At 36.8% G+C, this 115,343-nt stretch carries 103 protein-coding genes, 2 tRNA genes and 1 pseudogene (2 of these 106 only partly in view); 39 read left to right on the top strand and 67 right to left on the bottom strand.

Annotated features, from left to right (window positions below):
• From BGO88_RS12085 to BGO88_RS12060, 6 genes are all read right to left on the bottom strand, one after another.
• A protein-coding gene (locus BGO88_RS12085) for a T9SS type A sorting domain-containing protein (protein WP_286707033.1) crosses the window boundary here: on the bottom strand, positions 1 to 2,099 show its 5' portion. 205 nt of this gene lie to the left of the window's left edge; the window shows 2,099 of its 2,304 coding nt (coding positions 1–2,099); the start codon lies at positions 2,097 to 2,099; its stop codon lies beyond the left edge, outside the window.
• Between the two features lie 107 nt (positions 2,100 to 2,206).
• The gene (locus BGO88_RS12080; RefSeq protein WP_286707032.1) at positions 2,207 to 3,871 is read right to left on the bottom strand and encodes a tetratricopeptide repeat protein; all 1,665 of its coding nucleotides are present in this window, start codon (positions 3,869 to 3,871) and stop codon (positions 2,207 to 2,209) included.
• Positions 3,872 to 3,995: 124 nt separating this feature from the next.
• Positions 3,996 to 5,081 carry a biotin synthase BioB gene (bioB, locus tag BGO88_RS12075; protein ID WP_056072501.1) on the bottom strand — a complete coding sequence of 362 codons (1,086 nt, stop codon included), beginning with the start codon at positions 5,079 to 5,081 and terminating at the stop codon, positions 3,996 to 3,998.
• A 155-nt stretch (positions 5,082 to 5,236) separates the two neighbouring features.
• The gene (locus BGO88_RS12070; RefSeq protein ID WP_101470860.1) at positions 5,237 to 5,689 is read right to left on the bottom strand and encodes a hypothetical protein; all 453 of its coding nucleotides are present in this window, start codon (positions 5,687 to 5,689) and stop codon (positions 5,237 to 5,239) included.
• Positions 5,690 to 5,852: 163 nt separating this feature from the next.
• Positions 5,853 to 7,190 carry an HTTM domain-containing protein gene (locus tag BGO88_RS12065; protein ID WP_286707031.1) on the bottom strand — a complete coding sequence of 446 codons (1,338 nt, stop codon included), beginning with the start codon at positions 7,188 to 7,190 and terminating at the stop codon, positions 5,853 to 5,855.
• Complete coding sequence (locus tag BGO88_RS12060) at positions 7,187 to 8,119, bottom strand: bifunctional riboflavin kinase/FAD synthetase (protein WP_286707030.1); 933 nt, start codon at positions 8,117 to 8,119, stop codon at positions 7,187 to 7,189. The genes BGO88_RS12065 and BGO88_RS12060 overlap by 4 nt, the downstream gene beginning before the upstream one ends.
• Positions 8,120 to 8,332: 213 nt before the next feature.
• Between BGO88_RS12060 and BGO88_RS12055 the strand changes: the two genes are divergently transcribed.
• Positions 8,333 to 11,008: a zinc-dependent metalloprotease gene (locus BGO88_RS12055; protein ID WP_286707029.1), complete on the top strand. Its 2,676-nt coding sequence runs from the start codon at positions 8,333 to 8,335 to the stop codon at positions 11,006 to 11,008.
• Between the two features lie 47 nt (positions 11,009 to 11,055).
• Here BGO88_RS12055 and BGO88_RS12050 read toward each other — a convergent pair whose 3' ends face one another.
• From BGO88_RS12050 to BGO88_RS12035, 4 genes are all read right to left on the bottom strand, one after another.
• Positions 11,056 to 11,571 (bottom strand): hypothetical protein, encoded by a 516-nt coding sequence (locus tag BGO88_RS12050; RefSeq protein ID WP_286707028.1) that lies wholly within the window; start codon positions 11,569 to 11,571, stop codon positions 11,056 to 11,058.
• A gap of 44 nt (positions 11,572 to 11,615) precedes the next feature.
• Complete coding sequence (gene pth, locus BGO88_RS12045) at positions 11,616 to 12,242, bottom strand: aminoacyl-tRNA hydrolase (protein WP_101470855.1); 627 nt, start codon at positions 12,240 to 12,242, stop codon at positions 11,616 to 11,618.
• Positions 12,243 to 12,362: 120 nt separating this feature from the next.
• The gene (locus tag BGO88_RS12040; protein ID WP_056071685.1) at positions 12,363 to 12,974 is read right to left on the bottom strand and encodes a 50S ribosomal protein L25/general stress protein Ctc; all 612 of its coding nucleotides are present in this window, start codon (positions 12,972 to 12,974) and stop codon (positions 12,363 to 12,365) included.
• Between the two features lie 29 nt (positions 12,975 to 13,003).
• The gene (locus BGO88_RS12035; protein ID WP_056071689.1) at positions 13,004 to 13,945 is read right to left on the bottom strand and encodes a ribose-phosphate pyrophosphokinase; all 942 of its coding nucleotides are present in this window, start codon (positions 13,943 to 13,945) and stop codon (positions 13,004 to 13,006) included.
• A gap of 158 nt (positions 13,946 to 14,103) precedes the next feature.
• Between BGO88_RS12035 and BGO88_RS12030 the strand changes: the two genes are divergently transcribed.
• A tRNA-Leu gene (locus BGO88_RS12030) sits at positions 14,104 to 14,183 on the top strand.
• A gap of 50 nt (positions 14,184 to 14,233) precedes the next feature.
• On the opposite strand, the gene BGO88_RS12025 is transcribed toward BGO88_RS12030, so the two are convergent.
• The 25 genes from BGO88_RS12025 to BGO88_RS11905 all read right to left on the bottom strand — a co-directional run bounded on the left by BGO88_RS12025 (position 14,234) and on the right by BGO88_RS11905 (position 35,998).
• Positions 14,234 to 14,683, bottom strand: a complete 450-nt coding sequence (locus tag BGO88_RS12025) for a LexA family protein (protein ID WP_286707027.1) — start codon at positions 14,681 to 14,683, stop codon at positions 14,234 to 14,236.
• On the bottom strand, positions 14,674 to 15,942 hold the full coding sequence (locus BGO88_RS12020; protein ID WP_286707026.1) for a Y-family DNA polymerase: 1,269 nt from the start codon (positions 15,940 to 15,942) through the stop codon (positions 14,674 to 14,676). Before BGO88_RS12020 ends, BGO88_RS12025 begins: the two co-directional genes overlap by 10 nt.
• Before the next feature lie 132 nt (positions 15,943 to 16,074).
• Positions 16,075 to 17,445 carry an NADH-quinone oxidoreductase subunit N gene (locus BGO88_RS12015; RefSeq protein ID WP_056071698.1) on the bottom strand — a complete coding sequence of 457 codons (1,371 nt, stop codon included), beginning with the start codon at positions 17,443 to 17,445 and terminating at the stop codon, positions 16,075 to 16,077.
• A gap of 16 nt (positions 17,446 to 17,461) precedes the next feature.
• Positions 17,462 to 18,901, bottom strand: a complete 1,440-nt coding sequence (locus BGO88_RS12010; RefSeq protein WP_277014195.1) for a complex I subunit 4 family protein — start codon at positions 18,899 to 18,901, stop codon at positions 17,462 to 17,464.
• Positions 18,902 to 18,911: 10 nt separating this feature from the next.
• Positions 18,912 to 20,792 (bottom strand): NADH-quinone oxidoreductase subunit L, encoded by a 1,881-nt coding sequence (gene nuoL, locus BGO88_RS12005; protein ID WP_286707025.1) that lies wholly within the window; start codon positions 20,790 to 20,792, stop codon positions 18,912 to 18,914.
• Positions 20,793 to 20,798: 6 nt separating this feature from the next.
• The gene (gene nuoK, locus BGO88_RS12000) at positions 20,799 to 21,119 is read right to left on the bottom strand and encodes an NADH-quinone oxidoreductase subunit NuoK (protein WP_056071706.1); all 321 of its coding nucleotides are present in this window, start codon (positions 21,117 to 21,119) and stop codon (positions 20,799 to 20,801) included.
• Positions 21,120 to 21,121: 2 nt separating this feature from the next.
• Complete coding sequence (locus BGO88_RS11995; protein WP_286707024.1) at positions 21,122 to 21,640, bottom strand: NADH-quinone oxidoreductase subunit J family protein; 519 nt, start codon at positions 21,638 to 21,640, stop codon at positions 21,122 to 21,124.
• A gap of 1 nt (position 21,641) precedes the next feature.
• Positions 21,642 to 22,187 carry an NADH-quinone oxidoreductase subunit NuoI gene (gene nuoI, locus BGO88_RS11990; protein WP_286707023.1) on the bottom strand — a complete coding sequence of 182 codons (546 nt, stop codon included), beginning with the start codon at positions 22,185 to 22,187 and terminating at the stop codon, positions 21,642 to 21,644.
• 65 nt (positions 22,188 to 22,252) lie between these two features.
• A complete protein-coding gene (gene nuoH / locus BGO88_RS11985; RefSeq protein WP_286707022.1) occupies positions 22,253 to 23,284 on the bottom strand; it encodes an NADH-quinone oxidoreductase subunit NuoH in 1,032 nt (343 codons plus the stop codon).
• Positions 23,285 to 23,289: 5 nt separating this feature from the next.
• A complete protein-coding gene (locus BGO88_RS11980) occupies positions 23,290 to 24,333 on the bottom strand; it encodes an NADH-quinone oxidoreductase subunit G (protein ID WP_056071717.1) in 1,044 nt (347 codons plus the stop codon).
• 198 nt (positions 24,334 to 24,531) lie between these two features.
• On the bottom strand, positions 24,532 to 25,899 hold the full coding sequence (nuoF, locus tag BGO88_RS11975) for an NADH-quinone oxidoreductase subunit NuoF (RefSeq protein WP_277014202.1): 1,368 nt from the start codon (positions 25,897 to 25,899) through the stop codon (positions 24,532 to 24,534).
• A 1-nt stretch (position 25,900) separates the two neighbouring features.
• The gene (locus tag BGO88_RS11970) at positions 25,901 to 26,431 is read right to left on the bottom strand and encodes a complex I 24 kDa subunit family protein (RefSeq protein WP_056071723.1); all 531 of its coding nucleotides are present in this window, start codon (positions 26,429 to 26,431) and stop codon (positions 25,901 to 25,903) included.
• Positions 26,432 to 26,571: 140 nt separating this feature from the next.
• On the bottom strand, positions 26,572 to 27,807 hold the full coding sequence (locus BGO88_RS11965; RefSeq protein ID WP_101470843.1) for an NADH-quinone oxidoreductase subunit D: 1,236 nt from the start codon (positions 27,805 to 27,807) through the stop codon (positions 26,572 to 26,574).
• Positions 27,808 to 27,829: 22 nt separating this feature from the next.
• On the bottom strand, positions 27,830 to 28,351 hold the full coding sequence (locus BGO88_RS11960; protein WP_286707021.1) for an NADH-quinone oxidoreductase subunit C: 522 nt from the start codon (positions 28,349 to 28,351) through the stop codon (positions 27,830 to 27,832).
• Between the two features lie 2 nt (positions 28,352 to 28,353).
• Positions 28,354 to 28,902: an NADH-quinone oxidoreductase subunit B gene (locus BGO88_RS11955; protein WP_056071732.1), complete on the bottom strand. Its 549-nt coding sequence runs from the start codon at positions 28,900 to 28,902 to the stop codon at positions 28,354 to 28,356.
• Between the two features lie 118 nt (positions 28,903 to 29,020).
• The gene (locus tag BGO88_RS11950) at positions 29,021 to 29,386 is read right to left on the bottom strand and encodes an NADH-quinone oxidoreductase subunit A (protein ID WP_286707020.1); all 366 of its coding nucleotides are present in this window, start codon (positions 29,384 to 29,386) and stop codon (positions 29,021 to 29,023) included.
• Positions 29,387 to 29,690: 304 nt separating this feature from the next.
• Complete coding sequence (locus BGO88_RS11945) at positions 29,691 to 29,891, bottom strand: cold-shock protein (RefSeq protein ID WP_056071739.1); 201 nt, start codon at positions 29,889 to 29,891, stop codon at positions 29,691 to 29,693.
• 209 nt (positions 29,892 to 30,100) lie between these two features.
• Positions 30,101 to 31,237, bottom strand: coding sequence for a hypothetical protein (locus BGO88_RS11940; RefSeq protein ID WP_286707019.1), 1,137 nt, complete (start codon positions 31,235 to 31,237; stop codon positions 30,101 to 30,103).
• A gap of 12 nt (positions 31,238 to 31,249) precedes the next feature.
• Complete coding sequence (locus tag BGO88_RS11935; protein WP_056071745.1) at positions 31,250 to 31,708, bottom strand: hypothetical protein; 459 nt, start codon at positions 31,706 to 31,708, stop codon at positions 31,250 to 31,252.
• A 54-nt stretch (positions 31,709 to 31,762) separates the two neighbouring features.
• A complete protein-coding gene (locus BGO88_RS11930) occupies positions 31,763 to 32,008 on the bottom strand; it encodes a hypothetical protein (protein WP_056071748.1) in 246 nt (81 codons plus the stop codon).
• 32 nt (positions 32,009 to 32,040) lie between these two features.
• A complete protein-coding gene (locus BGO88_RS11925; protein WP_286707018.1) occupies positions 32,041 to 33,093 on the bottom strand; it encodes a serine hydrolase domain-containing protein in 1,053 nt (350 codons plus the stop codon).
• Positions 33,083 to 34,009: an HTTM domain-containing protein gene (locus BGO88_RS11920; RefSeq protein ID WP_286707017.1), complete on the bottom strand. Its 927-nt coding sequence runs from the start codon at positions 34,007 to 34,009 to the stop codon at positions 33,083 to 33,085. Before BGO88_RS11920 ends, BGO88_RS11925 begins: the two co-directional genes overlap by 11 nt.
• Complete coding sequence (locus BGO88_RS11915) at positions 33,993 to 34,604, bottom strand: hypothetical protein (RefSeq protein WP_056071758.1); 612 nt, start codon at positions 34,602 to 34,604, stop codon at positions 33,993 to 33,995. Before BGO88_RS11915 ends, BGO88_RS11920 begins: the two co-directional genes overlap by 17 nt.
• Positions 34,605 to 34,668: 64 nt before the next feature.
• The gene (locus BGO88_RS11910) at positions 34,669 to 35,058 is read right to left on the bottom strand and encodes a hypothetical protein (RefSeq protein WP_056071761.1); all 390 of its coding nucleotides are present in this window, start codon (positions 35,056 to 35,058) and stop codon (positions 34,669 to 34,671) included.
• 214 nt (positions 35,059 to 35,272) lie between these two features.
• A complete protein-coding gene (locus BGO88_RS11905) occupies positions 35,273 to 35,998 on the bottom strand; it encodes a hypothetical protein (RefSeq protein WP_286707016.1) in 726 nt (241 codons plus the stop codon).
• A gap of 403 nt (positions 35,999 to 36,401) precedes the next feature.
• Between BGO88_RS11905 and BGO88_RS11900 the strand changes: the two genes are divergently transcribed.
• Positions 36,402 to 38,105, top strand: a complete 1,704-nt coding sequence (locus BGO88_RS11900; RefSeq protein ID WP_286707015.1) for an AraC family transcriptional regulator — start codon at positions 36,402 to 36,404, stop codon at positions 38,103 to 38,105.
• Between the two features lie 33 nt (positions 38,106 to 38,138).
• Here the strand turns inward: BGO88_RS11900 and aspS are convergent, their stop codons facing one another.
• Positions 38,139 to 39,884 carry an aspartate--tRNA ligase gene (gene aspS, locus BGO88_RS11895; RefSeq protein WP_286707014.1) on the bottom strand — a complete coding sequence of 582 codons (1,746 nt, stop codon included), beginning with the start codon at positions 39,882 to 39,884 and terminating at the stop codon, positions 38,139 to 38,141.
• 317 nt (positions 39,885 to 40,201) lie between these two features.
• Between aspS and BGO88_RS11890 the strand changes: the two genes are divergently transcribed.
• Complete coding sequence (locus tag BGO88_RS11890; RefSeq protein ID WP_101470833.1) at positions 40,202 to 40,549, top strand: toxin-antitoxin system YwqK family antitoxin; 348 nt, start codon at positions 40,202 to 40,204, stop codon at positions 40,547 to 40,549.
• A gap of 56 nt (positions 40,550 to 40,605) precedes the next feature.
• Here the strand turns inward: BGO88_RS11890 and BGO88_RS11885 are convergent, their stop codons facing one another.
• The 5 genes from BGO88_RS11885 to BGO88_RS11865 form a co-directional block, all read right to left on the bottom strand.
• Positions 40,606 to 41,163 (bottom strand): hypothetical protein, encoded by a 558-nt coding sequence (locus tag BGO88_RS11885; RefSeq protein WP_286707013.1) that lies wholly within the window; start codon positions 41,161 to 41,163, stop codon positions 40,606 to 40,608.
• Between the two features lie 147 nt (positions 41,164 to 41,310).
• Positions 41,311 to 44,487 (bottom strand): efflux RND transporter permease subunit, encoded by a 3,177-nt coding sequence (locus BGO88_RS11880; protein WP_286707012.1) that lies wholly within the window; start codon positions 44,485 to 44,487, stop codon positions 41,311 to 41,313.
• 166 nt (positions 44,488 to 44,653) lie between these two features.
• Entirely contained in the window at positions 44,654 to 45,715 is a 1,062-nt protein-coding gene (locus BGO88_RS11875) for an efflux RND transporter periplasmic adaptor subunit (RefSeq protein ID WP_286707011.1), read from the bottom strand.
• A gap of 18 nt (positions 45,716 to 45,733) precedes the next feature.
• On the bottom strand, positions 45,734 to 47,071 hold the full coding sequence (locus BGO88_RS11870; protein ID WP_502686509.1) for a TolC family protein: 1,338 nt from the start codon (positions 47,069 to 47,071) through the stop codon (positions 45,734 to 45,736).
• 19 nt (positions 47,072 to 47,090) lie between these two features.
• Entirely contained in the window at positions 47,091 to 47,711 is a 621-nt protein-coding gene (locus BGO88_RS11865) for a TetR/AcrR family transcriptional regulator (RefSeq protein ID WP_056071786.1), read from the bottom strand.
• Between the two features lie 171 nt (positions 47,712 to 47,882).
• On the opposite strand from BGO88_RS11865, the gene BGO88_RS11860 reads away from it, so the two are divergent.
• Both BGO88_RS11860 and BGO88_RS11855 read left to right on the top strand, forming a co-directional pair.
• On the top strand, positions 47,883 to 48,857 hold the full coding sequence (locus BGO88_RS11860; protein WP_286707009.1) for a polyprenyl synthetase family protein: 975 nt from the start codon (positions 47,883 to 47,885) through the stop codon (positions 48,855 to 48,857).
• 50 nt (positions 48,858 to 48,907) lie between these two features.
• On the top strand, positions 48,908 to 49,261 hold the full coding sequence (locus BGO88_RS11855) for a hypothetical protein (protein ID WP_056071788.1): 354 nt from the start codon (positions 48,908 to 48,910) through the stop codon (positions 49,259 to 49,261).
• Between the two features lie 260 nt (positions 49,262 to 49,521).
• On the opposite strand, the gene BGO88_RS11850 is transcribed toward BGO88_RS11855, so the two are convergent.
• Positions 49,522 to 50,055 (bottom strand): hypothetical protein, encoded by a 534-nt coding sequence (locus BGO88_RS11850; protein ID WP_056071791.1) that lies wholly within the window; start codon positions 50,053 to 50,055, stop codon positions 49,522 to 49,524.
• Between the two features lie 114 nt (positions 50,056 to 50,169).
• On the opposite strand from BGO88_RS11850, the gene BGO88_RS11845 reads away from it, so the two are divergent.
• On the top strand, positions 50,170 to 52,953 hold the full coding sequence (locus tag BGO88_RS11845) for a 2-oxoglutarate dehydrogenase E1 component (protein WP_286707008.1): 2,784 nt from the start codon (positions 50,170 to 50,172) through the stop codon (positions 52,951 to 52,953).
• Between the two features lie 88 nt (positions 52,954 to 53,041).
• Complete coding sequence (odhB, locus tag BGO88_RS11840) at positions 53,042 to 54,280, top strand: 2-oxoglutarate dehydrogenase complex dihydrolipoyllysine-residue succinyltransferase (protein ID WP_056071796.1); 1,239 nt, start codon at positions 53,042 to 53,044, stop codon at positions 54,278 to 54,280.
• Positions 54,281 to 54,343: 63 nt separating this feature from the next.
• Here the strand turns inward: odhB and BGO88_RS11835 are convergent, their stop codons facing one another.
• Complete coding sequence (locus tag BGO88_RS11835) at positions 54,344 to 54,784, bottom strand: retropepsin-like aspartic protease (RefSeq protein ID WP_101470825.1); 441 nt, start codon at positions 54,782 to 54,784, stop codon at positions 54,344 to 54,346.
• 123 nt (positions 54,785 to 54,907) lie between these two features.
• On the opposite strand from BGO88_RS11835, the gene BGO88_RS11830 reads away from it, so the two are divergent.
• The 18 genes from BGO88_RS11830 to BGO88_RS11745 all read left to right on the top strand — a co-directional run bounded on the left by BGO88_RS11830 (position 54,908) and on the right by BGO88_RS11745 (position 74,958).
• Positions 54,908 to 55,675 carry a TatD family hydrolase gene (locus BGO88_RS11830; RefSeq protein ID WP_101470824.1) on the top strand — a complete coding sequence of 256 codons (768 nt, stop codon included), beginning with the start codon at positions 54,908 to 54,910 and terminating at the stop codon, positions 55,673 to 55,675.
• Between the two features lie 65 nt (positions 55,676 to 55,740).
• Complete coding sequence (locus BGO88_RS11825; RefSeq protein WP_101470823.1) at positions 55,741 to 56,877, top strand: 1-acyl-sn-glycerol-3-phosphate acyltransferase; 1,137 nt, start codon at positions 55,741 to 55,743, stop codon at positions 56,875 to 56,877.
• Positions 56,867 to 57,895 carry an asparaginase gene (locus BGO88_RS11820; protein ID WP_286707072.1) on the top strand — a complete coding sequence of 343 codons (1,029 nt, stop codon included), beginning with the start codon at positions 56,867 to 56,869 and terminating at the stop codon, positions 57,893 to 57,895. Before BGO88_RS11825 ends, BGO88_RS11820 begins: the two co-directional genes overlap by 11 nt.
• A gap of 62 nt (positions 57,896 to 57,957) precedes the next feature.
• Positions 57,958 to 58,044: transfer RNA gene (locus BGO88_RS11815), tRNA-Ser, on the top strand.
• Positions 58,045 to 58,250: 206 nt separating this feature from the next.
• The gene (locus BGO88_RS11810) at positions 58,251 to 58,673 is read left to right on the top strand and encodes a helix-turn-helix domain-containing protein (protein WP_286707007.1); all 423 of its coding nucleotides are present in this window, start codon (positions 58,251 to 58,253) and stop codon (positions 58,671 to 58,673) included.
• A 427-nt stretch (positions 58,674 to 59,100) separates the two neighbouring features.
• Positions 59,101 to 60,402, top strand: coding sequence for an SIR2 family protein (locus BGO88_RS11805; protein WP_260136082.1), 1,302 nt, complete (start codon positions 59,101 to 59,103; stop codon positions 60,400 to 60,402).
• A complete protein-coding gene (locus tag BGO88_RS11800; protein ID WP_260136080.1) occupies positions 60,389 to 62,170 on the top strand; it encodes an ATP-binding protein in 1,782 nt (593 codons plus the stop codon). Before BGO88_RS11805 ends, BGO88_RS11800 begins: the two co-directional genes overlap by 14 nt.
• Positions 62,167 to 62,388, top strand: a complete 222-nt coding sequence (locus BGO88_RS11795) for a KTSC domain-containing protein (protein ID WP_260136078.1) — start codon at positions 62,167 to 62,169, stop codon at positions 62,386 to 62,388. The genes BGO88_RS11800 and BGO88_RS11795 overlap by 4 nt, the downstream gene beginning before the upstream one ends.
• A gap of 11 nt (positions 62,389 to 62,399) precedes the next feature.
• Positions 62,400 to 62,618, top strand: a complete 219-nt coding sequence (locus BGO88_RS11790; RefSeq protein ID WP_286707006.1) for a hypothetical protein — start codon at positions 62,400 to 62,402, stop codon at positions 62,616 to 62,618.
• Positions 62,611 to 63,693 (top strand): AAA family ATPase, encoded by a 1,083-nt coding sequence (locus BGO88_RS11785; RefSeq protein ID WP_286707005.1) that lies wholly within the window; start codon positions 62,611 to 62,613, stop codon positions 63,691 to 63,693. Before BGO88_RS11790 ends, BGO88_RS11785 begins: the two co-directional genes overlap by 8 nt.
• Positions 63,678 to 64,913 (top strand): AAA family ATPase, encoded by a 1,236-nt coding sequence (locus BGO88_RS11780; RefSeq protein WP_353743407.1) that lies wholly within the window; start codon positions 63,678 to 63,680, stop codon positions 64,911 to 64,913. The genes BGO88_RS11785 and BGO88_RS11780 overlap by 16 nt, the downstream gene beginning before the upstream one ends.
• 2 nt (positions 64,914 to 64,915) lie before the next feature.
• Positions 64,916 to 65,950 (top strand): hypothetical protein, encoded by a 1,035-nt coding sequence (locus BGO88_RS11775; protein WP_286707004.1) that lies wholly within the window; start codon positions 64,916 to 64,918, stop codon positions 65,948 to 65,950.
• Positions 65,947 to 67,407, top strand: a complete 1,461-nt coding sequence (locus BGO88_RS11770; protein ID WP_286707003.1) for a DUF3375 domain-containing protein — start codon at positions 65,947 to 65,949, stop codon at positions 67,405 to 67,407. Before BGO88_RS11775 ends, BGO88_RS11770 begins: the two co-directional genes overlap by 4 nt.
• Entirely contained in the window at positions 67,404 to 67,982 is a 579-nt protein-coding gene (locus BGO88_RS11765; RefSeq protein WP_260129092.1) for a DUF4194 domain-containing protein, read from the top strand. The genes BGO88_RS11770 and BGO88_RS11765 overlap by 4 nt, the downstream gene beginning before the upstream one ends.
• Before the next feature lie 37 nt (positions 67,983 to 68,019).
• On the top strand, positions 68,020 to 71,364 hold the full coding sequence (locus tag BGO88_RS11760; RefSeq protein ID WP_286707002.1) for an ATP-binding protein: 3,345 nt from the start codon (positions 68,020 to 68,022) through the stop codon (positions 71,362 to 71,364).
• Positions 71,361 to 72,500, top strand: coding sequence for a Wadjet anti-phage system protein JetD domain-containing protein (locus BGO88_RS11755; RefSeq protein ID WP_286707001.1), 1,140 nt, complete (start codon positions 71,361 to 71,363; stop codon positions 72,498 to 72,500). The genes BGO88_RS11760 and BGO88_RS11755 overlap by 4 nt, the downstream gene beginning before the upstream one ends.
• A 223-nt stretch (positions 72,501 to 72,723) precedes the next feature.
• Positions 72,724 to 74,040, top strand: coding sequence for a DUF389 domain-containing protein (locus tag BGO88_RS11750; protein ID WP_286707000.1), 1,317 nt, complete (start codon positions 72,724 to 72,726; stop codon positions 74,038 to 74,040).
• A 93-nt stretch (positions 74,041 to 74,133) separates the two neighbouring features.
• Complete coding sequence (locus BGO88_RS11745; protein WP_286706999.1) at positions 74,134 to 74,958, top strand: porin family protein; 825 nt, start codon at positions 74,134 to 74,136, stop codon at positions 74,956 to 74,958.
• Here BGO88_RS11745 and BGO88_RS11740 read toward each other — a convergent pair.
• The 6 genes from BGO88_RS11740 to asnS form a co-directional block, all read right to left on the bottom strand.
• Complete coding sequence (locus BGO88_RS11740) at positions 74,953 to 75,558, bottom strand: hypothetical protein (RefSeq protein WP_273238089.1); 606 nt, start codon at positions 75,556 to 75,558, stop codon at positions 74,953 to 74,955. The genes BGO88_RS11745 and BGO88_RS11740 overlap by 6 nt on opposite strands.
• Before the next feature lie 3 nt (positions 75,559 to 75,561).
• The gene (gene rpoN, locus BGO88_RS11735) at positions 75,562 to 77,028 is read right to left on the bottom strand and encodes an RNA polymerase factor sigma-54 (RefSeq protein WP_056071818.1); all 1,467 of its coding nucleotides are present in this window, start codon (positions 77,026 to 77,028) and stop codon (positions 75,562 to 75,564) included.
• Between the two features lie 253 nt (positions 77,029 to 77,281).
• Positions 77,282 to 77,671, bottom strand: coding sequence for a hypothetical protein (locus BGO88_RS11730; RefSeq protein ID WP_286706998.1), 390 nt, complete (start codon positions 77,669 to 77,671; stop codon positions 77,282 to 77,284).
• 694 nt (positions 77,672 to 78,365) lie between these two features.
• Positions 78,366 to 78,824: a hypothetical protein gene (locus BGO88_RS11725; protein WP_286706997.1), complete on the bottom strand. Its 459-nt coding sequence runs from the start codon at positions 78,822 to 78,824 to the stop codon at positions 78,366 to 78,368.
• Positions 78,815 to 80,473 carry a hypothetical protein gene (locus BGO88_RS11720; RefSeq protein ID WP_286706996.1) on the bottom strand — a complete coding sequence of 553 codons (1,659 nt, stop codon included), beginning with the start codon at positions 80,471 to 80,473 and terminating at the stop codon, positions 78,815 to 78,817. Before BGO88_RS11720 ends, BGO88_RS11725 begins: the two co-directional genes overlap by 10 nt.
• 76 nt (positions 80,474 to 80,549) lie before the next feature.
• The gene (gene asnS / locus BGO88_RS11715) at positions 80,550 to 81,983 is read right to left on the bottom strand and encodes an asparagine--tRNA ligase (protein WP_056072512.1); all 1,434 of its coding nucleotides are present in this window, start codon (positions 81,981 to 81,983) and stop codon (positions 80,550 to 80,552) included.
• Positions 81,984 to 82,148: 165 nt separating this feature from the next.
• Here asnS and BGO88_RS11710 point away from each other — a divergent pair, with 165 nt between their 5' ends.
• The 3 genes from BGO88_RS11710 to BGO88_RS11700 all read left to right on the top strand — a co-directional run bounded on the left by BGO88_RS11710 (position 82,149) and on the right by BGO88_RS11700 (position 85,986).
• Positions 82,149 to 82,922 carry a sensor histidine kinase gene (locus BGO88_RS11710; protein WP_286706995.1) on the top strand — a complete coding sequence of 258 codons (774 nt, stop codon included), beginning with the start codon at positions 82,149 to 82,151 and terminating at the stop codon, positions 82,920 to 82,922.
• A complete protein-coding gene (locus BGO88_RS11705; protein WP_056071840.1) occupies positions 82,885 to 83,604 on the top strand; it encodes a LytR/AlgR family response regulator transcription factor in 720 nt (239 codons plus the stop codon). Before BGO88_RS11710 ends, BGO88_RS11705 begins: the two co-directional genes overlap by 38 nt.
• Before the next feature lie 111 nt (positions 83,605 to 83,715).
• Entirely contained in the window at positions 83,716 to 85,986 is a 2,271-nt protein-coding gene (locus BGO88_RS11700; protein ID WP_056071843.1) for a cation:proton antiporter, read from the top strand.
• 111 nt (positions 85,987 to 86,097) lie between these two features.
• Here BGO88_RS11700 and BGO88_RS11695 read toward each other — a convergent pair whose 3' ends face one another.
• The 3 genes from BGO88_RS11695 to pyrH all read right to left on the bottom strand — a co-directional run bounded on the left by BGO88_RS11695 (position 86,098) and on the right by pyrH (position 90,063).
• Complete coding sequence (locus BGO88_RS11695) at positions 86,098 to 88,596, bottom strand: DUF5686 and carboxypeptidase-like regulatory domain-containing protein (RefSeq protein ID WP_286706994.1); 2,499 nt, start codon at positions 88,594 to 88,596, stop codon at positions 86,098 to 86,100.
• 126 nt (positions 88,597 to 88,722) lie between these two features.
• Positions 88,723 to 89,286, bottom strand: a complete 564-nt coding sequence (gene frr / locus BGO88_RS11690; protein ID WP_056071850.1) for a ribosome recycling factor — start codon at positions 89,284 to 89,286, stop codon at positions 88,723 to 88,725.
• A gap of 69 nt (positions 89,287 to 89,355) precedes the next feature.
• On the bottom strand, positions 89,356 to 90,063 hold the full coding sequence (pyrH, locus tag BGO88_RS11685) for a UMP kinase (protein ID WP_056071852.1): 708 nt from the start codon (positions 90,061 to 90,063) through the stop codon (positions 89,356 to 89,358).
• Between the two features lie 123 nt (positions 90,064 to 90,186).
• On the opposite strand from pyrH, the gene BGO88_RS11680 reads away from it, so the two are divergent.
• Both BGO88_RS11680 and BGO88_RS11675 read left to right on the top strand, forming a co-directional pair.
• Positions 90,187 to 90,798, top strand: coding sequence for a thioredoxin family protein (locus BGO88_RS11680; protein ID WP_056071855.1), 612 nt, complete (start codon positions 90,187 to 90,189; stop codon positions 90,796 to 90,798).
• Entirely contained in the window at positions 90,798 to 91,535 is a 738-nt protein-coding gene (locus BGO88_RS11675) for a phytanoyl-CoA dioxygenase family protein (RefSeq protein ID WP_286706993.1), read from the top strand. Before BGO88_RS11680 ends, BGO88_RS11675 begins: the two co-directional genes overlap by 1 nt.
• Positions 91,536 to 91,537: 2 nt before the next feature.
• On the opposite strand, the gene BGO88_RS11670 is transcribed toward BGO88_RS11675, so the two are convergent.
• The 6 genes from BGO88_RS11670 to BGO88_RS11645 form a co-directional block, all read right to left on the bottom strand.
• A complete protein-coding gene (locus tag BGO88_RS11670; RefSeq protein WP_286706992.1) occupies positions 91,538 to 92,167 on the bottom strand; it encodes a YiiX/YebB-like N1pC/P60 family cysteine hydrolase in 630 nt (209 codons plus the stop codon).
• 2 nt (positions 92,168 to 92,169) lie between these two features.
• Entirely contained in the window at positions 92,170 to 92,868 is a 699-nt protein-coding gene (gene truB / locus BGO88_RS11665) for a tRNA pseudouridine(55) synthase TruB (protein ID WP_056071864.1), read from the bottom strand.
• 29 nt (positions 92,869 to 92,897) lie between these two features.
• A complete protein-coding gene (locus BGO88_RS11660) occupies positions 92,898 to 93,302 on the bottom strand; it encodes a hypothetical protein (RefSeq protein ID WP_286706991.1) in 405 nt (134 codons plus the stop codon).
• On the bottom strand, positions 93,299 to 94,108 hold the full coding sequence (locus BGO88_RS11655) for an undecaprenyl-diphosphate phosphatase (protein WP_056071867.1): 810 nt from the start codon (positions 94,106 to 94,108) through the stop codon (positions 93,299 to 93,301). Before BGO88_RS11655 ends, BGO88_RS11660 begins: the two co-directional genes overlap by 4 nt.
• 62 nt (positions 94,109 to 94,170) lie before the next feature.
• The gene (locus BGO88_RS11650) at positions 94,171 to 94,419 is read right to left on the bottom strand and encodes a DUF3098 domain-containing protein (protein ID WP_056071869.1); all 249 of its coding nucleotides are present in this window, start codon (positions 94,417 to 94,419) and stop codon (positions 94,171 to 94,173) included.
• A gap of 83 nt (positions 94,420 to 94,502) precedes the next feature.
• Entirely contained in the window at positions 94,503 to 95,378 is an 876-nt protein-coding gene (locus BGO88_RS11645; RefSeq protein WP_056071873.1) for a cell division protein FtsX, read from the bottom strand.
• 188 nt (positions 95,379 to 95,566) lie between these two features.
• Between BGO88_RS11645 and leuS the strand changes: the two genes are divergently transcribed.
• The gene (leuS, locus tag BGO88_RS11640; RefSeq protein WP_286706990.1) at positions 95,567 to 98,431 is read left to right on the top strand and encodes a leucine--tRNA ligase; all 2,865 of its coding nucleotides are present in this window, start codon (positions 95,567 to 95,569) and stop codon (positions 98,429 to 98,431) included.
• Positions 98,432 to 98,532: 101 nt separating this feature from the next.
• Entirely contained in the window at positions 98,533 to 99,231 is a 699-nt protein-coding gene (locus BGO88_RS11635) for a zinc metallopeptidase (protein ID WP_056071876.1), read from the top strand.
• Positions 99,232 to 99,427: 196 nt separating this feature from the next.
• Here BGO88_RS11635 and BGO88_RS11630 read toward each other — a convergent pair whose 3' ends face one another.
• Entirely contained in the window at positions 99,428 to 99,898 is a 471-nt protein-coding gene (locus BGO88_RS11630) for an Lrp/AsnC ligand binding domain-containing protein (RefSeq protein ID WP_056071879.1), read from the bottom strand.
• Between the two features lie 158 nt (positions 99,899 to 100,056).
• Positions 100,057 to 101,427, bottom strand: a complete 1,371-nt coding sequence (locus BGO88_RS11625; protein WP_286706989.1) for a saccharopine dehydrogenase family protein — start codon at positions 101,425 to 101,427, stop codon at positions 100,057 to 100,059.
• 123 nt (positions 101,428 to 101,550) lie between these two features.
• On the opposite strand from BGO88_RS11625, the gene BGO88_RS11620 reads away from it, so the two are divergent.
• Together BGO88_RS11620 and pckA are read left to right on the top strand one after the other, a co-directional pair.
• Positions 101,551 to 101,937 carry a DUF423 domain-containing protein gene (locus tag BGO88_RS11620; RefSeq protein ID WP_286706988.1) on the top strand — a complete coding sequence of 129 codons (387 nt, stop codon included), beginning with the start codon at positions 101,551 to 101,553 and terminating at the stop codon, positions 101,935 to 101,937.
• Positions 101,938 to 102,017: 80 nt separating this feature from the next.
• Positions 102,018 to 103,646 (top strand): phosphoenolpyruvate carboxykinase (ATP), encoded by a 1,629-nt coding sequence (gene pckA / locus BGO88_RS11615; RefSeq protein ID WP_286706987.1) that lies wholly within the window; start codon positions 102,018 to 102,020, stop codon positions 103,644 to 103,646.
• A gap of 69 nt (positions 103,647 to 103,715) precedes the next feature.
• Here the strand turns inward: pckA and BGO88_RS11610 are convergent, their stop codons facing one another.
• Together BGO88_RS11610 and BGO88_RS11605 are read right to left on the bottom strand one after the other, a co-directional pair.
• Positions 103,716 to 104,474 (bottom strand): uroporphyrinogen-III synthase, encoded by a 759-nt coding sequence (locus tag BGO88_RS11610; protein WP_101470806.1) that lies wholly within the window; start codon positions 104,472 to 104,474, stop codon positions 103,716 to 103,718.
• 20 nt (positions 104,475 to 104,494) lie between these two features.
• Entirely contained in the window at positions 104,495 to 105,160 is a 666-nt protein-coding gene (locus tag BGO88_RS11605; RefSeq protein ID WP_056071889.1) for a DUF4271 domain-containing protein, read from the bottom strand.
• 217 nt (positions 105,161 to 105,377) lie between these two features.
• Here BGO88_RS11605 and BGO88_RS11600 point away from each other — a divergent pair, with 217 nt between their 5' ends.
• Genes BGO88_RS11600 through BGO88_RS11590 form a run of 3 tightly spaced genes read left to right on the top strand, consistent with a single transcriptional unit; the run spans position 105,378 to position 107,914 of the window.
• Positions 105,378 to 106,103 (top strand): polyprenol monophosphomannose synthase, encoded by a 726-nt coding sequence (locus BGO88_RS11600; RefSeq protein ID WP_056071892.1) that lies wholly within the window; start codon positions 105,378 to 105,380, stop codon positions 106,101 to 106,103.
• A gap of 44 nt (positions 106,104 to 106,147) precedes the next feature.
• Positions 106,148 to 107,488 (top strand): dihydroorotase, encoded by a 1,341-nt coding sequence (locus tag BGO88_RS11595; protein WP_286706986.1) that lies wholly within the window; start codon positions 106,148 to 106,150, stop codon positions 107,486 to 107,488.
• A 9-nt stretch (positions 107,489 to 107,497) separates the two neighbouring features.
• On the top strand, positions 107,498 to 107,914 hold the full coding sequence (locus BGO88_RS11590; RefSeq protein WP_101470803.1) for a DUF4296 domain-containing protein: 417 nt from the start codon (positions 107,498 to 107,500) through the stop codon (positions 107,912 to 107,914).
• Here the strand turns inward: BGO88_RS11590 and BGO88_RS11585 are convergent.
• Complete coding sequence (locus BGO88_RS11585; protein ID WP_286706985.1) at positions 107,904 to 108,896, bottom strand: NAD-dependent epimerase/dehydratase family protein; 993 nt, start codon at positions 108,894 to 108,896, stop codon at positions 107,904 to 107,906. The genes BGO88_RS11590 and BGO88_RS11585 overlap by 11 nt on opposite strands.
• 150 nt (positions 108,897 to 109,046) lie before the next feature.
• On the opposite strand from BGO88_RS11585, the pseudogene tyrS reads away from it, so the two are divergent.
• Positions 109,047 to 110,336, top strand: a pseudogene (tyrS, locus tag BGO88_RS11580) (tyrosine--tRNA ligase); the annotation flags it as partial.
• A 323-nt stretch (positions 110,337 to 110,659) separates the two neighbouring features.
• Here the strand turns inward: tyrS and BGO88_RS11575 are convergent.
• From BGO88_RS11575 to BGO88_RS11560, 4 genes are all read right to left on the bottom strand, one after another.
• Entirely contained in the window at positions 110,660 to 111,640 is a 981-nt protein-coding gene (locus BGO88_RS11575; RefSeq protein WP_286706984.1) for a LuxE/PaaK family acyltransferase, read from the bottom strand.
• Between the two features lie 95 nt (positions 111,641 to 111,735).
• Positions 111,736 to 113,028 carry a 3-coathanger stack domain-containing protein gene (locus BGO88_RS11570; protein ID WP_286706983.1) on the bottom strand — a complete coding sequence of 431 codons (1,293 nt, stop codon included), beginning with the start codon at positions 113,026 to 113,028 and terminating at the stop codon, positions 111,736 to 111,738.
• Positions 113,029 to 113,030: 2 nt separating this feature from the next.
• A complete protein-coding gene (locus tag BGO88_RS11565) occupies positions 113,031 to 113,960 on the bottom strand; it encodes a hypothetical protein (RefSeq protein ID WP_273238066.1) in 930 nt (309 codons plus the stop codon).
• A 258-nt stretch (positions 113,961 to 114,218) separates the two neighbouring features.
• On the bottom strand, positions 114,219 to 115,343 hold the 3' portion of the coding sequence (locus tag BGO88_RS11560) for a 3-coathanger stack domain-containing protein (protein WP_286706982.1). 186 nt of this gene lie beyond the right edge of the window; only the last 1,125 of its 1,311 coding nucleotides appear in the window; its start codon lies beyond the right edge, outside the window — the gene reads right to left on this strand; its stop codon occupies positions 114,219 to 114,221.

The raw sequence follows: 115,343 nt of genomic DNA, 5'->3' as shown, positions 1-115,343 counted from the left end.
TTCGGATAGATAAAAACAGGATTAGATGCCGTTTCCGGATTATGGATTCCCAATTGCAGATTCAGAATTTGATATTTCATCACGCCTAAATCTGTTGTTGCTATATAGGCATTGATTGTCGTGCCGTCAAAATCATAGTCCATGGCGCCTGATTGAATGTAGTTGAGCTGTTGCGGACTAACATAAGTCCAGTTGGCACCACCGTCTGTAGTGTAATAAATTGCAGCGTCGATATTAAGTGCACTGTGAACAGAGGCCACCATAACCCCGTTGTTTACAGGAGAATATTTGATTCTTTTTGCATTGACACCGTCTAAAATTGCTGTCCAGTTTTCACCGGCATCGGAAGTGGAATAAATACCGGAACTGGTTATGGCAGTGAAATGATTTGCATCCAATGGATTTCTTGCCATATCCCAGATCAGGTCTGCCTCATGGTCGATTGTAAGTCCGTTTATTTTTTCAACCCAGGTAAGACCGCCGTCTGTAGATTTGAAAACCTTGGATGATTTTGCAATAAAAATTTCATTTGGATTGGTCGCAGAAACAGAAATTCCTGTCACAACTCCATAACCAAATTCGCTTGTTTCCGGAGTTGTAATTTCGTCCGTAATGATTTCTTCCGGATTAGTAAAATTGATTTTGTAAAGATTACCGCCTTCTCCGGTTCTTAATGAAACATAAATAATGTTGGAGTTGTTTGGGTCTACAATCAATTCCTGCATATCATCAGCAAAAGCATCCATTAAAACAGTTGTTGATGCTCCATAATCAGTGCTCATGTTAAGGGTGCTTCCAAAGAAACCCATTGAAGCATATGTGAAAACACGACCGGCAACTACAGGATCAGCTACCATATAGTTTCTTTTCGGATTGAAAGAAGTTGGCGGTTCAATATCGTGAATGGAAGTTACTCCTGTAGTAAGGTTTTTACGCAGACGGCCTCCCTGACTACCATAATATAGATGTTTTTCCGATTGATATTTCGCATGGGAAATACTTACAACATTATAAAAAGGAGCCTTGATTTGTGTTAGTGTAGTGCCGCCATCGTTGGAAAATTGCGGGAATAAATCGGTTGCAATGGCTATCTGATTTGGGTTGGACGGGTTATATGAAGCATTCAATCCGTAATAATAGGATGTAGAACCTTCAGGATAAGGTATGTTAGTCCAGGTCAATCCGCCGTCATTGGTTTTTGCAATTTCATTTTCTTCAAGTGCAATGATGTGGTTTGGATTTGTTGGATGGAAAACAATTTTGGTAATATTGTTCAGGGTCTGGTCTGTCCAGGTAATTGGAATAATGCTCCATGTTTCTCCCGCATCGGTTGAGCGATAGATACGTTCCGGATGAATTCCAAATCCGATGCTGGTTCCAATCAACATATCATTACTGTTTAGAGGATTAAAAGCTATGGCGCTGAATGTAAATCCGGGTAGTTTTTCAGTCCATGTAGTCCCGTTATCTTCAGAAATTAACAGTCCGCCATTAATTCCATTAGGGCCCAATGACCTTCCCATGTAAATTTTAGAACTGTTCACCGGACTAAAAGCAACATTGTCAATATGAACGTCGTCGTGGTCAGGGCTAAAATAAATCAGGTTCCAGAGCGCTCCCGAACTTTTGGTATGAAAAACTTTGGTTCTGGCTATTAATCCTTCCAGATAAGAAGTATGAATGATGAGGTCTGTTCCGGCAGTATCATAAAACGAATAGGAAACCACCTGTGCATTATCCTGCGGGTTAGGAATGGCATAGAAATGAGTAATGGCATTCGTAGCCAGGTCAAAAAGGTAAACACCGTCTTGTGTGCCGCTGTTAATAATTGAAAAACTCAGTCCGGTTTGACCGTATGGTTTAATGTCTCTGAGTTGTGCTGTCGGGTTTGGAAAGGAATATTTTACGCTCCATGTGGCACCATTATCAACAGAAACAATAATATGGTTCCCTTGTGTGCGTCCATAGATTTTGTTTGGAACAGTTGCATCATACGTAAGGTCTTCCAGTTTTCCAAAATTGGTTGAGGCTTCGTAACTGATTTGAGCCTGGCTGGCATAGCTCAATAACAGTAGTAAAGCAATGGTAATTTTTTTCATAATAGACATTTTTTGTTTTTCTAAATTTTCAAAAAAACAACAGCTATTTCAAAAAAAACGGGCGGACATAGTGTGACATCCTTTAGGACAAAATGTGATTTGTTGTGTTAAAGCGTTGAAAGATAATCGTATAGGTTGATGTCGTGTGGAAGTTCCATTCGGGCGGCAATACGTTCCTTTCTTTTCCTGCAGGCATCTGCAGTAATGTTCAGCATGGAAGAAATTTCCTTCGTGCTGAGGTTCATATAGATGTAGGTTATAAAACGGATATCGTTTGAATTCAGTTTCGGATGCTTTTCTTTCAGGCTGTTAAGGAAAGTCTGGTTCACTTCTTCGAAATGGGTAATAAAGCTGTCCCATTCGTCGTCGGTCTTCAGGTGTCCTTTTAGGTTTTGGATATGGTTTACCAATGCCGGGTCTTTAGAAATTTCCGGTAGTTTTGATAACGATTGGAGTGTTTCCTCAATTAATTCGTTTCGTCCGGACAGGTAAAGAGCCTTTGCGGAGAGTTTCCTGTTTTTAAGCTCAATTTCATTTTTCAGCTTTTCCTGTTCCAGCAGTGCGCTGGTTTCTTTTTCCTTGAACATTTTTTCGAGCAGGAGATTATCACTTTTTTCCTTTTCAAGTTCGAGTAGCACGATTTGTTCGTTTCGCTCGGCAATCAGCTTTTTCTGTTTGTGTTTGATGGAAATGTTTCGCAATGTCCAGACCAGAAAGACTACAACAATAAATATAACGGCAATGATGGAATAAAAAAGTTTTCGTTCTTCGGCTATCTTTGATTCGTTGTTGGCGATTTCTTTCTTGTAATTCTCAATTTCAAATTTAACCCGGCTGTTTTCAAAGACCTTTCCGTTTTTAATCTCATTCAGTTCGCTTTCGGTTTTTATAATGGAATCTCTGTAATTTAAAGCCAGGGCATATTTTTCCTTCTTAAAATTAATATCTGATAAAAGCCTGAAGATGTTGATTTTGGTTTCCAGATTAGGCTTCCTTTCGAAAACCTTATTGGCATAATCGCTGGCCAAATCAAGGTTGTTGTCATTTAGATGGCTCTTTGATATGATGGTCAGTAGCGAAATTCCGATATCGTTATATTCTAGGTCTTTGGTTGTCCTGTATAGTTCTTCGGCTATGGTACGCGCCTGTTTTGAATTTCCCTGTAGGTTTTCATTTTCGGCTATTGCCATTTTGGCTAAAATCTGCAATTGGGGTTGCGACCCCAGTAAGGGCAGGGATTCATTAAAATAGGCCCGTGCTTTTTTTAACTCGTTGGTTTCATTGGCAACATTGCCCAGATTCATGGCATAAAGCCCCACTTTAAGCGTATCCTTGTTTTCCTGGGCGATATCATAGGCTTTCTTGAAATATTCGTTCGCCTTTTCAAAGTTCTTTTCTTTTGAATAAAGTATAGCGATGTTGTTCAGGACAACCATTTCTGATTTTGGATCCAGGTGTTTTACCGCAATGGTGTAGCTTTCGAGGTAATGATTGAGTGCTTCACCATAATCAAGCATAGTGTAATAATTGGCGCCTATGTTGTTGGTTGCCAGAAAAAGCTGCCTGTACCATCTGTTTTTTTCTGCCTGGTTTTTGGCCTGGGTTAGGAGTTCCAGAGACTTGACATGGTCTTTTTTCCACATGTAGTCAATTCCGGAAACAATGAGCGAATCGCAGTGCGCGGTGGCCTGAGCCTGGAGTTTGGACGTAAAAAGCAGGCATAACAAGAACGACAAACAGACGGACTTGACGTAGCGGGCTTTTTTATGCATTGGGAGTTTTTTTATTCAAATATAAGAATAAGTATTGCATAAATGGTTGCGTGGCGATGTGTTGAAAATTCATAAAAAAAGCTTTTCTGTTAGGAAAAGCTCTGATTTGTATTGTGAATTCTGATTATGCCTTTTTGCCGGAAGCTACAAGGTTTCTTTCGATTTTGTGTTCCGGACGGCTCCATCTCGGTTTCTCTCCTAAGGATTCAAATTGCGAATCTTCGGCTTCTACTGTTTTAGGCTGCGAAACTTTTGTAAATGGTTTCTGCGGATTTAAGCCCAACATTTCGAACATCTTCATATCTTCGTTTACATCCGGATTAGGCGTTGTTAATAGCTTATCTCCTGCAAAAATAGAATTCGCTCCTGCAAAAAAGCAAAGTGCCTGGCCTTCACGGCTCATGTTCGTTCTTCCAGCAGAAAGTCGTACCTGAGTGTGTGGCATAACAATTCTTGTAGTGGCTACCATACGAATCATTTCCCAGATTTCAACCGGTTTTTCTTCTTCAAGCGGCGTTCCTTCCACAGCAACAAGGGCGTTGATAGGCACAGATTCCGGTTGCGGACTTAAAGATGCTAGGGCTACAAGCATTCCGGCTCTGTCTTCAATACTTTCGCCCATTCCTATAATACCGCCACTGCATACTGTTACGTTGGTCTTACGTACATTCTCTATGGTTTGCAAACGGTCTTCGTAACCACGTGTAGAAATAACTTCCTTGTAATATTCCTCAGAGGTATCCAAGTTATGGTTGTAAGCATAAAGTCCGGCTTCGGCCAAACGTTGCGCCTGATTTTCTGTAAGCATTCCCAAAGTACAGCATACTTCCATGTCCAGTTTGTTGATGGTTCTCACCATTTCCAAAACCTGGTCGAATTCCGGTCCGTCTTTCACGTTTCTCCATGCTGCACCCATACATACTCTTGACGAACCGCTTGATTTGGCTCTCAGGGCCTGTGCTTTTACCTGCTGGACAGACATCAGGTCATTGCCTTCAACTCCGGTGTGGTAGCGTGCAGCCTGTGGGCAATAGCCGCAATCTTCCGGACAGCCACCGGTTTTTATAGATAGGAGAGTAGAAACCTGAACCACATTTGGATCATGATTCATCCTGTGAATAGAAGCAGCTTCATATAGTAAATCCATCATCGGTTTGTTGTATACCGCTATGATTTCTTCTTTGGTCCAATTGTGTCGTATTATACTCATAATGGTTAGTCTTTTGTTTGTTCCAAAAGTAGGTAATTCCATAATAAGTATAAAAATCTTTTCCCGAAAGTTAGAAACATTGGATTGTTGATTAAATAAAGCAGGGGATTGTCAAATCTGACAATCCCCTGCTTCAAAATAGGCATCGTTATAATTTAGTCTACCTTATTGATTTTCTCTACTTTATCTTTCCAGTACTGCATCATGGCAAAGGAAACAATCATGGATGCGGCAGAACCTTCAATGAACAGTCCAAAACAGAACTGATATAAAGACGGGTCACCTCCACCAAAAATATAGCTGTCTGCAAAAGACTCCAGATAGGTATTGCCGCCTCGGTATTCTACATAAATCATGAAAGCAATGAGTCCTAAAATCAGCCCGACCATTGCGGTTATAAAACCGGAAAGGAGATTGGTCAGATAGCCGTTTATGCCATCATGATAGTTTGATTTTATGGTCTTGTTTACACCATAGATTACAAAAATAAAATTAACGAGTCTGAGATAGATGTGGTCTTTTAGGTCGAGTGCTTCAATAAGCAGGAAGTATAATCCTAAACCTATAAAAATAATCACACCGTTGGTTACTAATCTGGATACTTTCATAATATTCTGTTTTTAGTTATACTATTTAAGTTATAAATGATTTGGTTTTAGGGGTACCGCTCGATTTATGTATTAAAATTACGAATATTATTTTATTTTTCGCATCCTATTTGGGGTTGCTTTGAATTTTTAGTAAAATTTTAATAAATTAAGTTTTTTCTGATTAATTCAAGGAAGCTGATTTTACAGATTTATTATTTTCGTCATACAGTAGAATCCAATCGTTATGTCCAAAATAATCCCATTTTGCAGCAGCCAGGTCTACAGTCGGATCGATGAGTTGTTTGTAAGGTTTGCCATTGATTGAAACATGACAATCCACAAAAACACTAACATCCTTGCCCTGTTTTGCAAATACCTTTTTTATTTTCTGAGCCATTTGCCAGATGGCATCGGGCTTGTCAGCAACCATGGCTATTTGCTTGTCTGTAAGGCTGGAATACAAGCTGTAAGGCAGGCGCTCTCCGGTCTTTTTGTCAATGACTTTATATGTGGAATAACCGGTTCTTGAACGGAGCATCATTCTCCAGCTTAAACGGTGTCCTTCTTCTGTCCATAGCACGTCACCTTTGATAAACCAATGGCGGACCGGCAGTGCAATCTGGATTAAAAAATAAGGAATAAAAAAATAGAACAAAATTGATTTGTTCTGATAAATGGGTTCGTTTCCTTCCGGTTTGGGTTTCTTTTTGAAAAATAATGCCCTTATTTTTTCAGGAGGATAAAAGAATACGGCAAAACTCAAAGCAAAAAACGGAAAGATACCTATTTGCAATGTGATAGCGTTAAAGAGGTGGAATAGTAAAGAAGCGATAAAGGCAAGGGTTCTGGTTTTTTTCCAAAGCAGCATCGGTACGATAAGCATGTCGAACAAAATACCGGAATAGGCAATGAAAAGATAGAACCATTTTTGGTTGAAGATGTTCCGGATAAAAGGATAGGATGATTTGTTTGCTAAAAGATTTTTAGTAAAAGTGCCATCGAGCCAGTCCGGATAGAATTTAGATACTGTTGCAAAAAAGTAGACAATGGCCACCTGAAGAATCATTACCAGTGAACACCATTGAGGCATTGTCAGGCTTTTTATTTCGGGGTTTTGCTTGGCATCAAGAGAAGCATATCGGTTTGCGGGAAGGAAAATCATGATCAGGCAAACCAGAACCAGCATATAATAATGATTGTTATAGGATGTTTTCTGCATCCAATAGGTTAGGGTCCATAAAACAGTAAAAGCAGAAAGACTCCATTTGTATTTCCAGCCAAGCATTACCAAAATGCCAAGGACTCCCATCGTGGCAAAATAAAAATACATTCCGTAACCGGGAAGCGGTTGCAGCCATTCCATTCCAATATGGCTGAATGTAAATTGTGGCTTTATGAAATTTTCTTTGACCCAACCAGTCAAAATGGCTCCAAAAGTTTCTGCTGCCAGTAGAAAACCGAAAAAAATACGAAAAATAATTAGCGGTGAATTGTCTATGGGCAGAAAGAGCTTTTTCATTTTAAACTTTTTATAAAACTTTGAGTTATGATTTTATCATTTTCAATCGCTGCTTTAAGGGTGTCAATGGAATCGAATTTTTCTTCAGAACGAATCCGTTGCAGAAAATAAATGCGCATTTCCTTTCCGTATAAATCTTCTTCCAAATCTAAGAAATTTGTTTCGATTGTTCTTTCCTTTCCGTCAACGGTAGGATTGGTGCCAATGTTCATCATGCCAAAAACTTCTTTTCCGTTCCAGTGGCTTTTGACGATGTAAACGCCATTTAAAGGAATCAGTTTGTATTCTTCTTCAATTTTTAAATTGGCTGTTGGGAAACCAATTGTCCTCCCGAGCTGTCTTCCTTTTACAACTGTTCCGGTAATAAAATAGTTGTATCCCAGATATTCATTTGCTAATTGGATATCGCCACTCAAAAGGGCTTTCCTTATTTTTGTGGAGCTTATGGAAACTTCATCAATTTCTTCTGCAGAAATTTGTTCTACTTCAAAATCGTATATTTTTCCATAGGCAATCAAATCGTTGATATCTGCAGAACGGTTTTTTCCAAAACGGTGGTCGTGTCCTATGATTATCTTTTTGATTTGAAATTGGTCAACAAGTATGGTTTTGACAAATTCTTCGGCACTTAACTGCGAAAAACTTTCGTCGAACGGATGTATGATTAAGTTTTGCAGGCCAATGCTTTCTAATAATTCTGCTTTTTCCTGAATCGTATTCAGGAGTTGTATTACAGAATTACCTTGTAGCACCATTCTTGGATGTGGGAAAAAAGTAAGTACCAGACTTTCAGTATTGCTTTTTTCAGCCTCTTGTGTGAGCCGTTCGATTATTTTTTTATGTCCCAAATGAACGCCGTCAAATGTTCCAAGCGTGGCAACAGTATTTCTGTTGGGTTTAAAATCTTGTATGTTGTGGAAAATATTCAAAATGGTGGGATTATCTTTTTGGCAAAATTAAGCTATATGCCCAATAAAAAAAACTTCTCTGCTCATATCTTACTGATGCCTTGAATAGTAGGTAACCGTTATAAAAAAAGCAGGATATAGTGGATGTTGTTAAATATCTCTTTCATTTTTATTGTTAAATAATTAGAATATGCATATAAATCATTAATTTTGACTTTGTAAACTATAAAAATTATGAAAAAACTATTACCGTTAATTGTTTTTGTCCTTATGTTTTCTGCGGGTTATTCGCAGTCACTACCACTATGGACAAAAACCTCTGCAGAAAAGCTAAGTGTTTTGGAGAAAGCAGACCGTAGCTCTATGCCACAAAAATTCCAGATTTTTCATTTGGATTTTTCAGGATTGAAATCGCAACTGCAAATGGCTCCTTCAAGGGAGACAGGTGAGGTTTCAAATGTAATAATTGCTTTTCCAAATCCACAGGGAAAGCTTGAAAATTACAGAATTTATGAATCGTCAGTAATGGCTCCGGAATTAGCAAAAGCACATCCTGAAATCCAGTCCTATATTGGTCAGGGAATTGATGATCCTACTGCTAGAATTCACCTTACAACTACAATTTTTGGGCTTCACACAATGACATTGTCTGGAAGAGGAACATTTTACATTGATCCTTATACCAAAGACGTAAAGAACTATATTGTTTATGATAAGTCTGACTTGACAACATCTCGTAATTTTGAGTGTAAGGTTCAGGAGAATACGGTAGAATCTATGGATGTTCCGTTACCGCCGCCTGCAAGTGATGGTAGATTCAGAACTTACCGTTTGGCTATGGCTTGTACTGTAGAGTATGCAACATTTCACGTAAATGCAGCGGTTACTGCAGGAACTTTGAGTCCAACAGCTACCCTGGCACAAAAAAAAGCGGCTGTTTTGGCAGCAATGAACGTAACAGTTGCACGTGTAAGTAGTGTGTATGAAAGAGATATGTCATTAAGGATGCAATTGGTTGCTAATAATGAAAGCGTAATTTTTGTTGATGCAGATAACTTTACAAATGATGATGCTGAAGCTTTGATTGACGAAAGCCAGGTAGTAATTGATAATGCGATTGGTAATACAAACTATGATATAGGACATACCGTAAGTACAGGTGGTGGCGGATTAGCACAATCTCCGGCAGTATGTATATCATCTGGAAAAGCTAAAGGTATTACAGGATCTGATGCTCCGGTTGGAGATCCATATGATATTGATTATGTAGCTCACGAAATGGGACACCAATTTGGAGCTGCACATACATTTAATAATTCTTGCGGGAATAACAGACAGACTGGTTCTGCTGTAGAACCAGGTAGTGGGTCTACCATTATGGGTTATGCGGGAATCTGTTCTCCTAACGTGCAAAATGGTTCGGATGCTTATTTTCATGCTGTAAGTATCGCACAGATGGTTTCTCATATCACAGGAAATTTTGGTAACTGTGTTCCAGGAGTAGCTAATGGAAACACACCTCCAACGGTTCCTGCTTTGACAAGTTATACAATTCCTGCCGGAACGCCTTTTGTTTTGAGAGGAAGTGCAACAGATGTGAATGGTGATGCACTGACATATTGCTGGGAACAGACTAACTCAGGAGTTAATACAAACTTGCCTAGTGCCACTTCAACGACTTCTAACCCTAACTTTAGATCTGTAGCCCCTTCAAGCTCTCCAAATAGATATTTCCCTTCTTTGGCAAATATTGTAAGTGGAGGTACTTCTCCCTGGGAAGTGATTCCTACTGTAGCAAGAACATTGAATTTTGCTCTTACTGTTAGGGATAACAGATCTCCTAACGGAGGACAGACCACCAGACAAAACATGACGGTTACAACTAGCACGGCAGCAGGCCCATTTACTGTAACGTCCCAAAATACAGATGGAATAACTTGGACACAAGGGCAGACGCAGACCGTTACATGGAACGTTGCGAATACAACAGCTGCGCCTTTCAATACAGCTAATGTCAATATTTTACTTTCAACTGATGGAGGATTGACTTATCCAACAGTTTTAGTTGCTAATACGCCAAATGATGGTTCGCAAACGATAACGGTTCCAAATACTGCAGCTCCATTTTGTAGAATTATGGTAGAATCGGTAGGGAATATCTTTTATGCCATTAACTCAAAAACCTTTGCAATTGGATATACTGTAACAAATACTTGTAATACCTATACTACCAATACGGCTTTTGCTATACCTGATAACAATCAGAACTTTACTGTTAGAGCGACTAGCATACCAACAACTGCTAACATATCTGATGTAAATGTGGCTGTTAATATATCTCACACCTATCTTGCAGATTTACAAGTCGTACTTGTTAATCCGGCACAAACTCTTGTTCCTCTTTTCCTTAATGCATGTGACGGTGTGACAACGAGTTTAAATGCAACCTTTGATGATCAGGGTACTAATGTTACCTGTGGTGCTGTGATTACGGGTAATATTCTGCCAGCAGAGCCGTTATCTATTTATAATGGAACAAATCCACAAGGAAACTGGTTGTTTGCGGTTAGAGATTTAGCAGCACAGGATACTGGAACTGTAAATTCATTTTCAATAACAATTTGTTCTCAAACTGCCGTTTTGAGTACTGAAAATTTTGGGCTAGCAGACTTTAAGATTTATCCTAACCCAAATAATGGTACTTTCAATATTCAGTTTAATTCTGATTCAAGTAATGAAATTAAAGTCGGTGTACATGATATTAGAGGAAGAGAGATTTTTAATCAGTCCTACCAAAATACCGGATTGTTCTCTCAAAGCCTTCAATTAAGTAATGCACAGTCGGGAATTTATCTTGTTACTGTTCAGGATGGAGATAAGAAAGAAGTTAAGAAGATAGTGATTCAATAATCACTCAATCTAAATCATAAAAAAGGAACTCGAAAGAGTTCCTTTTTTTATAGGTTTATTTTTATATGGGTGATTAACTGATTGTCAACAATTGGTGGCAAGTCGATTTGCAGTTCAGAGCCTTTTTTGACAAGGTTGCCTTTAGTTACCCTGTAATACCCGGCTTTTCCTTTGCAATAACAAAAAACGCCAAAAAGCATTTTGGTACTTTGGATTCCTTTATCTGAAAAAGAAAAATCAGTATAATTCTTATCCATTTCGAAAACGATTTCTTCTGAATAACCGGCATCTTGCAATGTTTTGTCAGCTATTTTCTTTTGGTATTTATAAAGGAAAACAACCTTATCCGGATTTTCTTCAAGTTCATAATAAACCTTGTCGATACCGTCTGTTTTTACATTCATGCTTTTGTTTTGGAGAATTTCAAAACTGCAAATTCCTTCTTCTGGACAAGGGCTTTCAATTTTGGTTTTTTTGCTATTGTTTGCCATGGTTTTGGAAGTTTTGGTGCTACAGCAGGCTATGACCAATCCGATTAGTGGTAAAAGGATATATTTTTTCATAAATTTTGTTTTTCTTATATTAAAGATAGCAAAAAGAAAGCCAATTATTTTCCGTTGAAAGTATTCATGGTAATGTCAAGTCCTGACAATGCGAACGATCGGATAATTTCTGCGGCAACGTCTAGCCTTTCCGGAAGTTTTGCTGTTTCTTCTTCATTCCATTCTCCCAATACATAATCAACCTGCCTGCCTTTTTTGAAATCGTCGCTGATTCCAAATCGGAATCTGGGATAATCGGAAGAGTTTAGGGTTTGCTGTATACTTTTTAATCCATTATGTCCGCCATCGCTTCCTTTCGGTTTGATTCGTATGGTTCCGAAAGAAAGGTTCAGGTCATCTGTTATTACCAGAATATTGGAAGCCGGTATGTTTTCCTTATCCATCCAATATTTTACGGCTTTGCCGCTAAGGTTCATATAAGTGTTGGGCTTTAAAAGAAAAAGCGTTCGGCCTTTTAGTTTGTATTCTGCCATAGCGCCAAGCTTTACGGTTTGGAAATCAAGGCTTTCTTTCCGGGCCAGATGATCCACTACTTTAAAACCTATATTATGTCGGGTATTTACGTATTCTGCGCCAATATTTCCAAGGCCAACGATTAAAAATTTTTTCATCGGGTCTGAATCTGTTGTTTTTTGTTTTTTGCTAAAAATGTTGAAAATCCAATTTTTCATTTCGTAAAAATAGTTTTTCTCTGCGGATTAGCTTTGCTGTTTTGTAATCTTTTATAAGTATGTAAAATAAAAAAAGCATCAGTTTTAGGCTGATGCTTTTGGTATAATTCAAGGTGAAAATTATTTTTTCTTTCCTTTTGCTGGTGCTTTTGCAGCTTTTGCAGCTTCTTGAGCAGCTTTCATTGCAGCACGTGAAATTCTTACCTGAGCAACAACAGTGTTGTCTGGGTGAAGCAATTTGTAGTTGTCAGCAACTAATTTAGTGACGTATAATTTGTTACCCATTTCAAGACCTGAGATGTCAGCATCTACGAAGTCAGGAAGGTTTTTAGGAAGTGCTTTTACTTTCAATCTACGTTGGTTCAAACGTAAAACTCCCCCTAACAATACACCTGGAGAAACACCAGTAACTCTTACCGGAACTTCCATAGTGATTTCTTTGTCATCGTGTAATTGGAAGAAGTCTAAGTGCAAAATTTTGTCTGAAACAGGGTGCACTTGAGTATCTTGCAATACTGCGTTGAAAGTTTTACCACCTTCAAGTTCGATCACAACTGTGTGAGCGTTTGGAGTGTAAATCAAATTTTTGAATGCTTTTTCTTCTGCTGAGAAATGCACCGGCTGATCTCCTCCGTATAAAACGCAAGGAACCATTCCAGCATTACGTAAGGCTTTAGTCGCTGACTTGCCCACGCTTTCTCTTTCTGATCCTTTAATTGTAATCGATTTCATTTGTAAATATATATAATTAATAAAAAATTCTACATTAAGAATTTACCGCTGATAGAGTTGTTGTGCTGTACCATTTGCATTACTTCTGCAAAAAGCGGTGCACAGCTCACCACGCGGATTTTTTTCGATTCCTTCTTCAACGGAATAGAATCGGTAACGATTAATTCACTTAATTGTGAATTCTCAATTTTTTCATAAGCATTACCAGATAAAATGGCATGCGTACAAATAGCTCTTACGCTCAAGGCTCCTTTTTCAATCATCAGGTCTGCCGCTTTGGCAAGAGTCCCTCCGGTATCAATCATGTCATCAACAAGGATGATATTTCTGCCTTTTACCTCGCCAATCAATTCCATACTTTCAATCACATTGGCGGCTTTTCTTTGCTTGTAGCAGATAACCACGTCCGATTCTAAGAACTTAGAATAGGCATAGGCTCTTTTAGAACCACCCATATCCGGAGATGCGATTGTCAGATTCTCCAGGTTCAGGCTCTTTACATACGGCAAGAAAATAGTCGATGCAAACAAGTGATCCACTGGTTTTTCAAAAAAGCCCTGAATCTGGTCAGCATGCAAATCCATAGTCATGATTCGGGTAGCTCCTGCAGCTTCAAGCAATTTGGCAACCAATTTTGCTCCTATAGGCACGCGCGGCTTGTCTTTCCTGTCCTGACGGGCCCAGCCAAAATACGGTATTACAGCCGTAATGTGGCGAGCCGAAGCTCTTTTGGCAGCATCAATCATTAGCAAAAGTTCCATAAGGTTGTCTGCACTTGGAAAAGTGGAGCAAACCAAAAAGACTCTTAATCCTCTGATTGATTCTTCGAAAGACGGTTGGAATTCACCATCACTATATTTTGAGAACGTTATTTTACCTAGCTCCACGCCATAGCTTTTAGCTATCTGCTCGGCTAAATATACACTTTGAGAACATGCAAATATTTTTGCTTCCGGTTCTTGGTGCGACATTTTAATTTGTTGTTTAGTAGTTAGTTAGTGTTGTGTGTTGTAAACGAGGTGCAAATTTAGGAATAAAATCCAACTCTGAAAGAATATTTTTCACTATTTTTTCTTTTAAATGAAATTATTTTTTTTACATTTGCACCCACAATTGAAACACATCAATTGCCTGGATGGCGGAATTGGTAGACGCGCACGACTCAAACTCGTGTACTTAGGTGTGTGGGTTCGATTCCCACTCCAGGTACTTAAAAACAAAACCTCTGAGAAATCGGAGGTTTTTTTATTGGTGTTTGTTTAAATCTTCTTAATTACATAAGTCACAATACCCCAAATCATAAAATTGTTTTCTTCCGAAATTTTGATGGGTTTATAAGCCTGATTTTCCGGCATAAGATACAATCCGTCTTTCTCGAGTTTTAATCTTTTTACCGTAAATTCTCCATCAATAAAACAGATGGCTATTTTTTTATCTGCCGGTTCCAGACTGCGGTCAACAATAAGAATGTCCTTGTCATTTATTCCCGCATCTATCATGGAATGTCCTTCTGCCTTTATATAGAAAGTGGTTTCCGGATCTTCAATTAAGGCTTTATTCAAATCAATTGTAGTTTCCAGAAAATCCAGGGCAGGCGAGGGAAAACCTGCCGAAACGCCTTGTGATACATATGGGATTTTAAGCTCGCTTTGCAAATCGGACTTGAAAAAGGTCAGTTTTTGGGCTTTATGTTTGCGGTCTAATGGCATTTGGCTACAAGTATTTGGTCCCAACGGGTAGTGTATTTTGGCGAAAGCATATTTTGTTTCATGTTCCATGTTTTGGAATCCTGAGAACCCAATTTTACTTTCCGGTCTCCGATTTTAGTATTGATTTTATCAATAGCTTTCATCAATAGATGGTGTTTCGGATTTTCTTCCTCAAACAAATGGAGCTGTTTTTCATTGGTATTGATTAGCTGGGTAACGATTACGCCTGCTTTTTGAAACCGTTGTCCTTTGTGTTCTTCATATAGTTTTTCCAAAATCCGTATGGCGGCCTGATTTATGGTTAGCGTAGAATCTGTACCAAACGGCAACGTAATCGAATTGTGGTAATATTGTTTGGTTGCCGGTGTTTTGTGTTCCATAGTTGCCAGCATTACGACTACAGTATGACAACAGGAATCTTGCGCCCGGAGTTTTTCTGCACAGACAGAAGCAAAAGTGGAAACACGCTCTCTTAGGGCATCAAATTCGGTTAGCTGTTTTGGGAAACTTCGGGTAATGGCAATGCTTTTTTTATTAGCAGGTTCTTCAATGCCCAATACCGATTCTCCTAATAATTCTTTCCTGAGCCGAAGACCAATAACTCCCATTTCTTTTTTTACCCAGCTTTCATGAAAGGGTTCCGTGAAATCATAAGCCGTTAGTATGTTTTTGGCCTTCATCTTTTTCTTCATGCGGTATCCAATACCCCAAACGTCTTCGATTTTGGTCCATCGCAATGCCTTGATGCGTTTTTCTTCGGTGTCGATAACATAGACGCCATTGGTACGTTCCGGATATTTACGGGCAATTTTATTGGCTACTTTGGATAGTGCTTTCGTCGGAGCAAAGCCAATACAAACAGGAAGGCTTAATCCTTTAAGGAGCGTATCTTTAATTTGTTTGCCATAATTATCATAATCAGGAATACTCATTCCTTCGAAATTAAGGAAGGCTTCATCGATGCTGTATATTTCTACATAAGGGGTAAACCTGTTGAGGATATTCATGGCACGTCGGCTCATGTCGCCATATAAGGCATAGTTGGAAGAGAATACTTTGACATTATGTTGCCTGAGCATTTCCCTGACCTTAAATTCAGGAGCTCCCATAGGAACGCCTAATGCTTTAGCCTCATCGCTTCGGGAAATAATACATCCGTCATTATTAGACAATACCACAACAGGCTTTCCATTATATTGTGGTTGGAAAACCCTTTCGCAGGACGCATAAAAGTTATTGCAATCGACTAAAGCATACATACTACAAAATTAAGGCAAACCCTTAAAAATTAGTCTTTGACAAAAGTTAATGTTGAAAATATTATCGTAAGAAAATTATACAAAAAAAGCCGTCATACTATTGACGGCTTTTCTATATAGGGTGTTTTTTATTTATACTAACAAATCCAACAGAAAAGAAGGATAAAGTCCTATTGCAATATTTAGCAGGATAGCGGCTGTTGCGACCGCACTGTATACAAAAGGAACAGGTTTTGCTGCTTCTGTGGCATCTTTAGTATACATGGCCAGAATCAATTTGAAATAGTAGCCAACACTGATGATAGAGTTTACTACGGCAACAATTACCAGAATAACATGTCCCGCATTCAGCATTTGCCCGAATAAGAAAACTTTAGCGAAGAATCCTGAAAATATAGGAATTCCGGCCATAGAAAGCAAAGCTCCGGTAAGCACAGCGGCTAACAGGGGATTTGTTTTTCCCAGTCCGTTGAAATTAAAAATATCTTCATTGTCTTTGTCTTTAGTAACATACAGCAGTACAGAAAAAGCTGCAATTCCTGCCAAAGCATAGGCAGAAGCATAATAAAGAAGTATTCCGGCAGAAGTTGAAACGGCCAAAAGTGTCATCAGCATAAATCCGGCATGCGAAATACCAGAGTAAGCCAGCATTCTTTTTACATTGTTTTGTCTTAGTGCCATGATATTTCCAATTGTCATCGAAAGGATAGAAATCAACATCAAGGCTGTTTGTGACGAATCAGGAAGGTTTACATTCATTGCACTTACCAATTTAAAGAAAGCAGCCATAGCCACAACTTTAGCCAAAGTACTCATCAGCGCAGTTGTCAGGGCAGGAGAGCCTTCATAAACATCCGGTGCCCAGAAATGAAACGGAACCGCCGCTATTTTGAAAAGCATACCAATACTAAGAAGGATAGCACCGATGTAAAACCAGTCTTCTACATCTGCAGAAGTTCCGGCTTCCTGAATTACGGCCATGTCAAAAGAACCGATAGCCCCATAAATCAATGCAATTCCAAATAAAATAAATCCGGAAGCAAAAGCTCCCATCAGGAAATATTTCATACCCGCTTCATTACTTTTCAGGCTCAGACGATTGCTGGCTGCCAAAACATATAATGAAATGGAAAGAATTTCAATTCCAAGGAAAAACATGGCTAGATTTCCAAAAGCTACCATAGCAACGGCACCTGTCAATAGAAATAGTTTGATAGAAACAAAATCGGATATTTTGTGTATTTGCTTTTCGTGAAAGCTAGGTGTCAGGGCAATTAAGAACACTGTCAATATTATAAACAGGCAAGAAAACGGTGTTGAAAAATTATCGCTGACAATCATATTATTGTAGGTGTCGGCAGAATCATTTAATCCAGTCACTGTCAATCCCAAGATTGCAAGCAAGCCAATAATTGTTACAGGGACAATTGCTTTCCTTACGTTGAAAATTTCAGCCAAAAGGCATAAAACCCCTAATACGGCAATAGCTATTAATGTATACATTTTATATCTGACTAAATTAAATTCTGTTTATAATTTTTACTACTTCTTCAAGGCTTGGTGTAATCAAATCAATGATTGGTTTTGGATATAGTCCGAAAAATACCAATACGCCAATAATTATTACCATTACAACACCTTCATTGAAGTTGATGTCTGCAAAAAATTTCTCGTTTTTGTCTCCCAGCATTACTTTCTGGAACATTCTTAGCATGTAAAAAGCGCCCAGAATAATTGTTGTTCCTCCAATAATACAAACGGTAACACTTCTTTGGGCTAAGCTGTAAAGCAATTCGAATTCTCCCACGAAGTTGAATGTTCCCGGTAAGGCTACAGAAGCCAAAACCAGAATCATGAACATGGAAGTGAATTTAGGAGCCTGAATTCTGATGCCTCCCATTTGTGAAATTTTTCCGGTTGCATATCTTCTGGAAATAATTTCGGCTGCGAAGAACAGACCTACTACGCCAAAGCCATGGGCAATCATCTGCAATGTAGCTCCTCTCAAACCATCTAAGGTCATAGTATAACAACCTGCTGCAATCAATCCGACGTGAGCCAGCGAAGAATAGGCCAATAATTTTTTAATGTCTTTCTGCTTCAAGGCTACGATAGAGCCGTAAATCACTCCGGCAACACTTAAACCTACAAGATAGAACAAATATTCTTTTGCCGCTTGCGGAGCAATAGGCAGTTGCCATCTGATAATACTGTAAAGCGCCATTTTCAACATAATACCGGATAATAGCATTGTTCCAACAGCCGGAGCTTTTTGGTATACTTTTGCCTGCCAGGTATGGAAAGGAATAAGTGGAATCTTAATGGCATAAGCCAGAAAGAAGCCCAGGAATATCCAGAATTGTTCTTGCGTAGACAATTGAGCTTTAATAAGGTCGCTCAACATAAAGCTTCCCGTTTTTTGGTATAGGTAGATAAAGGAAACCAACATGAATAAAGACCCGGCGAAAGTATAGATAAAGAACTTTACGACAGCTTTCTTTCTGCTTTGCGGATTACCGTTACCCCAGATTAATGCAATGAAATATATAGGAATTAATGAAAGTTCCCAGAAAATATAATATAAGAAACCGTCTGCGCTTAAAAACGTTCCCACCATGGCAAAAACCATGAACAGGATTAAAGCATAGAAGTTTTTGGATTTAGCATAAGTATTTCCAAAAGACGAGAATATAATCAGCGGAGTCAGGGCTGTAGTAAGGACAATTAAAGCCATACTCAAACCGTCAGCTCCAAGAGCAATATAGATTTTAGGAATTGTTATCCACGGCTTGATGAAGTTGATATCCTGTCCGGCATTATATAAGTTCAAAAGATAAATCGATGCACCAAACGCAGCAAGACTAAATAGCAATGCTATTTTTGAAGCCCATTTGTCTCCGGATAGAAAAGTAGCAATTGCTCCGACTAATAAAATAATTAATAATAAAGATACGTCCATTAGTGATGAATTATTGAGCTAAAAATAAATAAGCGATAATTGAAGCAGTTCCGATAACAAAAACAAAAAGATAGAATCCTACGCTTCCGTTTTGAAGTACTCTTCCTTGCGTTCCAACCATATTTGTGACTTTGCCCAATCCGAAAATAAATCCTGATAAGGCTGTTTCGATAAAGTTTTTCGAGAAGCTTGCTATTGCATAGATTGGCTTCACGATTACCGCCATATAAATTTCATCTACATAAAACTTATTATATAAAACTTTTGAGAATCCTGTAATTTCATTGTCTTCTGCAGGCACCTGAGATTTTTTGATATAATTGGAATAGGCAATTCCAATACCAATTAAGGCACCCACAACTGCCACTCCCATCAATATAAAAGTAGTGCTGTCTAAGTGGTGTTCTTCTCTTGCTCCAATAAAAATTGGCTTCAGGTATTCGTTCAACCAGCTATGTCCAGGGAAGCTGATAAAACCTCCAACTGTAGATAGTATAGCCAATACAATCAATGGGAAAGTAATCAGGCTCGGTGATTCGTGCAAATGATGTTTCTGTTCCTCGGTTCCTCTGAATTCTTTGAAGAAAGTAAGGTATAATAAACGGAACATGTAGAAGGCAGTCATGATTGAAGCTAATGAAGCGATAACCCACAATGCCTTGTTTTCATGGAAAGCTACCATCAGAATTTCGTCCTTAGAGAAGAAACCGGCAAAAATAGGAATACCTGAAATGGCTAAAGTTGCAATCAGGAAAGTAATGTAAGTAACCTTCATGTATTTTCTTAAACCACCCATTTTTCTCATGTCCTGTTCGCCGTGCATAGCATGGATAACAGAACCCGAACCTAAGAACAGACAAGCTTTGAAGAAAGCGTGTGTGATTACGTGGAAAACGGCAATTTCATAAGCGCCTAATCCTAAGGCCAAAAACATTAAGCCAAGCTGTGACACTGTAGAATAAGCCAAAACCTTTTTAATATCGTTCTGAACCAAAGCAATAAATGCAGCAACTAAAGATGTTATGGCGCCTATTATGGCTATAACCATCTGGATAGTTGGTGTCAAATCGAATATGAAGTTCAATCGGGTAATCATAAAAATTCCGGCAGTAACCATTGTTGCTGCGTGGATTAAAGCAGAAACCGGCGTTGGTCCTGCCATCGCGTCAGGAAGCCATGTGTATAATGGAATCTGGGCTGATTTTCCTGAAGCACCAATAAAAAGACATAGTGTTCCAAAAGCAAGCCATCCTAAATCAACCGTACGTCCGGAAGCTACTATGGCTTTAATTGTTGTGAAATCAACAGAGCTGAACAGGTAACCGAGGGTGAAAATTCCGATTAAGAATCCAAGGTCTCCGATTCTGTTCATGATAAATGCTTTTTTAGCTGCATCGTTGTAATCCTGATTTTTATACCAGAACCCGATAAGCAGGTAGGAACATAATCCAACACCTTCCCAGCCTATGAACATGATTAACAGGTTTGAACCCGTAACCAGTGTTATCATGAAGAAGATAAACAGGTTGAGGTAAGCAAAAAACTTATGCAGATTTTCATCATCGTGCATATAGCTTATGGAATAGATATGAATTAAAGTACCGATTCCTGTTACGAAAAGTAACCAAAGAACAGACAGTTGGTCTAACAGAAAGCTGAAGCTAACGTCGAAGTTTCCAAGTGTCATCCAGTGAAACAGGTCAATGAGTATAGGCTGTTTTGTACTGTTTATCTGAAAGAAAAAGTTTAATGCGATTCCAAAGGAAACAGCAACTGCAATAGTCCCGATGGTTCCGGAAACATTGCGGCTGACTTTTTTTCCAAAGAATACGTTGAATAAAAAGCCTGCAAATGGCGCCAATAATAAAAATAATAGTAAGCTTGTCTCCATTAGGGATTATCCTTTTAAATTTTTTAATTTATCAATATCAATCGAATGAATGTTTCTGTAAATTCCAACCAGAATAGCCAAACCAACTGCAACTTCTGCTGCAGCAACGGCCATAGAGAAAAATACGAATACTTGTCCTGCTGCATCCTGATGGTAGGTTGAAAAGACAACCAGCAAAAGATTTACCGCATTTAGCATAATCTCAATTGACATAAACATTACGATGGCATTTCTTCTGAACAGAACTCCAAATATCCCGATACAAAACAGTATCGTAGAAAGATAGATGTAGTTGTTAATGCCTATTTCCTGTAAAACATTCTGCATAACTATAAGCTTATTTTTTCTTCTTTTTTAGACAATAGAACTGCTCCAATCATAGATACTAATAACAATACTGACGCAAATTCAAATGGAATCATGAAGCCGTTTTTCTCATCAAGCAATACCTGTCCCAAAACTTTGATGGACTGGTAATCTTCACCAGAAACATAATATTCCTCAATAATTGGCATTGATTTTATGAAAGCAGCCAAAAGTACAAAAGCTACCAGACAGAAAGAAGCCACAGCCGCGAGTATCGTAAGTCCGCTTTTGTGCTTTTCGTCTTCCTTGTTGAGGTTCATCAACATTATCGTAAAGAGCAAGAGAATCATAATTGCTCCGGAATATACTATGATGTGTACAACAGCCAGGAATTGTGCATTGAACAGCAAATAGTGTCCGGCTATAGAAAAGAAACAGATTACCAGATAGATTGCGCTATGAATAGGATTTCTGGTAAAAATCGTCAGGAACGCAGTAGCTAAAGTAATTGCGGATAAAATATAAAATACAGTTGTCAACATATTAATTAGCTGTTTTCAATTTAGTATTATTCAAAGCCTGTTCTAAAGGCATAACCAACTTATCTTTTCCATAAATAAATTCGTCTCTCTCATAATTTGCCTTTACAATCTTTTTAGATGTAGTCAGATAGATGGCCTGTTTAGGGCAAGCTTCTTCACACAAGCCACAGAAAATGCAACGTAACATATTAATTTCGTAGATAGAAGCATATTTCTCTTCTCTGTACAGGTGTTTTTCATCCGGCTTTCTTTCTTCTGCTTTCATCGTAATGGCTTCCGCAGGGCAGGATAGTGCGCACAAACCACAGGCAGTACAGCGCTCGCGGCCTTCTTCATCACGCATGAGCATATGCTGTCCGCGGTAAACAGGGCTCATTGGACGAACCTGTTCCGGATATTTAATCGTTACTTTTCTGGTGAATAAGTGCTTAATAGTGATTAACAATCCTTTTACGATTGCCACAAGATAAATGCTTTCCCAAAAATTCATCTTTTTGTTGGAAACCTCCTTCTTTCTTCCCGATAATGATATAGTTTCTATACTCATTTTGATATATGATTTAAGATTTTTGATTGGAAATATCCCTTCTAAATCTTTTTATTAATCCTGATTTATTGAACCAACAGCATTACTACTGCGGTTACTATAATGTTTGCTATTGCCAGTGGAATCAAGGCTTTCCATCCCAATCGCATCAGCTGGTCGTAACGGAATCTCGGTATCGTCCATCTTACCCACATAAAGAAGAAGATGAAGAAAGATATTTTTATAAACAATACGACTATTCCAATGATGTTTGCCGGATTGACACCCCAGTTTTCAACAGCCCATTCCATTCCCGGATAGTTGTAGCCTCCAAAATAAAGAACGGCCAAAATGGTTGATGATATGAACATACTCGCGTACTCGGCAAAAAGATAGAATCCCATTCTCATGGAAGAGTATTCCGTATGGTAACCCCCAATTAATTCGGCTTCACATTCTGCAAGGTCAAAAGGAGTTCTGTTTGTTTCGGCAAAAGAACATACCAGAAAAATAATAAAGCCCAGAGGCTGATAGAAAACATTCCAGTGCATGCCGCTTTGGTTGGCTGAGATTTCGCGCAAGCTCAGGGTTCCCTCCATCATCAGCAAAGCAATGATTGAAAGTCCCATAGCAATTTCATAAGAAATCATTTGGGAAGCTGCACGCATAGCAGACATCAATGAGAATTTGTTGTTCGATGCCCAACCTCCAATCATGATTCCGTATACTCCAACAGACAATACTCCGAATACGTATAAAATGGCAACGTCAATATCTGTAGCCTGCAAAACAATATCTCTTCCAAACAGGTGCAGTTTGTCTCCCCATGGAATAACGGCACTAGTCATTAAAGCAACGCTCATAGAGATGGCAGGACCTACTACGAATAAGAATTTGTTAGGTGTGTTAGGAAGGAATTCTTCTTTTGAAAATAATTTAAGTCCGTCAGCAAGCGGTTGTAATACCCCACCTTTTCCGGCTCTGTTTGGTCCGATACGGTCTTGAAGCCAGGCAGCGATTTTTCTTTCGGCAAGCGTAGAATACATCGCCATCAACATAGTGATAGCAAAGATTATGACAATAAAAACTCCTTTTTCTATGATTATCGTACTGTCCATCTTATCTAAATATTACCTTCCTTAAATTCCTGTTCCTCTTCTTTTCTCAAAGGAACGGCTGCCATACTGATTTTTCTTCTGTCCTGTTCACGGCCTTTCAGGATTCCTTTTTCTGTTTCGATAACAACCGTATCTAATTTTCTGGTGTAATTGTTTTGGTTGATAACCGAATCTTTTTCGAATTTTCTTGGACCTTCAATAACCCAGTCTTCTACATTTTTATGGTCAAAACGGCATTCGTTACAAATGAATTCTTCCACTTCATGGAATTCGTCTTTTCTTCCGGTAACTCTTTGAATTTCGTTTCCAAACATCCATACGGTTGTTTTACCGCAGCATTTGTCACAGTTTCTGTGGGCGTTGAATGGTTTGTTGAACCATACTCTCGATTTGAAACGGAAAGTTTTATCTGTCAATGCTCCAACAGGACAAACATCAATCATGTTTCCTGAAAATTCATTGTCGATTGCTTTTGAAATACAGGTTGAAATGTTGGAATGGTCACCTCTGTCAACAACACCGTGAACACGGTTGTCTGTTAGCTGGTCTGCAACCATAACACATCTGTAGCACAAAATACAACGGTTCATGTGCAATTGGATATTCGGGCCTATGTCTTCCGGCTCGAAAGTCCTTTTTTCTTCAATATAACGGGTCTGTGATTTTCCGTGTTTGAAACTCAAGTTCTGAAGATCACATTCTCCGGCCTGGTCGCAAACCGGACAATCCAATGGGTGGTTAATCAGCAAGAATTCCGTAACTGCTTTTCTGGCATCTGTAACCCGCTCTGATTTGATGCTGTTTACTTCCATACCGTCCATTACGCCTGTAACGCATGAAGCTACCAATTTTGGCATTGGTGTTGGATTCGCATCGCTTCCTTTGGAAACTTCAACCAGACAGGCACGGCATTTTCCGCCAGAACCTTTCAGTTTTGAATAATAGCACATCGTTGGCGGAACCGATTCGCCACCGATCATTCGAGCAGCCTGCAGGATAGTGGTTCCTGGTTCTACTTCTATGGTTTGACCGTCTATTGTTACTTTCATTTTTTTATTCTTGATAAGATAAAGTCTTAAAGTTGTAAAGTCTTAAAGTGTAAAGTCTTGAAGTTGTAAAGTTTTAAGGCGTTAAAATCATCTGGCTCTATACCTTCCGACTTTTGACTTTAGGGTTTCCGACTTTATACCTTTTGACCTTATGACATTCGACTTTAATACTTTCGCCTTTCTGACTTCTGACTAAATTTAAACTGTTTGTTTTCCAACCAAATGTCTCACCTTTTCAAAAGGCTCGTTTACGAAATGGTCTCTGTTTTTTATTTTTTCCGGGAAACGGACATGATATTCGAATTCATCTCTAAAGTGACGGATTGCAGCGGCAACCGGCCAGGCAGCAGCATCACCTAAAGGACAAATTGTGTTTCCTTCAATCTTGCTCTGGATGCTCCAAAGCAGGTCAATATCTTCTTCGCGGCCATGGCCGTTTTCAATTCTGTGCAATACTTTTTCAAGCCAGCCTGTTCCTTCACGGCAAGGCGAACACTGTCCGCAGCTTTCGTGGTGATAGAATCTGGAGAAATTCCAGGTGTTTCTAACAATACAAGCGGTATCGTTGTATACGATAAATCCGCCGGAACCTAACATGGAACCGGTAGCAAATCCGCCATCACTTAATGATTCGTAAGTCATCAGACGGTCTTCGCCATTTGCAGTCTTATAAATTAAATTGGCTGGCAGGACAGGAACAGATGAACCTCCGGGAACAAATGCTTTCAAAGGTCTGTCGTCAATCATTCCGCCCAGATATTCATCAGAATTCATGAATTCATCAACACTAAGTCCCAATTCGATTTCGTAAACACCAGGATTTTTGATGTGTCCTGAAGCAGAAATCAATTTGGTTCCGGTTGATCTTCCAATTCCGATTTTAGCATATTCTGCACCCGTATTGTTAACAATCCAAGGCACTGCCGCAATAGATTCTACGTTGTTTACTACGGTAGGATTTGACCAAAGTCCGGAAACAGCCGGGAATGGCGGCTTGATACGGGGATTTCCTCTTTTCCCTTCCAGAGATTCAATCAAAGCAGTTTCTTCACCGCAGATATAGGCACCACCACCACAATGAACATACAGGTCAAGGTTGTAGCCGGTTCCTAAAATGTTTTTTCCAAGCCATCCTGCAGCATAGGCTTCTTTAATAGCTCTTTCAAGAATTTTGTACACCCACATATATTCACCGCGGATGTATATATAAGATAAGTTTGCTTCTAAGGCATAGCTGGAAGTAATCATTCCTTCAATAAGAAGGTGGGGAATGTACTCCATCAGGAAACGGTCTTTAAAAGTTCCCGGTTCTGATTCATCAGCATTACAAACCAAATGTCTTGGCTTTCCTGATTTTTTATCGATGAAGCTCCATTTCAGTCCGGTAGGGAAACCAGCACCACCACGACCTCTCAATCCGGAAGCTTTCACTTCTTCCACAACTTCATCAGGGGTCATCGATTTCAGGGCTTTTTCTACAGAAGCATAACCGCCGTTTTGGCGATAAACTTCATAGGTCTTAATCCCCGGAATACTTGCTTTCTCTAATAATATTTTCTTTGACATATTATTTATCGTGTAATATAACCTTATTATCTCTGCAATCAGCAATAAGTTGGTCGATTTTGTCTTTTGTCAGATTTTCCTGGAAAAAGTCACCAAGCTGCATCATAGGTGCATAACCGCAAGCTCCGAGACATTCAACTCCACGTACCTCAAACATTCCGTCTGCTGTTGGCTCACCAACTTTAACACCCAGTTTGTCACAGGTATAATCCATCAGATTTTCAACACCTCTCAAACAGCAAGGCGAAGTCTGACAGAACTCAAACATATATTTTCCAACCGGTCTTTGGTTGAACATCGTATAAAAAGATACGACTTCATAAACTTCAATTGGCTTTATCTCAAGTATTTCGGCAACCTTATCCATCAGTTCAACGCTCAGCCAATTGTCATGGGCATCCTGAACATCATGCAGGACTGGCAAAAGGGCCGACTTTTTCTTGTCTGCCGGATAATGGCTCAAAAGCTCGTTGATGCGTTCCATCAATGCTTCTGTGATATTTATTTCTTGTTTGATATGTAAACGTTCCATTTTCTATTTCAGATTTTTGATTTCAGATTCAATCTGAAATTCAAAATTTATACTCCTAAATATATTTTTTGATTTCTGATTTTTGATTTCTGATTTCTGCGGCCTCAAACCCTAAATCTTAAATCTTAAATCCCAAATCTCTATGCGTCTAATTCTCCTGCAATTACGTTCAAACTTGACAATGTGGCAATTGCATCTGAAAGCATTTGTCCTTTTACCATTTCATTGAATGCCTGATAGTAAATAAAGCATGGTCTTCTGAAATGCAGTCTGTAAGGTGTTCTGCTTCCATCAGTTATCAGATAGAAACCTAATTCACCATTACCGCCTTCAACAGGATGGTAAACTTCTGTTACCGGAACAGGAATTTCTCCCATTACAATTTTAAAGTGGTAAATCAAGGCTTCCATTGTAGTATAGACGTCTTCTTTTGGCGGAAGATAATAATCCGGAACATCTGCATGGTAAGGACCTTCAGGCATTTTTGCCAGAGCTTGCTTGATGATGCTTATACTTTCCCAAACTTCTGCATTTCTAACACAGAATCGGTCATAAGTGTCGCCGGATTTTCCAACCGGTACATTAAATTCGAAATCCTCATAAGAACTGTACGGTTGCATAACGCGAATGTCATAATCAACACCGGTAGCTCTTAAATTCGGGCCTGTAAATCCATAGCTCATGGCGCGTTCTGCAGAAATAGGGCCTACGTTAATAGTCCTGTCCATGAAAATTCGGTTACGGGTCAGCAATTTTTCGAATTGTTCCCAAACAGGAGGGAACTCTTCAAGAAATTCATTAATTTTTCGGAATGCAGCAGGACTCCATTCTCTTTCAAAACCTCCAATTCTACCCATGTTGGTCGTTAGCCTGGCACCACAGATTTCTTCGTAGATTTCGTAAATTTTTTCCCTAAACTGGAATACATATAAAAAGCCTGTCAGGGCTCCGGTATCCACACCCAAAACCGAGTTGCAAATGATATGGTCAGCAATACGTGCCAACTCCATTATGATTACCCGTAGGTATTGTACTCTTTTAGGGACTTCTATATTTAGAGCCTTTTCCAAAGTCATCCACCACCCCATATTGTTTATAGGAGACGAACAGTAGTTCATCCTGTCGGTCAAAGGTGTGATTTGGTAGAAAGGTCTGTTTTCAGCAATTTTTTCAAATGCGCGATGGATATAACCAACAGTACCTTCTCCTTCTACGATTCGTTCCCCATCCATTAAAAGAATGTTCTGGAAAATACCGTGAGTAGCAGGGTGCGTCGGTCCTAAGTTCAGAATGGATAGCTCGCTTCCGTCCTCATTCTGTCTTTGTTTGATGATATCGGCATATCGTAATTCTGGTGGTAATAATAAGTCTGACATTATAGGTATTATTTCAGTACTATTAGCAATTATCTGTTGTTCTTCCGAAGAAACGGTCGTCTTTATCAGTTCTTCCGCCATCTTCCAATGGGAATTCTTTTCGCATAGGGAAAGAAACCATTTCGTCCATGTTCAGGATTCTTTTCAACTGCGGATGGCCTTTGAAAATAATCCCAAAAAAGTCATAGGTTTCTCTTTCCTGCCAGTTAGCTCCCAGAAACAGGCTGGTTACGGAATCAATTTCCGGATTTTCGCCATTCAGGAAGCATTTGATTCGGATTCGTACATTGTCTACCCAGTTGTGCATGTGATAGACTACGGCAAATTGCCTGTCTGCTTCGGCATCCGGATAATGAATGCCGCACACGTCTGTAAGAAAGTTAAAACGAAGCGTTTTGTCGTCTCTCAGAAACTGCATTACTTCGAGTATTGATGTGGAATCTACTTCAAAAGAAAAAATATCGTGTTGCTGTGAAAAATCGCGTACAATTAATTCGAAATTATCAACCAGCTTATTTTGTATGTCGGAAGTTTCTAAAGCCATTTTTAAGAAATGTTATAAGAAGCTAGTAATTCTTGATATTCTGGAGAACTTCTTCTCCTTACGGATTCAGATTTTACTAAATCCTGAAGGCGCATAACGCCGTCAAGAATCTGTTCCGGTCTAGGCGGGCATCCTGGCACATAAACGTCTACAGGAATTACTTTGTCAATGCCTTGCAATACGGAATACGTGTCGAAAATCCCTCCTGATGAAGCACAGGCACCAACAGCAATAACCCATTTTGGTTCTGCCATTTGTTCATAAACCTGACGTAAGATTGGTGCCATTTTTTTAGCAATTGTTCCCATCACCAAAAGCATATCTGCCTGGCGAGGTGAAAAACTCATACGCTCTGACCCAAAGCGTGCAACATCATAATGTGAACCCATGGTTGCCATAAATTCAATACCGCAACAAGAAGTAGCGAATGGTAAAGGCCAAAGAGAATTGGCTCTGGCAAGTCCAACTACAGTATCCAGCTTTGTAGCGAAAAAACCGGTTCCTTCATATCCTTCGGGAGTTTCTACCATATTTATTTTTGAATCACTCATTTTTTTTAGATTTTAGATTGCTGATTTCAGATTTCTGTGAAGTCCGAAACAAGAATCTGTTTCTTTGTTTTTATAAATTGGGAAAGTCTTAAATCATAATTCCCAAATCAAAAATCAATTATTCCCACTCTAATCCTTTTTTCTTCATTACATAGTAAAAACCTACTACCAAAAGAAACATAAAGATTGCCATTTTTCCTAATCCTGCCCAACCCATTTCTTTAAAATTCACTGCCCAGGGATACATGAAAATAACCTCGACATCGAATAACACGAATAAGATGGCAACCAAAAAATATTTTACAGAAAAAGGGATACGGGCGTTCCCTACAGATTCAATCCCGCACTCAAAGTTTTTGTCTTTGTTGACCGACTTCCTTCTCGGGCCTAAAAAACTTGAGCCAATAATTGTCATAACCACAAACCCGGTAGCAAGTAAAAATTGCATTAATATAGGGAAATAACTAGTCTGATCCGTACTCATAAAGAATTTATTTTATAAAATAGTTACAAATATACGAGCCAATATTGAATTCACAGCCTACGGATTTCAATACTATATAGTATTGTCCTTAATTTTAATTTAGAATGAATAAAAATAATAAATTAGTAATGTCTGGGGTAGTTATTCGTTTTTTAAATGTTTAAATCAAAAAAAATGAAAAATTCATTTTTACTATTAAAAAAATGAAAAAAATTTAATTTTATGTTAAATCCGGAGTATAAAAAAACCGCTCCATTTATGGAGCGGTTTAACTTTTAGGAAACTAAAAATAGTATGCTATATATTAGTTTTGAAGTACTGCAACCTGTGCAGCAACTTTACCTTTTCTTCCTTCTTCTTCTTCGTAAGATACTCTATCTCCCTCGCGAAGTTCTTCCGCTTTGATTCCTGAAGCATGAACGAAAATGTCTTTTCCTGTTTCTTCGTCTACAATGAATCCATATCCTTTGGATTCATTAAAAAATTTAACTGTACCTGTACGCATTGTAATAATAAAAATAATTAATAATGAACAAATGTAGTATTTAATATGATACGAAGTATAATTTTATGTTAATAAATTGAAAAAAAATTATTGATTAAAAAATCTTTTTGTGATTTTTCCTAAAATTCAACCATTTGATTTTCAATTTTTAAGCGAAATACCTCATTTTTTTGATTATTTATGATAAAGATAATCTAAAATTTTAAGAATTATTCAAACTCATTAATTCCATAAAGAATCTCTTTCATTTTTGATCCGTTTACCTCTACAGGGCGATAAGCCATGTTGAATTTGCTTATGGCAACATCAATATCGTCTTTTAATTTTTTGTACTCCAGGGGAAGCTTTGTTTCGCATTGTTTTTCATTCTCATAACTGTTAAGAATGATTTTGAACTTTTCATAAAATTTGCCTCCCTGATCAATAAAACTGTTGTATTGCGTTATGAATTGCAGGAGCCTGTCAATTGGAAAGATGATGTTAACCTGCGATGAATACAATTGGGGTCCCTGTTGTGTTTTCAGATTGGCAAGATAATCGTTTGTTTTCTGCTTTACGCTTTCCCAATCATCTGATGTCCTGCAGCTTTCCAGCGTATTGGCATATCCTATAGGCTTTGTATATTCTTTGAACAGGGTCTCAATGTCGGTTCGAATCTTTTCATTGCTTTTCTGAAGAAAAGCCGTTTCAAAATAAATCGTATTGAGCTCATTTTGCATTCTGAGCGTAAAATCCAGAATGCACTCGATATTTGCAATTTCCTTGTCCTTTTCATCTTTCGAAAGTGAGGAAACCATCAGATTTGAGAAAGTCTGTACTACAGATACGATGGTGTTGGTTCCGAGTATTGAAGTGAGGTCAAAACCGGCCTTTCTATCTTTCCTGGTTTTTACAATTTCTTTTAGTTTTTCATATTCCGGATATTGATTCGGGTTCGAAATCTTGTTGATTTCAGAGAATGTTCGCACTGATGCAAAGTGATGGTCAAGGCTTAAAACTTTTTCATATAAAAGACGGATAATCTGCAGTCCTTTCAAATATCTGATTTTGGACAGATCCTGCATTTCTTCTTTTTTAAGAGATAAGATTTCCTCTTTCAGCAAATCCTTCTGGATTAAAAAATCGATTTTCGATGCAGTTTCTTTTGTGTCATAAATTTTAGCCGAAATGTCCTGAATACGCAGCTCTTTTTCGCGAATTTTAGGCGCATAATAGGCATTTATTTTTTTCAATTCTTTTTGCATTTCCTTGAAGATAGCATTAAACTCGGGATCGGATCCATTAACGGATGCGGAAGAAGCCGTAGCGAAAAAAAGGAAGGCAACCCATAAGACTGATCGTATCATGATAGTAATTTTTTAGTTTCCTGAAAGTGTCAATTTAATAAGGACATACTCGGAGTTGATTTCTACAGGATAACTTCCTGCAGCAACAATATCTTTTGCTGTACTGAGGTTGATAGCCTTTAAAAAATCATGTTCAACAGTATAGGAAGCAGGAATCCTGAAGGTTATGGCATCGCCAGGATTTACATTTTTTAATGCTTTGCCTAAAAGGGCAACTTGCTTATCTTCTGTCATAGCTGTTTTTTTAATTCCTATGCAGAACGAACTTTCCCCGGTTTTATAAGCATTGGCATTTGAACTTTTCGGGTCCTGGTTGGTTGGAAACAATTTGCATATAGAGCCACTTAAAAGGCAGTCCGGAAATTGTTTTCCCAAACCATTGTCATCAATTGAAATGCCAGGTGAAGATCCGCTTTGGGCCAGCGATATTCCGGAAAAAAGCAGGGCGGGGAGGTATAGAATTTTTTTCATCTTATTGTTGTTTTTAATTAGGCCCAGAACAATAAATTCATGGCCTTGGGTTAATCATCTCGATTTTGTTTTGTGTGAAAAGATCAGGCTCCTCATAAAAACGATACATACAAAAAGCAGGTTAATCAGGGCGGTAAAAAGGAGGACTATTACCGTTTTTCTCGGACTGGTAATTTTTTCTCCTTCATTCTTTACATAGCTTATCATTTCGTCATAGTTTGATAATTCGATGATAAAAAAGAGATTGATCAGGTTGATGACGATGATAAAAATTAATGGTATTTTGGTAGTTAACTTCATAATTGATTGATGATGTAGTGAAGTCGGGGCTATTACTTGAAATCTTTAATCATTTGTACTATTATTTTATCTGCAGCATCTTTTGAAAATTCTGCACTGTTTAACAATAATATATAGCTCTGTTTTGAATCAGTATCCACATAGGCGGCACTTGAATAGCTGATTGTTCTTCCTGCATATCCAAATAGGTTATACTGGTCGTTTTTAAATTTTAGTGTCCCGATTCCGAAATATTTATTTTTTGTTGTTCCTTGTAGCTGTACAATTGTTGTCAGTATTTTGGCACTTTGAGAGTTTATCAGGCGATTTGAAAAAAACAAGGCGCGAATGAAAATATTCAATTCTTTGGCTGTTGTAACAAAATTTCCGACACCATCTGAGAAATTATTAATTCCAAGTTTGGGGAAATCATCAAGATTCATTCCGCTGGCATAAGAAGAAGCCAAACCGGGAATGTTTTTTGAATAATATGTTTTCGTATGCTCAAGTTTCAAAGGTTTGATAATGCGTTCTTCCACTACATAATGCAAAGCTTTGTCTTCGATTTCTTCTATGATTTCCTTCAGGATAAAATAATTGCTGTTGGAATATTCATTCTTTTCATTGGGAGCAAATGACTTAGAATTGATTAGCTTGTAAAAAGCGGTTCTGCTAAAGTCCTCATAAGGTTGTAAAAAAGAGGAATTAAACGTAGTGGCTGTGAGATAATCCTGAATGCCACTGCTATGTGACAAAAGGTTCTTTATGGTAATGTTTGCGGATATATTTTCGTTTTTCCTGATGATGTTGAATTTTGACAGAGGGTCATCAAGTGAAAGCTTTTTTTCTTCGATTAGCTGTAAAATCAAACATGAAATGTATAATTTACTGGTACTTCCAATACAAAAAAGCTGATCGTTGGGACTGGGAGCATTTTTTTCAAAACCGATATTCTCTATATATACCTTGTCTTTGCTTTCAACTAAGGCAACCATTCCAAAATCTTTAATAGAGTCTTTATAAGGCCCAATTATTTTAAGGAGCTTGCTTTGAGAAAAACCTGCACAGGTAAAAAGGACAAACAGTATTAGAATCTTATTTTTCATAAGCCAGTTGGTTTTCTAAATCTTTTTCATATTCAGAACTTGCATTACTATTGTCTTTTTTAAGGTAAGGAATATAATATGCCGCAACATTCAGTATAATCATCAAGGTTCCGAAAAAGTATAGACCCATAAAAAGGATAATGGATACGTGCATTGAAATAGTAAGTGTCAGCCAAAGTTTTCGGGTTTTGGAATAGTTGATGAAAACCGGATAAAATGTTTCCGTTATCAAAGTCAATATTCCAATACTGATATAGATAAAATTAGGTAGATCGTAGTCTGCAAGACTGATTAGCCCGTTATAATTATGACCGGAAACAGCTCTCCAGACAGATTCTCCATTATACCAGTTTATTCCCAGCCCTTTGTCCAAGCCGGAAAAGAAATAAATGACACATAAATGGGCCTGAAGCAATAACAATGACCATTTTAAAGACGATTGATTTATTTGGAATTCCTTAATCATATAATCCAGCGAGAATTTCCCTTTTGGAAAAATAATGCAATAAAAAAGAGCCATAGAAGCGAAATAATCTGCACCATACAGATAATAGTTCATTGATTTTAGAATGATTATCTGTAGAATGAAGGACGCAATAGCGGCAACTCTGGTAAAAGCACCCAAAAGCAATAAGCCAAGCATGAAAATATAGATATATATTACGAGATATACGAAATCGTCAAATGCCAATGTAATGCCTAAGTTTGTAAGATAGTGATGGAGATCAACAAGAGTGGGGCTGTAGCCATCAAAGACAAGATCAATAACTTCAGGCTTGATAAAAGCATTTTCCAATAAAATATTGGGAATATCTGCCCAAAAGGAAAAAAGATTCAAAAGGCAGTAGAGCGCGATGGAAATTCTAAAAAAAGAATTCCATTCTATTTCTGAAACAGAGTTATTGAAGAATTTCATAATTCCAATTTTTAACATTGATTAATATTGGTCCGTATTTTTTAGCCAGATCTTTGCTTTTTGTTGCCAATGACGGATATTCAACTAAAAAGTATTTTAAGGTTACTTCGTCACAGCCAGGATTATGGACCCGTATCTTGGACTGGTATTTGGCAGCAACATTTTTAATCAATAATTCGCCATATTGATCAAGTAGCAAATCCCGTTTGGTCATCTTATTTGCTTTTTTCTTTTTGGCAGTATTATCTAAATGGTCTGTCATATTCGAAATTAAAGTAGTATATCTCGAATTTCCTTCATTGGTAAGGAATTTTATATCAATACCCTTGTCACAATAATCAAACATGAATAATCCCATACTTTTGACATTAGGAGCAAAAAAGCCAAAACCTGTTTCTGTAGCCGTATATCGGTAGTAATATTGGCAATAGCTGTTTTGTTGGAATTTCTGAATTTTTGAAATAAAATTATCTGATTCCTTTTGGTGGTAGACATAGTAGATATGGTTGGTTGAAACCACGCCTGTAATCACCAAAGTGAAAAGATGGAAAAAGAAAAATATTTTCATCCGGTTGTTTAATAGCTTCTTGATCATAATAATAAAGTTTAAAATGCACTATCCGGAGAAACCAGATAGTGCATTAATTAATACAGGAATACTAGTTTCCGGCATAAGCCGCGATTCTTCTGGATAGAGAAGTGAATTCAGCCATTTCTGCGTCACTTAATCTTGCATTATCCCAAACCACAAAGTTTTTGTGAACTAAAGCAATGTTTAACCACGTTTCGTTCAAGATTGCTTTACCAGCTTGTGCCTGAAGCGCCATGCCTCCGTTGGCCATAGCTCTTTTCAATTCAACATCAGAAATGTTGTATTTTGTTTGCAAAGTTTTGTTGATTACAGTTTGATCTTCACTGCTAAAGCGTGTATCACGAGTTACGTCATATAGATCACGTCCAATTCTTTGAACTCCGGCTTCAGTAGATTTTGTGAAAGAGAATAATGTTAATGATAAACATGTAAGCGATGTTAAAACTAATTTTTTCATGATATTTAAAATTTAGAGGGCATTTCCGCTATAGTTGATTAGGAAAGCGGTTTGCCATGGTTGATTAATTTTTTTTGTTTGATTTTTTTAGGACCCAAACATGTCCTTCGGTTTTTCCAAATTAGGAAATGCTGGGATGGTCTCTGATATTTTTCATGGTCATTTTGGTTGGTTTTGGTTGAACTTTATTTACTTAAACAACTTAACTTTCAGGTTATTCATTGATGGTATTCGCAATAGCATTTATACTGGCTGCTGTTGTGATGGCTTTTGCCATATTTTCATTACTGCCGTAAATTGAACCGGTTATTCCATGGTGGATATCCCATCTCCTTCCTTTTTTACGCAGGTAATTGGCATGTCTGGCGATTGAGCTGGAAGTAAGGATTGCCTTTTTATCATTAGCTGTTAAAACAGTGTTGGACGATATGAGAACTTCAAAACCGACAATGTAATCGTGGATGCTTTTTGCTGTCGCTTCACTATCTATCATTTGTGTTAGGGCAGCAGCAAGATTCTCTAATTGATTTTTAGCAGTAACAGATAGATTGTTGTTATTGCTGATTGCCGTGTGATAACTTTCGTCAGTGCTTAAAATCCAATTAATATTATTGTAAGCAATTGGAGAATAGTTATTGTTTTTCATTGGGTCGAACTCTGAAAAATTATTGGCAATAGATTCAATATCAAATATGATTTGTGAAGGAGTGGTATTAGTAGGGGTATTGGTGTAATACTCTTCAAGGATCTGGCGGTATAAAATCCCGGCGTTGTCATAAGAATTCGCAGTATTTTGTGGACTCCAGCTGTGCGGATTTTCCTTTTTATGATTGATAGCAGATGTACCGGATTCTGTTCCATTCATTTCGATATCCTCATCTGTAGAGCATGACAAAAATGTAAGTGATAAAAACAGGGATAATGATAATAGCTTTTTCATGTGATTGGGAGTGTTAGGTTTGTTGTTACTATTTTACTCTCGGGTTCATTTTTATTCGGACATTGAACCTTCGATTTTTTTTAATCCGTTTTCAAAAATTGCTTCAGGATTACGTTGACAAAGCTATCTTGTGAATTTTCCGTTTGCAAGCGTATATGATACGAATTCGCGAAAAACGCGCTACGAATTCGCGAATTCGTAGCGCGTTTTATTTGATTTAAAATACTGATTATCAATTAATTGTTTTAATTTCTTTAAAAAAATAAATCATCGCTTCTAGGAAGCCATTGCAGAAATTAAAAACAGGAGATTTTTACTGTTTTATATATTTTTTTATGCTACATTTATAACTCTTTACATATTTGAATATATTATGCACATCAAAAAACCGCAGAAATTTCTTATGGAAAATAAGTTTGGTATCTTCCCGATACTTTTTTTGATGCTATCAATTCCTGTTTTTTCACAACAAAGAGGATTTTCTCTACCAGATTCCCTAGAAGATAAATCCTATGACTACCTTAATAATAGAATTGACCTTTATGAAGAAGATACTATAAAGGCGCTGTTTTATCTGGATTCCTATTTATCAAAAGCCAAAAAGGAAAATAATCTGAATGAAATAGTCAATGCCTATTCCAATACTATCTTTTTTGTATCAGACAGTCTGAAACCAATATATGCGGATAGTATAGTTGCTTCTGCAAAAATGACCAATAATGCTCCTGTTATCGGATCGGCTTACATTTCGAAAGGGAATTTTTATTATTCTATCAAAGATTATGTTCAGGCTTTGAATTTCTACCTGAAAGCCAGTGACTATATTTCTACTTCTGATGATGATTATCTCAAATACGAGCTCAAGTATCATATAGCCGGAATCAAGATTCATTTGGGATTTAATGATGAGGCTCTTGCTTTGCTGAAGGAATGTGTTGATTTTTTCAAAAAGAGTAACGAATATGATTACCAACGAGGCTATCTGAATTCTCTCCATTCTTTAGGATTGGTTTACAATCGGCTCGGAAAATATGATTTAAGTACAGAAACCAATGAATTTGCCTTAAAGGAAGCCAAACGCCTGAATGTGGAACTGACACAGAATTATATCATCCATTCTGAAGGAATCAACCAATACTTTAAAAAAAACTATCCAAAAGCAATCCATGATATACAACAGGTATTGCCGGCAATTATAAAAAATAATGATTTTGCCAATGAAGCTGTCGGTTATTTTTACATAGGAAAATGCTATTGGGACCAGGGACAACAGCAAAAAGCACTGCCTTATTTTAAAAAAGTAGATCGTGCCTTTGCCGAAAAAAATTACATACGTCCTGATTTGAGGGAAAATTATGAACTGTTAGTTGGCTATTATAAAGAAAAGGGAGATGTGAAAAATCAGCTTTATTATATCAACAGGCTGATGAAGGCAGACAGCGTGCTCAATGCGAATTTTAAATATATGTCCGGGAAAATTCATAAGGAATATGACACCAAAGCACTCCGTCAGGCCAAACAGGAAATTGAAAAACAACTGGCTGGAAAGGAGAAGACTACTTTATTATTGTATTTTTCACTGGCTGTTTTTTTCTTTTTGACACTGTATTTTTTCTATCGTTATTATAGTAACCAAAAACTTTACCGCCAGAAGTTTGAAGAGCTGATGGGGGCAGAAAAAGAAGAGTCCCAGGCTATAGCTGTTGAAAAAGAAGAAGCAGAAAAGAAAGGACTCGATATCAATCCTGATGTTGTTGCCGGTATAGTAAAAGAATTGGAGAAATTTGAAAGCCGTAAAAAGTTTTTAGAAAAAGACCTCACTCTTGTGAATCTGGCATCAACGTTCAATACAAACGCTAACTATCTTTCCAAGGTTATCAATCATTACCGGAACAAAAATTATAATACCTATCTGAATGATTTGCGTATTGATTATATAGTCGAACTTTTGAAAAGCCAGTCCAGATACCGAAACTATACTATTAAGGCCCTGGCAGATGAAGCCGGATTTAGCACACCGCAACACTTTTCAAAGGCCTTTTTTGCTTCTACGGGTATTTATCCGTCATACTTTTTAAATGAGCTCAATAAAGATTTAAATAATTAGCAGCATAAAAAAGCCCCGATTTCGGGGCTTTTATTATTTAAGTCGGATATGAAGTTCTTCCAATTGCTTGTCGTCAATGGCAGAAGGAGCATCAATCATCACGTCACGTCCCGAATTGTTTTTAGGGAAAGCGATAAAGTCGCGTATGGTTTCCTGTCCTCCTAAAATGGCAACCAATCGGTCTAATCCAAAAGCTAGTCCTCCGTGTGGCGGTGCTCCAAACTGGAAAGCATCCATCAAAAAGCCAAATTGGTTTCGGGCTTCTTCTTCAGTAAAGCCAAGGTATTTGAACATTAGCTGCTGTGTTGCCTTATCATGGATTCTGATAGAACCACCTCCAATTTCATTTCCGTTCAAGACCATATCATAAGCATTGGCTCTTACGTTGCCCGGCTCGGTTTCAAGTAAGGCAATATCTTCCGGTTTTGGAGACGTAAACGGGTGGTGCATCGCGTGGTATCTGCCGCTTTCTTCGTCAAACTCCAACAAAGGGAAATCTACTACCCAAAGTGGAGCAAAAACTTCAGGATTTCTCAATCCCAAACGGGTTGCCAACTCCATTCTTAAGGCACTCAATTGAGTTCTTGTCTTGTTTGCAGGGCCGGAAAGAACCAGAATCAAATCGCCTGGTTTTGCTCCGGTGGCTTTTGCCCAGTTTTGCAAATCATCCTGATCGTAGAATTTATCAACAGACGACTTGATACTTCCATCCAATTCATATTTGGCATATACCATTCCGGTAGCGCCTATTTGTGGTCGTTTAACCCAATCAATCAGGTTGTCGATTTCTTTTCTGGTATATGAAGCACAGCCAGGAGCCGCAATTCCTACTACAAGTTCGGCATTTTTAAAAACGGCAAATTCTTTATGTTGTGACACTTCGTTCAATTCGCCAAATTCCATTCCGAAACGGATATCCGGTTTGTCATTACCATAGGTTTTCATGGCATAATCATAAGTAATCCTTGGAAATTTATCCACTTCAATTCCCTTGATTTCTTTCAACAGATGGCGTGTCAGTCCTTCAAAAACATTAAGAATATCTTCCTGCTCTACAAAAGCCATTTCACAGTCAATCTGTGTAAATTCTGGCTGTCTGTCGGCTCTTAAATCCTCATCACGGAAACATTTCACGATTTGGAAATATTTGTCCATACCTCCAACCATCAACAATTGTTTGAAAGTCTGAGGGGATTGAGGCAAGGCATAAAACTGTCCTTCGTTCATTCTTGACGGTACGACAAAATCTCTGGCTCCTTCCGGAGTCGATTTGATAAGGTAAGGTGTCTCAACTTCACAAAAATCCAGGTCTGAAAGATATTTTCTGACTTCCATCGCCACTTTGTGACGGAAAAGCAGGCTGTTTTTTACCGGATTTCTTCTGATATCCAGGTAACGGTATTTCATTCTAATGTCTTCACCACCGTCGGTTTCATCTTCAATTGTAAATGGAGGAGTCAATGCCGCATTCAGCAGGCTTAATTCTGAAACTAAAATTTCAATATCGCCGGTTGACATGTTTTTGTTTTTTGACTCTCTTTCAATAACAGTTCCTTTTACCTGAATGACAAATTCCCTGCCCAATGTTTTGGCCATTTCAAAAACGGCAGCATCGGTTCTTTCTGAATCAAAAATCAATTGCGTAATTCCATAGCGGTCGCGCAGGTCAACCCAAATCATAAAACCTTTATCACGTGTTTTTTGAACCCAACCCGCAAGCGTAACTTCTGTATTAATGTGTGAAGCATTTAATTCTCCACAATTATGACTTCTATACATTATCAAAATTTTAGATGGCAAATTTAGTGATAATTGTCAATTATGAATTATGATTTTTCAAATTATAAAGAGTGTAAAAAATAAAATTTATATAGGTAATAATCAATGTTCTTTGAGGTTTTTGCTTCTTTATTCTGTTTTGAGCAATAGATGTGTTTTTTGGGTGATTTTGTGAATGCCAGTGTTTGTAGGACTTACGAAGATTCCAATGTTAAGTTTTCATTCAATGTTACCAAATTGTTAAGTTAAAGTTTTTTAATTGTAAAGGAATAATTATATTTGTTAGAGAATTGTAAATAACTAAAAAAGACAGAATTATGAAAAAGTGTTTGATTATGGCAGTGATGCTGGTTTCTGGAGTTGTTTTTGCGCAAAAAGCGGATCATAAATATGAAGTTGTAGATAATATGGTAAAGGCTACCTATTTTTATGATAATGGAAAAGTGATGCAGGAAGGATTCTATAAAGATGGGAAAGTCCACGGAAAATGGATTTCTTATGATGAGGCAGGAAACAAAAAATCTTTAGGAGAATATAATAACGGTGCCAAGACCGGGAAATGGTTTTTTTGGACAGATAATAATTTAAGTGAAGTTGATTATTCTGACAGCAGAGTTGCAGCAGTTAAAAACTGGAAGCAGGATGCTCTTGCAAACAGAAATTAAATCTGATTATCTCCAAAGAAAAATCCATTAGAAATACTAATGGATTTTTTTTGTTCTTATTTTAGACTTCTGTTACTGCTTTTTCCGGAACCAATTTCCTTGAAAGAAGCAATAATTTTGTCCATGGGTTCTTTGAATTTTTCCTTGCTGCTTTCTATCGTCCAGGTTACAATTTGGTAAAACCTGTCATTTCCCTCGACATAAGCGATATCATAAAAAACAGGAATTTCATCAGCTTTTCCAGTCAGTGTAAATGTTTTGGCTTTTAGTCCGTTGATTTGAGTGTCTTTTGTGTCTGTAAAAACACCATTTTTGATAGACGCTTCCAGGCTTCCTCTTAAAATTTGATAATAACCGTTGAAATCAGGAGTAAATTCAGTTGTAACTTTTGCCGCATTGGCGAATTCCTCTTTAGGCTCATCTATGATTACGATGTAAAACTCTTTGAAAACATTTTGATATTGTAATGAAGCCATGTCATGCAGGCCTTTTGCTTCCGAAAGAAAGGAAGGCAGCTCTACGGAATATTTGTTTTTTACCGTTACGGTTTCGGTTTTGTCTGAAGTGCAGGAAAGCATCAAAACAAAAAGGCTAAGTGCCATTATCTTTTTCATAGGATGAAATTTTACTGCAATATAAAAAATGTGTCCGAGATTTATTCCGGTCGGACAAGAAAATAGGCTTTTGCAGGAGCAAAAAAATCCCGACTGATGGTTTTCAGCCGGGAAATTTCAAGGTTAATTCGTTTTTGGAACGATTATTTAAGAGTGTTTTGCGGTAAATCCGTCGTCACTCAATTCTTTGTGCTCGTAATCGGCTACCATCAATTCCTCATATTTCACAGGTTCTTTGCCTTTGTTGAATCTTGCAATCAGGCTATCGAAAATAGCATATACCACAGGAACAATAATCAAGGTAAGGAATAATGAACTAATCAATCCTCCAATAATTACCCAGGCCAAACCGTTGTTCATTTCGGCAGCAGCTCCTGAAGCCAATGCAATAGGCACCATACCGAAAACCATCGCAATCGTCGTCATCAAGATAGGACGAAGTCGGGCATGGTTCGCCTGAATCAGTGCCATGTATGTCGTTTCGCCTTCTGCTTTTCTGTGGTTTGCGAAGTCGACAAGAAGAATCGCGTTTTTACAAACCAGACCAATAAGCATGATTACCCCTAAAATCGTAAAGATATTAAGCGAGTTGTTGGTCAGTGCCAACGCCATCAATGCTCCAATAAACGATAATGGTATCGAGAACAAGACCACAAACGGATAAACGAAACTGTTATATAAAGCTACCATTACAAGGTAAACCAAAATAATAGCGGCTAATAAAGCGATTCCTAACGTACCGAAACCTTCTGCCTGGTTTTCCATATCACCACCCCAAACATAGCTTACACCTGTTGGTTTTTCCAGTTTTGAAAACTGTGCTTCCCATTCTGCAGCAACGTCTCCGGAAGGTCTACCAATGGTCTGTGCTTTAATCGATACGGCGGTTGCCTTGTCACGACGCTCCAGTAAGCTTGGTCCTGAACTTTCTTTAACGCTTGCAAATTGAGATAGTTTGATTTGCTGTCCCATATCGTTAATGAATACCAGGTCGCTTACGTTATTAATATTCGAACGGTCGTATTCATTAAAACGGATATTGATGTCGTATTCATATTCTCCGGCACGGAACTTAGCATCTGTGTTTCCGTTAAATGCAGTCTGCATGGTTGTTCCAACAGTTTGTAGTGTAAGACCTAAAGCAGCCATCTTATCTCTGTCAACCTGAACGGCAATTTCCGGGCTACCTTCTTCTACGGAAAGTTTGATTTCTGTAGCTCCCTTGATTTTCATCAGCTGTGCTTCTGCTTTTTTGGCAAAGGCGGTTGCACTTTCTAAATCCGGTCCGGTAACGGTCAGGAATATAGGAGCTTCATCAGCACCACCCATGATACTAACAGGTACGGTCTTAATTTTGGCACCTACGAGAATTTTTTCCAATTCACGTTTCATTTTAGCCGCATAGATATACGTTCCGTCTTCACGAAGTGATTTATCAATCAGCTTCACGTCAATCTCTGCTTTGTAAACGGTAGCCTGTGTCGCACCAAAACCTTCGCTGGTTTGTCCTACAGTGGTTACGATTTCTTCAATTTCTTTTTTATGCCTTAGATAATCTTCTGCTTTTTGGGCAATAAAGTTGGACTGCTCGATAGAAGCATCTTTTGGAAGTTCGATTTGTACAAGGAACTGCCCACGGTCAATTTTCGGGAAGAATTCTCCTCCAATGAAACCACCACCAAGTAAGCCAAAGGTTGAAAGAAGAAAGACTGCGGCAACAATCCCTAAGGTTGTTTTCTTATATTTCAAAGACCATTTCAAAATATCAGTTACCTTATGCGTAAACTTATCAAGTCCTCTTTCAAATGCAAGAATAATTCTTCCAAAGAAAGTTCTGTCCGTAATATGCTCCAGTTTTCCATATCGTGAGGAAAGCCACGGTACAATAGTAAATGATGACAGTAAGGATAGCAACGTAGCAATAATAACGGTAACACAGAATTGTGTAATAATGTTAGCAACCAGACCTGTACTCATAGCGATAGGCAAGAATACAACCACGATAACCAATGTAATTGCGGTTACGGTAAATCCGATTTCTGCAGTTCCGTCAAAGGCGGCACGTACTTTGTTTTTACCCATTTCCATGTGGCGGTAAATGTTTTCCAATACCACAATCGCGTCATCCACAAGAATACCAACCACCAATGAAAGTCCGAGTAAGCTCATTAAGTTCAGGGTATAGCCCATCATATAAATCCCGATAAACGTAGCAATCAGGGAAGCCGGAATGGAGACCATTACAATAAAGGCGTTTCTGATACTGTGCAGGAAGAAAAGCATTACGAATGCTACCAGGAATACGGCCAGGAACAAGTCATGGATTACCGAATCAGCCGCAGCCAGTGTAAATTCTGAAGTATCGTTGGCTACTTTAAGTTTTAATTCTTGCTTTTCATAATCTTTTTCAATTTTAGCAATAGCAGCATAAATCTCCTCACTCACCGTTACGGCATTTGCATCGGTCTGTTTGATAACCTGTAATACAATTGCATTGTTGGAATTGACACGCGCAATTTTCTCAACTTCTTTCTGTGAATCCTGAACATCGGCTACATCGCCAAGGCGTATTTGGATTCCGTTTTTAGAGGAAATTACTAAATTCCTCATTTCTTCTACATTCTTGTATTTTCCGGCAAGACGGACCAACATGGTAGTTTCTCTTGTCTGGATGTTTCCGGTTGGGAAGTCAAGGTTGGAAGACAATATCATTTGCTGTACCTGCGGAACAGAGATTCCGTAACCTTTTAATTTGTTTTGGTCAAGACTTACCTGAATTTCTCTTTCTTCACCACCAACAAGGTTAACTTGAGCCACACCTTTTACACGCGAAAGTATAGGCTGGATTTTCTTGTCTAACAAATCATAAAATGCCACTTCGTCCATTTTTGCGGTTGCCCCGATAGTAATTACCGGCAAGTCGCTCAAAGAGAATTTGGTCAGGGAAGGCGGGTCAACATCTTCCGGTAAATCCTTTTCGATGGCATTGATTTTTCTTTGGGCATCGTTAAGAGAATAATCTGCATCGGCTTCCGGTTCCAAAGTTACCATAACGATGGATAAACTCTCGATAGATTTCGATTCTACTTTCTTTACGTTTTCCAGAGAGGAAACGGCGTCTTCGATTTTTTTGGTTACCGTATTCTCTACTTCCCCAGGAGAGGCTCCCGGATATACAGTAGAAATTGTAACCACGTTTATTTCAAACTTCGGGATCAATTCATAGCTCAACTGGCTGTAGCTAAACAGACCGCCGAGCGTTAGAATGATAAACAACACAATCACAAGGGTTGGTCGTTTGATTGATATTTCTGCTATTTTCATTTTATAAGTTTAAAGTCTTGAGGTTTAGAGTCAAAGGTCATAAAGTCAAAAGAGAGGAAGTTAAAAGTTGTAAAGTCGAAAGTTGTAAAGTCAAAAGTCACTTTTTTGTCAACTATTCACTATTAACTATCCACTATCAATTATCGACTATGAACTAAACTGTCAACTATTTTATTGGATTTACTTTTGTTCCGTCAGTCAGGTTGATTTGTCCGCTTATGACAACAATTTCCCCATCGTTTAAGCCGTCAAGAACCTCTACTTTTTCTCCGAAAACTCTTCCGGCAACTATCTTTTTCAGTTTTGCAACATTGTTCTCTACAACAAATACCTGATTACTGCTAACACTTCCTACAAAAGCATTTCTAGGAATTACTTTAAGCGGTTTTTGCTGTGTCGCTTTTGATGTAAATTCCGCTGTTCCGTACATTCCTGCCTTGATTTCATTGTCAGGATTGTTTGCAATTTCAATTTCTACAGGGAAGTTTAATGATTCGTCTGCTTTTGGAGCAATGAAAGTAATTTTTCCGGAGAATTCCTTATCAGGAAATACACTTGCCTTTACTTTAACGACAGAACCTACTTTTAGTTCAGGAATTTGGTTTTCGCTCACGGCTACTTTCAATTTTAGCTTTGAAACGTTGACCAATTCAAACAATTCTGTTCCTGGTGCTACTACAGAACCCGGTTCGATGCTTTTCTTGTTTACGATTCCGTTAATGGAAGATTTGATTGTTGCATCACCATAAGTAATTTTAGCCTGGTCTAATTTTGCTTTAGCATTGACAAGCGCCAGTTTTGCCTGGTCTAATTGCTGTTGTGTAACACCACCTGTTTTAAAAGCATTTTCATAACGCTTGCTGTCTGTTAAAGCATTTTGGTAGGCAGCATTGGCATTCTGTACATCAATAGAAAGCTGGTCGCCTTTTATGATAGCCAATGTTTGTCCAATTCGAACCTGGCTTCCTTCTTCTACTAAAACTTTGATAACTCTTCCGGAATTTTCAGCAGAAAATTTTAATTCCTGTGATGGAATAAAATTACCATTTGCCACGAAGTCCGAGTTGATAGCTTCAGTTTTTACAGATGCAGTTCGTACAGCAACTGTGGTATTTTTCTCTGAAACGATAGCCGTTTCGGCTTCGTTTTTCTTTTTATTATTCATTAAAATGAAACCAAACAGTCCAAGGACGCCTATTCCAATACCTATATATATTAATTTTTTCATCTTTTGTATGATTGATTTTTAATTGATTAAAGTTTTTAGTTCTCCTTTAGCTTTGATAAGCTGAACTTCGGCCAGCTTATAATCCAATAAAGCAGAGTTGTAATTGTTCTGTGCTTCTACCAAAGAGTTCTCAGCATCAAGTAGATCTGTCAATGAAGCTAATCCATTATAATAATTGTTTTTGGTGTCGCTTAGGACTTCTTCAGCCAGTCTCACATTTTCTTTCTGGTTGTTTATCGTGATAATACTGTTGTTGATTTGCGTTTTTGAATTTTCATAGGCCAAATCAAGAGAAAGTTTTGTTTCCTGCATATCTTCTTTAACCTGTTTCAACTCAATATCAGCCTGGCGGACTCTCGCTCTTGTTCCAAATCCGGTAAAGATTGGAATTTTCAGGTCTAAGCCTATGATGGAATAGTCTGACCAGTAAACACCTTCTGAAGACTTTGCTCCCAAAGGCAATTTAGGTCCCTGTCCAATATAGTTATAACTTCCGGAAATAGCTAAAGTGGGATAATACTCAGCAACAATAGATTTTTTTTGGTAGTCCAAAAGCTGCTCCTGTTTTTTCAGTAAGGCATATTCCGTTCTTTGAGTCGAATCAGGCTGTTCTGAAAGCGCATGAGGCGTAACCTCAAATTCTGTCTGCGGAATCTCGATTTGCGTTTCAATTGGCATACCCATATAAAACTTCAAAGAGTTTTCCTGTAATTGCACCTCATTGATTAACTGCTGGCGTTGCGTATTGATATTGTGCAATTTTACAGTAATACGGTCCAAATCAATTTTCTTTGCAAGCCCGTTGTCATACTGGCCTTTGATAATTTCTCTGACTTTTGAGGTATTCACATAGTTGCTGTCAATTACGGTAAGTTTCTGTCTTTGTACAAAAACCTGATAATAATTGTTGGCAACTCTTTCGATTACCTGTTCTTCTGTAAGCTGCTGATTGATTTGATAAAACTCACGGGTCGTTCTGGCTGCTTTCAAACCGGTAAATACGGCCTGGTCAAAAATGTTTTGCGTTAATGAAACACCTCCTACAGAACTCCACTTTTGTCCTAAAGGAGCTAAGATGGTAGTGCCCGGCTGTCCGAAAAAGTCACCCGGCAAGGCATTTAACTGTAAAATTGGATTGTAGGTCACATTTCCGTGAGCACTAATCTGTGGCAAAGCTCTGGAACGTACTTCCTGGATTTGGTATTCGCTGTTCTCTACTTTAAGCTTGGCCTTTTTAGCATCTGCTTTATTTTCCAAGGCATATTGGATAGCATCTTTTAGCGTCAGCTTTCGGGTCTGTGCCTGAATGCCTTGCGAAAAAATGAATCCGATCAGCAGGATAGCGAGTCTGTTCATACTCTTCATTTGATTTAAATTATTTATTATTGATTGATTTTGATTGTTCCTTAAATAAGGTATTCATTATAATTTCTTTTCTGTCGTCCAGAATTTTTTCATATTCTTCATCGGTCAGGCGCATGGTTTTTTGGAAAAGCGGACGCATAGAAATAGGAAAGGAGATCAGGGAAACCATATTAATTATAAACTGTATAGGTTCCATTTTTTCGATGGTTCCCTTTTCCATTTCTACAACCAATTCTTCGTAGAATTTTTTAAGCATGCGTTCCATTCCTTCTTCATCCTTAAAATAGCATCCCTGGTTAAATTGTGTTACCAGATAAATTTCCATGTAGGGATATTCTTTCGCCATTACAAAAGAATCATCAATAAATTCTTCAATTTTGGCTTTAAATGGCAATTCTGAAAAAACAATAGATTCTGTTCTTTGTTGCTCTTTTTCCTGAGCATCGGCAAAAACTATTTCAAATAATTTATCTCTGGAACGGAAATAATAATTTATCAAGGTTCTGTTAACTCCCGCGGCATCAGCTATTTCCTGGGTAGTTGCATTAAATTTTCCTTCACCAAAAAATAATTTCTTGGCAGTTTTTTTAATCAATTCCTCAGTAGCTTCATCTTTGTTTTTAATGTACATAGTGTTTAACATTTTTGTTAAACAAAATTATTAAATAATTTATTTTGACAAATTTGTCAAATTGTATTTAACTTTTCTTTAACAAAAAACGTTTTCGCGCTCTGTGAATTTTAGAACTTCGAAAGTTTGTTGAGGTATAAAGAATAACTTACTTTAGCCAAAATTTTTTTTATGCATTCTATTAGTGAATATCAGGATGGCTTTATAGATTATTTGGAGAGCCGGAAGATTGTTGGTGAACCAAAATCGCTATACGAACCAATACAGTATATATTGTCATTAGGAGGAAAAAGAATTCGTCCTGTATTGACATTGATGGTCGCAGAGATTTTTGATTTGGAGTATAAGAAAGCTTTGCCTGCAGCTTTTGCGGTTGAAGTATTCCATAATTTCTCTCTCGTTCATGACGATATAATAGATGATGCGCCGCTTCGTCGGGGCAAAGAGACGGTTCATGAAAAATGGAATATCAATACCGGTATTCTTTCCGGTGATGCGATGCTGATTTTAGCCTACCAGTATTTTGAGCAGTATGAGCCGGTAATTTTTCAGGCATTAGCAAAGATTTTTAGCAAAACAGCGCTTGAAGTATGCGAAGGGCAGCAATGGGATGTGGATTTTGAAAATCGTGACGATGTTACTATTCCGGAATATCTGAAAATGATTGAATACAAGACAGCCGTACTGGTTGGAGCTGCCATGAAAATGGGAGCGATTATCGCTGAAACTTCTATTGAAAACTGCGAAGCGATTTATAATTTCGGATTAAATCTTGGTATCGCTTTCCAGTTGCAGGATGATTATCTTGACGCTTTTGGAGATCCGGAAACTTTTGGAAAACAGGTTGGAGGAGATATAATTGAAAATAAAAAAACGTATCTTTATTTGAAGACGCTCCAATTTGCAACACCGGAAGTAAAAGAACAGCTGCTGCACCTGTATTCGATACAGCCAACAGACAATTCTGAAAAGATAAATTCTGTAAAAGAAATTTTTAATCATACCGGTGCCTCACAAGCCACTCAGGAAGCGATTAAGGAATATACGTTTAAGGCTTTTGAAACCTTGGAGAAATTAAATATTGCTCAGGATAAGAAAGCAGTATTGAAAGCTTTTGGGGAAAATTTGATGAGCCGAAAAGTTTAATATCTCACCCTTTCAGGGTTTCAAACCCTGAAAGGGTTATAAAAAATAGTATGAATTTTATTGCACCCATAAATACAGATGATTTACTTTCTGAAGCCGAGAAAGAAAACCTGTATTTGAAATTACTGGAACAAGTCAACAAGGACTTTAATTTTGCAAACGAACCGATTGATTTTCCATTGAGTACAAAGCCGGTTGAGTTGAAAATCCAACTGCATGAAAAAGTGTACAGGCTAATTCAGCATAAATTTGCAGAATACCTGAACCTGCTTTATATTATTGATGTTCCTGAAGTTGAGGTCAAAAAATTAGACGGCTCTGATTTGGTAGAGCTTTCCGAACAGATTACTTTTCTTATTCTCAAAAGGGAATGGCAGAAAGTTTGGTTTCGAAATAGACTTTAGAAAGTTTCTGAGTTGCTGAGGTACTAAGGTTTTAAGGTCTTTAGTTCTCTTATAGCCAGATGATTTTGGATTAATTTGATTTCGAATTTTAGCTACAGAATTTTTAGAAGCTAATTCACAAAAAGGAAATACAAAACCTACCTTTAATAACGTTTTCTTTTAAACATAAGATACACAACCTTAGCACCTCAGAACCTTATCCCTTAGCAACTTAAAAAACATACAAACTTAGCACCTCAGTATCTTAGTGTCTTAGCACCTTAAAAATAAACCCTCACAAAAGGCATCAAAGCATCATTATAAACATTCTTGTCGCTGTCATGTAAAACATTATATCGGGCACCAACAGTAATGTTGTCCATTCTGTAACCGGCTCCCAGAAAAAGTGCCGTACTCCAAAAATTGTCAGAACCGCCCCCAACTTTATCGTCATAGTCCAGGTTGACTCTTAATTGTTCCAATTCTGCAGAAAGTTGAATTTCGGGAATCGGATTTGTCAGTAGGATAAGGCTGGGACCGTAGATATAGGATTCATAAAAGTCTTTATCTCTTACATAACTTACCTGCAATGCCAAACCGGCAGAAAAATAGGGATTGAAGTCATATATTGCGCTTGGAGCCACGGAAAGATTTGTGTATCCTGACCCGAAACCAAGACCTAATCCGCCTCCAAAACGTATCCTGCTTTGGAAATCATTGTTCGTATTTTGCTGTGCAGTAGCATTTGATGAAACAGCCAGGAAAATAACTGCCATCAAGGTTTTTGTTATATGGTTTAGATTAAGTATTTTCATGGCCAAATTTTAAGTTAAGTTTAAGACATAAAAGTATGAAATATTTATTAGATTGTTCTAATTGTCGTACTTTTGCAAAAATATTTTTAACAAATTAGGACATTCAATTAAATTATGGATAGGTTTTCCTTTTTAAACGCGGCACATACTGAATTTTTTGCTCAATTATATGATGAATATCTTGAAAATCCGGATAGCGTAGAGCCAAGCTGGAGAAGTTTCTTCCAGGGCTTTGATTTCGGAATGCAGACATATAATGAAGAATATGAGGCTCCGGCACAACAACTTGCCAATTATGCGACATCAGGTAATGTTGATGTAAGCCAGATTTCAGAAAAACTACAAAAAGAATTTAATGTGCTGAAGCTGATCGATGCCTACAGAACGCGCGGTCACTTATTTACGAAAACCAATCCGGTAAGAGAAAGAAGAATTTTCAGCCCGAATCTGGATCTTGAAAACTTCGGACTTTCACAGTCTGATTTGAATACTGTTTTTGATGCGGCAAAAGCCATCAAAATTGCTCCTTGTTCTTTACAGGAAATCATCGGTCACTTAGATAAAATCTACTGCCAGCACATTGGTGTGGAATACATGTATATCCGTAAGCCGGAAGTAATCCAATGGATTCAGGACAGAATCGGATACAATGACAACCATCCAAGATTTTCAGATGACCAGAAGAAAAACATTCTTAATAAATTAAATGAGGCAGTTTCTTTCGAGAACTTCCTTCATACCAAATATGTAGGTCAGAAACGTTTCTCACTTGAAGGAGGTGAAACATTAATCCCGGCTCTTGATGCTTTAATTGAAGCGGCGGCAGAAAAAGGAGTAGAGCAGTTTGTTATGGGAATGGCACACAGAGGCCGTTTAAATGTTTTGGCAAACGTTTTTGGAAAAAACACACAGGATATTTTCTCTGAATTTGATGGTAAGGATTATGATGATGACGCTCTTTTCGATGGTGACGTAAAATACCACTTAGGATTGACTGCTGATAAAAAGACAAAATCAGGCAAAAGTATCAACATCAATTTAGCACCAAACCCTTCACACCTGGAAACGGTTGGAGCTGTAATTGAAGGAATCACAAGAGCAAAACAAGATCGCTATTTCCCGGATGATTTCTCAAAAGTATTACCAATTGCACTTCATGGAGATGCGGCTGTTGCAGGACAGGGAATTGTTTATGAAATCGTTCAGATGGCACAATTGGACGGATATAAGACAGGAGGAACAATTCACCTGGTAATCAACAACCAGGTTGGATTTACGACAAACTATCTTGATGCCCGTTCTTCTACCTACTGTACTGATATTGCAAAAGTGACGCTTTCACCGGTTTTACACGTCAATGGGGATGATGCGGAAGCAGTGGTTCATGCCATGCTTTTTGCTCTGGATTACAGAATGCAGTTTGGAAGCGATGTTTTTATCGACCTGCTAGGATATAGAAAATACGGGCACAATGAAGGTGACGAGCCTCGTTTTACCCAGCCAAAATTATATAAGATTATTGCCAAACATCAGAACCCAAGAGACATCTATGCTGAAAGATTAATGGCAGAAGGTGTGATTGATGATAAATATGTAGGCAAATTAGAAAAAGAATACAAGGCGATGTTGGATGAAAATCTGGAAGCATCGCGTAAAAAAGACCTGACTATTATTACTCCGTTTATGCAAAACGAATGGAATGGTTTTGTTCAGGCAGATGAAAAAGAAATGCTTCAGAAAGTTGACACGACTTTCTCAAAGGAAAAATTGGGAGAAATTGCACAGACAATTACAACATTGCCAAGTGATAAGAAATTTATCAGCAAAATCCAGAAGCTAATCAATGACAGAAAAGTCATGTTTGAAACGGATAAGCTGGATTGGGCAATGGCTGAATTATTGGCTTACGGTTCTTTGATGACAGAAGGTTATGATGTTCGTATTTCAGGACAGGATGTAGAAAGAGGAACATTCTCTCACCGTCATGCTGTTGTGAAAGTGGAAGATTCTGAAGAAGAAGTAATCTTATTGCAGCATTTGAAAGACCAAAAGGGAAAATTCCATATCTACAATTCGCTTTTGTCTGAATATGGTGTAGTTGGTTTTGATTACGGATATGCTTTGGCAAGTCCAAAAACATTAACGATTTGGGAAGCCCAGTTTGGGGATTTCTCTAACGGTGCTCAAATCATGATTGACCAGTATATTTCTGCTGCAGAAGACAAATGGAACAACCAAAACGGACTTGTAATGCTACTGCCTCATGGTTATGAAGGTCAGGGAGCAGAACACTCTTCAGCAAGAATGGAAAGATACCTGCAGCTTTGTGCAAACCACAATATGTTTGTGGCGGACTGTACAACTCCAGCAAATTTTTTCCACTTGTTAAGAAGACAGATGAAAACGTCCTACAGAAAGCCATTGATTGTATTTACTCCAAAAAGTTTATTGCGTCATCCGGCAGTAGTTTCTTCTGTAGATGAATTTGCAAATGGAAGTTTCCAGGAAGTTTTAGACGATCCGAATGCAAATGCTAAAGACATCAAAACTTTAGTATTCTGTACTGGAAAATTCTATTATGATTTGGTAGCAGAAAGAGAAGCAAATGGAAGAAAAGATGTTGCTTTTGTAAGAATCGAACAGCTTTTCCCTTTACCGGTTGAGCAGTTGAAAGCGATTATTGAAAAATATCCAAATGTTGACGACTATGTTTGGGCACAGGAAGAGCCTAAAAATATGGGAGCTTACGGATATATGCTGATGAATTTTGATTTAGTGAAATTCAGAGTGGCTTCTTTGAAAGCGTACAGCGCGCCTGCTGCAGGAAGCTATGCTCGTTCTAAAAAGCGTCATGCGGCTGCAATAGCAATGGTTTTTGATAAAAATCTTTTCAGCTAATTAAGATTTTGATGCCAATCAGGCTAAAAAACGTAATTTTGAAATAATAAGTAGTATACAAATAACAACACCATAAAATTATATACAGATGATTTTAGAAATGAAAGTTCCTTCACCTGGGGAATCAATCACCGAAGTTGAAATCGCAACTTGGTTAGTAAAAGACGGAGATTACGTAGAAAAAGATCAAGCGATTGCTGAAGTAGATTCAGATAAAGCAACTTTGGAATTGCCGGCTGAAGCTAGCGGAATTATCACGCTAAAAGCAGAAGAAGGTGATGCTGTAGCTGTGGGCCAGGTAGTTTGCCTGATTGATACAAGCGCTGCTAAGCCTGAAGGAAGTGCTCCGGCAAAAGAAGAGAAAAAAGAGGAAGCTCCAAAAGCAGAAGTTAAAAAAGAAGAGCCTAAAGCAGAAGTAAAACCAGCACCTGCTGCAGAAAAAACGTATGCTACAGGAACTCCTTCACCGGCTGCGAGAAAAATCCTGGATGAGAAAAATATTGAAGCATCATCTGTTACTGGAACCGGAAAAGGTGGTAGAATCACTAAAGACGATGCGGTAAACGCAAAAGCTTCTATGGGAACTCCAACAGGAGGAAACCGCGGTTCTGAAAGAACAAAATTATCAATGCTTCGCAGAAAAGTAGCAGAGCGTTTGGTTGCAGCCAAAAACGAAACGGCAATGCTTACGACTTTCAACGAAGTAAACATGACGCCAATCAACTTGGTTCGTAATGAATACAAAGATGCCTTTAAGGCAAAACACGGCGGATTAAGCTTAGGTTATATGTCTTTCTTTACTAAAGCAGTGACAAGAGCATTGCAGCTTTATCCGGATGTAAACTCAATGATTGACGGACAAGAAAAAATTTCATACGATTTCTGTGATATTTCAGTAGCGGTTTCCGGACCAAAAGGATTGATGGTTCCTGTGGTTAGAAATGCTGAAAATTTGTCTTTCCGCGGAATTGAGTCTGAAATCAAGAGATTGGCTATAAGAGCTCGCGACGGACAAATTACTGTAGACGATATGACCGGAGGAACTTTTACAATTTCTAACGGAGGTGTTTTTGGAAGTATGCTTTCAACACCAATCATCAACCCTCCACAATCCGGTATCTTAGGAATGCACAACATTATCGAGCGTCCGATTGCCGTAAATGGGAAAGTGGAAATCCACCCAATGATGTATGTAGCGCTTTCTTATGACCACAGAATTATTGACGGACGTGAGTCAGTTGGTTTCCTGGTTGCAGTAAAAGAAGGTTTGGAGAATCCGGTAGAATTATTGATGGATAACAATCCTAAAAAAGCTTTGGAACTATAATTTCAGGCTTTGGAATAAATAAAAAATCCCGTTCGAAAGAATGGGATTTTTTTATGTCTTTTTTTATTGTTTCAAATAAAAATATTCTCCGTTATAGTCAATAATACCCTTGCCTTTCATTAAAATATCTGCGCCAATAATGCCGTGGACAGGTTTCGCCTTATATTGCTCCAGTGCCAGATTAACGTGCGACATATTAAAAATAACCAATGAAAAATCATCGGTTTTCCAACGTCCCAATTGGAGCGTGTTGTTTGTCGACATTTGGGTTTCCATACCTACAGCTCCGGCTCCGGCTGCTTTTGTGGAAGATTCTTCTGCGAACAGGTTGAAATGTTCAATATCTCCAAAGCCAACACAACTGTTGGATGCGCCGGTGTCTAATATAAAACTACCGCTCACACCATTAATTTTAGCCTTAATGACGAGATGGTTTGTTTTTGAGATTTTTAACTTGATTTTTTTGTAACCTTTCTTTTTTAAGGCATCGAAAATAGTATCCATTGGTAAGCTATGAGTAAATCAAAAATAGCGATTTACAAACAAACACATCCCATCCAAAACATAATATTTTGCTAAGATTTTCCTGCTTTTGGGATTTGCGTACATTGTTCCTATTTTTGCAGTATGATTTTAGTAGACACCCATTCGCATATTTACAGCGAAGAATTTCAACAGGACAGAGAAGAAATGATGCAACGTGCTTTTGATGCCGGCGTTCAGAAAATTTTTGTTCCGTCAATCGATTCCGGCTATACCCAAAAAATGTATGATTTGGAAAAACAATATCCGGAAAACGTATTCCTTATGATGGGATTACACCCTACTTATGTGAAGGAAAACTATGAAGAAGAATTGGCCTTTGTAGAATCTCAACTCTCCAAAAGAAAATTCTATGCTGTTGGTGAAATCGGGATCGACCTTTTTTGGGATAAGACCCGATTGGAAGAACAAAAAATTGCTTTTAAAAGACAAATCCAGTTGGCTAAACAATACAGTCTTCCAATAAATATCCATTGCAGAGATGCATTCGATGAGGTTTTTGAAGTTCTTGAATCAGAAAAAGATGATAAGCTATTCGGGATTTTCCATTGCTTTACCGGCGATTATAATCAGGCACAACAGGCCATTTCTTATAATATGAAATTAGGAATTGGCGGTGTCGCAACCTTTAAGAATGGAAAAATAGACCAGTTTCTGAACGAGATAGATTTGAAACACATCGTTTTAGAGACCGATTCGCCTTATCTGGCTCCGGTACCTTTTAGGGGTAAAAGAAATGAAAGTAGCTATACAAAGCTTGTGGCAGAAAAATTAGCCCTGATATATGGCGTTTCTGTTGACGAGATTGCTAAAATCACGACCGAAAATGCCAAAGAGGTTTTCGGTATTTAACAAAGAAAACACATCAAATTCATAAAATTTTTGTTCATTTGTAGATTGTTAAAAAAACGTAAGTAATGTCAAAATTCGATAAGATTCGACCGTTTTATGATAGCGAAGTAAACGAAGCCTTATGCAAAGTTGCCGATCATCCGATGATGAAAGCCATGATGAGCTTTACGTATCCGGACGTCGAAGAAAAAGATTGGATAGAACAGCTAAAAAGGACCCATTCCATTAGAGATTTCCAGTGCAATTTTATTTATCATGCCGTCATGAAGGTGCTTGAAAAAAGTTCGGACGGATTGACTACTTCTGGTTTTGAAAAATTAGAAAAACATACGCCTTATCTTTTTATTTCCAATCACAGGGATATTATTTTAGACACGTCGCTGTTGAATACCTGCCTGTTCGATCACGGTTTGGTCATGACAGCTTCGGCAATTGGCGATAATTTAGTCCGCAAATCCTTCCTGCATACCTTGTCTAAACTGAACCGAAATTTTCTGGTTCAAAGGAGTTTGTCACCAAGAGAATTGCTTCAAAGTTCAAAATTGATGTCGGAATATATCTGCCAGCTTATTTTGAGAGAAAACCGTTCCGTTTGGATTGCCCAACGTGAAGGAAGAACAAAAGATGGTAATGATGCCACACATCCGGGAGTGCTAAAAATGCTTTCGATGGGTTCTGACGAAGAAAACCTGATGGACTATTTTAAGAAATTAAAAATTGTTCCGGTATCCATTTCCTATGAATACGACCCGACAGATGCGCTAAAAATGCCTCAGCTAATGGCAGAAGCAAATGATGAGGTGTATATCAAAGAGAAAAACGAAGACTTTATGACGCTTCTGAGCGGAATTATGGGCCAGAAAAAAAGAATCCATATTCACGTAGGAGATGTTTTAGAATCTGAATTGGATGAAATTGCTTCTAAATTTGACAATTCTAACCGTCAGATACAAGCTTTGGCACAAGCAATAGATGATTCTGTGCTGGCGAACTACAAGTTATGGCCAACCAATTATATTGCTTATGATTTGTTGAACAATACGGATAAATATTCCCATCTGTATACCGAAAAGGAAAAGTCGCTTTTCGAAAGAAGATTAGAAATAAGAATCGACGAAAATAATCCGTTAGAACTGCAAGGCTTCCTGGCAATGTATGCCAATCCGGTAGTCAATAAATCAAAATATGAAAATGCTGTCTAAAGCAAAAATACTTTTGATCTATACCGGTGGTACTATCGGTATGGTAAAAGATTTTGAGACCGGTGCCTTAAAGGCTTTCAATTTTAGCAAACTGCTCCAAAGAATACCCGAATTGAAACAGTTGGACTGTGAGATTGAAACGGTTTCTTTTGATACTCCTATAGATTCTTCGAATATGAATCCTGATAAATGGGTCAGGATTGCAACGATTATTGAAGAAAACTACATTGCTTTTGATGGTTTTGTAGTGCTTCATGGTTCAGATACGATGTCGTATTCTGCCTCTGCACTGAGTTTTATGCTGGAAAATCTTTCCAAGCCGGTCGTGTTTACGGGCTCCCAATTGCCCATAGGCGATTTAAGGACAGACGCTAAAGAAAATCTGATTACAGCAATTCAAATTGCTTCCTTGCAACATAAGAATAAGCCGGTTATTAATGAAGTATGTCTTTATTTTGAATACAAGCTGTACAGAGGAAATCGGACTACAAAAATAAACGCAGAGCATTTCAACGCTTTTATGTCGCCCAATTATCCGCCATTGGCTGAATCAGGTGTCCATCTAAAAGTAAACAATGACTTGCTGATCCCAAAATCCGGAAACAAAAAATTCCAGGTACATAAAGAACTGGACAATAATGTGGCTGTCGTAAAAATGTTTCCCGGAATTAGCGAAAATGTACTGGATGCTATTTTCTCTATTCCCAACCTGAAAGGCGTTGTCTTGGAAACCTATGGCGCAGGAAATGCACCAACAGACGAATGGTTTATTGCATTGCTAAAAAAAGCCATTAAAAACGGATTGCATGTTATCAATGTGACGCAATGTACGGCCGGAAGCGTAAGTATGGGACATTATGAAACGAGTACATCGTTGAAAAAAATAGGAGTCATATCCGGAAAAGACATCACTACAGAATCGGCAATAACAAAGCTGATGTATCTGATTGGGCAAAAAGTTTCCCCAAATGTATTCAAGACCATTTATGAAACCGCTTTACGGGGCGAATTGTCATAATTTTTTAGCGATAAATTTTCTTTAGTCATAATTTTTGCAGTTCTTTGCAACCGCAAATTAATAGAGAGGTGTCCGAGTGGTTGAAGGAGCAAGCCTGGAAAGTTTGTATATGGGTAACTGTATCGTGGGTTCGAATCCCATCCTCTCTGCTAGGAGGGTCTTCATCAAGAAGACCCTCTTTTTTTTTCGTATATGAGTAATCCCTTTTGTCTCATTTTTGGGTGATTGTGAGATAATATGTCTGCCTGATAAAATCTCTTTTTTATCTCATTTACGCAATTTATTCATGTAAATTATCGAATGATAGCAGAAATTTCCGTAATTTACCTCTCGTAAAAAGAATTATATTTGCCATATGACAGATATTGCAACACCAAACCGTAAAATACATCAGGGTCGCAACGTAAAACGTTTCCGTGAAATGCTGGGCATCAAGCAGGATGCACTGGCATACGAGCTTGGTGAAGACTGGAATCAGAAAAAAATTTCTTTACTGGAACAGAAAGAAACTATAGAATCTGATGTACTTTCTCGTGTAGCCAAAATACTTAAAGTACCTACTGAAGCTATTGAGAATTTTGATGAGGACTCGGCTATCAATATCATAGCAAATACTTTCCATGATAGTGCTGTTGCGAATACTTTTACTGATGGTGCACAAGCGAACTTTAATTGTACATTCAATCCTCTTGATAAGATGGTTGAATTGTACGAGCGTATGCTTCAACAGCAAAAGGAAATGATTGAAAAGCTGGAGAAGTTGATACAAGGCAAGTAATTCCTTTCTTATTTATTTTCCCAACACACAAAAACACAGAGCTAACGGGTAACTGCGCATGTGCATAATGGCTTTGCCAGTGCTTTGCTATCTTGGTATTTACCTGCTGTGTAGGTTTTTATCCGCTTTATGATAGCTATAATTTTAAGAAATGTTTAAATTATAGTCTTATCGGTTCATTACAGATACTATACGACACTTATGTTCGATAGGATAATTCACGTTTATTTTCTATTTTAACTTTTTCATTGATTTACCAGTAAGTTTTTTTCACTATTTATTTTCGATTATACTGTATTTTAGTTTTGATTACGGTTTCCCGTAATTTATTAAGATTTTGTTTTTAGTATATTTGGTTGAATAGAAATTTATTCAGAATTTCTATTGTGAAATATTGAAAATCTAATTAATAGAGATAAAAATACTTATGAACTCTTATGATCCATCAGAATACATCAGAGGTATTCAACAAATATTAATTTCCGACAAAAAGAAAATAGGTTTTCTTTTTGGAGCAGGAAGTTCCTTGGCTTGGAAAAATATTAAATCCCTTACTGTACCTGCGATAGGAAAGATGACTTCTGAAATCTTGGTAGAGGTAGTAAAAGTGGAACCTAAATTTGAAATAGCTTTAGATGAAATAAAAGAGGAACTAGGAGAGGCTAATTTTAATATTGAAACTATTCTATCGAATCTGGAACAAAAGTTCTCATTTATTGGTAAAGGGATACTTAACTCACTAGATAAAAATGATTTTGCGAGATTAATAACTGAAATCAAAAAAGGGGTTAGGGAAAAAGTAAGTGTTCATCACATAAATTTATGTGATATTACTTCTAAAAAGGAGTTTCGTCAAATAGTAACTAAAGATATTGTTTCGGAATTGGTGCAAACTGATTTTGCTAATTGGATTGGACAAGCAGAAAGGAAATTTCCAATTGAAATATTTACTACTAATTACGATTTTTTATTTGAGCTTGGACTAGAACATAAAGAGATTCCCTATTACGATGGATTCTGTGGTAGCTTAAGAGCGTTTTTCAATCCAGAGTCAGTCGAAGATTTTAGATTTCTACCAAAACAAACAAAACTTTGGAAAATACACGGTTCTTTAGGGTGGCACTTTGATAAGGATACTGAAAAAATTTTAAGAGTTAGTCCTGACGATGATGATATTTTGATATATCCTTCTACTTTAAAGTACAAGGATTCCAAAAAACAGCCGTATGAAAGTTTATTGGATAGATTGTCTAATTTCCTCAAACAAGATGATGCCATATTGATAACTTGTGGTTATTCCTGGGGGGATGAGCATATTAATTCTCGTATTATTTCTGCTTTGAAAACGAATACGACCTCACATGTGATAGGATTAATTTTTGACAAATTTGAGCAAATTAATGAACAGTCGAAAGTTTCAAAGATTGGATTAGATAATCCCAAGATATCTATCTATGCTTCACGAAATGCTGTAATTGGATGCAATTTTGGAGAATGGACGTTAAAGTCTGAACCCTCAAAAGAAGATTCAGTAAACATTGATTTGTATTTTGATGAAGATGCAGCAATTGATCCGAAAGAAGAGAAAAAAACAGAAACGAAAGGTGAAGAAGTCTGGACAGGAAAGGGAGAGTTTATACTACCTGATTTTAGCAGGCTGGTAAGGTTCCTGAATTCTATGGTCAGCGATAACGAGATTAAAAAACTAGGAGAAAATGTCAAAAAGTAAGATAACAGAAATCGGGGAAATAGATAGTATCAGCGGAAATAGTATCTCTGTCAAGCTTTTTGATAATATCAAATCCAATATGCCAATTATTGACGGTGTTGTTTATCGTGTAGGACAAATAGGTTCTTTTATTAGAATTCCTTTAGGTTATGCAAATCTTTATGGTATCGTAACACAGATAGGTTCAGCGGCTATTCCAGAGAGCTTGAGAGAAGCTGTAGCTAAGGATTATGATCACTTGAAAAATACCCGTTGGATAAATATTGTTTTAGCTGGGGAACAAGTTGGAAAAAGGTTTGAAAGAGGCGTTACACAATATCCTACAACAGGAGACAAAGTTCATTTGGTAACCATAAATGATTTGGATATTATCTATGGAGGATATGAAGAAGCTAATTCAATTACAGTTGGCAATATTAGCGTATCTGAAAGTTTAGATGCTAAAATTGATTTAGATAAACTTATATCACGACATTGTGCAATTCTTGGTTCAACCGGAAGTGGAAAGTCAAATTCAGTTTCTGTATTGCTTCAATCCATCGCAAACAGAGAGTTTCCAAGTTCAAGGATTTTGGTGATTGATCCACACGGAGAGTATAATGATGCCTTATCTAAGTATTCAAAAGTTATTGAGGTAAACTCAACAAATGAAGACAATAAACTTCAAATCCCGTTTTGGGCTTTACCTTTTAACGAATTAATGAAAGTTTTTTCCGGAAGTTTATCCGATTCGCAATTAGACTATATCAGGGAAAAGGTTACAGAAGAAAAAATTAGAAGTATTGATACAAATGATTTTGATATAGCCAAAGAAACTGTTACAGCTGATTCCCCTATTCCATTCAGCATTAAAAGGTTATGGTTTGAATTGGATGATTTTGAGAGAATAACGTTCGAAAAAGATAGGATAACTATATCTCCAAAAATATCTGCTGGAGATATAGAAAACTTGAAGTCAAATGAATATCCTCCGGCTGGCTTGGGTTCCAGTGCTCCTTTCATCAATAACAGCAGAAAAGGTATTTTAGGCTTCTTGGATGGGATGCGGAACCGTCTTAAAGATAGTAGTTATAGTTTTTTATTTTCTCCTGGAAAATTAACACCAGATTCAGATGGTAAAATAGAAGAAGATTTGGACGCTATGTTCTTAAAATGGTTAGGCAACGACTTGCCTATAACTATTTTAGATTTGTCAGGAATTCCAAGTGAAATAATGTCATCCATTTCGGGAACGCTTTTGAAAATTATTTATGATGGATTGTTTTGGGGTGTTAATACTAAAGTTGGTGGAAAAAATCAACCCTTACTTATTGTTTTAGAAGAAGCTCATAGTTATTTGAAGGCAGGAGAACACTCTATTTCATCCAGAACTGTTCAGATGATAGCCAAAGAAGGACGTAAGTACGGTGTAGGATTGTTGCTTGTTACCCAAAGACCTTCGGAACTGGATGAAACGGTATTAAGTCAATGCGGAACTATGATTGCTTTGCGTATGAATAATTCCAAAGATAGAGGTCATATTCGATCAGCAGTGCAGGATGAATTGCAAAGTATGGTTGATTTGCTCCCGAGCTTGAGAACTGGAGAAGCTTTAATATCGGGGGAAGCAGTAAAAATCCCTTCTCGAGTCAAATTCTTTAAGATTACAAATGCCCCCAAAAGCTCAGACCCCAAAGCTTCTGAAAAATGGTTAGAAACAATCGATGATGCACAAAATGAATACAAAAAACTATTAAAATCTTGGCGTAATAAAAATTATAAAATATGAGTTTACCAGAAATGACCCCAGTAAGTTCATCAAACATTGATAGTATCGGTTATGATGAACAAAATCAAGAAGTCTATGTTAGATTTCTAAATGGAAGCCTTTATGTATATAAAGGTGTTCCGGCACACGAGTATCAAAATTTAATGGAAGCTCCTTCTCACGGTTCTTACTTGAATAGGAATTTCAAAAATGTGTATCCTTACGAAAGGAGCGAGTAATCAGTTAGATTATGGAAAGATACAGAAATTCAGGAGGAGATTCAGGTGTCTCCTCTTTTGAAATAGGTTCAGATTATATACTTGTGCAGTTTTCCGGAACAGCCAAAACATATAGATATAGTTATCGTAAAGCAGGTCAGCATCACGTCGAAACCATGAAAAGTTTAGCCCGTAGTGGTAGTGGATTGAATAGTTATATTAATCGTTATGTAAAGAATTTGTATGATTAAGAAGATTGACTCTATTAGAAATTTTGGTATTTACAAAAATTTTTCTTGGACCTCTCCAAGCGGAATAAAGGATTTTAACTATAAAAACCTTTTTTATGGATGGAATTACTCAGGGAAAACTACTTTATCACGCATATTCAGTTCATTAAGAGATAAAAAAATACACGATAGTTATACAAACGGAACTTTTAAAGTTAGTACGGATAATAATGGTATATATGATTCCTCTAATTTGGAGAGTTTTCCTTATGATATACTTGTCTTTAATTCTGATTACATACAAGACAATTTAAATTTCAGTATTCATGTAAATAATAGCTCTGATTCAAAAACTATTCTCTTTGAAGTTGGTAATAACGCAAAATATGAAACAAAAATAATTGAATTACAAGGGAAGGTAGATTCAATTAAAGGCACAGACGTCATTTTAGGAAAAAAAATAAAGTTCCAAAGTGATATAGATGAGTTTGAAATCTATGATAAAGGATATACTGGTAAATTTACTCTTATATCAAAAGAAATTCAAGATGAACATTTTTTAAGCCTTATTAGATTTACTAAGACCAATTTAAAACCAATAATTTCAAAAATTAAAGATGATTTAAATAATTTTATAGTTAGTGATAAAAAAGAATTATCATACCTCAACGACATTGTTAAAGTTAGTGAGCCTAAAGACGAATTAAATGAAATTATTATTGATTTTAATTATAGTTCAATTGTTGAGGAAGTAAATAAGGTCTTAGATAATACTCCTGAGAAAAAGGTTTTAAATAAAATTTTAGATACAAATAATGATGCTTATAATTGGGTAAAAAAGGGCAAAGATTTGCATACTCCAAATTCCAAATGTCTTTTTTGTGATAATATTGTAAGCGAAGAAAGGTTAAATTATCTGATAGAATATTTTAACAGTCAAGCTTCTACCTTAAAAGAAGAAGTAGATAGGCTTAAAACATTGGTTTATGATGAAATAAATAAAATAGATGCTATTAATTACCCCTCTAGTAATGACTTAAATTTGGGCTTTATTAATGAATATATTGAAATAAGAAATAAATTGATAAAAATTTAGCTAAATATAAGAAACATTTAAATACTATACTTTCAAAGTTAGATGCTAAAGTAAATAAAAATTTATACACAAAGATTGATCACATCATAGGTTTTAACGTTGCATTAAATGTTTCCTTAATTGAAAGACTTAATATTCTCATTCAGACCAACAACGAATTTTCAATTAATTTCAGTTCTAAAATTAATGTCGAAAGAAATAAGTTAATAGATCATTTGGTTGCATCGTTTCTAAAAAGAGAAAAATATCTTGCAAAAGAAAAGAAATATGAAAAAGCTCTTTCAGAAATCGAAAAACTAGATAAACAAGTACAAGATTTAGAAAAGGAAATAAAAAGTTACCAAGCTCTTAAAGAAAGTGACAAAGAAGGTGCAGAACAGTATACCTATTTTATTCAGAGTTTTTTAAATAGAGATGATATTGAGATAAAATTAGATGAAGTAACAAAAAAGTTTATTCTCTTAAGAGATAATCAAAATGCTTCTAATCTTAGTGAAGGTGAAAAAACAGCAATTGCATTTTCTCATTTTTTAGTTTCTATAAAAGCATTGGAGTCAAAAAATAAATTCAAAGATTATATTGTATTTATTGATGATCCTATTTCAAGTCTGGATGGTAACCACATTTTTCAAATTAATTCATTATTGAAAGAAATGTTGTTTTCAAATAAAAATCCTGGAGGTCAATGGGAAATAAGATGTAAACAATTGTTTTTTTCATCCCATAATTTCGAATTTTTTAATCTTCTGAAAGAACTACCTTTAAACAAAAAAGAATCCAGGTATTTCATAGAAAGAAATAGAGCAAGCAATATATCTGAAATAAAGGTTTTGCCGGAAATTTTTGACAAGTATTCTTCAGAGTATCACTATCTATTTAAGGAAATAAATGATTTTAATAGGCTCAGAAAACCATTGGATTCAGATAAATTATTAGTGATCCCTAATATTTTGAGAAGGTTTTTGGAGATGTATACATTAACTAAATTCCCAAGCTCAGAAAACGTAGATAGAAGAGCTGATAAAATTTTTACGCCTGAAGTTTCTAAACGAATCTGTAAACCTTTCCATTTTTTTAGTCATCTAGACAATATTGATAGAATAGGAAAGCAAAGTGAGTATATGGCGGATATACCTATTGCTTGTAAAGAATTGGTAAATCACATTAAAAAGAAGGATAAGCTTCATTATGAAGCATTAAATAATGCTGTAACAAATTAAATATGTCAACAATAAAAATAAACCAACAACTCAAACGAGTTGAAATAAAAGAATTTGAAATCGAAAATCAAATAGTTTTCAACTACTTTGACAATCTTCCTACTTCAGAAAGAGATGAAAAACTACTCCGGGCTATTTACATCGGAGTTTTGGCGTTAATGGAAGATAGGATATCAGCTTTTTTATCAAAAACCGGCAATGAATTGGGAACGGAACTGGAAAGCCTGAAAATGATTTTCGAAATGAAAAAAGAACTTTTTTATAAATCTACTATTAAAGGAATATTGGCAGAAGATGAAATAGCTGAGTTTTTAAACGGTTATTTTCAAGAGAAAAGATTGAAAGATCGAGCTTTTTTAACCGGAAATACGGCAGGAAGTATTCCTAAAAATAAAACCGGAGATATCATTTGTGAAATTGACGGCAATTCAAATCTTAGAATTGCAATTGAATGTAAGTTCGATAAAAGTATCCGAATGGGAGAAATCGAAAATAAGGAGATTTTCACTCGAAAAACGGATACTGCTTGGAGTCAATTAATAGAAGCTCAGGCAAACCGTGAAGGCAAAGTAAGCTTAATTGTTTTTGATATTTCATTGGTTGATAATTCCATTCTCAAAAATTTTGAAAATGTAGGTTATATTCAAGGAATTGGTTTTGTTGCAATCATCAATTCTCAAAAAGGCGATTATTCCAATTTGGCAATTGCATATATGCTCGCAAGAGATATCGCTTTAAATGCCAAAGAAGTTGAATTGGATAAAGATTTATTAGCAATCCTTGTAAACCGTATTATTAAAGATATTAACGAAATCACAACAATAAAAAACTTAGTTCAAAATAACATTGATAATAACAAAGCCATTCTAAAACAATTAGAGAAATCCATTCTTCTGATGGAATTCAATCAACAGTACCTGAAAAAGTTTTTGGAGGACGGAACACTTACCAAAAAAGATTTACTGGACTATTATCAAGGCGAAGATGTAAAAGACAGATATAGGTTGATAGAAAATGAAATTAATACACTGAAATGACAGACATTTCTCAAATACTAAACACACTAAACACTTCACCAAGTGTTGAATTGTTGCGTTTACGAAACAGAGAAATACTTATTGAATTTTTTGCAAAGACATTCACAAACGGGCAAGGAGCAATTTATTCTGAAAATATACATTCAAAATTAGCAGATTTTTTAGAAGAACACGAAGTTGAAAATGACGAGGAGAATGAGATCAGTGCATTTGACACGTATGAAACAAAAGCTAAAAAGTATATCCTGAATTGGACAAACAAAGGCTTCTTAACCAATTATCCCGACGAGCAAGGCGAAGTTTTCTATGAACTATCTGCCCATTCAGTTAAAGTTATAGACTGGTTGGCGAGTTTGAAGAAAGAAGAATTTATCGGTACCGAATCAAAATTCAACAGTATTCTAAATCAGTTAAAAGAACTGGTGGAATTTACCAATGAAGATACCGAAAAACGTATTCAGTTATTGGAAGAAAAGAAATTGGAAATCGAGAAGCAAATCCAACGCATAAAAATTGGTGAAGATGTAAAAGTATTTGAAGAATTTGAAATTGTTCCACGTTTCAACCAACTTAATCAATTAGCGAAAGAATTATTGTCAGACTTCAAGGAAGTAGAAGATAATTTTAAAGAAATAACGAAAGGTATATACCAAAAACATGCAGAAGGCAGTCTGACTAAAAGCGATATTCTGGAATTTACATTTGATGCACTGGACGAGTTGAAAGAGAGTCCGCAAGGCAAAAGTTTTTATGCTTTTTGGTCATTCATTTTAAACCCTGAATTGCAAAACAGGTGGGAAAGTCTGACTAAAGAATTATACAAAACATTGGAGGAAAAGGCAATTCCCTTAAACGACCCTTTTCTGAAAGGAATGAAAAAGCACTTGCATAGCTCGGGACAAAAGGTATACAAAGCCAACGATAAGATGGCTGAAAAATTAAGCCGTATTATCCGTGAAAATGAAAACTCAAAATCGGAAGCAACCAAGGGCATTATTCAGGAAATCAAGAAGCAACTTGTAGCCATCAGCAAGACGAAGAAAAAACCTGATATATCGTTTGAGCTGGAAACCGATTTGGAAATCAATATTCCGTTTGAGCGAAAACTGACTTTTGAACAAAAAGAGGATATTACCTACTCCAGCAAACCAGTAATAGCGAACGAAGACATTACTACCTCTGCTCACTTAGGCAAGTTGTTTTCACAATCAAACATTGATAAAGAATTATTACGGCAAAGAATAAAGAATATTCTAAAGGAAAAATCACAGACAACACTTTTAGACGTGGTTCAAAATTATGGCGGAATTGAAAAAGGGTTGCCTGAATTGTTTGGATACATTGGTATTGTAAAGGAATTTAAACACACCATCAGTACCAACAAAACCCAAAGTATTGTATTTGATGCTGAAAACAGAAAACAAATTAAAATTCCTGAAATTATCCTGACCAGATGAACAATTTAGAACAAAATATAACGCCTTACAGTAAAGCAATCGTGAAACTGCTTAAATCACCCGTGGAGCGAACCTCAAATGTGTGGGATAATATTATCCATTACCAAACAGAAATTCAGGAATACATTAGCCAGATTGGTTTGGAACTGATTGTAAAAAAAGAAGAAGGTTTTGCTTTTGTAAAACAATTTGAGGATAGCGATGGAAATACGCTCGGTTTGGTAACAAGACGGCAAATCGGTTTTGAAACCTCCATCGTATTGGTGGTTCTGAGGCAAATTTTAGAAGAATTTGACAGTAATCCCACGCAGTTGGCTACGGAAAAATTCATTTCCGATTCGGAAGTCAAAGATGAGTTGGAACTCTTTCTGCAAGAAGGTTACAATAAATTAAAATTCAAAAAAGAACTGGACAAATACATTCGGAATGTCGTGGATTTAGGGTACCTGAAAGTGGTTAGTGAAAAAGATAACGAAACAAAATATCAGATACACCGCATTATCAAAGAAAAAATAACACTGGATATATTACAGGATTTCAGAACAAAGTTGCAGGAATATGTTGAGTCTGTTTAGTACCAGTTCTGGCAAAGCGGGCTTCCGGCTCCAATATATGGAAGTTTACAACTGGGGAACATTTAATGAAAAAGTATTCAGAATAAATCCGCAGGGAAATAATTCGCTATTGACCGGTGCAAATGCTTCGGGAAAAAGCACTTATATAGATGCTTTGCTTACCTTGATTGTTCCTGCAAAGAAAGACCGTTTTTACAATCAATCGTCAGGCGTTGAGAAGAAAGGCGACCGTACTGAAGAAACCTACGTATTGGGACATTATGGAAACATACAAGAAGAAGGCAAAAGCTCAACATCTACACAAAAGTTACGGGACACGAATACTTATTCCGTAATTCTTGCTTCATTTTCAAACACCGACCAAAAACAAATTACATTATTTCAGGTTCGTTGGTTCTCCAATAACGAGCTAAGGCGACAATTTGGTATTGCACACGTTCCGTTGGAAGTAGAAAAAGATTTTCGGGATTTTGATGCGAAAGGCTTGTGGAAAAGGAGATTGGAGAAAATCTACAATGCTAACACAACTAAAAAGCGAATCGAATTTATAGATGGTCCAACAATGTATGCTGAAAAAATGTACAACCTGTTCGGAATGCGCTCCGTCAAAGCATTGAGTCTGTTTAATCAGATAGTAGGTGTAAAAGTTCTGGAAGATTTAGACGAGTTTATCAGAACAAATATGCTGGAGGAGCAAGATGCCGAAACGGAATTTATACAGCTCAAAGAAAGTTTTTTGACGTTGATGGATGCTAAAACCAATATTGAAAAAGCTAAAGAGCAAATCAAACAGCTAATACCTATTAATGACATTGCTAATAAACTGAATAAAATTCAGGATGATATACAACAATTAGAAAAATCTAAGGAAATAGCCCTTTACTGGTTTGCCCAAAAAGGTGTTGAATTGGGAGAAAAGGAACTGGAAAAATGCCAAGAAACATTACAACTTTTAGAGGAGAAATTAGCTGAATTTCGAGTTAAAGAAGATGACCTGAAACAGGAAGAAAGAACCATTTCTATTGCTATTGAAAAAGATGAAGTTGGAAGTAAAATCAAAGATTTAGAAAAGGAAATCAAACAACTCGAACGGCTTCGTGATGCCCGTAAATCAAAATTAGAGGACTATAATAAAATCGCACAAATCATAACGCTAAACACCAATCCAGATGAAGTAGCTTTTTCTGAAAACCGGGGAAAAGCAAAACAATTAAAACAAAGTACAGATCAGGATATTTATGAAGAAAATGAAAATCTTCGTGGATTAAAAAATGAAGAAGACAGACTTAAACAAGATACAGAAGTGTTGGTAAAAACGATAAAAACACTTCAAGAAAATAAAAACAACATCGCTGGTCGTGAAGCTGAAATAAGGGACGAAATTATTGCACACATTGGAGCAAGTAAAGAAGAAATTCCATTCATTGGCGAATTGATTAAAGTAAAAGAAGATGAACTAAACTGGGAATCTTCCATCGAAAAAGTGTTGCACAACTTTGCTTTGCGATTGATTGTTCCTCCAACGTATTATTCACAGGTAAACCAGTATGTGAACAGTCATAATCTGAAAGGTAGAATCCGTTACGATAGATACGAAGAGCAGGACTATCTCAAAAACTTACGACAGAAGGATATCAATGAAAAATCCTTAGTCCATAAAATTGACATAAAACCCAAAACAGCGTATCAAGAATGGATTGAGAGTTATTTGGAAGCTCAGTTTGATTTTGTTTGTGTGGACAATCTTTCGGAATTTGAACGTTACTCCGAAATGGCCATCACGCAAAACGGATTGATAAAATTTAAAAGAGGAAAACACGAAAAAGACGACCGTCCACACATTTCAAGAAAAGAAAACTATGTATTGGGCTGGGACAATAAAGAAAAAATTACGGTTTTAAGGAAAGAGTTAACCCATCTGCAAAATCAGCAAACAGAAAACAAAAAAGCGATTGTCAATAAAAATTCCGAGATAAAAAGGTTAGGAACGTACAGAGATGAATGTCAAAACCTGTTCTCGAAATATGAGAAATACGATGATATCGATTGGCAATCTTATGCCAATGAAATACAGGAAAAGACAGAACAAAAAGAAGCCTTAGAGAAAACCAATGACCGAGTCAAGAAATTACAAGAGCAATTAGAAAAAGTTCAAAAAGATTTAAAGAACCTATCGGAAGTTAATATTAAAAACAAAGACAGGGAAATTTTTCAAACGGAAGAAAAGCAAAAAAACATTGAAAGAATAATAAGAGATAATGAAACTATTGTTGCTCCTTTTGGAGATATTGATGTATCAGCATTTGAAACACAAAATCCCGATTTGTTGCATATTGAATACGCAAACTTTGAAACAAGCCGTAAGAATTTTCAGGAAAAAAATTTGGGAGAAATATCAGAGCTAAACAGACAAAAACAACAAAACGAAAGAGAAGTCAGTATAAAAATCAATGCATTTAAACAGCCGTCGGAAATTATCACCAACAAATTCAAAGATTGGCGTTCTGATGTGAGTTCGCTCCCCGATTCAACCCATTTGGAATTTATCAGCGAGTATCAGCTTTTTTTGGACAGGTTAGAGAAAGATAATCTTCCAAAATTTGAAAAGAAGTTCAACGACTATTTGCAGGAGACCATTACCAATAAGGTTGGTGATTTCAGAATGTTTTTTGAAAACTGGTCGGATTCCATCAAGGAAAATATCAAGCATCTGAACGATTCTTTAAAAGAAATCGATTTTAAAAATAATCCGAGAACATACATTCAATTGGTTGCTCCGAATAAAATCAACGATGAAGTAAAAGAATTTAGAAATCTACTTAACGCTGCAATTCCCAATATCAGAGAAGTGAACGCTTCCATTGACGGTCGGAAAAATCATTTTTACAACCATATAGAACCGCTGATTTCAAAATTGGACAAGGAAGAATGGCGAAAAAAAGTAATGAACGTCCGTTCTTGGTTCAGCTACAAAGCCGAAGAGTTTTATAAAGAAAATAACCAAAAGTTTAAAACGTATGAAGCGATGGGACAGCTTTCCGGTGGCGAAAAGGCTCAGCTTACTTATACCATTTTGGGTTCGGCAATAGCTTATCAATTTGGTTTGACCAAAGAAGGATTACAAAGCAACTCTTTCCGATTTATTGCTATTGATGAAGCCTTTAAAGCACAGGACGAAGACAAAGCCCGATACCTGATTACGCTCTGCAAACAACTTCATTTGCAGTTGTTGGTAGTTACACCAAGCGACAACATCCACATTGTTGAAAATGATATTTCATTCGTTCATTTTGTGGAGCGGAAAGAGGAAAGACATTCCTGGCTGTATGATATGCCCATTGAGCAATTTAATGAAGAAAAAGCGAATTATCTGAATCAATGATTACACCACAAGAAATAAGAAGTAAAACAGACAAAAAATACATCCTCTTTCTTCAATCATTGGTGGAAGGAGTTCCATTTTCGAAATTGGTCATTCGTGGAAATAAGATATATAATAAATCATCATTACCCGAGTTTGAGAAAGAGATACAGCAAATCATCAGCCAATCCAAAGAGAAAAAAGGCTTTGGTTATTCATTAGATTTTCAAAGGGTTAAAACAAAATACTTAGGTACACAAGACTTGCCAGTCTCAATTTTTTTTGATAGCGAAAAAGATTTTTTGAAATTTTTAGGCAAAGAAAAAGAAGTTGAATTATTCAAAACGAGTGTTGGAAAAATCATCATAGCTTTTCCTGAACTACATGAATGGGTAATTAAAAATCCTATAAGGGTAATTACAAATTATACCGAATGGGATGGCATTATTAGAGTGTGTCAATACTTTAGGCAGAATCCTAAACCGAATTTATACATCAGGGAATTACCAATAAATGTCCACACAAAATTCATTGAAAGAAATAAGAGCGTTATTAGAGAATTGCTAGATATTCTACTCATAGGCCATATTAACTACGAGTATAAAGAATTTGAAAAAAGATTTCATCTTAAATTCAGTGAACTACTTATCCGATTTAAAATATTGGACAAGGAAATCAGCCAAAAATACTTTTCAGGACTTGATGATATTGCTATTCCTACGAGTCAATTTGAAACATTGAATTTACCGGCTAAAAGAGTGCTGGTGGTTGAAAATAAAACAACACTTTATACAACTTTAACGTTACCCAAAATGGACAAAACGATAGCAATATTTGGAAGTGGTTATAGTGTTAACAATCTTAAAAACACACAATGGTTTTCCGCTGTGGAACTATTTTATTGGGGTGATATTGATGTACAAGGTTTTGAAATTTTATCTCAATTCAGAAGTTATTTTCCACACGCCCAAAGTATGCTAATGGATAAAGTGACTTTCGAAAAGTTCTTTGAAAATGATAATGGTACTCCGACAAATGTTTCTGCGATGCTTAATCTTACAGAACAGGAACAACAACTTTATGAACTATTGAAAATAAATAATTGGAGGTTAGAACAGGAGAAAATACCACTATATTGGATTAAAGAAAAGTTCTAGGCAAGATATTTTACTATCTAATCCCATCCAAAAACGTCAAAATAAGTATTAAGTTCGATAGTAATATCTTTTAGCCTGCTGAAAATATAAAGCCGGTACTAAGTCAAGTATCGGCTTTTTCTTTGTCTAAATATTCTGCTAATACTTTTTCACTTGAAGGATAGGTTTCGTCTATTTTGACATTAAAATTAAATTAATTACCTTATGCTAAAAATAAGGGAATATGAGGAAAATTACAACCCTGTTTAATCTAAGTGAAGGAGAAGATAACCGGGAAAAGACACTCGAAAGCATAAAGAAAAACATTTCTTTTAAAGGAGCCAATCTTTGGATTTTGGCTTGTGCAATAATCATAGCATCAGTAGGGCTCAATGTAAATTCGACCGCTGTCATAATAGGAGCGATGCTTATATCGCCTCTTATGGGGCCAATTGTTGGAGCCGGTTTTGCATTGGGTATTTACGATTTTGGACTTCTGAAAAGATCACTTAAAAACCTATTAGTTGCTACTGCAGTTAGCTTGACGGTTTCTACGCTGTATTTCTTTTTAAGTCCGTTCAAAGATGTTCAGTCTGAATTATTGGCAAGAACTGCACCCAATATTTATGATATACTTATCGCTTTTTTTGGAGGGATTGTTGGCGTTATTGCAGTAACCCGGGTTGAGAAAGGGAATCCAATACCCGGGGTTGCAATTGCCACGGCGTTGATGCCGCCGCTTTGTACGGCAGGTTATGGTATTGCGACCGGACAATGGTCTTTCTTTTTGGGTGCTTTTTATCTGTATTGTATCAATTGCGTTTTTATTGGACTTGCTACCTTTTTAATTATAAAATATCTTAATTATCCTGCTGTAAAACAGGTAAATGAAAAGCAACAGCGTCAGGTCAAATATATTATTTCTTTTCTGATTGCAATTATGATTATTCCGAGTAGCTACCTGGCCTATACACTATACAGAGAACAACAATTCAAGAAAAATGCAGATCTGTTTATTGAAAATAAATTTACAAGCAATGGTTATACGGTTATCTATAAAAAAACTGAATATAGTTCCAGAAGAAAGCAACTGGAACTGGCTTTTTTATCTAAAAGATTTGATAAGGCAGAACTTAAAGAACTTCAACGGGAATTTGTAAAGAATAAATATCTGCAAGGAGGCAGACTTGTTATCCGCCAGGACAGCACAGACAGGCTCTCGGCACTGAAAGGGGATATACTAAACCAAATACGAAGTAATGAAAATGAAGTGGATGGCAAGGATGCTAAAATTATGAAACTTGAAAAAGAACTTGCAGATATGCGTTTTGATAATGTGCAAATCCTAAAAGAAACCAAAGCGCTTTTTCCTTCTGTTACTTCAATAGGCATATATAAAAATAATATCGCCGTTCAAAAAGACAGCATCGTTCCGATAACAGCAGTTGTTTATGAAACTTCTGTAAAATTGGACAAGAAAGATAAAGTAAGATTTAGGCAATGGCTCAAAGAAAGGCTTTCGGTAAATAATATGACTTTGTATAATAAAGACGATGATTAATTGGTTGATATTTTTAAAAATTGGAATCTAATAAAGGAAACTTCAGCTTAGATTATCTTTTTTTATTACTTTTATTTGCTCAACTGCCTACCTATGAAAAAGTACTTTAGCATCTTTATATTCTTTATTTCTTTAAGCGCTTTTGCCCAGGATCCGGTGAAGGAAAAGCAGATTAAGCAGGCACAGGAACGAGAAGAGCAGGAGCGTATAAAGGAAGTTTTAAGCAATGATAAAACGACCGATATCCGTAAAGTAGAAGAGGATAAAAAGAAAAAAGATTCTATAAGCGCTACGGTAACCGTAATCGACTCCTTATACAGGGAAGACCAGTTTTACATTGGACTGACTTATGATTTATTACAGAACAGGCCGGATGGTGTTAGCCAAAATTCATTTTCATCCGGAGTTCATATTGGTTTTTTAAGAGATTTTCCGCTCAACAAGAGAAGAAATATTGCCATTGCCGTTGGTCTGGGCTATTCCATGAATGATTACAGGCAGAACATAAAGATTACCGAAGTTGATGGAAAACCGTTTTATGAAGTAGTCAACGAAAACGATGTGAATTTCGATAAGAATAAATTTGCGCTCCATTATTTAGACCTGCCAATCGAATTCCGATGGAGAACTTCAACAATCCAAAGCCACCGTTTTTGGAGAATTTATACCGGATTTAAGCTTAGCTATCTGGTGCTTAATAAATCAAAATATGTCCAGGGAAATGAGAAAGTCAGGATTTTTGGCAATGACGATTTTAATAAGCTGCAATACGGCGCTTATATTTCCTTCGGTTATAATACATGGAACTTCCATGCCTATTATGGCTTGAATTCATTATTCAAATCGGAAGCAAAAATTGACGGTAAGTCAATTGATATGAATACTTTGAATATAGGACTGATGTTCTATATACTATAACCAAAAATAAAGAAGTCCTATTTGGGGTATCACTCCGGATAAAAATCCCACTATCAATTCTTTGGTGTCATGGGCTTTCATCGACAATCTTGAAGTGGCCACAATTCCGTTTAGTAACAGGAGAAAAGCTACCAGATAAATATGATTGGTTTGTGTGTGCAGACTAAATCCGATTGCAAAAACGGTTATCGAACTAATGGCAATCATGTGTATGCTTGCCTTCAGGTTGATAAAAACGAAAAGTAAGGCTAAAACCGTGCTGACCAAAGCTCCAAAGAAAAAATAATAAAGCTCAGGGATAAGTTCAATGCGAATGCTTTCCCGAATCAGTATATAAAGCAATAGGACATTTACAGCCAATGGGATTTTTCGTTGCGAAATTTCCGAAAGCATAAAAGAATTGGCCCTGCCCAGAGTCATAAGGAAATAAAATATGGAAATCGGAATCAGGATTGTTAGTATGATAACCTGAATCGTGACCAAAAAAACTTCCTGATAGGGATGGTATCGTTCTGTGAGGAAAAAATAGAGCAGGACTGCATATACCGAAATAAACATCGGATGGAAAACATAGGAAATTATAGAAAGCAGTCTTTTCACTATCTATATTTTCTTCCTCATTCGTGCTACAGGAATATCTAATTGCTCTCTGTATTTTGCAATTGTCCTTCTGGCAATCGGATAGCCTTTTTCCTTTAATATTTCGGCTAATTGGTCATCAGGCAACGGTTTCTGCTTGTCTTCTTCCTCAATAACATTCTGCAATATTTTCTTGATTTCCAAAGTGGAAACATCTTCACCCTGGTCATTTTTCATGGCTTCAGAAAAGAATTCCTTAATCAGTTTTGTGCCATAAGGAGTTTCTACATATTTGCTGTTTGCCACGCGGGAAACTGTAGAGATATCAAGACCAATCATATCGGCAATATCCTTAAGAATCATCGGTTTCAACTTGGTTTCATCACCGTCAAGGAAATATTCCTGCTGGTAGTGCATGATGGCATTCATGGTTACAAATAAGGTTTCCTGACGCTGACGAATAGCATCGATAAACCATTTGGCTGAATCCAGTTTTTGCTTAATGAATTGTACGGCTTCTTTCTGCTGGCTTGACTTGTCACGGGAGGCCTTATAAGTCTGCATCATTTCCTGATAGTCTTTGGAAACGTGCAATTCAGGAGCATTTCGTCCGTTTAAAGTCAATTCCAGTTCACCGTCAACAATCCGGATAGTGAAATCAGGAACAATATGTTCAATCATCTTATTGTTTCCGGTAAAAGCGCCGCCCGGTTTAGGATTCAGCTTTTCAATCTCATCAATGGCTTTCTTCAACTGGTCTTGTGAAACACCATATTTTTGAAGTAATTTATCGTAATGTTTTTTGGTAAAAGATTCGAATTGATTCTCCAAAATATCAATAGCCAATTCAACAGATTCGGTTGGTGTTTTGTGTTTTAGTTGCAGTAAAAGACATTCTTGCAAGTCGCGCGCGCCTACTCCGGAAGGTTCTAATTCATGAATAATATGGAGTATTCGTTCCACATTTTTCTCATCGGTGTAAATTCCCTGAGTAAATGCCATATCGTCAACAATATCGGGAACGCTTCTGCGGATGTAGCCCATATCGTCAATACTGCCCACTAAAAACTCTGCGATTTCGCGTTCCTCGTCATTCAATATAAAAGTATTCAGCTGATTGATAAGGTCCTGATGGAAACTTACAGGCGCTGCAAAAGGCATACTGCGGTCTTCGTCGTCATCGCTGTAATTGTTTGCCTGAAGTTTATAATCAGGCGTTTCGTCATTGCTTAAATATTCATCAATATTGATGTCTTCGGCATCAATTCTGTCATTGTCGAATTCATCATATTCGTCATAATCATCGTTTTCGAATTCGTCTCTTTCGTATTCATCCTCTTCCTTCCCGGCTTCCAATGCCGGATTTTCCACCATTTCTTCTTTTAATCGTTGTTCAAAAGCTTGCGTAGGCAATTGGATTAGCTTCATCAGCTGAATTTGCTGTGGAGATAATTTCTGGGACAATTTAAGTTGTAAAAACTGCTTAAGCATCTATTGAGTTATTTGGTATTTATAGTTCAAATTTAAACATTTTCAACTAAAAATGGCACACGTTAAGATAAACTTGTGCCATTTTGATAAGGAGTTCTATAAAGAAATTAATCCACAATAAATTAGGGATAATTTTTATAATTAATTTTTAAATAGGGTAGCTTTTGGTTGAAAAATGAGAGGTGTGATTATCTCTTTTAAATCCTTTTTATTAGTTTTTATATTGAAATGAAAATATTATTCTTGACCCAATTTAGTCTTTAATTAATTTTTCTACCAGCCAAACCCGTTCAACAGGGTATAATTGCCCGAAATTTTCTTTATCTCTTATGTAAATACTTATATCAAAGAATTCTGAGTAATAAAATTCAGGTTTTTTTTCTCTTTTAGTTTTTGTTTTTTTTGCAACCATACTGTTTAAGTCCTCAATTGTACAGACATCATCCTTAATTAATTCGAATTTTTCTTCTTTTTTCTTCTTCTTTTTGTTGTATACAAAGGTTTGGTTGTCAATTGCGAATATGCCATCTTTAAAACCGTCTTTTGAGGAATCAAAAATGATGACAACTTTTTCTTTGTTGATTTGCGAAAAGCTTTCTGTAAAAACAATTACAAAAAGAATTATCAGATATTTCCTCATCATAGCTAATTACAATTAGTGTTCGAATTTTAAGTTGTTACGTTAGTGAAATTATTCTCTGTAGTTGAAACAAATTATTCCAAATAACTGTATTTTGGTTTATATCACTCAATAGACCAATTCCATTTTACCTTGTATAGAATACCTTTATTATCACTTAGTTTTTCATAGATGTAAATTTTATCGAAATAATCATTATAATAGTATGCAACGACAGGCCGTTTAATTTTTTTTAAATAATTGTCGACTTTCTGAATGGCCTGTTTTCCAGAGATTAATTTTTTTTTCATAGTCTTTGAAATTGACCTCCTTTTTTATACCACTGCTATCAAATACAAAAGCAAGCTTATGATTACTCTTAGTGACTGATTTGTCTTTTAAATAAAAATTTATGGTTTCATTATCAGAGTATTTCTCGTCACCGTTATTCTTATCAAAACAAATATAAATCGTCTCTTTTTTTATTTCATTGTTTTGTGAGCTTGAGTTATTTATGATTAAAAAGACAAATAATAAACTATATATTTATTTTTTATTGACATGGTGGATTTGTTAGTTATTATGTTTATAATCTCGCTTCTTTGTCATAAAGGAATATTTTGTCAAACAACAATTGAAAATTTACTATTTCATATTACAAATTGAAAGCTAATGATAATAGAAGGAGTGCTGATTATTTTTAACACTTTTTGTTGTTTTATTCAATGCCTTTATAATAATGCCAACTGACTTCATATAGAATGCCAGCATTAGGGGAAGTTCTTTTGTATAAAAAAACTTTTTCAAAATAAGAATTATAGCTAGTTTCTATGATAGGTGGAGGGGTATTTTTAGGATTTTTCTGCCTCCATTTTTTTACATATTTTTTTCTTTGATTCATGATTTTTTCAACCGCCATTTTTTCTGTAATTAATTTTGAAATATCATTTTCTGAAATGCATTTCTGCTTTTGTTTGGATTTATTATAGCTGAAATAACTTCTGTTTCCTATATAAAAATTAGTAGTAATTGAATCAATTTTAATTTCCTTGTTGTTGATGTCCTTGTCGTCATAAAAAATATAAATAGTTTCTTTAGGCTTGTTTTGTCCTTGACAAAAAACCACTTGAATCGTAAAGAAGAAAAAACTGTGTATTATAATTCCTTTTATTGACATGGTGAATTAGTATTATTGTTTAAATAATTTTGCCTAACAGCTCTTATGGCTAATCGTTCTGCGAGAGGAATGTGATTCCAAGCTACAGTAGGGTTTGCAGGAAGTCCTGTAGATTCATTAAAAGGACCGGTTCCCATTAATCCTTCCCAAGCTAATGATTTATAAACGTCGTCGGACTGAGAGTTATTATCAAACTGCTTTAAAGCTTGAATAATAATGTTGATGTAATGTTGTGCCATCTGTTCATGTTGTTGCGCGCCAGGATTATTGTTTCCAACCGCCCATCTTATATAATAATCATAAATACCTGGGAAATTACTTTGAAGGTTATTGATATAAGTAACCCATTGTTGTTGCGAATAATTATGAAAGTTTACATGAGGAACATTAGTGCAGCTAAGCATTTTACGATAGATTTCAGCATGGATCATTTCATGTATCATTGTTCTTGCAACTTCTAAAGAAGGCCTGTTGAGGTTATTGGTGTTAAATTGTATTTCAATTAAATTAGAGGTAAGCGGGGTTAAGGTTTGAGCATTTGTAGCAGGGTCATTATTAAAATCTGCTAGGTTTCCGCTGGCGCTAAACTTTAAATTTGCTACAGAAAAATCTCCATCAAAGTTCTGCAAATAGTTTTGAAAAGTGGGAGCATTCCCTAATTGAGTATATACATTATTTAGGCAAGGATTATTCTCAAAAGTTGGGTCTTTTATTATTCTATATGTAAAATCAACTTCTCCACCACGCATCATCGCATCAATAGCTTCTTTTGCAAAAAGTGAGCTTGGAGTTGAAAAATTGTTTGAAATTAAAAAATTAAATATTGAGCGATAAACCGCTTCCGGCCTTTTGCCTGCAAGCCAGGTTCGCTGTTCGGGTGATAAACTTGCTAAAAACAACCTTCTGCCAACATTTACATTATCTCCATGTACAGGTACTGTATTTGGGACTGATGTGCCTGGAGCAGGACCGCGAATAGGAGTAGGATTTGACGGGTAATTTATATAACCTCCGCCACCTCCACCGCCGCTACCTGAAGCACTACAAATAAACATGTGTGAGGTGCTACTGCTTGGACCGCTTTGACAACTGCATGATTGTCCGGGCCAGTGTCCTGCACAGGGGCATTGTTTTTCCGTTACAAATGTGAGTGCATAACAGTCTCCTATTCCCATTCGGGCACCTGTTTTGTAATCTACAAAATAGGTTTCAACTACAGCCAGACCATCTGTGTCTTTGTTGTATTTGTATTTGATGACAGAAACTCTTGGCTCTTCCTTTCCCTCTATAATTTCAACTAAGAGATTTTCAAATGAATTTTCATCAGATTTATCTCTCAATATGGCAAATGTATAGGAAGTATATCCTTTTGCGCTAATTTTATTTATTTGGGTAGAATCGATAGTAAAACCATTAACGTCTTCGAGTGGAGATTTTTTTAAAAAACCAGAGTTTACAGATATATGCCTCGAAAGTAAAGAGGAAGTCTTTATAAATTCTTCTTTTTTGCTTAGTTCTGCAAAATTTGTTTTTATAAGTTCATACTCTTTTTGAATATTTTCAGTAGGTTCTGAGGTGTCGTCTTTAGTACAACTTATAGCTAACAGTAATAAAATGCTAACTTTTAAAAAGTGCTTAAATAGTTTCATGGCTTATAAAGTTTCTGTTAAGTTAACAAAAAACTTTATAAGCCATGAATTTTTAATATAATTTTTTTGCTATTTGTTAAAATTCTGCATTTCCAGGAGTCCTTGGAAAAGGAATTACATCTCTGATATTTGTCATTCCAGTTACAAACAATACCAGTCTTTCAAATCCAAGACCAAAACCGCTATGAACGGCAGTTCCGAAACGTCTGGTATCTAAATACCACCAAAGTTCTTCTTCGTCTATGCCTAATGTTTTCATTTTTTCAACCAAAACATCATAGCGTTCTTCTCTTTGAGAACCACCCACAATTTCTCCAATACCCGGGAAAAGGATATCCATAGCGCGAACTGTTTTTCCGTCTTCGTTCAAACGCATGTAAAAAGCTTTGATGTTTGCTGGATAATCGTAAAGGATTACCGGACATTTGAAATGCTTTTCAACAAGGAAACGTTCGTGTTCAGATTGTAAGTCAGCGCCCCATTCCTCAATGATATACTGGAACTTTTTCTTTTTATTAGGAGTTGAATTCTTTAAAATGTCGATAGCTTCGGTATAAGAAACGCGCTTGAAATTGTTTTCCAAAACAAAGTTCAATTTTTCAAGCAGAGTCATTTCACTTCTTTCCGCTTGAGGCTTTGATTTTTCTTCTTCTAACAAACGGCCTTCTAAAAATTTCAGGTCGTCAGCACATTTATCCATTGTGTATTTAATTACATACTGGATAAAATCTTCCGCCAAATCCATGTTGTCATCCAGATCATTGAATGCTACTTCCGGCTCAATCATCCAAAATTCCGCTAGGTGACGGGAAGTATTGGAGTTTTCAGCTCTGAATGTAGGTCCAAATGTATAAATCTGTCCTAAAGCCATTGCAAAAGTTTCGCCTTCCAACTGTCCGGAAACGGTTAGGTTGGTGTGCTTTCCAAAGAAATCTTTTTTATAGTCGATATGTCCTTCTTCTGTTCTTGGCAGATTGTCTAAAGGCAACGATGTCACCTGGAACATTTCACCGGCACCTTCTGCATCGGCTCCTGTAATTACCGGAGTGTTTACATATACGAAACCTTTTTCCTGAAAATATTGATGTACGGCAAAAGACAATACCGAACGCACTCTCATAATAGCACCAAAAGCATTGGTTCTAACGCGCAAGTGAGCGTTGGCACGCAAAAATTCAAGCGTATGTTTTTTAGGCTGCATCGGGAATTTTTCAGGATCGGAATCACCTAAAATTTCCAGACTTGTTACCTGAATTTCATATTTCTGACCGGCTCCTTTGCTTTCTGTCAAAGAACCTTTTAAAGCCACTGCCGCTCCGGTAGTGATACGTTTTAGCGTTTCAGCCGGAGTATTTTCAAAATCAACCACACATTGGATATTATTTATAGTCGAGCCATCATTCAAAGCAATAAATTGATTATTTCTGAATGTTCTTACCCAGCCTTTTACATAAACTTCCTGCAATGTTTGAGCACTATTCAATAGCTCCTTAACTTTTGTGTGTTTCATTTTTAATGTTATAAAATAGTTTTGATTTATTCCTGCGAGCCAAAAGACAGGCTTTTCGCTCTGAAAAACAGAACGCAAAGATAATAAAAAAATCAGTCAGGAGATGCCTGTTGTGTTGTCAAGTCTGTATTCCGTTTTTTTCTCTAATTTTACAAAAAAATAAAAATGAAAACCAATATTTTGGTCTCAGATACGCTGTATGTCATCGGGATTGTGTTCATCATAATTCTCGTGATTCTTGTATTTTTTCTTATTTACAAATTAAAAAAGGCAAAAGCCCAAAGAAGAGAATTTGAGGAAAAATATAATACGCTTGAAGTGAAAGTCAATGGACTGAAATTAGAAACTCTGGAATCAAAACTAAATCCGCATCTTTTTAAGAACATACTGAATTCGATACAATCGCATGCCTATCAGACCTATCATGCGCTTGACAAGTTGGCAAATGTTCTGGATTATATCTTGTATGAAAGCCAGAAAAAATTTGTTTCTCCAAGAGAAGAAATAGAGTTTGCGTTAAACCTGATTGAAATCAATAAAATTAAGGTCAGTCCTCTTTTTGAATTAAAAGTAAAAACGAAAATCAAAGAGGCGGAATTGCTTTATGAACAGCCGATTTTAGCGCCCATGATTTCGATTGATTTGATTGAAAATGCATTCAAGCATGCTGATTTGAAAAGTCCTGATGCTTTTATTTCCATCGTATTTGAATTTCGGGACAGCTGTTTTTACCTTACCGTTTCCAATAAAATATCCGACCATCGGACTTTGAAAAAAGAATATAGCGGATTGGGTTCAAATACGCTGGACCAGCGACTTAAAATAATTTATAACAATAATTACAAGCTCGATAAATTTGTCGAGGACGATGTTTATATTGCTCACCTAAAAATAGACTTACTTGAATACAAAGCTCAAATGCTTGCTGCTGGACGATGAATTGCCGGGATTGACTTATCTCAAAATGCTTTGCGAACAGATTCCGGAACTGGAAGTCGTGAAAGCTTTTGACAATCCTGAAAAATTGCTTGCCGAAATGGCCAACCTGGATTTTGACCTCTGCATTACAGATATCGAAATGCCGGGTATTGACGGTCTTAGCGTTGCCAATCTGTTGAAAGATAAAATGGTCATTTTTACGACGGCCTACAAAGAGTATGCTGCCGATGCTTTTGATATAGAGGCTATCGATTACATTACCAAACCGGTAAAGAAAGAACGGTTACAGAAAGCTGTGGTCAAGGCGTTGGAAAAAAACAACAAGAAAGCAACCAACAAGAAGTTTGTTCAGTTGAATACGGATAAAGGAAAAGCGCTGCTGTTTTTTGACCAGATTTTATACATACAGCCATCAGAAACGGACAGTCGTGACAAGGAAGTTTTAATGAAGGATGGAAATATAATCCTGCTCAAAAATATCACTTTTGCCAAATTGCTTTCTCATTTGCCTAAAGCTGATTTTTGCCGAATCAATAAGAAGGAGATTATCGCCATGAAGACAGTCAAATTCTTTGCACATGATGAAATTACGGCTACAATTATGGATAAGAACGGAAAGAATCTGGTACTTTTTTTAAGCGATATTTACCGTTCCGATTTCTTGTGTAAAGTCAATATTTGAGTTTTATTACAAAATTTTTCCTTCTTGTTACAATAGCCCCAAAGTATTTTACAAAATCAATTTGTAAGAGATTTTCAATACAGATATTTGCAACAACAAATTACTTACCTCATGCAAAAGCACAAAAATTCTATTTTTTATGTTCTTCTGATAGCTGTTTTTTCTGCAATAATGTATTGGTTCCTCGATAAGGGAAAACACCTGGAGCATGGAAGGACAATTATTGAAAAAACTTCAGATAAAACCCAATGGGAAGAGTTTATCCTTTCCATGCAGCATAGTTTGCAACATCCATTGGCGATTTTGTTGGCCCAGATACTTACCATTATTTTAGTGGCCCGTTTTTTTGGGTGGATTTGCAGAAAAATTGGTCAGCCATCGGTAGTAGGTGAAATCATTGCCGGAATTGTTCTTGGACCATCATTGTTGGGATTGTACTTTCCGGAATTTAAAGAAACCATTTTTCCGGTAGCATCGCTTGGAAATTTGCAGTTCCTAAGCCAGATTGGACTGATTTTCTTCATGTTTGTTATAGGTATGGAACTGGATTTGAAAGTGCTGAGAAATAAGGCGCATGATGCAGTAGTAATCAGTCATGCCAGTATCATTTTTCCTTTTACACTGGGAATCGGGCTTGCCTATTTTATGTATGAGTCCTTTGCTCCTGAAGGCATCGAGTTTTTGTCGTTTGCACTTTTTTGCGGCATAGCGATGAGTATCACAGCCTTTCCGGTTTTGGCTAGAATCGTTCAGGAAAGAGGCATTCACAAGACAAAATTGGGAAGCATCGTAATCACTTGTGCAGCGGCAGATGATATTACAGCCTGGTGTATTCTGGCGGCTGTTATAGCTATTGTTAAAGCCGGTTCTTTTGTAAGTTCTCTGTATATTATTGCTCTGGCTGTGGCTTATGTATTCCTGATGATTATGGTGGTAAAGCCGTTCCTGAAAAGAGTAGGTGACCTGTATTCTTCCAGAAAAACATTGAGCAAACCAGTTGTCGCTATTTTCTTTCTGACACTTATTATTTCGGCTTATGTGACAGAAGTTATCGGAATTCATGCGCTGTTTGGAGCTTTTATGGCGGGTGTAATTATGCCGGAAAGTGCCAAATTCAGAAGTATTTTTATTGAAAAAGTAGAAGATGTTGCTTTGATTGTATTGCTTCCGCTATTCTTTGTGTTTACCGGATTGAGAACAGAAATCGGTCTTTTGGATGATCCGTATTTATGGAAGGTAACCGGATTAATTATTGCCGTGGCAGTAGCAGGTAAATTTTTGGGAAGTACATTGGCTGCAAAATTTGTGGGACAAAACTGGAGAGACAGTTTGTACATAGGTGCGCTGATGAATACCCGTGGATTAATGGAGTTAATCGTTCTTAATATCGGTTATGAACTGGGCGTACTTTCACCAATGATTTTTACGATGATGGTAATCATGGCTTTAGTAACGACTTTTATGACAGGCCCGGCATTAGACTTGATTAATTTTATTTTCAAGACCAAAAATTCAATCATACCGGAAACGATAAGCAACAAGATAAAGTATAAGATATTGCTTTCTTTTGCGATTCCGGATAGGGGAATCTCCTTGTTGAAAGTAGCGAACAGTCTGGTAAGAAAACAAAATGGCAATGCCATCGTTACGGCAATGCACTTGTCTTCCAGTAACGAACTGCACGGATTTGACGCCAGCCATTATGAACAGGAAGTGTTCAAGCCTATTGTTAATGAAGCCGAAAATCTGGAGCAAAAAATCATTACACTTTTTAAGGCATCAGTAGACATTGACTCAGATATAACCGAAATTGCCAACCAGGGCGAATTTGATTTGCTGTTGATAGGATTAGGACAGTCTATTTTTGAAGGAACATTATTGGGAAGAGTTTTAGGCTATACTACAAGAATCATAAATCCTGACAGACTTATCGATAAATTTACAGGAAAAGAAGGATTGTTTGAAAACTCTCCTTTTGATGAGAGAACACGCCATATTATTGCCTACAGCAAAATGCCGGTTGGTATTCTGGTTGATAAAAATTTAGACGAAATCGATCAGGTGTTCATGCCGCTTTTCTCTGCTGAAGACCGATTCCTGATTGAATACGCACAGAAGCTGATTCACAATAATGGCTCACAGGTAACAGTATTGGATCCTACAGGAGAAATAAAAAACAACTCTGAAATTAAGGAAAGCATACGTGCTATAGAGCAAATTGCTCCAAACCACATAGCCATGTCAGGTGAAAAAACCATGAAAAAAGAATTTCTGGAGAAACAAGACCTGATGATTATCAGTCTAGATAGCTGGAAAAAATTGGTTGACTCACAGAGCGTTTGGTTAAATAATACGCCTTCGGTGTTAATTATTAAGCCGTAAAAGTTTTAAATTTTTATTTTTGTATTGAATTATACTTATAAAGATTACGTTATTATTAATTCTAAAAACCTGCTATGTTGTCCATAGCAGGTTTTATATTTTAAAACGGTTTTAAAGTCCCAAATTCAATATTACGGTTAGTTTAATCGAAAGGTTATCTTCAAACTTAGCCAACTGATTCGGTCCATATCTGTAAAATCCGGATAAACCAAAAGCTTTGTAGATTTGGTTCAGTTCGATACCCGATTCAAAATACCCGTCTCTAAGTGTTTTGTAGTTAAGTCCGATGTGTTGTTCCGGTTTTTCCATATCACCCCAGGCCATTCTGGAAACCAAAACTAATGAAGGTTTTATTCCTTTAAAAACGGTTACTCTTTTAAAGCCATGTTTTAATTGGAACATCACATATTTACTGGAGAAAAACTCATTAAAATACATGGTCTCGAAACTGTTCTTGCCCGCAATCGTAATTCTTTCTATCAGTTTTTCTTTGGTAAGGCTGTTAGGAGAAGTGTTGTAAAGGTGTGAAATAGGAACGTCGCCTAATGCATAGCCTGCTTCCATTAACAAGGCCGTTCTTTGTCCGTTCAGGTAGCGCTTTTCATACTCTGCTCTTACATCTATTTTGGAGAAGGCAAAATCGTTTTCAAAAACTTTTGGCAAGGATTGGGTAAACTGGAATGTGAATTTCGGATAGCGTTTTTCAATCTCTAATTTTCCGGTAGGAGTCTGCATATAATCACTAAACGGATTCCATTGCAAGGAAACCATCGCGGTGGTCATATCATAATTTGTATAGGATTTTCCATCAACAGTATAGATATAATTGAACTTTGGCTCAATCCGGCTATGGGTGAGCTGCCAGATACTTTCCGTTTTAGGAAGGATTTTCGTTTCGATATACCCTCGCCATGTCTTATGGTTATAGAAGGTACTCAGGTTGATAGGTCGCGGATCATAAATTTTAAAAACCCTTTTGTCAATAGCAAAAGAAGTACTCGCAATCTCTCGTACATCATCTGTGTAACCTCCGCCAATCCATGAATTTGAAAAAATACCTACCCGAACAGCACCACCAATGCTGTATTTGAAATCGCCATCTTTGGTTCCGTAAGCCGTATAGCCATCTAAGCGATATTTGTTGGAAAACTTCTCATTAGTAATCCCTCCCAAACCTACTCGGAAACCCTCATAGTTATTATAACTTAAGAGATATCGGAGATCCATATCTACCGGTCCGATAGGTACATAACCGTTGAGTATTTTTCTTCCCAGGCGTAACTTTTTTTCAAGCCGTTCTTTTTGGGCAATGCTATCTAAGGCAAAATAGGTTCTTTCACTGCGGCTATCCAGGCTGTCTTTCCGGAAACTATTCCAGAAGGCTTCGTCTTTTTTGACTGCATCATCCTTAATTTCAATAGCAATAGCATCATGTCTTATTTTTACAGGAGTATTGAGCTCTTTGCCAAAATTATATGATTTTGAAAGCAGATAGGTGAAATCCGAAGCGTCTTTTTTTCGATGTGTATTATTATTGTCTAAATCACCCTCAAACTTGATTGTACCGCCCAGTATCCGAATGTCATCATCGTTTTTTCCTTTGACAATTTTGAACTCTTTTTGAGTAGGGAACCAGATATCCATCCCTTCAAGATATTCAAACTCATGTGTAGCAGAAATATCCAAAACACCGCGAATTCGCATGATGGCTTTTGCAATGGCATAATTCTCCTTGTCGATATACACAATACCTTCCAGCCCGGAAGATTTCCTTTTTTTCTTTGGCTTGAAGTAGATCATATACGTGTCCCGGTTATCAAGCTTTACCGTATCTAATATTTTGAATCGGTAATCTTTAAAAGCATCGGGAGCAATGGGACTATTGTATTTTGTTTCAAACAACTCGTATTTTGAGTCATAAACGGAAAAAGACTGTAGGTTGAAAGCAATAATCTCATAGATAGGATTCCTGAATCCGGCCATTTTCGTGCCCAGAATCGTCTCTTTCAGCTTTTTGCCATTGAATTGGAACTGTGATACTTTCTCCGTCTGGAATAAATGCTGACGGTCAATAATTTTTTTGAATTTGTAATTCGTAGAATCGACATTCTTAAATTCCCTTCCCGTATAGCGTTCCACAAACACAGAATCAATGCTTCCATCAATAGAGTCCGGATTTGCGGAAACAATCAGTTTGTTATAAGATTTGAATTGAAAACTCAACAGTTTTTGTTGCGGGTCGTTCTTCTTTTTGTTTTTAATGGCTTTGCTTATGATTCCGTTCGCAGGATTTTCACTTGAAGTGAGCTGTATTTCATCCAAATGCTCTGCTTTTGGTACAAGCAGCAGGTCATAATATTTTTTATTTCCCGTAACAGCTATTGTTTTAGGAGCATAGCCAATATAAGATATCGTAAAACTATTTATCTGGTTTTCGTTTTGCAACAGAAACTTTCCGTCTACGTCCGTTACTGTGGAAAAACTAGTGTCGGTTATTGTTGCAAAGGGAAGTGGTTTTTTTGTGTTTTCATCCCGCACGATTCCAGAAACCTGAAATTGTGCCTGTACCGAAACCGAAAGAAGAAAAAATAAAAAGGTCAGGTGCTTCATAAAGTTATGTAACAGACGAATAGATGGTAGTTTTGTTACACACTGCAAAAGTAATCGACTTCAATAAAAAAATCCACTATTTAAGTGGATTTTAATATTTAGTAATACAAATAGGATATAAATGCATTAAACTTTCATGATTTCAGCTTCCTTAGCAGCCAAAAGTTCATCTATTTTTTTGATAAAAGAGTTAGTCAGGTTTTGAACTTCTTCTTCAGCACTTTTGCAGATATCTTCAGAAGTTCCTTCTTTTTCTAATTTCTTGATATCGGTATTCGCATCTTTGCGGACATTTCTGATTCCGATTTTTGCATCTTCCGCTTCTGATTTAGCCTGTTTAACCAAGTCACGACGACGCTCTTCTGTCAAAGGCGGTACACTGATGATGATTACATCACCATTGTTCATCGGGTTAAATCCGATATTCGCTATCTGGATAGCTTTTTCAATCGGTTGCAACATACTTTTTTCGTAAGGCTGGATTGTAATGGTCCTGGCATCCGGCACGTTTATGTTTGATACCTGACTAAGAGGTGTCGCAGCACCATAATAATCAACAAATACACTACCTAACATGGCAGGACTTGCTTTACCGGCACGGATATTTAAAAATTCTTTTTCAAGGTGCGCAATAGAACCTGACATCGATTCTTCAGCACTATCTAATATAAAATCAATTTCTTCAGTCATTTTATCTAGAATTTCAGATTTCAGATTCAGATTTCAGCCTTCCGGCTATTATGCTGACTCTGTTTCTAATTATACATTAACTACAGTTCCTACGTTTTCTCCTTCGCAGATTTTCAAAAGATTTCCTTTTTTATTCATGTCGAAAACAACAATCGGCAAGGCATTTTCCTGACTTAGTGTGAATGCTGTCGTATCCATTACATTGAGGCCTTTTTTCAAAACATCGTCAAATGAAATGGCGTCAAATTTTATAGCATCCGGATTTTTTTCCGGGTCAGCCGTATAAACACCATCTACCCGGGTTCCTTTAAGGATAACATCTGCATTAACTTCAACACCTCGTAGTACAGCGGCTGTATCGGTTGTGAAATAAGGGTTTCCGGTTCCTGCTCCAAAAATTACAATCCTTCCTTTTTCAAGGTGGCGGACTGCTCTTCTTTTGATATATGGTTCTGCTATCGCCTCAATTTTTAAAGCTGTCTGCAAGCGTGTCAACATTCCTTTGTCTTCAAGAGCTCCCTGAAGTGCCATTCCGTTAATTACGGTTGCTAACATTCCCATATAATCACCTTGCACCCTGTCCATTCCATTACTGGCTCCGGCAACACCGCGAAAAATATTTCCTCCTCCAATTACGATTGCAATTTCAACGCCTTTGTCATGAATTTCCTTGATTTCATCTGCATATTCCGCTAATCTTTTCGGATCGATGCCGTACTGTCTGTCGCCCATCAAGGCTTCTCCGCTCAATTTCAGGAGTATTCTTTTGTATTTCATCCGTTGACTTTGTTTTCGCTTAAGTTGTGCAAATATAGTCATAATCTGTTTTTTTGGAATAAGTTGGCGAAAAAAAAGTAATTCGTAATTTTAAGCTTATTTTCGCGCCATTAAATTGAGATTATGGAAGAAATTATTAAGAACAGTTTAGAAAAAAGCAGTACTTATTTAGAATACAGAAAAATAGTTGCTGATAAACTTTTGGAAGGGAAATCAACCGGTAGTGTCCAATCTGATGATTTATTGCATTACAGCAAATTGAATGAGACGAGAATGAACCGCTTGGAAAAAACGATTGTGGTTTCTGCTGAAATTGAAGAAAGGCTGAAGCTGTTAAAAAAGCAATATATCTGGCTGGTTATTTCTGAAGGTTGGTGCGGCGATGCTGCGCAACTGCTTCCTGTTATGCATAAAATGGAAGTTCTAACGGACCATATTGATTTTAAGATAGTATTTCGCGATGAAAATGAAGCCTTGATGAATAAGTTTTTGACTAATGGCGGAAAATCAATTCCTAAATTGATAGTTCTTGATAAAGAAACTTTGGATGTTTTGGCAGATTGGGGACCAAGACCAAAAGAGGCATTTGATTTAGTGAAGAACTATAAAGAAAAGCATGGTGTTATAGACGAAACAATCAAAACAGAATTGCAGATGTGGTATCTTCACGATAAAGGAATTAGTACTCAAAATGAGCTTTTAGAAATGATGCGGCTAATCGAAATTCAGGAATAATGGCAGGCTACGAAGAACAGGGCTATTTATATCTTAAAAACTTCTTTTCTGAAGCTGAAATCATTGCAATTGAAAACATTCTGAATAAATTTCATATAAAATGGTTGGAAGACAATGCCGTCTATTATGAAAAAGGATTGTTAAACAGCCATAGTCTTACTTCGGGCAATTATCTTAATGAGGAAGAGAAAACGTTACTTTTTAAGTTTATTACTCAAAATAAGCTGCAAACAATTTTGAAAACAGTTTTTTCAGAAACTCCAATCTTCCTGAATACACAGCTTTTCTTTGATCCTAAAAACAGCGAACAGAAGAACTATTGGCATCGGGACATCCAATACACCGGAATGTCGGTTGAAGAACAAAAGAAAGCCATTCACAATCAAAATGTGGTTCATTTCAGAATTCCGATGAAAAAGGAATCCGGAATTGAGCTTATTCCTAAAACGCATCGTGAATGGGATTTGCCGGAAGAATTCGATGTCAGGAATTCTTTGAATGGTGCCTTTCCTAGTAATGATTTGCAACGAGGAAAAGTTGTCGGATTGAATAGGGGCGATTTGTTGGTTTTTTCTGCCAACATGATTCACAGAGGACTTTACGGACACAATAGATTTTCACTGGATGTACTTTTTTGTGACAATATTCCTGAAATGAGAAATTTTATTGACCGGAATAATTATCCCTCCAAAGAGATTTTAGAAAATCTGGGCAATAAAGAAATGTTTGATTTTTAGAACTACTTCAACGTTCCAAGAATATAAATCTTATTGGATGTTGACATTCCGCCCGGATTACATCCCGGTTTGCCTTCCGGAATTTCACTACCTATCTGTTTGTAATATTCAACCCAGGCAGGGAAAAACTCATTAGTTCCCGGTTCTTTATAAGTCATTGGGAACAATTGGAAAAAAGGCTTGTTTTTGTTGGCTTTTTTAAAAGCATCATAAATCAATTCCGAACAATAATACTTTCCGTTATCATACACATAGTCGTCATCGTAAGGAACGCCTATTTGTTCTAAGGAAAAAGAAATTGCTTCGGGAATCAATGGGGTATATTTCTTTTTTACACGACCAATATACATAGGCTTAGAAGTGTTTTTTGAAAATTTTTCCAATGTATTCAATCGCACTTTTGTTCCGGCCGCTTCAATGATATAAATCGTATCGTTTTTTTTGTAAACCAATCCCATGTGGCTAAAATCATTGCCTTTGTAGCCTTCGGTTACGGCTTCAATAGCATCACACAAAGGACCGCAATTCATATCCTGGAAAATAAAATCGCCGGTTTTTAAATCGGATGGATTTATTTGGGCATATGAAAAACAGGAGAAAAAGAAAAGCAGTAATAAGATGGTTTTTTTCATGATCATTCTGTTTTTTCAGAAAGAGAATCTACAAAAGCTTCCAGCCCATAACCGTCTTTTACATCATAATTACCAATTTTAGTCCTGCGTAAAGCAGTAAGGTGACCTCCGGAATGCAAGGCTTTTCCAAAATCAAAAGCCAGTGAACGGATATAAGTTCCTTTGCTGCAAACTACCCTGAAATCAATTTCGGGAAGTGCAATCCGGGTAATTTCGAATTCGTGTATAACGGTTTTTCGTGTTGGGATTTCAACTTCTTCACCATTTCGGGCATGTTCATATAAACGAACGCCATCTTTTTTCAGGGCCGAAAAAATAGGGGGACGCTGGTCAATTTCGCCAAGAAACTGTTTTACGGTTTCATGGATAAGTTCTTCAGTAATGTGTTCTGTTGGAAATGTTTCGTTGATTTCCGTTTCCAGATCGTAAGAAGGCGTTGTTGCGCCAACGGTAATCGTTCCGGTATATTCTTTTTCCTGTCCTTGCAGTTCGGCAATCCTTTTAGTGAATTTTCCGGTACAGACCAAAAGTAGTCCGGTAGCCAACGGGTCCAATGTGCCTGCATGGCCAATCTTAATTTTTTTTAATCCCAGCTTGCTTTTCAAGGCCCACTTTAACTTGTTAACCGCTTGAAAAGAGGTCCAGTTCAAAGGCTTGTCAATCTGTAAAACCTGTCCGTCTTGAAAATCTTGTGCTGTCACTGGTTTTCTGTTAAATTCTTGAATCAAATTTATATTTCTTTTAATTCTGCTTTGTTTTCAGAATTGTATGCCTTTTCAATTTTGTTACAAACTGTTTGCAAGTGGCTGTTGACAGATTCTCCTTTCACACCGACTAATATTTTATTAAAATCAATTAAGAATTCAAAAGTAATCAGAAAATCTTGTTCGTTTAAGATGTTGGCTTTTAAAAAAATGGCAGTTGCACCTTGACGATAGCTTCCATCATCATAATAAATGACGGAATTGATAAAGTTTAGCTTTATATTGAATAACTGTTGGAAATCTTCAGAAATTACATCTCTGATTGTTTTTTCCTGTTTTTCTAACTCGGCTAAAATTATGCTGTCATCTAAACTTGTATCAATAGATTTCCTTATTTTATTAAGAATGTCATATGACTTTACAAAACTCATTTAATGTAAATAAAGTAAATTAAGAGTAATGTTCCGGCTACTATCCTGTAATAACCCCATGGTTTGAAACCATATTTTTTGATAACACCTATAAAGAATTTGATGGCAATAATTGCAACAATAAAGGCGATAATATTTCCAATAACAAATAGTTTCAGATTGTCACCAGATTGTGTCAGCAATTCATAACCTTTTAATCCCGATACTTTGTAGGTTTTTAAAAATACAGAATAGCAGGTAACAGCAAGCATGGTTGGAACGGCCAAAAAGAATGAAAATTCTGCAGCAACCTGTCGGGTCAGTCCTTGTTGCATACCGCCAATAATTGAGGCAGCAGAACGGCTCGTTCCCGGCATCATGGCCAGGCATTGCCAAAAACCAATAGTTACAGCTTTTTTTATCGAAATATCTTCTTCTTCTGCAACGACAGGATTTTTGAAATAGTTGTCAATAAAAAGTAGTATAAAACCTCCAACAATCAATACGATTGCAATCGGAATAGGGTTGCCTAATACTTCATCAATATAATCATCAAAAAGATAGCCTAAAATTAATGCAGGAACTACCGCTAAGGCTAATTTGATATAAAAATTCAGCTTGCTGAAATTGAAAAATTTTCTCCAGTATAAAACTACGACAGCCAGGATGGCACCAAATTGTATAGAAACCTGAAATAGTTTGGTAAAGTCGTCTTCCTGTATTCCAAAATAGGAACTTGTGAAAATCATGTGTCCGGTAGAAGAAACGGGCAGGTATTCTGTTAAGCCTTCAACGATGGCGATTAAAATTGCTTCGATTAAATCCATTCTGTTAGGTAAGATTGTCAATTATCAGACGCTATTTCGCCAAACGAAATAGAGACCTGATTTTATTTTTTAGGATTTTTTAAAATGGCATAAATTGTAATTCCGAAACCAATCAGCACAGTAGTTGGAGCCAAACGGATTCTTCTGAAATCAAAAATCTTATCGCTAAAAACAGCCGGATCGTCTGAACCGCCTCCAGACATCAGGATAAATCCGAGTGCAATAACACCAATTCCTATCAGTAAAAATTTATAGTTTACCTTATCAAAAAGGAACTCGTTTTTTTGTGTATTTGTTTCTTTAGTACTCATAAATTTTAAGTCAAAAGTTAATAGCAAAGATTCTTATATATACCAAAATCTTAAATCAAAAATCTTAAATCAAAAATCCAATATTAATACAAATCATCCGTACGCAAATTCAAAAATCGTTGGGTTGCAAAGAAAGTGCTGAACCAGGTAATCAGAATCCCAACAATTAGCACGCCAACCAATACCAGGCCAACCATCAACTGGTCTTCCATGATTTTCAGATTTGGGAAATTAGTGTCTACATAATACAATACGCCAATCAAAGCGAAGATGGCCAAAAGCGATCCGATGATTCCCAATTTGATGCTTCGCCAGATAAAAGGCTTGCGGATGAATGATTTTGTTGCGCCAACCATTTGCATGGTCTTGATGATAAAACGGTTCGAATAAATGGATAAACGCATGGAGCTGTTAATCAGTAAAACGGCTACCAGCGCCAAAAATCCGCTGGCAATTAAAATCCAGAAACTGATTCTCTGGATATTGTCATTTACCAGATTGACTAAAACCTTATCATAAACAATATCAGAAACCATAGGATTTGTAACAATTGTTGATTCAAATTTCTTGATGCTGTCCGCGACTATATAATCTGCTTTTAAGTGGATGTCAAATGAATTTTCCAATGGGTTTTCGCCCAAAAATGCCATAAAATCCTCTCCAATAATGTCCGTATGCTGCTTGGCAGCTTTTTCTTTGGTTACAAATTCGTAAGACTTTACAAATTTTGAGGTTTTTAATTGGGTGTCGAAAGCATTAATAATACTGTCGTTAGCCTCATTTTTAAAATAAACCGACATGGCGATTTCTTCCTTAAAGTCATCTGACAATTTCTTTGAATTGATTACAAATAACCCCAAAATTCCTAACAAAAAGAGCACCAGGAAAACACTCAATACCACGGAAAAATAAGAAGAAATAAGTCGTCGTTTTTGAAATTTTTCAAATGATGAAGCCATAGTTTTGATTTAATGCTGTAAAAATAATAAAGATTTCTTTAAACACAGTTTATAACGCTCAAAGTTTTGACTTTCGTACAATAAACGTAAATTTGCCTCCTTGAATTGATTTTTTTTGTATATAGCAAAATAACTCTCAGAACATTAACCTTAAACCTAAAGATCTTAGCGACTTAGAATCTGATACGATGAAATACAATCCTAACGAAATTGAAGCCAGATGGCAAAAATACTGGGCAGAAAACGGAACTTTCCACGCAGAGAATAATTCTGAAAAGCCAAAATATTATGTTTTGGACATGTTTCCTTATCCTTCGGGGGCGGGCCTCCACGTAGGACATCCGCTTGGGTACATTGCTTCAGATATTTATGCAAGATTTAAAAGACACCAGGGATTTAATGTTTTGCATCCGCAAGGTTATGACAGCTTTGGTCTTCCGGCAGAGCAGTATGCTATTCAGACCGGGCAGCATCCGGATAAAACAACCAAAGAGAATATTGCCCGTTACAGAGAGCAGTTGGATAAGATTGGTTTTTCCTTTGACTGGAGCAGGGAAGTAAGAACATCCAGTCCTGAATATTACAAATGGACACAGTGGATTTTTATCCAGTTGTTCAATTCCTGGTATGATAAAGATGCTGATGAGGCACGCGATATAAGAACCCTTGTCCTTGAATTTGAAGAAAACGGAAACGAAAAAGTAAACGCTGTTGCTGATGATGCGATTCCAACGTTTTCTGCCAAAGAATGGAAATCCTATTCCACAGAAGAACAGGAAAGAATTTTATTGAAATACCGTCTGACGTTTTTGGCAGAAACAGAAGTAAACTGGTGCCCGGCATTGGGAACTGTTTTGGCAAATGACGAAATTGTAAATGGCGTTTCTGAAAGAGGAGGACATCCGGTAATCCGTAAAAAAATGACGCAATGGAGCATGAGAATCTCAGCTTATGCAGAGCGTCTGCTTTCAGGATTGGAAACAATTGATTGGACAGAATCTTTGAAAGAAAGCCAAAGAAACTGGATAGGAAAATCAGTTGGTGCTTCAGTTACGTTTAAAGTAAAGGACTCTCAATTTGAAAGAAATGCGGTAGATTATATTTTGAGCGGAGATGAAACAAACAATCATGTGATTGAAGTTTTTACAACCCGTCCTGATACCATTTTTGGTGTAACCTTTATGACTTTGGCTCCGGAGCATGATTTGGTAGCAAAGATTACTACACCAGAACAAAAGAAAGCTGTAGAGGCCTATGTTGAAGCTACCTCTAAAAGAAGCGAGCGTGATAGAATGGCCGATGTAAAAACTATTTCAGGTGTTTTCACAGGAGCTTATGCAGAACATCCGTTTACGAAAGAAGCCATTCCGGTTTGGATTGGAGATTACGTATTGGCGGGTTATGGAACCGGAGCAGTTATGGCGGTTCCTTGCGGTGATGAACGCGATTATGCCTTTGCCAAGCATTTTAATATTCCGATTAAAAATATTTTCGGAGGAGTGGATATTTCTGAAGAGGCCTATGCCTCAAAAGACAACGTGGTCATTGATAATTCCGATTTTCTAAACGGACTGGATTACAAACAGGCTACTAAAAAGGCAATTGAAGCATTGGAAGAATTAGGACAAGGAAAAGGAAAAGTCAACTATCGTTTACGCGATGCTGTTTTTTCACGCCAAAGATATTGGGGTGAGCCTTTTCCGGTTTATTATGTGAACGGATTGCCACAGATGATTGAAACGCAACATTTGCCGGTTCGCCTTCCGGAAGTAGAAAAATATTTGCCAACAGAAGACGGGCAACCGCCGTTAGGGAATGCATCAGAATGGGCATGGGATACTAAGAATGCTAAGGTTGTTAGCAATGAGCTGATAGACGATGTGACTGTTTTTCCTTTAGAACTCAATACGATGCCGGGTTGGGCAGGAAGTTCCTGGTACTGGCTTCGTTATATGGATGCACATAATGAAGAGGAGTTTGTTTCTGAAGAAGCCCAGAATTATTGGCAGAATGTCGATTTGTATATAGGAGGTAGTGAACATGCTACAGGCCACTTGCTATACTCGCGTTTCTGGAACAAATTCTTGAAAGACAGAGGTTTTGTGAATCAGGAAGAGCCCTTTAAAAAACTAATCAATCAAGGAATGATTTTAGGAATGAGTGCTCTGGTTTACAGGATTTCCGGAACTAATACTTATGTTTCTAAAAACATCAAAAACAATTATGAAACAGAAGGACTTCACATTGATATTAGCCTTGTGAACGCTTCAGATGAGATTGACATTGAACAATTGAAAAAATGGCAGCCACAATTTCAGGATGCTGAATTTGTGACTGAAAACGGAAAGTTTTTTGTAGGCAGGGAAGTAGAGAAGATGTCGAAGTCAAAATACAATGTTGTCAATCCGGATCATATATGTGGAGAATACGGAGCAGACACATTACGCCTATACGAAATGTTCCTTGGGCCGTTAGAACAAGCCAAGCCATGGAATACTGCCGGAATTACAGGTGTCTTTGGTTTCCTGAAAAAACTTTGGAAGTTGTATTTTGACGATAGCGGTTTGATAGTAAATTCAAATCCTGCTTCACCGGAAGCGTTAAAGACTTTGCACAAGACAATCAAAAAAGTACAGGAAGACATCGAGAACTTCTCATTCAACACTTCCGTAAGTTCTTTTATGATTGCGGTAAATGAATTGACAGCAATGAACTGCCACGAACGTTCTATTTTGGAACCTTTAGCAGTTTTAATTTCACCTTATGCACCTCATATCGCGGAAGAGTTATGGGAAAGATTAGGCCATAAGGGAAGTATTTCAGCGGTACCGTTTCCACGATTCAATCCGGAATATCTGATAGAAAACAATAAAGAATATCCGGTATCGTTTAACGGCAAAATGCGTTTTACAATCAATCTCCCACTGGATTTGACCGTTAAGGAAATTGAAAATATTGTAATGGCTGATGAAAGGACAATCAAACAGTTGGATGGAAAAACACCAAACAAAATTATTATTGTTCCTGGCAAAATAATCAATTTGGTAGGCTGATTTTAAGAGAATATTAGCACTGACAAACTTTCAGTATTGACAAAACCTCGCTATATTGGCGAGGTTTTTGTTTATTATCAAACAATCAAAAAACTTAAAAAATGATAGGATATTATATCTTAATAGGTGTTATCGCGTTGGTTAGCTGGGCTGTTAGTGCCAGGCTCCAAAGCAAATTTGAATTTTATTCGAAAGTACATTTGCGCAACGGAATGAGTGGTGCTGAAATAGCCGAAAAAATGTTGCAGGATCATGGCATTACAGGAGTACGTGTAATTTCGACTCCGGGCCGATTGACAGACCATTATAATCCGTCAGACAAAACAGTAAACCTGAGTGAAGCAGTATACAATCAAAGAAATGCTGCCGCTGCCGCTGTTGCGGCCCACGAAGTAGGACATGCCGTACAGCATGCACAGGCTTATGAATGGTTAACGATGCGCTCTAAACTGGTTCCGGTTGTGAGCGTAACTTCAGGAATGTCACAATGGTTAGTAATTGGTGGTTTGATTCTTGGAGCCGCTACAGGTGTTGTTGCAGGATTCTATATTGCTGTTGCAGGTCTGGTTATGATGGCATTTGCTACCATCTTCAGTTTCATCACACTTCCGGTTGAATATGATGCCAGCAACAGAGCTTTGGCCTGGTTAAAAAATAAAAATATGCTGACACAGCAAGAATATGCCGGGGCAGAGGATTCTTTAAAATGGGCTGCGCGAACCTATCTTGTAGCTGCAATTGGTGCATTGGCTTCGCTATTGTATTGGGCGCTACAGGTTTTTGGAGGAAGAAGAGATTAAAGGGAATTTATGATTTAAGAGTTAAGATTTTAGATCTTGTAGAATAATTGAAATGATCCGTGTTTGACAAAGCACGGATTTTTTTTGACAATAGCTTATGCATGGCAATTTAAGTTTGTATACATATCATCTGTTTTACATCACCACCAAAAATCTGAAATCTGAAATCTGAAATCTGCAATCTAAAATCCCAAATCTACAACTGTATCTGCCTTTCTATCTGCTGGTCTAAAGAAATAAAAGTTTCGGTTCTGGAAACACCTTCTATGACCTGTATTTTGGTATTAAGTAATTGCATTAAATGTTCGTTATCACGACAAATCATTTTGATAAGGATGGACCAGTTTCCTGTCGTATAATGACATTCCAGAACTTCAGGAATTTTCCGTAACTCACGAACAGCTTCCGGATTTCGGGCTGCCTTGTCCAAATAGATTCCTACAAAAGCCATGGTACTGTAGCCTAAAACTTTTGTGTTTACAACGAATTTTGAGCCGGAAATAACGCCGGCTTGTTCCAGTTTGCGTAGGCGCTGATGAATAGCAGCTCCGGAAATGCCTATTTTATTGGCAATTTGAAGTATGGGTTTTCGGGCATCTTCCATTAAGTTACGAAGAATTTCTTTGTCGATGCCGTCAATTTCTATTTGTAAGGAATTAATCTTCATAACTTTTGATTTGTAACCGAATTGAAGATTTCCGGTTTTAGTTTAATCAAAAATATGAATTTTTGTTTTATTTTGAGGAATTAATGCCGCAGATTACGCAGATTCTCTCGGATTTTATTAATCAGCGGAAATCAGCGTAATCAGTGGCAAAAAATATCTTATCCCGCTACATGCATTGGATTATAACCCATATAAGGCACTTCTTTTTCATTAAAGGTTACGCCATAATTTTCCAGTTCTTTTAAAATTGGGAGATAAACTTCTTTGCGTATTGGTAATTGAACACCAGGAGTTTTGATGTTTCCGTTCAGGATTTGTAAAGTAGCTATGGCTACAGGAAGTCCCACAGTTTTTGCCATAGCAGTATAAGTCTGGTCATCACCTATGCACACCATAGTCGAATCAATCTGTTTTTCTTCTCCATTCAGTACATAACCAAATTTGTGATACATTACAATCATGTCTTTGTCATGTTCTTCCAACGACCAGCTTTCGCTTAATATTTTTTCAAGAATCTGTGCGGGCGTAGCATTTTTCAGGCCAACAATTTTCTTGTTATTGAATAGGTCCAGTTCCAGTAATTTATCCCATTTGATATCGTCCTGGTCAATTTTCAGGATTAATCGCAATTTGATTTCTACAGAATCGGTTGGGTGGTAAGGCAAAAAGGAATTTGTGAATTCGCGATAGGTCATCGTTTCGGAATTTTCCATAACATAGCTGTCATCTGTCATTCCAAGCTGAACAAACATATTCCAGGCTTTGGAAAAACCTACACGTCGGATAGTTCCTCTGTATAAAGTCAGTGCGTCATCCAATCCGTAAACGCTTCTGTATTTCAGGGAATCGCGATTGGCATAACCTTCAAACCGGCCATAACCTTCAACTTCCATAAATTCAGTTCTTCTGAATAATTTATGATAAGGAATATACTTATAAGTACCTTCCTGAATAAATTTAGCAGCACCGCCTTGTCCGGCCAATACTACATTTCTGGGATTCCAGGTAAATTTATAGTTCCAAAGATTATTGTCTGATTCCGGAGCAACAAGTCCGCCACAAAAAGATTCGAAAAGAATAATTTTACCACCTTTGTCACGAATCTCGTCTATTACTTTCATGGCGCTCATATGGTCTATTCCCGGGTCGAGCCCGATTTCGTTCATAAAAACCAAATTATTTTCTTTGGCTTGAGCATCCAGGTTTTGCATGGCTTCGCTGATGTAAGAGGCAGTAACCATATGTTTTTTATACGTTATGCAGTCTTTTGCAACTTCAATATGCATATGGGCAGGCAGCATGGAAATTACAATATCTGCCTTTTGTATCTCTTCTTTTCTCTGGCCTTCATTAAAGATATCGAAAGCAATAGCAGTGGCATTTTTGTGATTTTTTGTTTTTCTCTGAGCCAGTTCTAATGACAGGTCGCCAATAGTGAGGTGGAGATTTTCTTCTTCCGATTTGTTTAGAAGATATTGAATTAGTGAAGAAGCAGACCTTCCGGCCCCGATTATTAGAATATGTCTCATGAAAAACCGTAAATTTTTAATAATAACACAAAAGTAGGTATTTGTTATATTTTATAAAACTTAATGTGGGTTTGATTATCATAAAGTTTTTAAGATGCTTAACTTTGCAGTAAATTAAAAACAATGGATAGGAAGATTATATCTGCGGCGGCAATTTTAGGTTTTGTCGCTATTATATTAGGTGCATTTGGCGCACATGCCTTGAAAAAGGTCCTGGATGTTGAGCAATTGGTTTCTTTTGAAACAGGAGTACGATATCAAATGTACCATGCCTTATTTCTGCTATTTCTTGGAACTACAAAATTGGTGTCTGATAAAACTAAAAGCACAATCTATTATTTAGTTATATCAGGTGTTTTGTTTTTTTCCGGCTCTATTTATCTTTTGGCAACCAGAAATATAACAAATGTAGATTTCAGCGTTATAGGATTTATAACGCCAATTGGAGGTTTGCTGATGATTATAGCCTGGGCTTTGCTTTTTTTGAATATCCTTAAGCAAAAAGCATAAAGTTTTATCAAATATATTCAAACTGAAATTTAATTTTTACTTTTGCCAAATAATTTTAAACACAACTCAATAAGAATTCTATGGATAATTACACCCAATTTACGAAAACGATTTCGTTAGAGAAATATGGAATCAAGAATGTTGAAGAAGTGATTTACAATCCTTCTTATGAAATGCTGTATGCGGAAGAGTTAAATCCAAATCTCAAAGGGTTTGAAAAAGGGCAGTTGACAGAGCTGGGAGCAGTAAATGTAATGACGGGTGATTTTACAGGACGTTCTCCAAAAGATAAATATATTGTTCAGGATGATGTCACTAAAGACACAATCTGGTGGACATCAGATAAAGCGGTTAATGATAACAAACCAATCAGTCCGCAAACCTGGGAAGCTTTAAAAAAGACAACAGTAGATCAGCTTTCTGGTAAGAAATTATATGTAGTGGATGCATTTTGCGGTGCCAATGAAAATACAAGACTAAAAGTAAGATTTATTGTTGAGGTAGCATGGCAGGCGCATTTCGTAAAAAACATGTTTATCCGCCCAACAGAAGAAGAGCTTGAAAATTATGGAGAACCAGATTTTGTAGTAATGAATGCTTCAAAAACTGAATTTTCTGATTATAAGGCACATGGGTTAAACTCAGAAGTATATATTGCTTTCAATCTTACTGAAAAAGTTCAGATTATTGGAGGTACATGGTATGGTGGTGAAATGAAAAAAGGACTTTTTGCCATGATGAACTATTACCTTCCATTACAGGGAATTGCTTCAATGCACTGTTCTGCTAACAAAGGAAAAGATGGTGATGTAGCTGTTTTCTTCGGATTGTCAGGAACGGGAAAAACAACGCTTTCTACAGATCCAAAACGCGAATTGATTGGAGATGATGAGCACGGTTGGGACAATGACGGTGTTTTCAATTTTGAAGGAGGATGTTATGCGAAAACAATTGACCTGAGCAAAGAAAACGAGCCGGACATCTATAATGCTATCAAAAAAGACGCATTGCTTGAAAACGTAACAGTTGATGCAAACGGTAAAATTGATTTCAAAGACGGTTCTGTAACTCAAAATACAAGAGTTTCATATCCTATTTACCATATCGATAATATTGTAAAACCGGTTTCTAAGGCAGGGCACGCTTCAAAAGTAATTTTTCTTACGGCAGATGCATTTGGAGTTATGCCTCCGGTAGCGAAGCTGTCGCCGGAACAGACTAAATATCACTTCCTTTCCGGATTTACGGCAAAATTAGCCGGTACTGAAAGAGGAGTGACTAAGCCGGAACCTACTTTCTCTGCTTGTTTTGGAAAAGCGTTCCTTTCGCTGCATCCAACACAATACGGTCAGGAGCTTGTAAAAAAGATGGAAGAGCATAAAGCTACTGCCTATTTGGTAAATACAGGTTGGAACGGTACCGGAAAAAGAATTTCTATCAAAAATACCAGAGCCATTATCGACAGAATTTTAGATGGTTCACTTGAAAAAGCAGAAACAACAACGTTGCCGATTTTTAATTTTGAAATTCCAACGGCCCTGGAAGGTGTAGACTCTGACATCCTTGATCCGAGAAAAACGTATGCTGATCCATCAGAATGGGAAACTAAGGCTACAGATTTAGGAAAATTGTTCGTAAAGAACTTTGCACAATATGCTACTAATGAAGAAGGTCAAAATCTGGTGAAAGCTGGTCCTCAGGTTGACTAATCCTGAATTATAAGATAATAAAAAACCCTGCATTTGCTGCAGGGTTTTTTATGATTAAAAGAAAAGGAATTATTTTCCTTTGTCTTCTTTGTTTGCTTTTGCAATATATTTTTCCAAAGCCATAGTCATAGATGGAGCTTCAGGTGAAGGAGCCATAATGTCAACTCTCAATCCATGATCCAAAGCTTCTTTTTGCGTAGTACTTCCAAATACGGCAATTCGGGTGTTATTTTGCTCAAAATCCGGGAAGTTCATGAATAAAGACTTGATTCCTGTCGGGCTGAAAAAAGCCAAAACATCATAATAAACATCGGCTAAGTCAGACAGGTCGCTCATTACCGTTTTGTAAAAAGTAGCTTGCGTCCAGTTCACTTTTAAATTATTCAGTGTTTGCGGAGCATCAGCGTTTAATTGGTCTGAAGCAGGCAATAGAAATTTCTCGTCTTTATATTTCTTGATTAGAGGAGATAAATCAGCGAAGTCTTTTTGTCCTACATAAATCTTGCGTTTTCTGTAGATTACATATTTCTGAAGATAAAAGGCTATCGCCTCAGACTGGCAAAAATATTTCAAATCTTCGGGAATCTTATATCTCATCTCTTCTGCTACCCTGAAAAAATGATCGATGGAATTTTTGCTGGTTAAGATGATGGCTGTAAAATTGTTCAAGTCAATTTTTTGCTGTCTCACGTCTTTTGCGCTAACGCCCTCAACGTGGATAAAAGGCCTGAAATCAATTTTGACTTTGTGCTTTTGTTGCAACTCAAAATATGGAGAGTTTTCTACTTTAGGCTCTGGCTGCGAAACCAAAATTGTTTTCACTTTCATAGTTGACGTTTTCTTGTGTACTACCTTTTTGTAAACCAATAATACATGAAATAATAAGGTGCTATTTCAAGAGCGCAAAGATACAAAATAAAATAAAACAACTTGCCGATAATCAAATTTTGATAAATTTTTAAAGAAAGAAGATAAGTAAGTATGTTTATTAACAAAATGATAGCAATAAGGAAATATATTAATAAATCTATTGGTGTATCATTATAGAACAAGATTACATTTAAAGGGAGGATACAAAGTCCTATGTAGGTTCTGTAGCTAACTTTTTGTAAATTAAACTGTTCGCTAAATTCTTCAATATTAAAAGAAGTGGCTATAATCTTCTCTATCAAGTATTTAGAAAGTATGAAAATGCTTAGCAGTGTGACAATTTGAATGTAAGTAACCCAGTCTGTTTTTGAAGTATATCCAAAATAACTCAATATGATTTGGATAAAAAAGGCAAAAGAAATGACTTGTACGATAAACAGTGAAATCGTAAACCAGTTCATCAGATTACCGCTGTCTCTGTAAATTTTGATGTATTTGTCGCTGTATGCCAGTCTTGAAAAATCTGAAAAGCGACCTTCGAAAACGCCTCTTGTAGCCGCAATAAGTATAAAGCACAGCACAAACAGTACGGTTGCCCAATCTTTGCTTTCTAAAATTCTCGGCTGTAAAACGATTTCTAACATGGCGTAAAATTAATGATTTTTATTACTTTCTCTTTTTATTTTTTTTCGCTGATAGCCTATTGATGATAGTCAGAAAATTAGATGAATTTTAGTTTAAAAAAGAAAGGACCGAAAATCTGAGAAACCCAATAAAAATTAAGAAAGGCGGAGATTATTATAATTTTATTATGAATCAACTACTATAAAAAGTTTACTTTTGTGATGAAATTATGCAAATATGAACGACGGCATTGTTATAATTCCCACTTATAACGAAATTGAAAATATCGAAAGTATCATCAGGACTGTATTTTCTTTGCAGAAGCCGTTTCATGTTTTGATTATTGATGACAATTCCCCGGATCATACCGCACAAAAAGTAATGGCGCTCCAGGAAGAATATCCCGGACGACTTTTTTTAGAACAACGAAGCAAAAAATCAGGCTTAGGTACTGCTTATGTACATGGTTTCAAATGGGCTCTTGAGCGAGAATACGAATATATTTTTGAAATGGATGCCGACTTTTCACACAATCCGCACGATCTGGAAAAGTTGTATGATTCCTGTCGTTTTGGTATTTATGATGTAGCCATTGGTTCCCGATATGTTACAGGAGTGAATGTTGTGAACTGGCCTTTAAGTCGTGTTTTACTTTCCTATTTTGCTTCAGTATATGTTAGAATGATTACCGGTATGGAAATTCGCGACACTACTGCCGGATTTGTATGTTACAAAAAGAATGTTTTAAAAAGCATTAACCTGGACAAGATAAAATTCATAGGTTATGCTTTTCAGATTGAAATGAAATATAGGGCTTATGCCAAAAAATTCAAAATTGTTGAAGTGCCGATTATTTTCACGGACAGAACAAAAGGACAGTCAAAAATGAGTAATTCTATTATTAAGGAGGCCATTTTTGGGGTTATTGTTTTAAGAGTAAAGAAAATGTTCAACAATCTGTAAGGCGATTTCCTCACAGTTTTAATGTGCAAAAAAATAAAGAAGAGATGAAAAGTGTTTTGATTAAGAATGCCAAAATAGTAAATGAAGGAACTATTTTTGAAGGAGACGTTTTAATTGAAAACGAATTTATTGTTGAAATTGCGGAAACCATCAGCGCAAAATCATCATCAACAAAAATCATCAATGCAGAAGGTAATTATTTAATTCCCGGAGCAATTGATGATCAGGTGCATTTTAGAGAGCCTGGCCTTACGCATAAAGGAGATATTGCTTCAGAATCGCGCGCTGCCGTTGCCGGAGGTATTACATCTTTTATAGAAATGCCCAATACAAATCCTCAGGCCACAACTATAGAACTGCTTGAAGATAAATTTAAGATTGCTTCAGAAAAATCGATAGCCAACTATTCCTTTATGTTTGGTGGAACTAATGATAATTTGGAAGAAATCCTGAAAGTAAATCCCAAGACGGTTGCCGGACTTAAATTGTTTTTAGGATCTTCCACAGGAAATATGCTTGTGGATAATGACGAAGTTTTGGAAAAAATCTTTGCCAGCACTCCGTTACTGATTGCCGTACATTGCGAAGACGAAACTACAATCAAAAACAATCTTGCAAAATATAAAGAGGAATACGGTGATGATATTCCAATGAAATTCCATTATCTGATCCGAAGTGAGGAAGCCTGCTATTTATCTTCTTCAAAAGCAATTGAATTGGCAAAGAAGACAGGTGCCAGATTGCATGTTTTCCATCTTTCCACGGCGAAAGAAATGAAATTGTTTACCAATAAGATTCCTTTGGAGGAAAAGAAAATTACTGCGGAAGCCTGCATACACCATCTATGGTTTACGAACGAAGATTATGATAAGAAAGGCAGCCTTATAAAATGGAATCCTGCAGTTAAAACCCAGGCAGACAAGGATGCGCTTTGGGAAGCTTTGCTTGACGACAGGATTGACGTTATTGCTACAGACCATGCGCCACATACGTTGGAAGAAAAGAAGAATCCTTATACTTCTGCACCTTCCGGAGGACCTTTAGTACAGCATGCCGTTGTAGCCATGTTTGAGGCTTTCCATCAGGGAAAAATTTCGGTAGAGAAAATCGTGGAAAAAATGGCCCATAATCCTGCGAAAATTTTCAAGATTAATAAGAGGGGCTTTATTAAAGAAGGCTATTATGCAGACTTGGCAATTGTCAATGCCGGATTGCCATGGAGCGTTAAAAAAGAAAATATTTTATACAAATGTGGTTGGTCGCCATTTGAAGGATATACCTTTAAGTCAAGAATAACACATACATTTGTAAATGGTGAACTGGTCTATAATAATTTTAAAGTAAAAGACGTGCATCCGGGAATGCGATTGGAATTTGACCGTTAATAGAAAAGTATGAAGAAATATTTTTTATTGTTCGTTTTGCTAAGTGTTGTAGCCTGCCAGGAAAAAGCAGTTGAAAAGCCTGCCAATCTTATACCAAAAGATAAGATGAAGAATATCATCTATGATCTTGCAATACTTCAGGCTATGAAAGGAGTCAATCAGGCTGCTTTGGATTCGAATGGAATTGATCCGGCAACCTATGTCTATAAAAAATATAAAGTCGATAGCCTTCAGTTTGCGAAAAGCGATCAGTACTATGCTATAGAAAATGTCAAGGAGTACGAAAAAATGTATAATGAGATCAGTGAATTGGCAGGAAAAGAAAAAATGCGTATAGACAGCGAGTTAAAAAAGGAAACAGATACGACAAAAATTCTTGAAAGGAAATTTGAAGTAAAACAAAAAAAAGACAACGTTAAACAGTAGCGGAAACTTTAGAGATATAATTAGGAATGTCCTCAAATTCAAAATTGAGGGCATTTTTTATTTTAGAATTGTCAAATTCGGACTGGGTGTGCAATGAGGCTGCAGTTGCTTTAGACAGCTGCCTTTTTTTAAAGAAAAATGTAGAAATCAGCCAGTCAATCCTCCATGCCAATCCGGTTACCCAAGGCTTCAGATATACGGATGGTTTTGGTTTGCCTAATGATGTTGCAATAAGGTCTGCAAGTCGATGATAGGTAATGCTTTCCGTAACCAAAATAAAACGTTCTTTCTGGATGTTGCTTTTCATAAGCTGATACATAGAACGCGTCACATCTTCTACGGTTACAAACCCGGTAGCACCTTCAGTATAATATTTTAATCCTTTTTTTACCCGTTGGAATATTTCGCTGCTTCCACTGTTCCAAAATCCCGGACCAAGTATGATACCAGGATTTACAATTACCACAGGAATGCCTTCTTCCTGACCGCGCCACACTTCCATTTCAGCTCCGAATTTGGATATGGCATAATCACTTCGGGATATTTCAGGATTCCATTCGGTTTCTTCCGTAATAATGGTTTCATGTTCCTGAAGATCACCAAGAGCAGCAATAGAACTTACATGGCAAAGTTTTTTGACGTTATAAGACAGACACATATTGACGATATTGGCAGTGCCCTCAATGTTGGTCTTACGCATCTGTTCTTCATCGCCCGGGTCAAAAGAAATAAAAGCGGCGCAATGGTACACATAATCAATATTCTCAAATGCTTTTTCAAGAGAAGGAATATCTGTGAGACAGCCCTGTACCCAATTGATTTTTGTAAAAATATCCAACCGGCCTTTCCATTCAAAAAGGGCTTTTGTCTGCTGAATGTTTTTCTCGTTTCTATAGAGTGCCCGAACCTCTTCTCCATTCTCAAGAAGAAGGAGTAAAAGATGTGAACCTACTAATCCGGTAGCGCCTGTTACTAAAACCATAGTTGCAAATATAAGGAGATTGTTGGATTTTGCCCCAGAATGATAAAGCTACAATTTCTTTTGGATTGTATGCAAATAAATTAGAAATGAGAGGCATTCGGATTTTCTAATTACTCCAATACCCTTATCTTTGCGCAAATTAATAGAAAAATGAAAAATTTAGTTGAAGAATTAAAATGGAGAGGGCTGTATCATGATAGCATGCCCGGAACAGAAGAACAATTGCTTAAAGAAGCTACGACTGCCTATATTGGATTTGATCCTACAGCAGACTCGTTGCATATTGGAAGCATGGTTCAGATCATTCTCCTTGTTCATCTAAAGAATTTCGGGCACCAGCCAATTGCTTTGGTAGGTGGTGCTACAGGAATGATTGGAGATCCGTCTGGAAAATCTGATGAAAGAAACCTGTTAAATGAAGAAACATTGGCCAAAAACGTAGCCGGAATCAAAAGCGTATTGTCACGTTTTCTGGATTTTGGTACTGAAGGCAAAAATGCTCCTTTCATGGTTAATAACTATGACTGGATGAAAGAGTTTTCATTTATTGATTTTGCCCGTGAAGTAGGAAAACGTATCACCGTAAACTACATGATGGCGAAAGATTCTGTAAAAAAGAGATTCAGCGGAGAAGGAGAAGGTATGTCGTTTACAGAATTTACCTATCAATTAATCCAGGGATACGATTTCTATCATTTATATAAAAATTACAACTGCCTTTTGCAGATGGGCGGTTCTGACCAATGGGGTAATATTACTACCGGAACAGAATTAGTGCGAAGAATGGGCGGTGAAAATGCGAAAGCCTATGCCTTGACTACTCCGTTGATTACAAAAGCCGACGGTTCGAAGTTTGGTAAATCCGAAGGCGGTAACATTTGGCTGGATGCTGACAAGACTTCGGTTTACAAATTCTACCAGTTTTGGGTGAATACGACTGATGTAGATGCTGAAAAATACATTAAAATTTTTACATTCCTCGATAAAGATACTATTGAAGCTCTGATTGAAGAGCACAGACAGGCACCTCATTTGCGTATCCTTCAGAAAAAATTAGCTGAAGAAATTACGGTTTTTGTGCATAGCAGAGAAGAATTGGAAAAGGCAATTCAAGCTTCTGAAGCATTATTTAGTAAAAATTCGGAAGCATTTGAAGAACTAGATGATGAGACATTTTTAGAAGTATTTGAAGGTGTTCCACAAGCAGAAATTTCATTAAGGGAGATAAAAAAAGGTATTGATGTTGTCACTTTGTTAAATGAAAAATCCGGTTTTTTATCATCTAATTCTGAAGCTCGAAGAGCCCTTAAGGAAAATTCTATATCTATAAATAAAGAGAAAATAAAAGACGAAAATTTTAGAGTAACTATTAATACTCTAATTAAGGGAAAGTATATTCTTTTGCAAAGAGGTAAAAATACGAAATTTATTGTCCGTGTAAAACAACCAAAAAAAGTTGAAAAATTTAAATTTACTATATTACCTATTAAAAATGAACAATTGGTAAAAAAAGAAATCAAATCTGAGAGGGTTGTTTTTTTGCCAAGAGAAATAATTATTAAACGAGGAAATAAAAAACATAAAACACAAATTTTCCAACCATTATCTAAAGATTCTGTCTATAAGGCTGTCATTGGGCATACAAATATTGTTAAAAAGGGAACAATTGAGGTAACAACAGTATTTAGAAAAGAATTAAAAGTTAATTGGGGGGATGAAATTTCTGCTGAAATTAAACACGGAAAAATAATTTACTCTAAAGACTAGAGCACCATCAGATTGCATCCGCGAATATCAGAATTATCAAAACGACCCAATACTTCAAATGAATTGTTGGGTTGTTTTTTCCCCAAATCCTGTGTGGCAATAAAAGAGCAGGAATTGATATTGGCGAGGTCAATCACGTTTATACCTCCGGTTTTTCCATTTTCAACATAGGAAAGCGCGTCTTCGGTATCACGAATAAGTACCTGCATCCAGTTTGGACATTCAAAGACTCCGTTGCCAAGAGAATAGGCCTGTGACAGCAGTTCTGTCATTCCGTATTCCGAATGAATAGCGTTAACGCCAAATCCTTTGCAGAGCAATTCATGAAGTTCCTCCCGAATCATTTCCTTGCGTTTTCCTTTCATGCCTCCGGTTTCCATGATGATAGTATTTTTCAGATGGAATTGTTGCTTTTCAATAAGGTCAAGCAGTGCATAGGTTACGCCAATTAAAATTATATTTTCACCAGCTTCATCAAGCTGAAGTAATTTTTGAATCAGGTCGTCATAATTGTTGAGGTAGAAACCGCTTTCCGGATGGTTTGACAATTGAATCAAGTCGTCAACCATATAAATAAGCGATGAGCCTTCCCTTTCCAGATAGGAAGGCAGCAGGGCGAGCACGGCATAATTTTCAATATTTCCGTAAAATTGCGCGAATCCTTTCCGATAACTTTCTTCGTATAAAGTAATATCGGTAACAAAGTGCCTGCTGGTTGACATTCCTGTCGTTCCGGAACTTGTAAACGTTTCCTGAATTTTTTCGGTTGAAGACAAAACCTCATGACTCTTAAAAAATTGTATTGGCAGAAACGGAATCTGCTGCAGTGATTTCACCTGTTGTTTTTCGACATTCAAAAACTGGCAGAATTCACGATATACGCTATTGTTGTCGTATTGGAACCGGAATACTTTCAGGGCTATTTTTTCAAACTGCTTATTGTTGGAAATACTGAATATGTCTGATGCTGCAATCAAAGGGAATTGTTTTTGGCAAAGGTAATTATTTTAAAAACAAACCCCGACAGGATTTTATACCTGTTCGGGGTTGATAAATAATGGTTGCCTGAAAACTATTTTTTGAACAGTTTGGAAGTAATTGTCCTTCCGTCTCCGGTTTGTACTGTCACGATATACATTCCATTTTTATAGTTAGCAAGGTCAATCTCATAAGAGTTGGCGTCAAGCTCTTTCAAAAGCATTGTTTTTCCATCAATAGAGGTAACCCGAATGTTTCGGATAGGCTGCTGGTATTCTATGGTGGCTTTTTGTGTCGCCGGATTTGGATACAAAAGCAGTTTTTCCGTAACAGGAGTATCAGTTATCAGCTTTTTCAGATCTGTCGTTTCGGCAGTAGGAGATTCTCTTCCTACAAATGTACCGGTACATCCCTGTATATAACCTCTGAATCTGGAGCCGTTTGCTGAATAGAACCCTTTTTTAAGCGTAATGGTTCTTTTGGCATGATATACTCCAACAGCACCTGAATTGATGGTGTTGTGGGCTGTAATCGTGTTTGAGGTTTCCCGGTTATCCTGATTTCCTGATGCCACATCGTCTGTTGGTGATGTTAATGTTATGTCGGGAACACAGCAGTTTTGCTGCCCGGAAGGCAATACGGTGACATCAATTGCTATCGGACATTGAATCGTCTGTCCGCCATTTGGTGTAAAGACATATTGGGTTGTTCCGGCCACACTCGTGTCGATAGTAGCGGGACTCCAGCTACCCTGAATATTATTACCTAAAGTTGTAGGCAGAGTAGGAGGTATACTGTTATAACATAACGTTCCTATTGACGGTAGCCTTAGGATTTCCATCGTATAAAACAGATAAGCATGAGTTGTTCCGTTGGTATTGGCGTAATTTATCGTAAAGTTGTCTACCGCGTTAGAACACAACCAATGAACATCTGTATTAGGTGGAGTCCCGGCAGATACTGTAACACCGCTGGTTGTAGCGCAGCATCCGGCCGATGCAGTCACTCCGCCGAATGTAATGTTTGAAAAGCTAAAGGAATCGTTCCAGGTTCCGTAATTGATGTCATATACCCGAAACCGGGTTATTATTACTTTCTCCGGAAAGGTAAAGGTCAAATCTTTGGATGGAGCATTATTCCATGCGCCGGTAGTTTGAAACACTGTTGGATTGGCAGGTATGCTGTAGAATACCATATTCAATCCTGTACCGGTAGCCATCACGTTCAGGGTTCCGCCGGAATACGTTGCGGTAATCCCCGTCGTATTTACAGGCACATTATCCCATATTATCTGTTCTTGAGAATAAAGCTCTGAATGGAAAGAGCCAGCCAAAAAACAAAAGAGGATAAGTAGCCCTGTTTTTGGTTTTCTGTATAGATTTTTCACATTTATTGCTTTAAGTTTTTCACCATTTCTTTTAACTCCTGGATTTCCTTATTCTGCTGAATCAGATACAGTGTCAGTTCCTCAATCTTTTCCTGTTGGATTTTTGTGATTTCACCCAATTCAATTCCTTCTTCCTTTACTTGTTTAGCTGAAGGAACATTTGGCAGGTGGCCGTTATCTTCAATATATTTCTCTACTTCTTCCAATGATTTTAGCTTATAACTATCAGAGAAAACATAATCAGCCCAATCAGCCTGCAGGTTGATTCTTACTTCTTCTGTAAGGATGCCGCCTTTTACAATCAGTCTGTAATGCGAAATATCCAAGCCTCCTGCAAAAATTGGGAAAGCACCAAAATCGTTACCAATACCCACTTTTCCGTTTAATTTGATAAGGTATTTTGAGAAATCACCCCAAATCAAAGGCGTTACATTATAAGCGTTGTTAATGTGAAGTTTGTTGCTGTCCGTTTCTCCATAACCTGCATAGCTTCCAATCAGGACATTGCCTTCTCCTGTAGCTTTTGCACCGGAATAAGCTCCAATGAAAGTGTTTGTATTTCCTTGATTTGATGCGCCGCTGGCATAACCCACATAAACGTTATGTCTTCCGTCATAATTATATGATCCGGCGCTAGCACCAATAAAAGTATTTGAACTGCCTTCTCCATTATTGATTCCGGCCTGATGTCCAAAAAATGAATTGCTGTCTCCTGAGACATTTTTAGCGCCTGCCAAATGCCCAAAAAAGGAATTATAAGCATTTTCGGTAAAACGTCCGGCCTGGTAGCCGTAAAAAGCATTTTCTTTTTCAACGGTTCCGGCATCAAGTCCGCCGCTGGTTAGTAAGTTAGTCGAAGCGACATTTTGCGAATTTGCAGAAAAAATTCCGCCAAGCAGTAATCCTGCGCATAGGGTTTTTGTTAAGTTCATAATAATGTTGATTTAAGGTTTAACCTAAAATTAACACTATTTGTAGTATAAAAAAATAATTAAAATACTGTAAATGAGGTAATTTGTTATTTTAATATAAAAAATGGATTTTAAATATTTTTGAGAAGTTTCGGGAAACAAATTTTAACGCGTGGTTGTATTTGTTCAAAATGACATTAATTTTAAAAGTAATCATTTCGTTTTGCGAATTTATTAATAAAATAGCCCCAATTTTGTTGGGGCTATTAGTTTTGGTAATTACTCTTTTATAATCTTAGAAGTAAGGATATTTCCATTTTCAGTCTGAATAATAATAATGTATATTCCCTTTTTATAATCCGAAAGATTTACTTCGTAGGTTTTTTGCTTAGGAACTTCTTTGCTAAAAATCACTTGATTCTGAAGTGTGGATATAGTTATATTTTTAATGTTTTCTTCCGCACTTATGGTAGTCATGTCAGAAGTTGGATTTGGATATAATTTTAGCGACTCGGTTTTCTTCACAGAGTAATTGGCTGTTTTGTTTTTGTTTTGTACACTTAAGTCACAAATAAATTCATCTTCACAATCTTGAATATAAGCTCTGTATCTGGAACTGTACTTTGCATGGAATCCAGGTAACATCACTACGGTTTTTCCAGCATGATAAAAGCTGACTGTTTCATAATTTAAAACATTGGAAGCGGTTATAGAAATTGATGCTTGTCTATTGTCTTGCACTGGCACATACACATCATTTGAAGGTGAGGTCAGTACAATATGCTCACTGCATACTACCTGTTGTACAGAACATATCTGATCACTAGTTATGTCGATCTCTTGTTGCGAAAGAAAAAAATCGGTTTTATATAGGAGAAATCGTGGAGTAGTACCAGGACCATCAGGATCATTTGGGTAAGATTCTATTACATTATTATAAGGAGCATCACAAGAAGCACTTGCAATTGCAGCAGCAGCTTTTTTTGCTTCTAAGTCATAGCTAGGCATTCCTGATCCAGTTGGCAAGAGTGTTACTATAAATGTAGCGTTACGATTAGTTTTAAAATCTGTATAATTTTGAAAAGCAGCATTTGTTCCTAAACCGGGAGAAGAAAGGCTTACGAGTCCATCTCTGAAAGCATCGGTGAAAAAATATATTACCAGCGTATTTCCCGGCGTTCTATTTAGGTTTGATATGCCATAAATATTTGGATCGGCAATATGATCCAGTGCTTTTCCTATAAGACCCAAAGATTCATGAGCATAATCAGAATTACCCATAATGCTATTCCTTCTGTTGAATGTTGGGGCTGAAGTAGAGAAATCATTTTCAATCCAAATTCGAGGTGTTGTTATTACTGTTCCTTGCTGCGTGACTCTTGAAGCACTATATTGGATAATGCT

This window comes from Flavobacterium sp. 38-13 (assembly GCF_001899155.1).
GTDB classification, from domain to species: Bacteria; Bacteroidota; Bacteroidia; order Flavobacteriales; family Flavobacteriaceae; genus Flavobacterium; species Flavobacterium lindanitolerans.
Note: the sequence above shows the minus strand (reverse complement) of the source record. Positions and strands in the feature narration are given on the sequence as shown.

What these genes read in the sequence shown, in the direction of transcription:
- BGO88_RS12040 (WP_056071685.1), bottom strand. Translation starts at nt 12,974, where the DNA reads ATGAAATCGATTACAATTAAAGGATCAGAAAGAGAAAGCGTGGGCAAG.
- BGO88_RS11820 (WP_286707072.1), top strand. Translation starts at nt 56,867, where the DNA reads ATGCTGTCTAAAGCAAAAATACTTTTGATCTATACCGGTGGTACTATC.
- nuoI (WP_286707023.1), bottom strand. Translation starts at nt 22,187, where the DNA reads ATGAGTATAGAAACTATATCATTATCGGGAAGAAAGAAGGAGGTTTCC.
- BGO88_RS12015 (WP_056071698.1), bottom strand. Translation starts at nt 17,445, where the DNA reads ATGTATACATTAATAGCTATTGCCGTATTAGGGGTTTTATGCCTTTTG.
- BGO88_RS11935 (WP_056071745.1), bottom strand. Translation starts at nt 31,708, where the DNA reads ATGAAAAAAATTCTATACCTCCCCGCCCTGCTTTTTTCCGGAATATCG.
- aspS (WP_286707014.1), bottom strand. Translation starts at nt 39,884, where the DNA reads ATGTATAGAAGTCATAATTGTGGAGAATTAAATGCTTCACACATTAAT.
- BGO88_RS11730 (WP_286706998.1), bottom strand. Translation starts at nt 77,671, where the DNA reads ATGATGAGGAAATATCTGATAATTCTTTTTGTAATTGTTTTTACAGAA.
- BGO88_RS11910 (WP_056071761.1), bottom strand. Translation starts at nt 35,058, where the DNA reads ATGAAAAAATTAGTTTTAACATCGCTTACATGTTTATCATTAACATTA.
- BGO88_RS12010 (WP_277014195.1), bottom strand. Translation starts at nt 18,901, where the DNA reads ATGGACGTATCTTTATTATTAATTATTTTATTAGTCGGAGCAATTGCT.
- BGO88_RS11785 (WP_286707005.1), top strand. Translation starts at nt 62,611, where the DNA reads ATGATTAAGAAGATTGACTCTATTAGAAATTTTGGTATTTACAAAAAT.
- BGO88_RS11955 (WP_056071732.1), bottom strand. Translation starts at nt 28,902, where the DNA reads ATGAGTGATTCAAAAATAAATATGGTAGAAACTCCCGAAGGATATGAA.
- BGO88_RS11885 (WP_286707013.1), bottom strand. Translation starts at nt 41,163, where the DNA reads ATGAAAAAGATAATGGCACTTAGCCTTTTTGTTTTGATGCTTTCCTGC.
- BGO88_RS11620 (WP_286706988.1), top strand. Translation starts at nt 101,551, where the DNA reads ATGGATAGGAAGATTATATCTGCGGCGGCAATTTTAGGTTTTGTCGCT.
- BGO88_RS11940 (WP_286707019.1), bottom strand. Translation starts at nt 31,237, where the DNA reads ATGATACGATCAGTCTTATGGGTTGCCTTCCTTTTTTTCGCTACGGCT.
- pckA (WP_286706987.1), top strand. Translation starts at nt 102,018, where the DNA reads ATGGATAATTACACCCAATTTACGAAAACGATTTCGTTAGAGAAATAT.
- BGO88_RS11875 (WP_286707011.1), bottom strand. Translation starts at nt 45,715, where the DNA reads ATGAAAAAATTAATATATATAGGTATTGGAATAGGCGTCCTTGGACTG.
- BGO88_RS11630 (WP_056071879.1), bottom strand. Translation starts at nt 99,898, where the DNA reads ATGAAGATTAATTCCTTACAAATAGAAATTGACGGCATCGACAAAGAA.
- BGO88_RS11610 (WP_101470806.1), bottom strand. Translation starts at nt 104,474, where the DNA reads ATGAAAGTGAAAACAATTTTGGTTTCGCAGCCAGAGCCTAAAGTAGAA.
- BGO88_RS11605 (WP_056071889.1), bottom strand. Translation starts at nt 105,160, where the DNA reads ATGTTAGAAATCGTTTTACAGCCGAGAATTTTAGAAAGCAAAGATTGG.
- BGO88_RS11850 (WP_056071791.1), bottom strand. Translation starts at nt 50,055, where the DNA reads ATGAAAATACTTAATCTAAACCATATAACAAAAACCTTGATGGCAGTT.
- BGO88_RS11700 (WP_056071843.1), top strand. Translation starts at nt 83,716, where the DNA reads ATGCAAAAGCACAAAAATTCTATTTTTTATGTTCTTCTGATAGCTGTT.
- BGO88_RS11920 (WP_286707017.1), bottom strand. Translation starts at nt 34,009, where the DNA reads ATGAAATTCTTCAATAACTCTGTTTCAGAAATAGAATGGAATTCTTTT.
- BGO88_RS11830 (WP_101470824.1), top strand. Translation starts at nt 54,908, where the DNA reads ATGATTTTAGTAGACACCCATTCGCATATTTACAGCGAAGAATTTCAA.
- BGO88_RS11865 (WP_056071786.1), bottom strand. Translation starts at nt 47,711, where the DNA reads ATGTACATTAAAAACAAAGATGAAGCTACTGAGGAATTGATTAAAAAA.
- BGO88_RS12050 (WP_286707028.1), bottom strand. Translation starts at nt 11,571, where the DNA reads ATGAAAAAATATATCCTTTTACCACTAATCGGATTGGTCATAGCCTGC.
- asnS (WP_056072512.1), bottom strand. Translation starts at nt 81,983, where the DNA reads ATGAAACACACAAAAGTTAAGGAGCTATTGAATAGTGCTCAAACATTG.
- BGO88_RS11635 (WP_056071876.1), top strand. Translation starts at nt 98,533, where the DNA reads ATGATAGGATATTATATCTTAATAGGTGTTATCGCGTTGGTTAGCTGG.
- BGO88_RS11810 (WP_286707007.1), top strand. Translation starts at nt 58,251, where the DNA reads ATGACAGATATTGCAACACCAAACCGTAAAATACATCAGGGTCGCAAC.
- BGO88_RS11870 (WP_502686509.1), bottom strand. Translation starts at nt 47,071, where the DNA reads ATGAACAGACTCGCTATCCTGCTGATCGGATTCATTTTTTCGCAAGGC.
- BGO88_RS11800 (WP_260136080.1), top strand. Translation starts at nt 60,389, where the DNA reads ATGTCAAAAAGTAAGATAACAGAAATCGGGGAAATAGATAGTATCAGC.
- BGO88_RS11930 (WP_056071748.1), bottom strand. Translation starts at nt 32,008, where the DNA reads ATGAAGTTAACTACCAAAATACCATTAATTTTTATCATCGTCATCAAC.
- rpoN (WP_056071818.1), bottom strand. Translation starts at nt 77,028, where the DNA reads ATGCTTAAGCAGTTTTTACAACTTAAATTGTCCCAGAAATTATCTCCA.
- BGO88_RS11675 (WP_286706993.1), top strand. Translation starts at nt 90,798, where the DNA reads ATGGCAGGCTACGAAGAACAGGGCTATTTATATCTTAAAAACTTCTTT.
- BGO88_RS11890 (WP_101470833.1), top strand. Translation starts at nt 40,202, where the DNA reads ATGAAAAAGTGTTTGATTATGGCAGTGATGCTGGTTTCTGGAGTTGTT.
- BGO88_RS11960 (WP_286707021.1), bottom strand. Translation starts at nt 28,351, where the DNA reads ATGGCTTTAGAAACTTCCGACATACAAAATAAGCTGGTTGATAATTTC.
- BGO88_RS11880 (WP_286707012.1), bottom strand. Translation starts at nt 44,487, where the DNA reads ATGAAAATAGCAGAAATATCAATCAAACGACCAACCCTTGTGATTGTG.
- BGO88_RS11770 (WP_286707003.1), top strand. Translation starts at nt 65,947, where the DNA reads ATGACAGACATTTCTCAAATACTAAACACACTAAACACTTCACCAAGT.
- BGO88_RS12080 (WP_286707032.1), bottom strand. Translation starts at nt 3,871, where the DNA reads ATGCATAAAAAAGCCCGCTACGTCAAGTCCGTCTGTTTGTCGTTCTTG.
- BGO88_RS11905 (WP_286707016.1), bottom strand. Translation starts at nt 35,998, where the DNA reads ATGAAAAAGCTATTATCATTATCCCTGTTTTTATCACTTACATTTTTG.
- BGO88_RS11645 (WP_056071873.1), bottom strand. Translation starts at nt 95,378, where the DNA reads ATGGCTTCATCATTTGAAAAATTTCAAAAACGACGACTTATTTCTTCT.
- BGO88_RS11585 (WP_286706985.1), bottom strand. Translation starts at nt 108,896, where the DNA reads ATGGTTTTAGTAACAGGCGCTACCGGATTAGTAGGTTCACATCTTTTA.
- BGO88_RS11900 (WP_286707015.1), top strand. Translation starts at nt 36,402, where the DNA reads ATGGAAAATAAGTTTGGTATCTTCCCGATACTTTTTTTGATGCTATCA.
- BGO88_RS11710 (WP_286706995.1), top strand. Translation starts at nt 82,149, where the DNA reads ATGAAAACCAATATTTTGGTCTCAGATACGCTGTATGTCATCGGGATT.
- BGO88_RS11980 (WP_056071717.1), bottom strand. Translation starts at nt 24,333, where the DNA reads ATGAAAGTAACAATAGACGGTCAAACCATAGAAGTAGAACCAGGAACC.
- leuS (WP_286706990.1), top strand. Translation starts at nt 95,567, where the DNA reads ATGAAATACAATCCTAACGAAATTGAAGCCAGATGGCAAAAATACTGG.
- BGO88_RS11695 (WP_286706994.1), bottom strand. Translation starts at nt 88,596, where the DNA reads ATGAAGCACCTGACCTTTTTATTTTTTCTTCTTTCGGTTTCGGTACAG.
- BGO88_RS11855 (WP_056071788.1), top strand. Translation starts at nt 48,908, where the DNA reads ATGAATTTTATTGCACCCATAAATACAGATGATTTACTTTCTGAAGCC.
- BGO88_RS11680 (WP_056071855.1), top strand. Translation starts at nt 90,187, where the DNA reads ATGGAAGAAATTATTAAGAACAGTTTAGAAAAAAGCAGTACTTATTTA.
- BGO88_RS12055 (WP_286707029.1), top strand. Translation starts at nt 8,333, where the DNA reads ATGAAAAAACTATTACCGTTAATTGTTTTTGTCCTTATGTTTTCTGCG.
- BGO88_RS12035 (WP_056071689.1), bottom strand. Translation starts at nt 13,945, where the DNA reads ATGTCGCACCAAGAACCGGAAGCAAAAATATTTGCATGTTCTCAAAGT.
- pth (WP_101470855.1), bottom strand. Translation starts at nt 12,242, where the DNA reads ATGAAAAATTGGATTTTCAACATTTTTAGCAAAAAACAAAAAACAACA.
- BGO88_RS11755 (WP_286707001.1), top strand. Translation starts at nt 71,361, where the DNA reads ATGATTACACCACAAGAAATAAGAAGTAAAACAGACAAAAAATACATC.
- nuoH (WP_286707022.1), bottom strand. Translation starts at nt 23,284, where the DNA reads ATGGACAGTACGATAATCATAGAAAAAGGAGTTTTTATTGTCATAATC.
- BGO88_RS11660 (WP_286706991.1), bottom strand. Translation starts at nt 93,302, where the DNA reads ATGAGTTTTGTAAAGTCATATGACATTCTTAATAAAATAAGGAAATCT.
- BGO88_RS11950 (WP_286707020.1), bottom strand. Translation starts at nt 29,386, where the DNA reads ATGAGTACGGATCAGACTAGTTATTTCCCTATATTAATGCAATTTTTA.
- BGO88_RS11915 (WP_056071758.1), bottom strand. Translation starts at nt 34,604, where the DNA reads ATGATCAAGAAGCTATTAAACAACCGGATGAAAATATTTTTCTTTTTC.
- BGO88_RS11655 (WP_056071867.1), bottom strand. Translation starts at nt 94,108, where the DNA reads ATGGATTTAATCGAAGCAATTTTAATCGCCATCGTTGAAGGCTTAACA.
- nuoL (WP_286707025.1), bottom strand. Translation starts at nt 20,792, where the DNA reads ATGGAGACAAGCTTACTATTATTTTTATTATTGGCGCCATTTGCAGGC.
- BGO88_RS11720 (WP_286706996.1), bottom strand. Translation starts at nt 80,473, where the DNA reads ATGAAACTATTTAAGCACTTTTTAAAAGTTAGCATTTTATTACTGTTA.
- BGO88_RS11625 (WP_286706989.1), bottom strand. Translation starts at nt 101,427, where the DNA reads ATGAGACATATTCTAATAATCGGGGCCGGAAGGTCTGCTTCTTCACTA.
- BGO88_RS11945 (WP_056071739.1), bottom strand. Translation starts at nt 29,891, where the DNA reads ATGCGTACAGGTACAGTTAAATTTTTTAATGAATCCAAAGGATATGGA.
- BGO88_RS11590 (WP_101470803.1), top strand. Translation starts at nt 107,498, where the DNA reads ATGAAGAAATATTTTTTATTGTTCGTTTTGCTAAGTGTTGTAGCCTGC.
- BGO88_RS11565 (WP_273238066.1), bottom strand. Translation starts at nt 113,960, where the DNA reads ATGAACTTAACAAAAACCCTATGCGCAGGATTACTGCTTGGCGGAATT.
- BGO88_RS11965 (WP_101470843.1), bottom strand. Translation starts at nt 27,807, where the DNA reads ATGTCAGACTTATTATTACCACCAGAATTACGATATGCCGATATCATC.
- BGO88_RS11775 (WP_286707004.1), top strand. Translation starts at nt 64,916, where the DNA reads ATGTCAACAATAAAAATAAACCAACAACTCAAACGAGTTGAAATAAAA.
- nuoF (WP_277014202.1), bottom strand. Translation starts at nt 25,899, where the DNA reads ATGTCAAAGAAAATATTATTAGAGAAAGCAAGTATTCCGGGGATTAAG.
- frr (WP_056071850.1), bottom strand. Translation starts at nt 89,286, where the DNA reads ATGACTGAAGAAATTGATTTTATATTAGATAGTGCTGAAGAATCGATG.
- BGO88_RS11595 (WP_286706986.1), top strand. Translation starts at nt 106,148, where the DNA reads ATGAAAAGTGTTTTGATTAAGAATGCCAAAATAGTAAATGAAGGAACT.
- BGO88_RS11925 (WP_286707018.1), bottom strand. Translation starts at nt 33,093, where the DNA reads ATGAAAAATAAGATTCTAATACTGTTTGTCCTTTTTACCTGTGCAGGT.
- pyrH (WP_056071852.1), bottom strand. Translation starts at nt 90,063, where the DNA reads ATGAAATACAAAAGAATACTCCTGAAATTGAGCGGAGAAGCCTTGATG.
- BGO88_RS11860 (WP_286707009.1), top strand. Translation starts at nt 47,883, where the DNA reads ATGCATTCTATTAGTGAATATCAGGATGGCTTTATAGATTATTTGGAG.
- BGO88_RS11765 (WP_260129092.1), top strand. Translation starts at nt 67,404, where the DNA reads ATGAACAATTTAGAACAAAATATAACGCCTTACAGTAAAGCAATCGTG.
- BGO88_RS11825 (WP_101470823.1), top strand. Translation starts at nt 55,741, where the DNA reads ATGTCAAAATTCGATAAGATTCGACCGTTTTATGATAGCGAAGTAAAC.
- BGO88_RS12020 (WP_286707026.1), bottom strand. Translation starts at nt 15,942, where the DNA reads ATGTATGCTTTAGTCGATTGCAATAACTTTTATGCGTCCTGCGAAAGG.
- BGO88_RS12065 (WP_286707031.1), bottom strand. Translation starts at nt 7,190, where the DNA reads ATGAAAAAGCTCTTTCTGCCCATAGACAATTCACCGCTAATTATTTTT.
- BGO88_RS12025 (WP_286707027.1), bottom strand. Translation starts at nt 14,683, where the DNA reads ATGCCATTAGACCGCAAACATAAAGCCCAAAAACTGACCTTTTTCAAG.
- nuoK (WP_056071706.1), bottom strand. Translation starts at nt 21,119, where the DNA reads ATGCAGAATGTTTTACAGGAAATAGGCATTAACAACTACATCTATCTT.
- BGO88_RS11670 (WP_286706992.1), bottom strand. Translation starts at nt 92,167, where the DNA reads ATGAAAAAAACCATCTTATTACTGCTTTTCTTTTTCTCCTGTTTTTCA.
- BGO88_RS11790 (WP_286707006.1), top strand. Translation starts at nt 62,400, where the DNA reads ATGGAAAGATACAGAAATTCAGGAGGAGATTCAGGTGTCTCCTCTTTT.
- BGO88_RS11795 (WP_260136078.1), top strand. Translation starts at nt 62,167, where the DNA reads ATGAGTTTACCAGAAATGACCCCAGTAAGTTCATCAAACATTGATAGT.
- BGO88_RS11750 (WP_286707000.1), top strand. Translation starts at nt 72,724, where the DNA reads ATGAGGAAAATTACAACCCTGTTTAATCTAAGTGAAGGAGAAGATAAC.
- bioB (WP_056072501.1), bottom strand. Translation starts at nt 5,081, where the DNA reads ATGAGTATAATACGACACAATTGGACCAAAGAAGAAATCATAGCGGTA.
- BGO88_RS11760 (WP_286707002.1), top strand. Translation starts at nt 68,020, where the DNA reads ATGGAAGTTTACAACTGGGGAACATTTAATGAAAAAGTATTCAGAATA.
- BGO88_RS11835 (WP_101470825.1), bottom strand. Translation starts at nt 54,784, where the DNA reads ATGGATACTATTTTCGATGCCTTAAAAAAGAAAGGTTACAAAAAAATC.
- BGO88_RS11845 (WP_286707008.1), top strand. Translation starts at nt 50,170, where the DNA reads ATGGATAGGTTTTCCTTTTTAAACGCGGCACATACTGAATTTTTTGCT.
- BGO88_RS11650 (WP_056071869.1), bottom strand. Translation starts at nt 94,419, where the DNA reads ATGAGTACTAAAGAAACAAATACACAAAAAAACGAGTTCCTTTTTGAT.
- BGO88_RS12070 (WP_101470860.1), bottom strand. Translation starts at nt 5,689, where the DNA reads ATGAAAGTATCCAGATTAGTAACCAACGGTGTGATTATTTTTATAGGT.
- BGO88_RS11745 (WP_286706999.1), top strand. Translation starts at nt 74,134, where the DNA reads ATGAAAAAGTACTTTAGCATCTTTATATTCTTTATTTCTTTAAGCGCT.
- BGO88_RS11995 (WP_286707024.1), bottom strand. Translation starts at nt 21,640, where the DNA reads ATGTTGACAACTGTATTTTATATTTTATCCGCAATTACTTTAGCTACT.
- BGO88_RS11970 (WP_056071723.1), bottom strand. Translation starts at nt 26,431, where the DNA reads ATGGAACGTTTACATATCAAACAAGAAATAAATATCACAGAAGCATTG.
- BGO88_RS11725 (WP_286706997.1), bottom strand. Translation starts at nt 78,824, where the DNA reads ATGTCAATAAAAGGAATTATAATACACAGTTTTTTCTTCTTTACGATT.
- BGO88_RS11600 (WP_056071892.1), top strand. Translation starts at nt 105,378, where the DNA reads ATGAACGACGGCATTGTTATAATTCCCACTTATAACGAAATTGAAAAT.
- BGO88_RS11805 (WP_260136082.1), top strand. Translation starts at nt 59,101, where the DNA reads ATGAACTCTTATGATCCATCAGAATACATCAGAGGTATTCAACAAATA.
- odhB (WP_056071796.1), top strand. Translation starts at nt 53,042, where the DNA reads ATGATTTTAGAAATGAAAGTTCCTTCACCTGGGGAATCAATCACCGAA.